The 113,681-nt window shown below is 45.6% G+C and carries 121 protein-coding genes and 3 tRNA genes (2 of these 124 running past the window's edge); 36 read left to right on the top strand and 88 right to left on the bottom strand.

The genetic code is table 11. The features are described from left to right. A protein-coding gene (locus ICV39_RS07515) for an alpha/beta fold hydrolase (protein WP_215389499.1) crosses the window boundary here: on the top strand, positions 1 to 250 show its 3' end. The gene continues 845 nt to the left of window position 1, outside the view; only the last 250 of its 1,095 coding nucleotides appear in the window; its start codon lies beyond the left edge, outside the window; the stop codon is at positions 248 to 250. Positions 251 to 317: 67 nt separating this feature from the next. Here ICV39_RS07515 and ICV39_RS07510 read toward each other — a convergent pair whose 3' ends face one another. After that, a complete protein-coding gene (locus ICV39_RS07510; protein ID WP_215389498.1) occupies positions 318 to 614 on the bottom strand; it encodes a hypothetical protein in 297 nt (98 codons plus the stop codon). A gap of 375 nt (positions 615 to 989) precedes the next feature. On the opposite strand from ICV39_RS07510, the gene ICV39_RS07505 reads away from it, so the two are divergent. Next, a complete protein-coding gene (locus ICV39_RS07505; protein WP_215389497.1) occupies positions 990 to 1,538 on the top strand; it encodes a hypothetical protein in 549 nt (182 codons plus the stop codon). Positions 1,539 to 1,629: 91 nt separating this feature from the next. Here the strand turns inward: ICV39_RS07505 and ICV39_RS07500 are convergent, their stop codons facing one another. From ICV39_RS07500 to cysS, 7 genes are all read right to left on the bottom strand, one after another. Beyond that, positions 1,630 to 2,280 carry a phasin family protein gene (locus ICV39_RS07500; RefSeq protein WP_251372653.1) on the bottom strand — a complete coding sequence of 217 codons (651 nt, stop codon included), beginning with the start codon at positions 2,278 to 2,280 and terminating at the stop codon, positions 1,630 to 1,632. Between the two features lie 132 nt (positions 2,281 to 2,412). After that, positions 2,413 to 2,507, bottom strand: a tRNA-Ser gene (locus ICV39_RS07495). Positions 2,508 to 2,578: 71 nt separating this feature from the next. Next, the gene (locus ICV39_RS07490; RefSeq protein WP_215389496.1) at positions 2,579 to 3,829 is read right to left on the bottom strand and encodes an aspartate kinase; all 1,251 of its coding nucleotides are present in this window, start codon (positions 3,827 to 3,829) and stop codon (positions 2,579 to 2,581) included. Between the two features lie 79 nt (positions 3,830 to 3,908). After that, on the bottom strand, positions 3,909 to 5,216 hold the full coding sequence (gene tilS, locus ICV39_RS07485; protein ID WP_215389495.1) for a tRNA lysidine(34) synthetase TilS: 1,308 nt from the start codon (positions 5,214 to 5,216) through the stop codon (positions 3,909 to 3,911). Further along, on the bottom strand, positions 5,182 to 6,153 hold the full coding sequence (locus tag ICV39_RS07480; protein WP_215389494.1) for an acetyl-CoA carboxylase carboxyltransferase subunit alpha: 972 nt from the start codon (positions 6,151 to 6,153) through the stop codon (positions 5,182 to 5,184). Before ICV39_RS07480 ends, tilS begins: the two co-directional genes overlap by 35 nt. A 9-nt stretch (positions 6,154 to 6,162) precedes the next feature. Continuing rightward, positions 6,163 to 6,819 carry a DNA-3-methyladenine glycosylase gene (locus ICV39_RS07475; protein ID WP_215389493.1) on the bottom strand — a complete coding sequence of 219 codons (657 nt, stop codon included), beginning with the start codon at positions 6,817 to 6,819 and terminating at the stop codon, positions 6,163 to 6,165. Further along, the gene (cysS, locus tag ICV39_RS07470; protein WP_215389492.1) at positions 6,819 to 8,240 is read right to left on the bottom strand and encodes a cysteine--tRNA ligase; all 1,422 of its coding nucleotides are present in this window, start codon (positions 8,238 to 8,240) and stop codon (positions 6,819 to 6,821) included. The genes ICV39_RS07475 and cysS overlap by 1 nt, the downstream gene beginning before the upstream one ends. A 61-nt stretch (positions 8,241 to 8,301) precedes the next feature. Here cysS and ICV39_RS07465 point away from each other — a divergent pair, with 61 nt between their 5' ends. Genes ICV39_RS07465 through ICV39_RS07455 form a run of 3 tightly spaced genes read left to right on the top strand, consistent with a single transcriptional unit; the run spans position 8,302 to position 10,446 of the window. Next, on the top strand, positions 8,302 to 9,186 hold the full coding sequence (locus ICV39_RS07465; RefSeq protein WP_251372652.1) for a M48 family metallopeptidase: 885 nt from the start codon (positions 8,302 to 8,304) through the stop codon (positions 9,184 to 9,186). Beyond that, positions 9,158 to 9,661 (top strand): peptidylprolyl isomerase, encoded by a 504-nt coding sequence (locus ICV39_RS07460; protein ID WP_215389491.1) that lies wholly within the window; start codon positions 9,158 to 9,160, stop codon positions 9,659 to 9,661. The genes ICV39_RS07465 and ICV39_RS07460 overlap by 29 nt, the downstream gene beginning before the upstream one ends. After that, positions 9,658 to 10,446 (top strand): UDP-2,3-diacylglucosamine diphosphatase, encoded by a 789-nt coding sequence (locus ICV39_RS07455; protein ID WP_215389490.1) that lies wholly within the window; start codon positions 9,658 to 9,660, stop codon positions 10,444 to 10,446. Before ICV39_RS07460 ends, ICV39_RS07455 begins: the two co-directional genes overlap by 4 nt. A gap of 21 nt (positions 10,447 to 10,467) precedes the next feature. On the opposite strand, the gene ICV39_RS07450 is transcribed toward ICV39_RS07455, so the two are convergent. Beyond that, entirely contained in the window at positions 10,468 to 11,256 is a 789-nt protein-coding gene (locus ICV39_RS07450) for an inositol monophosphatase family protein (RefSeq protein WP_215389489.1), read from the bottom strand. Positions 11,257 to 11,376: 120 nt separating this feature from the next. On the opposite strand from ICV39_RS07450, the gene ICV39_RS07445 reads away from it, so the two are divergent. Next, entirely contained in the window at positions 11,377 to 12,126 is a 750-nt protein-coding gene (locus tag ICV39_RS07445) for an RNA methyltransferase (protein WP_215389488.1), read from the top strand. A 23-nt stretch (positions 12,127 to 12,149) separates the two neighbouring features. After that, positions 12,150 to 12,908 carry a serine O-acetyltransferase gene (gene cysE, locus ICV39_RS07440; RefSeq protein WP_215389487.1) on the top strand — a complete coding sequence of 253 codons (759 nt, stop codon included), beginning with the start codon at positions 12,150 to 12,152 and terminating at the stop codon, positions 12,906 to 12,908. Here cysE and ICV39_RS07435 read toward each other — a convergent pair whose 3' ends face one another. Then, on the bottom strand, positions 12,909 to 13,535 hold the full coding sequence (locus ICV39_RS07435; protein ID WP_215390942.1) for a peptidylprolyl isomerase: 627 nt from the start codon (positions 13,533 to 13,535) through the stop codon (positions 12,909 to 12,911). A gap of 92 nt (positions 13,536 to 13,627) precedes the next feature. Here ICV39_RS07435 and ICV39_RS07430 point away from each other — a divergent pair, with 92 nt between their 5' ends. Both ICV39_RS07430 and ICV39_RS07425 read left to right on the top strand, forming a co-directional pair. Then, a complete protein-coding gene (locus ICV39_RS07430; RefSeq protein ID WP_215389486.1) occupies positions 13,628 to 14,863 on the top strand; it encodes a cupin domain-containing protein in 1,236 nt (411 codons plus the stop codon). Between the two features lie 111 nt (positions 14,864 to 14,974). Continuing rightward, entirely contained in the window at positions 14,975 to 15,157 is a 183-nt protein-coding gene (locus ICV39_RS07425; protein WP_215389485.1) for a hypothetical protein, read from the top strand. A 90-nt stretch (positions 15,158 to 15,247) separates the two neighbouring features. On the opposite strand, the gene bamC is transcribed toward ICV39_RS07425, so the two are convergent. The 9 genes from bamC to ICV39_RS07380 all read right to left on the bottom strand — a co-directional run bounded on the left by bamC (position 15,248) and on the right by ICV39_RS07380 (position 26,669). Next, entirely contained in the window at positions 15,248 to 16,393 is a 1,146-nt protein-coding gene (gene bamC, locus ICV39_RS07420) for an outer membrane protein assembly factor BamC (protein WP_215389484.1), read from the bottom strand. Continuing rightward, positions 16,390 to 17,262, bottom strand: coding sequence for a 4-hydroxy-tetrahydrodipicolinate synthase (dapA, locus tag ICV39_RS07415; protein ID WP_215390940.1), 873 nt, complete (start codon positions 17,260 to 17,262; stop codon positions 16,390 to 16,392). The genes bamC and dapA overlap by 4 nt, the downstream gene beginning before the upstream one ends. A 110-nt stretch (positions 17,263 to 17,372) precedes the next feature. Beyond that, the gene (locus ICV39_RS07410) at positions 17,373 to 17,921 is read right to left on the bottom strand and encodes a bifunctional 2-polyprenyl-6-hydroxyphenol methylase/3-demethylubiquinol 3-O-methyltransferase UbiG (RefSeq protein WP_251372651.1); all 549 of its coding nucleotides are present in this window, start codon (positions 17,919 to 17,921) and stop codon (positions 17,373 to 17,375) included. Continuing rightward, complete coding sequence (locus ICV39_RS07405) at positions 17,914 to 19,116, bottom strand: tryptophan--tRNA ligase (RefSeq protein ID WP_215389483.1); 1,203 nt, start codon at positions 19,114 to 19,116, stop codon at positions 17,914 to 17,916. Before ICV39_RS07405 ends, ICV39_RS07410 begins: the two co-directional genes overlap by 8 nt. Positions 19,117 to 19,145: 29 nt before the next feature. Beyond that, positions 19,146 to 19,994 (bottom strand): 3',5'-nucleoside bisphosphate phosphatase, encoded by an 849-nt coding sequence (locus tag ICV39_RS07400; RefSeq protein ID WP_215389482.1) that lies wholly within the window; start codon positions 19,992 to 19,994, stop codon positions 19,146 to 19,148. Between the two features lie 9 nt (positions 19,995 to 20,003). Continuing rightward, positions 20,004 to 21,107, bottom strand: coding sequence for a cell division protein ZapE (gene zapE, locus ICV39_RS07395; protein ID WP_215389481.1), 1,104 nt, complete (start codon positions 21,105 to 21,107; stop codon positions 20,004 to 20,006). Beyond that, a complete protein-coding gene (lpdA, locus tag ICV39_RS07390) occupies positions 21,108 to 22,544 on the bottom strand; it encodes a dihydrolipoyl dehydrogenase (protein WP_215389480.1) in 1,437 nt (478 codons plus the stop codon). A gap of 12 nt (positions 22,545 to 22,556) precedes the next feature. Beyond that, positions 22,557 to 23,765, bottom strand: a complete 1,209-nt coding sequence (gene odhB, locus ICV39_RS07385; protein ID WP_215389479.1) for a 2-oxoglutarate dehydrogenase complex dihydrolipoyllysine-residue succinyltransferase — start codon at positions 23,763 to 23,765, stop codon at positions 22,557 to 22,559. 48 nt (positions 23,766 to 23,813) lie between these two features. Beyond that, on the bottom strand, positions 23,814 to 26,669 hold the full coding sequence (locus tag ICV39_RS07380) for a 2-oxoglutarate dehydrogenase E1 component (protein ID WP_215389478.1): 2,856 nt from the start codon (positions 26,667 to 26,669) through the stop codon (positions 23,814 to 23,816). Between the two features lie 301 nt (positions 26,670 to 26,970). Here ICV39_RS07380 and ICV39_RS07375 point away from each other — a divergent pair, with 301 nt between their 5' ends. After that, the gene (locus ICV39_RS07375) at positions 26,971 to 27,669 is read left to right on the top strand and encodes an excisionase family DNA-binding protein (protein ID WP_215389477.1); all 699 of its coding nucleotides are present in this window, start codon (positions 26,971 to 26,973) and stop codon (positions 27,667 to 27,669) included. A gap of 61 nt (positions 27,670 to 27,730) precedes the next feature. Here ICV39_RS07375 and ICV39_RS07370 read toward each other — a convergent pair whose 3' ends face one another. The 16 genes from ICV39_RS07370 to ICV39_RS07295 form a co-directional block, all read right to left on the bottom strand. Further along, positions 27,731 to 28,015, bottom strand: a complete 285-nt coding sequence (locus ICV39_RS07370) for an H-NS family nucleoid-associated regulatory protein (protein ID WP_173955829.1) — start codon at positions 28,013 to 28,015, stop codon at positions 27,731 to 27,733. Positions 28,016 to 28,231: 216 nt separating this feature from the next. Beyond that, complete coding sequence (locus ICV39_RS07365) at positions 28,232 to 28,651, bottom strand: PaaI family thioesterase (RefSeq protein ID WP_215389476.1); 420 nt, start codon at positions 28,649 to 28,651, stop codon at positions 28,232 to 28,234. Positions 28,652 to 28,679: 28 nt separating this feature from the next. Next, positions 28,680 to 28,756 (bottom strand) — tRNA-Pro (locus tag ICV39_RS07360). Positions 28,757 to 28,781: 25 nt separating this feature from the next. Beyond that, positions 28,782 to 29,132, bottom strand: coding sequence for a MerR family transcriptional regulator (locus ICV39_RS07355; RefSeq protein ID WP_215389475.1), 351 nt, complete (start codon positions 29,130 to 29,132; stop codon positions 28,782 to 28,784). Next, the gene (locus ICV39_RS07350; protein ID WP_215389474.1) at positions 29,110 to 29,433 is read right to left on the bottom strand and encodes an integration host factor subunit alpha; all 324 of its coding nucleotides are present in this window, start codon (positions 29,431 to 29,433) and stop codon (positions 29,110 to 29,112) included. The genes ICV39_RS07355 and ICV39_RS07350 overlap by 23 nt, the downstream gene beginning before the upstream one ends. 59 nt (positions 29,434 to 29,492) lie before the next feature. Continuing rightward, on the bottom strand, positions 29,493 to 31,949 hold the full coding sequence (pheT, locus tag ICV39_RS07345) for a phenylalanine--tRNA ligase subunit beta (protein WP_215389473.1): 2,457 nt from the start codon (positions 31,947 to 31,949) through the stop codon (positions 29,493 to 29,495). Between the two features lie 23 nt (positions 31,950 to 31,972). Next, on the bottom strand, positions 31,973 to 33,019 hold the full coding sequence (gene pheS / locus ICV39_RS07340; RefSeq protein ID WP_215389472.1) for a phenylalanine--tRNA ligase subunit alpha: 1,047 nt from the start codon (positions 33,017 to 33,019) through the stop codon (positions 31,973 to 31,975). Between the two features lie 29 nt (positions 33,020 to 33,048). Continuing rightward, on the bottom strand, positions 33,049 to 33,414 hold the full coding sequence (gene rplT / locus ICV39_RS07335) for a 50S ribosomal protein L20 (protein WP_068948443.1): 366 nt from the start codon (positions 33,412 to 33,414) through the stop codon (positions 33,049 to 33,051). Positions 33,415 to 33,439: 25 nt separating this feature from the next. Continuing rightward, positions 33,440 to 33,637, bottom strand: a complete 198-nt coding sequence (gene rpmI, locus ICV39_RS07330; protein WP_173955835.1) for a 50S ribosomal protein L35 — start codon at positions 33,635 to 33,637, stop codon at positions 33,440 to 33,442. Positions 33,638 to 33,784: 147 nt separating this feature from the next. Further along, complete coding sequence (gene infC / locus ICV39_RS07325; RefSeq protein WP_173956728.1) at positions 33,785 to 34,309, bottom strand: translation initiation factor IF-3; 525 nt, start codon at positions 34,307 to 34,309, stop codon at positions 33,785 to 33,787. Positions 34,310 to 34,351: 42 nt separating this feature from the next. Further along, entirely contained in the window at positions 34,352 to 36,274 is a 1,923-nt protein-coding gene (gene thrS, locus ICV39_RS07320; RefSeq protein ID WP_215389471.1) for a threonine--tRNA ligase, read from the bottom strand. A gap of 101 nt (positions 36,275 to 36,375) precedes the next feature. Further along, positions 36,376 to 36,452: transfer RNA gene (locus ICV39_RS07315), tRNA-Val, on the bottom strand. A gap of 18 nt (positions 36,453 to 36,470) precedes the next feature. Beyond that, positions 36,471 to 38,498, bottom strand: coding sequence for a bifunctional (p)ppGpp synthetase/guanosine-3',5'-bis(diphosphate) 3'-pyrophosphohydrolase (locus tag ICV39_RS07310; protein WP_215389470.1), 2,028 nt, complete (start codon positions 38,496 to 38,498; stop codon positions 36,471 to 36,473). Between the two features lie 21 nt (positions 38,499 to 38,519). Continuing rightward, a complete protein-coding gene (locus tag ICV39_RS07305; protein WP_215389469.1) occupies positions 38,520 to 40,388 on the bottom strand; it encodes an alpha/beta fold hydrolase in 1,869 nt (622 codons plus the stop codon). Positions 40,389 to 40,423: 35 nt separating this feature from the next. Then, positions 40,424 to 41,074 (bottom strand): CoA transferase subunit B, encoded by a 651-nt coding sequence (locus ICV39_RS07300; protein WP_173955839.1) that lies wholly within the window; start codon positions 41,072 to 41,074, stop codon positions 40,424 to 40,426. A gap of 27 nt (positions 41,075 to 41,101) precedes the next feature. Further along, on the bottom strand, positions 41,102 to 41,800 hold the full coding sequence (locus ICV39_RS07295) for a CoA transferase subunit A (protein ID WP_173955840.1): 699 nt from the start codon (positions 41,798 to 41,800) through the stop codon (positions 41,102 to 41,104). Between the two features lie 159 nt (positions 41,801 to 41,959). Between ICV39_RS07295 and ICV39_RS07290 the strand changes: the two genes are divergently transcribed. Genes ICV39_RS07290 through ICV39_RS07275 form a run of 4 tightly spaced genes read left to right on the top strand, consistent with a single transcriptional unit; the run spans position 41,960 to position 45,458 of the window. Further along, the gene (locus ICV39_RS07290; RefSeq protein WP_215389468.1) at positions 41,960 to 43,630 is read left to right on the top strand and encodes an electron transfer flavoprotein-ubiquinone oxidoreductase; all 1,671 of its coding nucleotides are present in this window, start codon (positions 41,960 to 41,962) and stop codon (positions 43,628 to 43,630) included. A gap of 3 nt (positions 43,631 to 43,633) precedes the next feature. After that, a complete protein-coding gene (gene gloA, locus ICV39_RS07285; RefSeq protein ID WP_215389467.1) occupies positions 43,634 to 44,020 on the top strand; it encodes a lactoylglutathione lyase in 387 nt (128 codons plus the stop codon). Positions 44,021 to 44,022: 2 nt separating this feature from the next. Further along, the gene (locus ICV39_RS07280; protein WP_215389466.1) at positions 44,023 to 45,195 is read left to right on the top strand and encodes a GNAT family N-acetyltransferase; all 1,173 of its coding nucleotides are present in this window, start codon (positions 44,023 to 44,025) and stop codon (positions 45,193 to 45,195) included. Beyond that, positions 45,192 to 45,458: a DUF1289 domain-containing protein gene (locus tag ICV39_RS07275; RefSeq protein ID WP_215389465.1), complete on the top strand. Its 267-nt coding sequence runs from the start codon at positions 45,192 to 45,194 to the stop codon at positions 45,456 to 45,458. The genes ICV39_RS07280 and ICV39_RS07275 overlap by 4 nt, the downstream gene beginning before the upstream one ends. A gap of 38 nt (positions 45,459 to 45,496) precedes the next feature. Here the strand turns inward: ICV39_RS07275 and ICV39_RS07270 are convergent, their stop codons facing one another. After that, positions 45,497 to 47,104, bottom strand: a complete 1,608-nt coding sequence (locus ICV39_RS07270; RefSeq protein WP_215389464.1) for an ABC-F family ATPase — start codon at positions 47,102 to 47,104, stop codon at positions 45,497 to 45,499. Between the two features lie 124 nt (positions 47,105 to 47,228). After that, positions 47,229 to 47,939 carry a queuosine precursor transporter gene (locus ICV39_RS07265; protein ID WP_215389463.1) on the bottom strand — a complete coding sequence of 237 codons (711 nt, stop codon included), beginning with the start codon at positions 47,937 to 47,939 and terminating at the stop codon, positions 47,229 to 47,231. Positions 47,940 to 48,041: 102 nt separating this feature from the next. Here ICV39_RS07265 and ICV39_RS07260 point away from each other — a divergent pair, with 102 nt between their 5' ends. Further along, positions 48,042 to 49,220, top strand: a complete 1,179-nt coding sequence (locus tag ICV39_RS07260) for an acyl-CoA dehydrogenase (RefSeq protein ID WP_215389462.1) — start codon at positions 48,042 to 48,044, stop codon at positions 49,218 to 49,220. On the opposite strand, the gene mnmH is transcribed toward ICV39_RS07260, so the two are convergent. The 17 genes from mnmH to ICV39_RS07175 all read right to left on the bottom strand — a co-directional run bounded on the left by mnmH (position 49,213) and on the right by ICV39_RS07175 (position 62,533). Beyond that, entirely contained in the window at positions 49,213 to 50,289 is a 1,077-nt protein-coding gene (gene mnmH / locus ICV39_RS07255) for a tRNA 2-selenouridine(34) synthase MnmH (protein ID WP_215389461.1), read from the bottom strand. The genes ICV39_RS07260 and mnmH overlap by 8 nt on opposite strands. A 9-nt stretch (positions 50,290 to 50,298) precedes the next feature. After that, entirely contained in the window at positions 50,299 to 50,718 is a 420-nt protein-coding gene (locus ICV39_RS07250; RefSeq protein WP_215389460.1) for a thioesterase family protein, read from the bottom strand. Between the two features lie 24 nt (positions 50,719 to 50,742). Continuing rightward, a complete protein-coding gene (locus ICV39_RS07245) occupies positions 50,743 to 51,087 on the bottom strand; it encodes a TIGR01244 family sulfur transferase (RefSeq protein ID WP_215389459.1) in 345 nt (114 codons plus the stop codon). A gap of 82 nt (positions 51,088 to 51,169) precedes the next feature. Then, positions 51,170 to 51,610 carry a YeeE/YedE family protein gene (locus ICV39_RS07240; RefSeq protein ID WP_215389458.1) on the bottom strand — a complete coding sequence of 147 codons (441 nt, stop codon included), beginning with the start codon at positions 51,608 to 51,610 and terminating at the stop codon, positions 51,170 to 51,172. A 1-nt stretch (position 51,611) separates the two neighbouring features. Continuing rightward, positions 51,612 to 52,049 carry a YeeE/YedE family protein gene (locus tag ICV39_RS07235; protein WP_215389457.1) on the bottom strand — a complete coding sequence of 146 codons (438 nt, stop codon included), beginning with the start codon at positions 52,047 to 52,049 and terminating at the stop codon, positions 51,612 to 51,614. Positions 52,050 to 52,067: 18 nt separating this feature from the next. Next, positions 52,068 to 53,189 carry a YeeE/YedE family protein gene (locus tag ICV39_RS07230; protein WP_215389456.1) on the bottom strand — a complete coding sequence of 374 codons (1,122 nt, stop codon included), beginning with the start codon at positions 53,187 to 53,189 and terminating at the stop codon, positions 52,068 to 52,070. Positions 53,190 to 53,207: 18 nt separating this feature from the next. After that, entirely contained in the window at positions 53,208 to 53,525 is a 318-nt protein-coding gene (locus tag ICV39_RS07225) for a hypothetical protein (RefSeq protein WP_215389455.1), read from the bottom strand. A 66-nt stretch (positions 53,526 to 53,591) separates the two neighbouring features. Next, a complete protein-coding gene (locus ICV39_RS07220; protein ID WP_215389454.1) occupies positions 53,592 to 54,560 on the bottom strand; it encodes an MBL fold metallo-hydrolase in 969 nt (322 codons plus the stop codon). Positions 54,561 to 54,568: 8 nt separating this feature from the next. Then, positions 54,569 to 55,009: a DsrE family protein gene (locus tag ICV39_RS07215; protein WP_215389453.1), complete on the bottom strand. Its 441-nt coding sequence runs from the start codon at positions 55,007 to 55,009 to the stop codon at positions 54,569 to 54,571. Positions 55,010 to 55,028: 19 nt separating this feature from the next. Beyond that, the gene (gene soxB / locus ICV39_RS07210; protein WP_215389452.1) at positions 55,029 to 56,759 is read right to left on the bottom strand and encodes a thiosulfohydrolase SoxB; all 1,731 of its coding nucleotides are present in this window, start codon (positions 56,757 to 56,759) and stop codon (positions 55,029 to 55,031) included. A 44-nt stretch (positions 56,760 to 56,803) separates the two neighbouring features. Further along, positions 56,804 to 57,442 (bottom strand): sulfur oxidation c-type cytochrome SoxX, encoded by a 639-nt coding sequence (soxX, locus tag ICV39_RS07205; RefSeq protein WP_215389451.1) that lies wholly within the window; start codon positions 57,440 to 57,442, stop codon positions 56,804 to 56,806. Positions 57,443 to 57,461: 19 nt separating this feature from the next. Next, a complete protein-coding gene (gene soxA, locus ICV39_RS07200; protein ID WP_215389450.1) occupies positions 57,462 to 58,274 on the bottom strand; it encodes a sulfur oxidation c-type cytochrome SoxA in 813 nt (270 codons plus the stop codon). A gap of 36 nt (positions 58,275 to 58,310) precedes the next feature. Continuing rightward, positions 58,311 to 58,619: a thiosulfate oxidation carrier complex protein SoxZ gene (soxZ, locus tag ICV39_RS07195; protein ID WP_215389449.1), complete on the bottom strand. Its 309-nt coding sequence runs from the start codon at positions 58,617 to 58,619 to the stop codon at positions 58,311 to 58,313. 51 nt (positions 58,620 to 58,670) lie between these two features. After that, the gene (gene soxY / locus ICV39_RS07190; RefSeq protein ID WP_215389448.1) at positions 58,671 to 59,123 is read right to left on the bottom strand and encodes a thiosulfate oxidation carrier protein SoxY; all 453 of its coding nucleotides are present in this window, start codon (positions 59,121 to 59,123) and stop codon (positions 58,671 to 58,673) included. An 81-nt stretch (positions 59,124 to 59,204) separates the two neighbouring features. Next, entirely contained in the window at positions 59,205 to 60,290 is a 1,086-nt protein-coding gene (locus ICV39_RS07185; protein WP_215389447.1) for a c-type cytochrome, read from the bottom strand. Continuing rightward, a complete protein-coding gene (gene soxC / locus ICV39_RS07180; RefSeq protein ID WP_215389446.1) occupies positions 60,274 to 61,626 on the bottom strand; it encodes a sulfite dehydrogenase in 1,353 nt (450 codons plus the stop codon). The genes ICV39_RS07185 and soxC overlap by 17 nt, the downstream gene beginning before the upstream one ends. A 46-nt stretch (positions 61,627 to 61,672) precedes the next feature. Continuing rightward, positions 61,673 to 62,533, bottom strand: a complete 861-nt coding sequence (locus ICV39_RS07175) for an MBL fold metallo-hydrolase (RefSeq protein WP_215389445.1) — start codon at positions 62,531 to 62,533, stop codon at positions 61,673 to 61,675. 145 nt (positions 62,534 to 62,678) lie between these two features. Between ICV39_RS07175 and ICV39_RS07170 the strand changes: the two genes are divergently transcribed. The 4 genes from ICV39_RS07170 to ICV39_RS07155 all read left to right on the top strand — a co-directional run bounded on the left by ICV39_RS07170 (position 62,679) and on the right by ICV39_RS07155 (position 66,570). After that, positions 62,679 to 63,920 carry an FAD/NAD(P)-binding oxidoreductase gene (locus ICV39_RS07170; protein WP_215389444.1) on the top strand — a complete coding sequence of 414 codons (1,242 nt, stop codon included), beginning with the start codon at positions 62,679 to 62,681 and terminating at the stop codon, positions 63,918 to 63,920. A gap of 3 nt (positions 63,921 to 63,923) precedes the next feature. Next, the gene (locus tag ICV39_RS07165; RefSeq protein WP_215389443.1) at positions 63,924 to 64,733 is read left to right on the top strand and encodes a sulfite exporter TauE/SafE family protein; all 810 of its coding nucleotides are present in this window, start codon (positions 63,924 to 63,926) and stop codon (positions 64,731 to 64,733) included. Positions 64,734 to 64,801: 68 nt separating this feature from the next. After that, positions 64,802 to 65,464: a molybdate ABC transporter permease subunit gene (gene modB, locus ICV39_RS07160; protein ID WP_371816529.1), complete on the top strand. Its 663-nt coding sequence runs from the start codon at positions 64,802 to 64,804 to the stop codon at positions 65,462 to 65,464. Next, positions 65,464 to 66,570 carry an ABC transporter ATP-binding protein gene (locus tag ICV39_RS07155; protein WP_215389442.1) on the top strand — a complete coding sequence of 369 codons (1,107 nt, stop codon included), beginning with the start codon at positions 65,464 to 65,466 and terminating at the stop codon, positions 66,568 to 66,570. The genes modB and ICV39_RS07155 overlap by 1 nt, the downstream gene beginning before the upstream one ends. Here ICV39_RS07155 and ICV39_RS07150 read toward each other — a convergent pair. From ICV39_RS07150 to ICV39_RS07035, 24 genes are all read right to left on the bottom strand, one after another. Then, positions 66,567 to 67,232, bottom strand: coding sequence for a bifunctional 2-polyprenyl-6-hydroxyphenol methylase/3-demethylubiquinol 3-O-methyltransferase UbiG (locus tag ICV39_RS07150; RefSeq protein ID WP_251372650.1), 666 nt, complete (start codon positions 67,230 to 67,232; stop codon positions 66,567 to 66,569). The two genes, ICV39_RS07155 and ICV39_RS07150, sit on opposite strands and share 4 nt — an antisense overlap. Next, positions 67,216 to 68,424, bottom strand: coding sequence for an O-succinylhomoserine sulfhydrylase (locus tag ICV39_RS07145; protein ID WP_215389441.1), 1,209 nt, complete (start codon positions 68,422 to 68,424; stop codon positions 67,216 to 67,218). Before ICV39_RS07145 ends, ICV39_RS07150 begins: the two co-directional genes overlap by 17 nt. Before the next feature lie 80 nt (positions 68,425 to 68,504). Then, positions 68,505 to 70,043 carry an amidophosphoribosyltransferase gene (purF, locus tag ICV39_RS07140; protein WP_215389440.1) on the bottom strand — a complete coding sequence of 513 codons (1,539 nt, stop codon included), beginning with the start codon at positions 70,041 to 70,043 and terminating at the stop codon, positions 68,505 to 68,507. 4 nt (positions 70,044 to 70,047) lie between these two features. Continuing rightward, complete coding sequence (locus ICV39_RS07135; protein ID WP_215389439.1) at positions 70,048 to 70,614, bottom strand: CvpA family protein; 567 nt, start codon at positions 70,612 to 70,614, stop codon at positions 70,048 to 70,050. Beyond that, positions 70,614 to 71,423 carry an SPOR domain-containing protein gene (locus ICV39_RS07130; RefSeq protein WP_215389438.1) on the bottom strand — a complete coding sequence of 270 codons (810 nt, stop codon included), beginning with the start codon at positions 71,421 to 71,423 and terminating at the stop codon, positions 70,614 to 70,616. The genes ICV39_RS07135 and ICV39_RS07130 overlap by 1 nt, the downstream gene beginning before the upstream one ends. Before the next feature lie 3 nt (positions 71,424 to 71,426). Then, positions 71,427 to 72,752 carry a bifunctional tetrahydrofolate synthase/dihydrofolate synthase gene (folC, locus tag ICV39_RS07125; protein ID WP_215389437.1) on the bottom strand — a complete coding sequence of 442 codons (1,326 nt, stop codon included), beginning with the start codon at positions 72,750 to 72,752 and terminating at the stop codon, positions 71,427 to 71,429. Positions 72,753 to 72,756: 4 nt separating this feature from the next. Beyond that, the gene (gene accD / locus ICV39_RS07120) at positions 72,757 to 73,644 is read right to left on the bottom strand and encodes an acetyl-CoA carboxylase, carboxyltransferase subunit beta (protein ID WP_215389436.1); all 888 of its coding nucleotides are present in this window, start codon (positions 73,642 to 73,644) and stop codon (positions 72,757 to 72,759) included. Positions 73,645 to 73,649: 5 nt separating this feature from the next. Next, the gene (gene trpA / locus ICV39_RS07115; protein WP_215389435.1) at positions 73,650 to 74,447 is read right to left on the bottom strand and encodes a tryptophan synthase subunit alpha; all 798 of its coding nucleotides are present in this window, start codon (positions 74,445 to 74,447) and stop codon (positions 73,650 to 73,652) included. Positions 74,448 to 74,527: 80 nt separating this feature from the next. Beyond that, positions 74,528 to 75,721, bottom strand: a complete 1,194-nt coding sequence (gene trpB / locus ICV39_RS07110) for a tryptophan synthase subunit beta (protein WP_215389434.1) — start codon at positions 75,719 to 75,721, stop codon at positions 74,528 to 74,530. Positions 75,722 to 75,751: 30 nt separating this feature from the next. Further along, positions 75,752 to 76,429, bottom strand: coding sequence for a phosphoribosylanthranilate isomerase (locus tag ICV39_RS07105; protein ID WP_215389433.1), 678 nt, complete (start codon positions 76,427 to 76,429; stop codon positions 75,752 to 75,754). A gap of 16 nt (positions 76,430 to 76,445) precedes the next feature. Next, the gene (gene truA / locus ICV39_RS07100; RefSeq protein WP_215389432.1) at positions 76,446 to 77,276 is read right to left on the bottom strand and encodes a tRNA pseudouridine(38-40) synthase TruA; all 831 of its coding nucleotides are present in this window, start codon (positions 77,274 to 77,276) and stop codon (positions 76,446 to 76,448) included. Positions 77,277 to 77,284: 8 nt separating this feature from the next. After that, positions 77,285 to 78,670, bottom strand: a complete 1,386-nt coding sequence (locus tag ICV39_RS07095) for a FimV/HubP family polar landmark protein (protein WP_215389431.1) — start codon at positions 78,668 to 78,670, stop codon at positions 77,285 to 77,287. An 8-nt stretch (positions 78,671 to 78,678) separates the two neighbouring features. Next, positions 78,679 to 79,836, bottom strand: coding sequence for an aspartate-semialdehyde dehydrogenase (asd, locus tag ICV39_RS07090; RefSeq protein ID WP_215389430.1), 1,158 nt, complete (start codon positions 79,834 to 79,836; stop codon positions 78,679 to 78,681). Positions 79,837 to 79,896: 60 nt separating this feature from the next. Beyond that, positions 79,897 to 80,967 (bottom strand): 3-isopropylmalate dehydrogenase, encoded by a 1,071-nt coding sequence (gene leuB / locus ICV39_RS07085; RefSeq protein WP_215389429.1) that lies wholly within the window; start codon positions 80,965 to 80,967, stop codon positions 79,897 to 79,899. Between the two features lie 23 nt (positions 80,968 to 80,990). After that, on the bottom strand, positions 80,991 to 81,638 hold the full coding sequence (gene leuD, locus ICV39_RS07080; RefSeq protein ID WP_215389428.1) for a 3-isopropylmalate dehydratase small subunit: 648 nt from the start codon (positions 81,636 to 81,638) through the stop codon (positions 80,991 to 80,993). Positions 81,639 to 81,674: 36 nt separating this feature from the next. After that, entirely contained in the window at positions 81,675 to 81,884 is a 210-nt protein-coding gene (locus ICV39_RS07075; RefSeq protein WP_215389427.1) for a hypothetical protein, read from the bottom strand. Positions 81,885 to 81,894: 10 nt separating this feature from the next. After that, the gene (gene leuC, locus ICV39_RS07070) at positions 81,895 to 83,304 is read right to left on the bottom strand and encodes a 3-isopropylmalate dehydratase large subunit (protein ID WP_215389426.1); all 1,410 of its coding nucleotides are present in this window, start codon (positions 83,302 to 83,304) and stop codon (positions 81,895 to 81,897) included. A gap of 17 nt (positions 83,305 to 83,321) precedes the next feature. Beyond that, positions 83,322 to 84,635, bottom strand: coding sequence for a citrate synthase (gene gltA / locus ICV39_RS07065; RefSeq protein ID WP_215389425.1), 1,314 nt, complete (start codon positions 84,633 to 84,635; stop codon positions 83,322 to 83,324). 82 nt (positions 84,636 to 84,717) lie between these two features. Further along, complete coding sequence (locus ICV39_RS07060) at positions 84,718 to 84,987, bottom strand: succinate dehydrogenase assembly factor 2 (RefSeq protein ID WP_215389424.1); 270 nt, start codon at positions 84,985 to 84,987, stop codon at positions 84,718 to 84,720. Next, the gene (locus ICV39_RS07055; protein WP_215315462.1) at positions 84,984 to 85,688 is read right to left on the bottom strand and encodes a succinate dehydrogenase iron-sulfur subunit; all 705 of its coding nucleotides are present in this window, start codon (positions 85,686 to 85,688) and stop codon (positions 84,984 to 84,986) included. Before ICV39_RS07055 ends, ICV39_RS07060 begins: the two co-directional genes overlap by 4 nt. Positions 85,689 to 85,704: 16 nt before the next feature. Further along, positions 85,705 to 87,483 (bottom strand): succinate dehydrogenase flavoprotein subunit, encoded by a 1,779-nt coding sequence (sdhA, locus tag ICV39_RS07050; RefSeq protein WP_215389423.1) that lies wholly within the window; start codon positions 87,481 to 87,483, stop codon positions 85,705 to 85,707. Positions 87,484 to 87,487: 4 nt separating this feature from the next. Further along, positions 87,488 to 87,853 (bottom strand): succinate dehydrogenase, hydrophobic membrane anchor protein, encoded by a 366-nt coding sequence (gene sdhD / locus ICV39_RS07045; protein WP_215315464.1) that lies wholly within the window; start codon positions 87,851 to 87,853, stop codon positions 87,488 to 87,490. A gap of 24 nt (positions 87,854 to 87,877) precedes the next feature. Continuing rightward, a complete protein-coding gene (sdhC, locus tag ICV39_RS07040) occupies positions 87,878 to 88,297 on the bottom strand; it encodes a succinate dehydrogenase, cytochrome b556 subunit (RefSeq protein ID WP_215389422.1) in 420 nt (139 codons plus the stop codon). 131 nt (positions 88,298 to 88,428) lie between these two features. After that, positions 88,429 to 89,166 carry a GntR family transcriptional regulator gene (locus ICV39_RS07035; RefSeq protein WP_215389421.1) on the bottom strand — a complete coding sequence of 246 codons (738 nt, stop codon included), beginning with the start codon at positions 89,164 to 89,166 and terminating at the stop codon, positions 88,429 to 88,431. 159 nt (positions 89,167 to 89,325) lie between these two features. Here ICV39_RS07035 and ICV39_RS07030 point away from each other — a divergent pair, with 159 nt between their 5' ends. Both ICV39_RS07030 and ICV39_RS07025 read left to right on the top strand, forming a co-directional pair. Beyond that, positions 89,326 to 90,315, top strand: coding sequence for a malate dehydrogenase (locus tag ICV39_RS07030; protein ID WP_215389420.1), 990 nt, complete (start codon positions 89,326 to 89,328; stop codon positions 90,313 to 90,315). Positions 90,316 to 90,335: 20 nt separating this feature from the next. Further along, a complete protein-coding gene (locus tag ICV39_RS07025; RefSeq protein WP_215389419.1) occupies positions 90,336 to 90,710 on the top strand; it encodes a hypothetical protein in 375 nt (124 codons plus the stop codon). 105 nt (positions 90,711 to 90,815) lie between these two features. Here ICV39_RS07025 and ICV39_RS07020 read toward each other — a convergent pair whose 3' ends face one another. Then, complete coding sequence (locus ICV39_RS07020; protein WP_215389418.1) at positions 90,816 to 92,027, bottom strand: DUF2863 family protein; 1,212 nt, start codon at positions 92,025 to 92,027, stop codon at positions 90,816 to 90,818. Beyond that, entirely contained in the window at positions 92,027 to 92,803 is a 777-nt protein-coding gene (gene yaaA, locus ICV39_RS07015) for a peroxide stress protein YaaA (protein WP_215389417.1), read from the bottom strand. Before yaaA ends, ICV39_RS07020 begins: the two co-directional genes overlap by 1 nt. Before the next feature lie 94 nt (positions 92,804 to 92,897). Here yaaA and ICV39_RS07010 point away from each other — a divergent pair, with 94 nt between their 5' ends. The 13 genes from ICV39_RS07010 (at position 92,898) to ICV39_RS06950 (ending at position 104,712) form a co-directional block, all read left to right on the top strand. Next, positions 92,898 to 94,097, top strand: coding sequence for a pyridoxal phosphate-dependent aminotransferase (locus ICV39_RS07010; RefSeq protein ID WP_215389416.1), 1,200 nt, complete (start codon positions 92,898 to 92,900; stop codon positions 94,095 to 94,097). An 8-nt stretch (positions 94,098 to 94,105) separates the two neighbouring features. Continuing rightward, positions 94,106 to 94,843, top strand: a complete 738-nt coding sequence (locus ICV39_RS07005) for a glutathione binding-like protein (protein ID WP_215389415.1) — start codon at positions 94,106 to 94,108, stop codon at positions 94,841 to 94,843. A gap of 1 nt (position 94,844) precedes the next feature. Further along, a complete protein-coding gene (locus tag ICV39_RS07000; RefSeq protein ID WP_215389414.1) occupies positions 94,845 to 95,699 on the top strand; it encodes a 3-hydroxybutyryl-CoA dehydrogenase in 855 nt (284 codons plus the stop codon). A 32-nt stretch (positions 95,700 to 95,731) separates the two neighbouring features. Further along, positions 95,732 to 96,217 (top strand): DUF3429 domain-containing protein, encoded by a 486-nt coding sequence (locus ICV39_RS06995; RefSeq protein ID WP_251372649.1) that lies wholly within the window; start codon positions 95,732 to 95,734, stop codon positions 96,215 to 96,217. Between the two features lie 3 nt (positions 96,218 to 96,220). Then, on the top strand, positions 96,221 to 97,534 hold the full coding sequence (locus ICV39_RS06990; protein ID WP_215389413.1) for a replication-associated recombination protein A: 1,314 nt from the start codon (positions 96,221 to 96,223) through the stop codon (positions 97,532 to 97,534). Positions 97,535 to 97,551: 17 nt separating this feature from the next. Continuing rightward, entirely contained in the window at positions 97,552 to 98,181 is a 630-nt protein-coding gene (locus ICV39_RS06985; protein ID WP_215389412.1) for a 2-hydroxychromene-2-carboxylate isomerase, read from the top strand. Between the two features lie 57 nt (positions 98,182 to 98,238). Further along, the gene (locus tag ICV39_RS06980) at positions 98,239 to 98,814 is read left to right on the top strand and encodes a peptidylprolyl isomerase (protein WP_215389411.1); all 576 of its coding nucleotides are present in this window, start codon (positions 98,239 to 98,241) and stop codon (positions 98,812 to 98,814) included. 17 nt (positions 98,815 to 98,831) lie between these two features. Next, the gene (locus tag ICV39_RS06975) at positions 98,832 to 100,667 is read left to right on the top strand and encodes a bifunctional chorismate-binding protein/class IV aminotransferase (protein WP_215389410.1); all 1,836 of its coding nucleotides are present in this window, start codon (positions 98,832 to 98,834) and stop codon (positions 100,665 to 100,667) included. A 9-nt stretch (positions 100,668 to 100,676) separates the two neighbouring features. Next, complete coding sequence (locus ICV39_RS06970) at positions 100,677 to 101,231, top strand: NUDIX hydrolase (RefSeq protein ID WP_215389409.1); 555 nt, start codon at positions 100,677 to 100,679, stop codon at positions 101,229 to 101,231. A gap of 21 nt (positions 101,232 to 101,252) precedes the next feature. Next, positions 101,253 to 101,990 (top strand): leucyl/phenylalanyl-tRNA--protein transferase, encoded by a 738-nt coding sequence (gene aat / locus ICV39_RS06965; RefSeq protein ID WP_215389408.1) that lies wholly within the window; start codon positions 101,253 to 101,255, stop codon positions 101,988 to 101,990. Then, complete coding sequence (locus ICV39_RS06960) at positions 101,987 to 102,733, top strand: arginyltransferase (protein WP_215389407.1); 747 nt, start codon at positions 101,987 to 101,989, stop codon at positions 102,731 to 102,733. The genes aat and ICV39_RS06960 overlap by 4 nt, the downstream gene beginning before the upstream one ends. An 8-nt stretch (positions 102,734 to 102,741) precedes the next feature. Further along, positions 102,742 to 103,776, top strand: coding sequence for a quinone-dependent dihydroorotate dehydrogenase (locus ICV39_RS06955; RefSeq protein WP_215389406.1), 1,035 nt, complete (start codon positions 102,742 to 102,744; stop codon positions 103,774 to 103,776). A 111-nt stretch (positions 103,777 to 103,887) separates the two neighbouring features. Further along, complete coding sequence (locus ICV39_RS06950) at positions 103,888 to 104,712, top strand: IclR family transcriptional regulator (protein ID WP_215389405.1); 825 nt, start codon at positions 103,888 to 103,890, stop codon at positions 104,710 to 104,712. A gap of 11 nt (positions 104,713 to 104,723) precedes the next feature. Here ICV39_RS06950 and ICV39_RS06945 read toward each other — a convergent pair whose 3' ends face one another. Then, a complete protein-coding gene (locus ICV39_RS06945; RefSeq protein WP_251372648.1) occupies positions 104,724 to 105,755 on the bottom strand; it encodes a serine hydrolase in 1,032 nt (343 codons plus the stop codon). A gap of 59 nt (positions 105,756 to 105,814) precedes the next feature. Continuing rightward, the gene (locus ICV39_RS06940; RefSeq protein WP_215389404.1) at positions 105,815 to 106,702 is read right to left on the bottom strand and encodes a DMT family transporter; all 888 of its coding nucleotides are present in this window, start codon (positions 106,700 to 106,702) and stop codon (positions 105,815 to 105,817) included. Between the two features lie 216 nt (positions 106,703 to 106,918). Here ICV39_RS06940 and ICV39_RS06935 point away from each other — a divergent pair, with 216 nt between their 5' ends. Beyond that, on the top strand, positions 106,919 to 107,452 hold the full coding sequence (locus ICV39_RS06935) for a phasin family protein (RefSeq protein WP_215389403.1): 534 nt from the start codon (positions 106,919 to 106,921) through the stop codon (positions 107,450 to 107,452). A gap of 87 nt (positions 107,453 to 107,539) precedes the next feature. Here the strand turns inward: ICV39_RS06935 and ICV39_RS06930 are convergent, their stop codons facing one another. From ICV39_RS06930 to ICV39_RS06910, 5 genes are all read right to left on the bottom strand, one after another. Then, a complete protein-coding gene (locus ICV39_RS06930; protein ID WP_215389402.1) occupies positions 107,540 to 108,565 on the bottom strand; it encodes an amidohydrolase family protein in 1,026 nt (341 codons plus the stop codon). Positions 108,566 to 108,595: 30 nt separating this feature from the next. Next, a complete protein-coding gene (locus ICV39_RS06925) occupies positions 108,596 to 109,264 on the bottom strand; it encodes a transporter substrate-binding domain-containing protein (protein WP_215389401.1) in 669 nt (222 codons plus the stop codon). Between the two features lie 126 nt (positions 109,265 to 109,390). Continuing rightward, the gene (locus tag ICV39_RS06920) at positions 109,391 to 110,356 is read right to left on the bottom strand and encodes a tripartite tricarboxylate transporter substrate binding protein (RefSeq protein WP_215389400.1); all 966 of its coding nucleotides are present in this window, start codon (positions 110,354 to 110,356) and stop codon (positions 109,391 to 109,393) included. A 6-nt stretch (positions 110,357 to 110,362) separates the two neighbouring features. After that, on the bottom strand, positions 110,363 to 111,313 hold the full coding sequence (locus tag ICV39_RS06915; protein WP_215389399.1) for a tripartite tricarboxylate transporter substrate binding protein: 951 nt from the start codon (positions 111,311 to 111,313) through the stop codon (positions 110,363 to 110,365). Beyond that, positions 111,310 to 111,975: an RraA family protein gene (locus tag ICV39_RS06910; protein WP_215389398.1), complete on the bottom strand. Its 666-nt coding sequence runs from the start codon at positions 111,973 to 111,975 to the stop codon at positions 111,310 to 111,312. The genes ICV39_RS06915 and ICV39_RS06910 overlap by 4 nt, the downstream gene beginning before the upstream one ends. Positions 111,976 to 112,086: 111 nt before the next feature. Between ICV39_RS06910 and ICV39_RS06905 the strand changes: the two genes are divergently transcribed. Next, on the top strand, positions 112,087 to 112,458 hold the full coding sequence (locus tag ICV39_RS06905) for a hypothetical protein (RefSeq protein WP_215389397.1): 372 nt from the start codon (positions 112,087 to 112,089) through the stop codon (positions 112,456 to 112,458). Positions 112,459 to 112,547: 89 nt separating this feature from the next. On the opposite strand, the gene lpdA (ICV39_RS06900) is transcribed toward ICV39_RS06905, so the two are convergent. Continuing rightward, positions 112,548 to 113,681, bottom strand: partial view of a dihydrolipoyl dehydrogenase gene (gene lpdA / locus ICV39_RS06900; protein ID WP_215389396.1) — the 3' portion only. The gene runs 663 nt beyond the window's last position; the window shows 1,134 of its 1,797 coding nt (coding positions 664-1,797); its start codon lies beyond the right edge, outside the window; it ends in the stop codon at positions 112,548 to 112,550.

Genomic DNA, 113,681 nt, shown 5'->3' with positions numbered 1-113,681 from the left:
GTTTAATGGCAATACTTCTGCTGCCCTGAAATCAATTAAAGCAAAAACTTTAATCCTTGCTGGAACGGGGGATTTGCTCAATCCGGAATCTGATGCCAAAACTTCAGCAAATCTAATCCCAGGAGCAAAATATATTGCCATTAACGACCGCTTACCAATGGGTCATCTCTCCGGTGCCGGTATTACCGAAGCAGAGAATGAGGTTCAAAATAATGCGATCAAAAGCTTTTTGTCCACCCTAAAGTATTAGGGCAACTATGCTTTCTCTTTACAGCATAAAGTAACCCCGCTATATGCGGGGTTTAATTTTTACTACATTAAGAACAATACTTTGACTCTAATGTCGCTGCATTACTTGATTTGTCATCCACCATCAAGTTCAGCTTTTTATATGCCATCTCTTTATTTTCTGGCGTCTTAAGGTGACGATCAATCAAACTTGCCACATCTTTACGAATAGATGTATTGCCATATTGCAAGCCCTTTAAGGTTGATACGGCTTCAGCAGAAATCTTGCACTGCTGACTAACTAGCGCAGATGAATCAGACGACGTATTTGCGTATGCAAATGCTGCAAGTGAAATTGTTACACCTGCTAATAGAGTTTTTTTCATCTTAGTTCCTTATTTTGTGACCACACGTTGGACAGCAACCCATATCTTTCGCTCTCGATTTTCTGAGGGCGGCATAGACACTGGATTCTGAAATTTCCATCTTTCTAGCGGCCTGAGCTGCGCTCATGCCCTTCCCTATCCACTCCAAGGCTTGATGTGTTTTCGGTATTTGTCTTCTCATTTCATCTCCCAGTTCCAACACTATATCACAACTTCATTACATGTGAAGTTGTGAAGTATAGTAAATTCATCATGACAAACCCTAATAAAAGCGATTGTTTTTATGAATGCGGGAGAAAACAGCTGGATAAAAGGCTAGAAAAGCCATTGGGGTGATTGCAATAGTATGATTTAGGTAACTAAGGAGCTATAAATATGTACCGTCTTGCACATCTTGTTTTACTGACCTCTATCGCCCTAGGCCTTAGCGCTTGCGCCAACAACGATAAAAAGATCAGCTCATGGGAAGTAAATGACGTGTATCAATCAACCACTGTTACCCCAAACCCCACAACAGGCGGCAAAACTTATCTAGGCCCATCTATCAATACGATGGATGAAGCTAACACCTACGAAATGTTTAATCTTCGTACAGCTGAAACACAGCAAGGAATGAAGACTTATGAACTTCAAGTGCACCTCACCTACTTCAATCAAGTGCGTGACTACAACTCTGCCAGCCTCATTAACGGACCAGTAAGTAGCTTTAAGGTAATTTCCAAAGAAGCTGGCCTATGTGAATCCAGAGGCTGCATGTTTAAAGAATTGCTATCCATTAAAGTCACTGATGCCTTTTTAAAACAGAATATGAAGAATGGCTTTGAGCTCAAGATTGGATCTAAAGCTGGAGTTACAACGGTTGTGTACATACCACCGCAATACATACAAGGGTACTTGAAAGCCGCGGATGGAGTAGCCTACTAGGGCCTGTTAAGGCTTTGCTAGTCTTGTTTGATTTCTCAGGAACAACAAAAAACCGCCCGAAGGCGGTTTTTCTATTTAACGCGAATACTAATTAAGCAGCTTTACGGCTTTTGGCAGCTGGCTTAGCTACAGCGTATTGACCTTGAAAGTTAGCCAATGCAGCGTCAACATTCTTTTCGAAAGTAGCGAATGCATCAGTAGCAGTTGCACGAACTTGGTCAAATTGTTGAATAGAAGCTTCGAATGCAGTTTTGAATGCAGATACAAATGCCTCAGAACCAGCAGGAGCAGTTTTAGTTGCTTCTTTAACAAACTTAACTAAATCATCACGTGCATCATCGATAGAAGCATCAACAACTTGAGCAACTTCTTTGTTACCGTTGCGAACAACTTTGTTAACTTTAGCTTGGTATGCAGCAGCATACTTAGCAGCTTCTTGAGCAGCTTCTGGTTGAGCTAATTTAGCCAATTGCTGTGCATCTTTGATAGCCAACAACTGTGAGCTAGCGTCTTGTGCAGCAGCCAATGCATCTTTAGCAGCAGCTTGGTTGATTTCTGCCAACTCTTGAGCACTTTCAACAGCTACTTGTGCCAAATGTTTTGCATTCTCAACAGCTTTAGCTTGAGCTTGAGCGATTTGATCGTTTAATTGATTCTGGAACATGATTAATCCTTTATGAATGTGGTTACGTTTTTTGTTGCGATGCACCATTGTTCCAAACTTTTTGCTGTATTGCAACATTTATTTGCTGCTAAGCAACAAATATTTTGATATTTCCAATTTTATTGTTTATTTTCAATGACTTAGAACATAAAATTAGATAACAAAAAACCCAGAAAATCCTTAGATTTACTGGGTTTATTTGAAAAGTACTGGCGGAGACGAGAGGATTCGAACCTCCGATCAGAGTTTTAGCCCCGATGCTCCCTTAGCAGGGGAGTGCCTTCGACCAGCTCGGCCACGTCTCCGTACTTTTTACTGCGCCCCACAGTTTAACGGATAACCGCATCTGAGGGGTTTTATTGACCTTTTGAGGGGCTTACTTCTGATCCAACTCAAACGCCTTGTGCAAAGCGCGTACAGCCAATTCCATATATTTCTCATCGATGACGACAGAAATCTTAATTTCACTGGTAGAGATCATGAGGATATTGATACCCTCCTCCGACAAGGTGCGGAACATTTTGCTAGCAATACCAACATGCGAACGCATGCCAACGCCAACAACAGATACCTTGGAAACTTTAGGATCACCTGAAATTTCTTTAGCTTCAATATGGGCTTGTACTGTTCCCTTAAGAATGTCCAAGGCTTTTTGATAATCAGCGCGCGGCACAGTGAATGTGAAATCGGTTTTACCTTCAACTGATTGATTCTGAATAATAATGTCTACATCAATGTTCGCATCAGCGATTGGACCCAGGATTTGATATGCAATACCTGGGCGATCAGGAACTCCGAGTACGGTAATTTTCGCTTCATCGCGCGCAAAGGCGATACCGGAAATAACGGCGGCTTCCATAGTGCTGTCCTCTTCAAATGTAATCAAGGTGCCCGACTTCATCTCTTGGTCTAAAGGCATCATAGGATCTGTCAGTGATGACAGAACACGGGTTTTAACTTTGTACTTACCAGCAAACTCAACAGAACGAATTTGTAATACCTTTGAGCCTAAGCTTGCCATCTCAAGCATCTCTTCAAAAGTAATCTTATCTAGGCGACGCGCATCTTCACAAACACGTGGGTCAGTTGTATACACACCATCAACGTCTGTGTAGATGAGGCACTCATCTGCTTTTAATGCAGCAGCCATAGCCACCGCGGATGTATCAGAGCCGCCACGGCCTAATGTAGTGATATTGCCTTCTGGATCTACACCCTGAAATCCAGTAACAACAACTGCACGACCAGCGTTTAGATCATTCAAAATCTTTTTGCTATCAATGCTTTTAATACGCGCTTTAGTAAAAGAGGAGTCCGTATATACGGTTACTTGCCAACCGGCATAACTAACCGCATCAATACCCTCTTTCATCAAAGCCAATGCTAATAGACCAGAACTAACCTGTTCACCTGTAGAAGCAATTTGATCAAGCTCACGAGGACTTGGATTTGGATTGATTTCTTTTGCCAGGCCTAGCAACCGATTGGTTTCGCCCGACATAGCGGATGGCACAACCACCACTTGATGGCCAGCACGCATCCATTTAGCAACACGCTTTGCAACATTTGCAATGCGTTCAACTGAACCCATTGAGGTGCCGCCATACTTATGAACAATAAGAGCCATAAAAACTGTTTGCCGTTTGTTAAACAGGAAAATAATTCCTGATGATCTAAAAAGGCTATATTTTACAGGGTTTTACGCCTTAGTTTGACGTCTGCTGCCACTCTGGCCAAACCCTAGACCCCGAATGAACCAAATGCGGGTAACTTACCCCCACGCCAGCGACAGCAATTAACTCCTGACCAATATAGAGAAGTGGCGCATGGCGCTGCCAGGGAGGAATATCACTCTCTTGATATAGATTTTTGAGGGTTCTGCGCGGTGCATTCGCCTTGATCTGCAATTTTTCAGCGCCCGATCTCGCCTTAATACAAATTAAGCCGTCCTTTTGGGCCCTCTTGATCCAAGTAGCACTTAATCCTGGTTTTTTACTTCTGATTGGAACTGGTTGAAAAATCCACCCCCCATCCAACTCTACAGAAACTTGTAACTGCCCCCTCCAAAGTCGAATGATTTGACCGTCATGCAACCACTCTAACTGCGCATCTGACTTCACCAAATCAAGATCTTGCCACCAAGCACCAAGCCTCTTTTGTGAAGGCATAGAAAGTCCTTTGATTTTTAGCCAATAACGCAATACATTATTTGCAGCCGGTAAATCGAACTTTGCCAGAGCTTTTAATGGCTTTATGGAAATAACGCCTTCTTGATAAATGGTCTTGCCATCAATTTGAGCTAAGCGATCTAATAAGCCCTGAGACTCGCCAATCAAGTTGGCACTTCTCGCAAGATTTGCCACTGCTTCGGGTTGGAGTTGTTCTAGTCTAGGAATAATTTGTTTGCGAATAGCATTGCGCTTAAACACATCGTCTTGATTGCTTGGATCTTCTACCCACTTGAGATTACGCTCTTTCGCATAAGACTCTAATTCAGCGCGACTTTGATTAAGTAATGGTCGCCATAAAGTAATTTCCTTATTTGGCGTCTTCAACTTGCGGGTATTTGGCATTCCAGACAATCCAGCAACGCCAGATCCTCGCAGCAACTGCAAGAGAACGGTCTCAGCTTGATCGTTTTGATGGTGTGCTAAGAGCAAATCATCGATTCCATATTGCTCGCAAAGCTCTGCCAAAGCCTCATACCGTGCCTTACGAGCTCGTCCTTCAACATTGCCACCAATCTTTTGATCGCCAAGATGAAGCAGACGAAAATCAAAGTAAATTTGATATTTTTTTGCAAGCTTTTCGCAGAAAAGCAGCCAGTCATCTGCCGGCTTTTGCAAGCCATGATGAATGTGAAAAGCATAAATTTCTAGAGCAGAATTTTTGCTCTCAGTTTGTGCTCGACAAACCGTATCAAGCAACACCACCGAATCGAGGCCGCCACTTAAAGCGACCGCAATTCGTTTAGGTGATTTAGGACTTAGCTGCGACTTCCTTGAACTTGCCATAACTCATTAGGCGCTCATGGCGACGCTCAAGCAACGCATCTGTTTTCATGCCATCAAAAGTATTGAGAGATTCAGCAAGCGCCTTGCGCATATTGCTCATCATCACATCATAATCACGATGTGCGCCGCCAATAGGCTCGGCAACAATTTTGTCGATCAAACCCAGCGCTTTTAACCGTTGAGCCGTCAAGCCCAGCTGTTCAGCCGCCTCTGAAGCCTTATCGGCAGTCTTCCATAAAATCGAGGCGCAGCCCTCAGGTGAAATCACAGAATAGGTAGAGTTTTGCAGCATCAGAACCACGTCACCCATTGCAATCGCCAGAGCCCCTCCAGAACCGCCCTCACCAATAATGGTAGCAATGATTGGAACTTCTAACTCAGCCTGAACATAGAGATTGCGACCAATCGCTTCTGATTGATTGCGCTCTTCCGCATCTATTCCAGGAAAGGCACCTGGTGTATCCACAAAAGTAAATACTGGAATACCAAATTTTTCCGCAAGTCGCATTAAGCGCATTGCCTTGCGATAACCTTCAGGACGACTCATGCCAAAGTTTCGCAATGCGCGCTCTTTTGTATCGCGACCTTTTTGGTGACCGATCACCATACAAGGTTGATTATCAAAACGCGCTAGACCACCAATGATGGATTGATCGTCCGCAAAAGTACGATCACCGTGCAATTCATGGAAATCGGTAAATAATGCGCCTACATAATCTAGTGTGTATGGTCTTTGAGGATGTCGTGCAACTTGAGAGACTTGCCATGGAGTTAAATTGGCATAAACATCTTTAGTAAGCTGCAGACTTTTTTCAGAAAGTGTTTTGATCTCATCGGATATGTCCACCGATGATTCATCTTGCACAAAACGCAGCTCTTCAATCTTTGACTCTAATTCGGCGATTTGCTGCTCAAAATCCAGGAAAGTCGTTTTCATAGTCTGATTTTAATATTCAACTGGAATGGGGTCGATACTTCTCCACAAATACCATGTAGCAACCGTTCGCCATGGGGCCCAATTAGCCGCTACCTCTCTAGCCTCATGGCGGCTTACAGGCTCGCCACTAAAGTAATTGAGGGAAATGGCCTTAATTAGCCCCACATCATCCAAAGGAAGGATATTGGGGCGAATCAGGTTAAAAATGAGGAACATTTCCGCGGTCCAGCGCCCAATACCCCGAATAGCGCTCAATTCTTGAATAACGCTCTCATCATCCATGTTTTTCCATTGATTGGCATGAAGACGTCCAGAATCAAAGTGATCAGCCAAATCCCGAATGTATTCGACCTTGCGCCCAGATAAACCCGCAGCGCGCAATTCCTCAACCGATAAAGCTAAGATATTTTTGGGATTCATCTTTTTCTTGCTGGCGACAAGAACACGATCCCAAACTGCTTGGGCTGCCGCTACAGAAATTTGCTGACCCACAATCGCTCTTGCGAGAGTTGTAAATGCATCGCCTCGTGTAACCAAAAAACCAGAGCCATATTTGGGAATGATTTTTTTCATGATGCGATCTTGTTTCATTAAATCACGACAAGCTTGCTCCCAATAATCTGGGGCGCCACCAATTGATGCAACTTTTTCTTTTGCGGTCGACACTACGCTCTACGCCATTCAGTAATGCCGCCCGGCTTGTCTTCCAAAACGATACCTTGCTCAAGCAAGGTCTTTCTAATGAGATCTGCTTTAGTAAATTCTTTCGCTTGTTTAGCTGCAGCACGTGCAGCGATTTGATCTTCAATATCTTGCGCTTGCAGCTCTCCATCATTCTTTGATCCCATTTGCAAGAATGCGGTTGGATCTCTTTGTAAGAAATTAAGGATGCCGCCAAGTGACTTAAGGGTCGCAGCTAGAGCAACTTTATCTTGACCTTGGGCACGATTTACTTCACTTGCCAGCTCAAACAGAACAGCTATTGCCTCTGGCGTATTGAAATCATCATTCATCGCCTCAGTAAAGCGCTGGACCCAAAGACTCTCAACATCTAATGAAGGGTTGCTGGCCGTTGGCGCATGAGCAAGTGCGGTATATAAACGCACTAAGCCAGACCGCGCCTCTTCTAATTGCGCATCACTGTAATTAATTGGACTACGGTAATGTGCTTTGAGCATGAAGAATCTCAATACCTCTGGATCAAAGCTTTTAAGTACATCCCGAATCAAAAAGAAATTGCCCAATGATTTAGACATCTTCTCTTCGTTTACACGAATATGTCCGTTATGCATCCAATAATTTACAAATGGAGCATCACTCTCTTTGCGATTCTGGCCATATAAAGCCCCTTCGCTTTGGGCAATCTCATTCTCATGATGAGGAAACTGCAAGTCGGCGCCACCGCCATGAATGTCAAAATGTTCACCTAGCAAGTCGCATGACATGGCTGAGCACTCAATGTGCCAGCCCGGTCTGCCTTCACCCCAAGGAGATGCCCAACGTGTATCAGCCGGCTCTTCGGGCTTAGCACTCTTCCACAACACAAAGTCGAGTGGATCGCGTTTGCCGCCACCAACCGCTACACGTTCACCCGCGTTTAATTCATCTAAAGTTTTGCCAGAAAGTTGGCCATAACGAGGAAGCAAGCGAACTGCAAAGTTCACATCACCATCTTCCGCCTGATAAGCAAGCTCATTTTCAATAAGCTTACCAATCATTCCCTGCATTTGCTTTATGTAGTCTGTTGCGCGTGGCTCTTTATCTGGATGCATTAGGCCCAATTCATCCGAATCGGCATGCATAGCGTCAATGAAGCGATTTGTTAAAGCCGAAATTGGCTCGCCATTCTCTAATGCGCGATTAATAATTTTGTCGTCGATGTCCGTGATATTGCGAACATAAAGCACTTCATATCCACTCGCCCTCAACCAGCGAACGACCATATCAAAGACAATCATGACCCTAGCATGACCAATATGGCAAAAGTCATAGACTGTCATGCCGCAGACATACATCTTTACCTTACCTGGCTTGATGGGCTTAAAAACCTGCTTAGAACGGTTAAGGGTGTTATAGATTTGCAGCATAGGGCATTAAGGGAGGGGTAAGGCGGTGCTAATTTGTTAGACTGAGCGCTGAGTATATCGAATGAGCCAGTTTTTCACCGTCAGCCCTATGTTTGAGTCCCGAAAAGTACAGTTTTCAAGCCCTTTCAGGGCATTAGCCATTTTTATTGCTGTAGCATCACTTATTGGCTGTAGCACTCCAGCACAGCAGCTTGCTGATTCTCAAATTGCGGCACTCAATAAACAAGAAGCAAAGTCTCCAGAGGCTCAAACGCAACCTTATCTAGGTGGCTATGGCCCAGGGGACCCACCACGCCTTTCTACCGATGCTCCTTATGGTCCATTGAATCCGGAGCTATCGGAAACCGTTGGCGTTCCCTTTTTATCATTTCTGATTATTGAACCAGATCCGGTTACTAAAAATGCAGTGCCGTCGGATATTGAAAAGCTCGTCAAAGCACGCAAATACCAAGATGCAATTAATGCAATTAATGATCAACTGAAAAAGACTCCACGTAATGTGCAACTGCGTTATGTAAAAGCACGTTTACAGATTGAATTACGTGACTTCGATGGTGCCAAAAAAACCTTAATTGAAATTACCCAACAATTTCCAGAACTGCCAGAACCCTACAATAATCTCGCAGCAATTGCCGCCAACCAAGGCAAATGGATCGAGGCGCGCGATTATCTTGAGTTAGCACTTAAGCTCAGACCGAGCTATAGCCTTGCTGCTGCGAACTTAGGTGAAGTCTATGTTCGCCTTGGTGCAAAAGCCTATGAAGACGCGGCTGCCAATACCCAGTTAAATCAGCGTCTATATTCCAATCGCGCTAAATTCTTATTGAACCTATTGAAGCCACAAACCAAAGGTATCAATAACACTGTTAATCCTGCATCAAATTCTTCCACTAACACATTAGAAGGTAAATCAAGCAATGGCGAAGGCACTCCTAAAAACCAATAAGGGTGATATCACCCTCACTCTCGATTCTGCTAAGGCACCAAAAAGCGTTGCCAATTTTTTGCAGTATGTAAAAAGCGGTCACTACGACGGTACGATCTTCCATCGCGTGATTGATAACTTCATGATTCAAGGTGGCGGCATGGCTCCTGGCATGAAACAAAAACCAACAGGTGCTGAGATTGAAAATGAGGCCAACAATGGTCTTAAAAATGAACGTGGCACGATTGCCATGGCCCGCACTAGCGACCCCCACTCTGCGACTGCGCAATTTTTTATCAACGTTAATAACAACGATTTTTTGAACCACACCGCACCGAATGCTCAAGGCTGGGGCTATGCAGTATTTGGCAAGGTAAGCGATGGCATGGATGTTGTTGACGCTATACGCAAGGTGAAAACTGGTAATGCAGGCTTTCATCAAGACGTTCCAACTGAAGATGTCGTCATTGAGAAAGCGACCGTTCTCGAGGAATGATCCCGCAACACGCGAGCGCACTGCTCATTTCAGATCTTCATTTGACGCCGTCAATGCCTTTGACGGCGCAACGTTTTTTTGACTTCTGCGAAAAAGATACCTCCCAAGCGGAGGCTGTCTTTATATTGGGGGACCTCTTTGAATACTGGGTTGGTGATGATGCGGCAAGTCACTCTCCCTTTCAGCATGAGGTAAAGCAGGCTCTCTCCAACCTATCAAACAAGGTTAAGACCTACTACATCCACGGTAACCGGGATTTTCTAGTGGGCTCTGCGTTCCTGAAAAAAACCGGTATGACTTTACTGGCCGATCCTTCACCGGTGGAAATTGCTGGCAATAAATACCTACTTTCCCATGGTGACGCACTATGTACCGCTGATATTGGCTATCAAATATTTCGCGGCTGGGTTAGAAAATCTTGGCTGCAAAAATTATTTCTCGCTTTACCAATTACTTGGAGACGTGCAGTTGCCAACCAATTGCGCATGAATAGTCACACTAACTACGCGCGTGGCGCCCAAGCATCCTATCAGCAGAATAAAATAAAGACGGATGTCACTAAAGAGGCTTGTGCCGCAATCCTGCGAGAACATTCTGGCGAAATATTAATTCATGGTCATACGCATAGACCATCACATCACCAGGAGTCTCTAGGAAGTCAGTCTTGGGAACGCTGGGTTCTTTCAGACTGGGACCTAGATCACCCCGAAGCAACTGCTCCACGAGCAAACGCCCTACTAATCAACGCGCAAGGCGTGCGTGCGATTGATTTAATTAAGGCCTAGTAGTTAAATGGAAGTTAAAGCTTAGCAGGCAGAGTATTTAGAGAGACACTGCACCATTTGTGCATAAATTCTTGGATTGGCGGCCATGACTTCACCGCTCTTGAGGAAGCCCTCTTCTCCACGATAGTTGCCAATCAAACCACCAGCTTCGGTCACAAGCAAAGCGCCTGCTGCCATATCCCAAGGTTTTAGATCGCTCTCAAAGAAACCATCGTAACGACCGGCTGCGACATAAGCCAAGTCCAATGATGCTGCTCCTGGTCGACGCAAGCCAGCACACTGACGTGACATCTCGGCAAATATTTTTAAGTACTTTTCTAAGTCTTGATCTTCACGATAAGGGAAGCCAGTACCGATCAATGAATTACTTAATCGATCTTGCGTAGCAACCCTTAGACGGCGGCGATCCAAATATGCGCCTGCACCACGAGTTGCGGTAAATAATTCATCACGATTTGGGTCATACACAACAGCTTGCTGAGTGATGCCGTTTACTGCTAATGCAATAGAAACTGCGTATTGAGGAAAGCCGTGTATGAAATTAGTTGTGCCATCCAATGGATCAATAATCCAAACGTTTTCGGCATTAATGTTTTGTTCACCTGTCTCTTCAGCCAAAAAACCATGCGTTGGATAAGCCTCGCTCAAGGTCTCAATAATGGCTGCTTCGGCAGCTTTGTCCACCTCAGTCACAAAATCATTGTGCTGTTTGCGATCCACCTGCAGTCTCTCTAAATTTAGAGATGCACGATTGATAACGGTTCCTGCGCGACGGGCGGCCTTTACGGCCACATTTAACATGGGATGCATAGTATGGATGGACAAATTAAATAAGAACAAGGCTGAAATATTGCCGAAAGTGCATGACAATACAAAGCTAATACTATGATTCTAAACGATTTACCCCATTTACCTCTTGATACCTAAACCATGAACATTGATTCAGCCCATTTGCTGCGATGGATACTGGTGGAAACTAGCCACCCGGGTAATGCAGGATCGGCTGCCAGAGCCATGAAAACAATGGGTTTTCAAGATTTACATTTGATTAAGCCCAAAATTCAGAGGATTACTAAGGAACCTGAAGCGATTGCCCTTGCCAGTGGTGCGGTCGATCTCCTAGATTCAGCGATTGAACATTCGTCGCTTGGTCAATCCGTGGAGGGATACTCCTTAGTACTAGGTCTTACTAGCAGAGATCGAGAATTCGGGCCGCCAGCATTGGATTGGCATTCTGCTCTAAGTTTGATTTCTGAAAACACTCAAAATCAAGGAAAAACCGCCCTAGTTTTTGGCCCAGAAAGAACTGGACTAGAAAATCACCACTTATCCTTATGCACCCATCGCGTATGGCTCGATGCTAACCCAGACTACCCATCCCTTAATCTGGCACAGGCCATCATGGTTTGCGCCTACACCCTGAGACAAGTACTTCAAAGCCCAGGTATTGGTGATGCTTCTAAAAATCGCGACTCTGGGGTAGATTTAGCCGACCCAGCCGCAGTTACTGCAATGCTAGAGCATTGGAGGGAGGGTCTAGAAGCTATTGGCTACCTCAATCCGGCCAATCCAAAAAAATTGATGCCTCGACTCGAAGCCCTATTTGCGCGCAGTAGACTTCGCAAAGAGGAAATTGATCTTTTGCGGGGCATAGCAAAACAGATGCTCCTGAGAAAATAATCTAGCCCCGTTAAAATCTATCTATGTTTAATTCACTATTCGACCAAGTCGACTCCATCATCATCCGGGATCCGGCCGCGAGAAACCGTCTTGAGGTGATTACTTGCTACCCGGGTTTACATGCAGTGTGGTTGCATCGTGTCTCGCATTTTTTTTGGAATCTTGGCTTGAAGTGGATTGCCCGATTTCTATCGATGTTCTCCAGGTTAATTACCGGTATTGAAATCCATCCCGGCGCAAAGATTGGTCGTCGCGTATTTTTAGATCATGGACTAGGAATCGTGATTGGTGAAACCACTGAAATTGGTGATGACTGCACAATTTATCAAGGTGTTACCTTAGGTGGCACATCCCTCTATAAAGGCGTAAAGCGTCATCCTACTTTAGGCAAAGGCGTTGTTGTTAGTGCTGGTGCAAAAGTGCTTGGTGGCTTCACAGTCGGAGATGGTGCGCGCATTGGTTCGAATGCGGTTGTTCTTAAAGAAATTCCAGCTGGCGCTACTGCGGTTGGTATACCTGCGCGTATTCTGCACCCAGATTTACCGCAAAGCGCTGATAGCAAGACTAAAGAATATTTTTCTGCATATGGCGTTACACCAAACGTGGATGACCCTGTATCTATGGCCCTCAAAGGCTTAATCGATGCAACAATTGAACAAGAGGCGAAGATCGCTCAACTAGAAAAAGCACTTGCTAAGTTCAGCAATACGCCCACTGATGTTGGTGGCAATACTGATACAAAACGGGATCTTGGCGCCATTAAAGAATGGCTTAAAGAATAATTAGTGAAGGGTTCTTGAGCTGTGACCCTGCAAGCTAAGAGCCTTCTCTAAAAACTCTTCCTCGTCATCATCTTCGGCATCATTAGGCATGCCAAATGTGAAGTTCTCACCACCCTCTGGATGGCGGTTTTCAATTTCATCTTCGGTAGCAGCCCGGACATCTTCCACTTGAACCCAAAAACGTAGAGCCATTCCAGCCAGTGGATGATTACCATCCAACACCACCTGATTATCCGCAACATCAGTAACGGTATAAATCAAAGGTTCTGTATCGGCATCCTCATCCTCTTCTGCACTTGCAACTTGAGCGGGATCATCAGACTCAGATTCAACATCTGGTACACCTTCAAACTGCATTCCTACTTCTAGAGGTTCAGGAAAGCGCGCACGCGGTTCAATCTTGAGTAACTCTGGGTCATATTCACCAAAAGCCTCATTAGGCTCTAACTGGATTGTGGCTTCATAGCCAATATCCTGGCCATCGACCAATGCCTCAATTTTTGGAAAAGTACCCTCATAGCCCCCATGCAGATAGATCATTGGGGAGTCTGGCTCTTCAATCACATTGTTTTGTGCATCGGTGAGCTTGTAACGTAGCGATACGATCGTATTTTTTTGAATCTTCATGCGCAAATTGTCGTACATTTATTTTTAATAATTTACTGCTGCTTTACACTGACTTTTCTAGTCAGCGTTTTCGCCTTTAACTTCTTCAACTTATGAGTTCATTTTACTTGAGCAAGCCCTATCAACCACCTCCAGCCCCTAAAAACCTGCCTATTAGCGATCCATGGGCCCTATTTGGCGGAATTAGCCCTAAGCGCTTTATGAAGGAATACTGGCAAAAGAAACCGCTCTTAGTTAGGGGCGCAATTCCCGCATTCTCTCTTGCCTCTCAAAATAGTACCCCTTCCTTAACAAGCCCCATCTCTTATGAAGAGTTGGTTGAACTGTCAGAGCATGACGATGTTGAAAGCCGCCTAATCCAATCCAAACCATGGCGTTTTCAGCATGGCCCATTTCAAAAGAAGGCTGTTCCGAGCTTAAAGAAGTCCGATTGGACCTTGCTCTTGCAAGGAATGGAAGCGCATCATCTTGCGGCTGCAAATATTCTTTCCTGGTTTCGCTTCATTCCTGATGCTCGCCTTGATGACCTCATGATTAGTGTTGCTGGTATTGGCGGTGGCGTTGGACCACATTTTGACTCATACGATGTGTTCTTAATCCAGATGTCTGGACGTAGGCAATGGCGTATCTCAGAGCAAAAGGATTTAAGCCTTAATCCAAAATTACCTCTAAAAATTTTGCAGAACTTTCAATGTGAACAAGAGTGGATTCTGGAGCCGGGTGACATGCTCTATCTACCTCCTCATATTGCTCATGACGGAATTGCATTAGATGCAGGTTGCCAAACCTGGTCAGTTGGATTTCGATCCCCTAGTTTCAAAGAATTGTTGCAAGAAGGCCTATGGCGTCTTGCCGAGTCTCTTGAGGACATTCCAGAATTAGAGCAAAAATTTGCGGACCCCAAACAAATGGCAACAGAAAATGCCGAGCAACTGCCCATGGAGCTTATCAAGCAATTGTCTAATCAGGTAGAAAAACTTAAGCTGCACCAAATAGATGCATTTTTGCCAGGGGTTACAGCTTATCTATCGGAACCCAAACAGCAGGCATTTTTTAATGGCCCCGCTAAGCCACTGAATCCAAATGCTTTTCTAAAACATTTAACCCAAAAAGAGCTCAAACCAAGCCCTCAAACACGGATCTTAAGCCTTGGAAAATCAGTATATTGCAATGGAGATGAGGTTACAAAAAACCAAGTGCCCCAGATTGTCGCCGCATGGATTACCCTGTCTGCAAAGAAGGCGCTTATGACCCACAAACTAAGCAATATTCATGGCTCAAGTCTGTATGAAGCCTATCTAGCAGGATGGCTAGTTTTCGATCAATAAACCAAGACGTGGCTATAATAATTACAGGAAAATACTTAGGCATTTGCCCCTAGTTTCTCCAACAACAATTATCGATGATTGATGTTTAATTTTTTTAAGAGGAAATTACAAATGAAGAAGTCACTCGTATTCGCTGCTATGTTAGCTATCGCTTTGGCCGCTTGCGGTAAAAAAGAAGAAGCAAAACCTGCTGAAGCTCCTGCTCCTGCTGCTCCAGCTGCACCTGCTGCTGACGCTGCTAAAGATGCTGCTCCAGCTGCTCCTGCTGCTCCAGCTGCTGACGCTAAGAAGTAATCTTCTTCTTAAAGAAAAAAGCCGCTCTAGAGCGGCTTTTTTATTGTCTGAATTATTTGCTCGCTTAGTTATTCGCAAAAAAATTTACAGTTACTTAGCTAGCTGATCAGTCAAGATCGTTAGCAACTGAATTCCAGCGGCAGTATTTTCAGGTTTACCATCAGCATCCTGAACATAAACATTCGCAGAATTTTCACCGGTGCTCTTGACCACTACCTGATATTTCTTCGCCTGTAGTTTTGAATCATCTTTGCTGCTAAAGAGATTGCTAAAGAAGCCTTTCGAGTCGCCCACATCCTTCCCATTGACGTAGCGCACGAAATAAACACCCGCAGAACGATTGCGATCTTCAACAGTAAAGTTCGATCGATCTAGCGCTAAGCCTACGTCCCTCCAAGAGCGATCAAAACCAGCGCTGAGCTCAATATGGGCTTTGTTGCCACCCTCTTCAATGAACTTCGCCTTGGGTGCCCTTGGCCCTAAAGGTGTTGCAACCATGGCTTTTGCCTGCTCTTGAGTCATGCCAAGTCGCTCCATCAAGCGAGCCAAGAATACTGCCTCAAGCTCAGGATCATTGGGGCGCGGCGTCCAAATAGTTGTATTGCATGCTCCAGAGGAATCGCTAACGCATTTTTCAATAGCTCCACGTTGGGTTATGTAGATTTCCGTCTCGCTTGATCCACTAAATTCTAGACGTGTTTTATATTTATCACGCTCACCAGTATCGTAAATAGAATCAAGAGCATTGCCGACAATTGATCGGATCCAGTCTTGAGGTATTTTGGCGCGATTCTCTGCCCAATCAGTTTCCATGATTCCAGTAGATGGGGAGTCAACCACCAATAAGAATCCGTTTTCTTGCCAAAAGTCTTTAACCTGTGGATATAGCTCACTGGCAGGCTTTTCAACTACCAACCAACGACGCTCACCATCTTTGGCAATGCGCATACCTGGAATGCCAGTCATCACATTGCTACGCATCTGAGCAGATTTCTTTACTGCCGCGTTGTACTCAGACATCGTAGCGGTGCCGTCCTGAACAATATAGCGACGATCCGCTTGAGCGGTGATCAAGTCTGGAGGATAGGATAAATTCGGCCCGCGAACTGCGCCCGAACTCTTGTAGTCTACGGTATCGTTACTAGTAACTGATTTACATGAACTCAATACCAAAGCTATTGCAAGCAAGGTCAGAATTGAAGTCAATAGGCGCGACAAGGAAAACACATTCTTCATAGTAAATTGGCCTGTTTTAGTGCTACCTTCAAAGGCTCTCTCAATGCGTTGCTTAATGGAGTTAATGGCAAGCGAATACCTGCAGTAATCTTGCCCATTTCATGAAGAGCCCATTTCACTGGAATTGGATTCGCTTCAGTGAACATGGCTTTATGAACAGCGATTAATTGATACTGAATTTCTCGGGTACGCTTCACATCATCGGACATGGCAGCCACGCAGAGTTCATGCATCAGGCGAGGTGCAACGTTTGCAGTAACTGAAATATTTCCTTTTCCACCCATCAACATCAGCATGGCAGCAGTAAGATCGTCCCCTGAAAATACAGAAAAATCACTGTGGCCAGAACGCTTAAGGGCGTCAATTAATAAGGTCCCACGCTCCAAACTACCAGTTGCATCCTTAATGCCAATGATGCCTGGTACATCAGCCAAGCGAACAACGGTATCGCCGGCCAAATCCGCTACGGTGCGGCCAGGTACGTTGTACAAAATAACTGGCAACTCAACTGATTCCGCAATTTTTTTGAAGTGGGCATACATACCCTCTTGTGTCGGCTTGTTGTAATACGGCACGACCTGAAGGCTCGCATCAGCACCAACCTTCTTAGCAAACTCAGTAAGCTCAATTGCTTCAGCGGTGGAATTGCCACCTGTGCCAGCGATTACTGGAATGCGCCCTGCAATATGCTCCACGGTCACACGAATCAACTCACAATGCTCTTCAACGGAAACTGTTGGAGACTCTCCGCTGGTTCCAACTATAACGATTCCATCTGTGCCCTCGGCCACATGCCAATCCAACAAAGACTTGAGTGCGCCAAAATCGAGACTGCCATCCTCAAACATGGGCGTTACGATAGCCGGCATGCTGCCAGAAATGGTCTTTTTACTACCTTTGGTTTGAGCTGTGTTTGTCACCGAATGTATACCGATTCTTAGCTGTCTTAACCTTGAAATTGTAACGGAATGCGGGCTTTTTACCCTTCTTTTACAGCGCAAAGGCGTTGAACCATAGCTGGTTTAGGTTCGCCCTGGTAAATATCCTCGTAGGCAAGGACTTTAAGGCTATGACGTTGGGCCAACCCCAGCAATTCCCCTGTTTTTAGAAGGAAATTGGGGTTGGATGGCTTTCCAAATTGCTCATTTCCTTGAGCAAAGGTTTCATAGATCAAAACCCCATTTTCCCCAAGAATTTCTGGCAATCGATCCAAGTGGGGTCTATATAGGTAATTGGTCACCACGATCCCACTAAATTTGTCATCTCCTAGTGGCCAAACCTCTACCTCCAGGTTGAGTACTTTTGATTGAATCAAGGGGTTTGCGGTTTTTTCAATTTCTCCAATGTTTTGGTCAACAGCCAATACTGGAAAACCCATCTCAGCAAGAAGAAAAGAGTGACGGCCTCCTCCACAAGCAAGATCTAAAACAGTGCCCGTTTTTGGAATCTGAGAAGCAAAACGCCTCACCCAAGGTGAAGCGTTTTCAATTGAAACATGGGCGATCATGACAGTACCCCCATTAGTCATATGCCAGACCCATGGCTTCTCGCACTTCTCTCATAGTTTCTTGGGCAACTTTACGCGCTTTATCGCAACCATCGGCAATAATCGATCGGAGAAGGCTTGGGTCATCCAAATATTTCTGAGCACGCTCAAACATTGGCTGCTGTTCAGCCAAAATGGCATCAATCACTGGTTGTTTGCACTCCAAGCAACCAATCCCGGCTGACTTGCATCCCTTATCCACCCACTGCTTGGTTTCTTCATTGGAATAAACCGTATGTAGTTGCCATACTGGGCATCGGGCTGGATCGCCTACATCAGTTCTGCGAACGCGCGCAGGATCAGTTGGCATCGTCCGAATCTTTTTGATCACATCTTCGGGTTGCTCGCGAATACTAATCGTATTGCCATAAGACTTAGACATTTTTTGACCATCAATGCCTGGCATACGGGACGCTGTTGTTAGCAGAGCCTGAGGTTCAGGAAGAATAATTTTGCGCGCACCTTCCAAGAAACCAAAAAGTCTTTCACGATCAGCCATCGATAAACTTTGCGATTCCTGTAGCAATGCTTTCGCTTGCTCTAATGCCTCTTCATCACCACGCTCTTGAAAAGCAACTCGCAACTCCAAGTACATTTTGGCGCGCTTGCTACCCAGCTTCTTAGCTGCTTCAAGCGCCTTCTCCTCAAAGCCAGGCTCCCGGCCATAGAGATAATTAAAGCGACGCGCAACTTCACGAGTCATCTCTACGTGTGGAACTTGATCTTCGCCAACTGGAACATGTTGCGCCCTGTAAATCAAAATATCAGCTGCCTGAAGCAATGGGTAACCAAGAAAACCATAGGTCTGCAAGTCTTTTTCCTTGAGCTTCTCAATTTGATCTTTATAGGTCGGAACGCGCTCCAACCAGCCCAAAGGTGTGCCCATCGAGAGCAATAAAAATAACTCTGCGTGCTCGGGTACCTTACTCTGAATAAATAAAGTAGCTTGGTTTGGGTCTACACCCGCGGCCAACCAATCAATCACCATATCCCAGACAGATTGCTCGATAACTTCTGGAGATTCGTAATGTGTAGTTAATGCATGCCAATCAGCGACAAAGAAAAAACATGGATATTCAGATTGCAATCTCACCCAGTTTTTTAATACTCCGTGGTAATGCCCAAGGTGCAAATTACCCGTAGGTCGCATGCCAGAGAGAACACGTTCAGCAAACATTATTTTTCTTTATCGTTAATGTGAATAAATTAATGGAATACCGACCAGACAGGGGTCAGGTGATCCGGTAAATGCGGCAAAGCGCCGAGGTCAATATGACTTTCGCTTGGATCATGAAAATCAGAGCCACGAGAGGCTAAGAATCCATACTTTTGCGCAATCTTTCCATAAGTCGTGTATTGATCTGGGCTATGACTACCGGTAATGACCTCGATGCCAAGGCCACCGATTTCTTTAAAGCGCTCATAAAGCTGACTCATCTGCAGAGCACTTAAGTTGTATCTGCCGGGATGGGCAATAACCGCTACACCCCCTGAAGATTTAATCCACGCAACCGCATCATCTAAAGTCGCCCACTGATGTGGAACAAAGCCTGGTTTATTCTCAACTAAATATTTTTTAAACACTTCTTCCGTATCGCGACAGACACCCTGTTCCACTAAGTATCTTGCAAAGTGCGTTCTAGAAATGAGTTCAGGATTGCCTGCAAAATGCAGAGCACCCTCGTATGCGCCTGGTATACCCGCCTTTAATAACTGTTCAGACATTAACCTTGCACGGTCTCCGCGTCCACCCCGAGTGCGACGCAAGCCTTCAATAATCCCTAGGTGATTGGCATCAATACCAAGACCAACGATATGAATGGTTTGCCCTGCCCAAGTAACAGAAATTTCTACGCCAGATACGTAATCGATATTGAGTGTTTTTGCAGCGTCACGTGCACGTTGTTGACCACCCAACTCATCGTGATCCGTGAGTGCCCACAAATTAACGCCATTGGCTTTTGCACGCTCAGCCAAGGCTTCAGGCGTGAGCGTACCATCAGAGACCACAGAGTGGCAATGGAGGTCGGCATTTAGGGTAGAAAAACTGCTCATGCCCTTATTTTAGGTCAAGCTGGTATCGATGACACGGCGTGGCGCATCTAGATAGTCACGGGACTGCATCTCAATCAAACGGGAGACCGTTCTAGAGAATTCAGCGGTTATTTGGCCTTCCGTATACAAATCCGTTGCAGGCACCTCGGCAGATATGATCAACTTGATTTTGTGGTCATACAAAACATCAATTAACCAGATAAAGCGACGTGCTTCGTTGGTCATTTTGGGAGGCATATAGGGAACCCCAGACAGGATAACCGTATGAAATTGATTGGCGATTTCTAAATAATCATTCTGAGAGCGCGGACCACAACACAGTGTCTGGAAATCAAACCAAACTACACCATCAGCCATATGTAATGGTCGCAGCTCACGGGACTCAATATGCAAGACAGGATTGCGCGTCTCTTTTTGGTTGCCAATCAGCGTTTGGAACATCTGCCCTAGAGTAGTTTGAGTTTCAGCATTCGCAGGAGTGAGATAGGCCTCCACTTGCGCCATCTGAACCTGACGATAATCATTGCCAGCATCAACATTGAGAACATCAAGCTTTTCTTCCAGCAACTTAATTGCCGGAAGCAAGCGATCACGATGTAAGCCGTTAGGATAAAGCTGATCGGGTCGGTAATTAGAGGTCATTACAAACTGCACACGATCAGCAAACAATGCGTTGAGCAAGCGATACAGAATCATCGCATCGGCAATGTCATTAATATGGAACTCATCAAAGCATATCAAACGGTAGCGTTTGGCGATTCGCTTGGAAAGCTCATCTAAAGGGTCCGATAAACCCGAGAGTTCATGCAACTCACGATGCACTTCACGCATAAATTCATGAAAATGAATACGAATCTTTTTTTCTAATGGGGATGCAGCATAAAAACAGTCCATTAAGAAGGACTTGCCACGCCCTACTCCACCCCAAAGATACAAACCTCTTGGCAGGGTTGGTTTAAATAATTTTTTCTTGAGATTGTTGCTGCGGATTTCTTTATAAGCAATCCACTCATCTTCGCACTTTTGCAAACGCTCTACGGCACGAAGCTGCGCGGGATCACTTTGATACCCGCGCGCTTTTAACTCTTGTTGGTAAAACTCAATGGTTTTCAATTACATATTGAGTGCGCGTTGATCTGTCGCTAATGCTGCTTCGCGTACCACTTCCGACAAGCTTGGATGTGGATGACAGATACGTGCAATATCTTCAGCTGCCGCCTTGAATTCCATCGCAACCGCTGCTTCAGCAATTAAGTCTGAGGCATTTGGTCCAATAATGTGAACACCAAGAATTTCATCGGTTTTCGCATCGGCCAATACTTTGACAAAACCATCAGAGCGACCCATACCCAAGGCACGACCGTTAGCCATGAATGGGAACTGACCAGCCTTGTATGCAACGCCAGCCTCTTTCAAAGCCTGTTCTGTTTTGCCAACCCAAGCGATCTCTGGATCCGTATAGATTACCCAAGGAATACAGTTGTAATCGATATGTGGCTTCTGACCAGCAATCACCTCAGCGGCCAAGACACCCTCGTCTTCCGCTTTATGAGCCAGCATAGGTCCGCGAACCACGTCACCTACAGCGTATACGCCAGGCGCTGCTGTTGCGCAAGTGTGATCGTCAATTGGAATAAAGCCTCGCTCATCCACTTTGAGACCAATCTTATCTAAACCTAATTTGTCAGTATTTGGTACGCGACCTACAGAAACGATCAAGCGATCACATTCCAACTTGGCAGCCTTACCAGCGCTATCTGTGTAATTAACCACTACACCTTTTTTATCCGCCTTCACATCACCAATCTTCACCCCCATGTTGATGTTCAAGCCTTGCTTAGTGAAAAGCTTTTGTGCTTCTTTAGCAATACTGACATCGCAAGCAGCCAAGAATGAAGGCAATGCTTCAAGCACTGTCACTTCAGAGCCCAGACGACGCCAAACGGAGCCAAGCTCAAGACCAATCACGCCCGCACCAATCACGCCTAACTTCTTGGGCACAGAATCAAACTTCAATGCACCTTCGTTATCGCAAATCAATACGTTATCTACTGGCAAGCCTGGTAAATGGCGCGCCTTAGATCCAGTTGCAATAATGACGTTCTTAGCAGTAACTGTCTCTTTATCTTTGCCATCAATCTTGACTTGATATCCGTCAGCGCCCTTGCCCTCAAATGAAGCATGACCTTTTAACAAAGTAATTTTGTTTTTACGGAATAAGAACTGAATGCCGCCAGTCATTTTGGTGACGATGCCATCTTTGCGTTGAACCATCTTTTTGGAATCAATGCTGACAGAGCCAACCTTAATGCCATGGTCTGCTGCATGATGGCCAATCTTCTCAAACTCTTCTGATGAGGCTAATAAAGCCTTAGAAGGAATACAGCCGACATTCAAACAGGTACCACCTAAGCGTGGCTCACCCTTTGGATCATCATAGGCATTGGATTCAGCACACGCAACCTTGAAACCCAATTGCGCTGCACGAATTGCGGCGATGTAGCCACCTGGGCCACCGCCGATTACGAGTACATCAAAAGCTTGACTCATGATCTTCCCTTCTTACAAATCAAGGAGGAGACGTGAAGGATCTTCTAATGCATCCTTCATGGCAACTAAGCCAAGCACTGCCTCGCGACCATCAATAATGCGGTGGTCATAAGACAAGGCGAGATAGTTGATTGGACGAACAACTACTTGTCCATTCTCAACTACTGCACGATCCTTAGTCGCATGGATACCCAAAATTGCAGACTGTGGAGGATTAATAATTGGAGTTGAGAGCATAGAGCCGAACACGCCACCGTTAGAGATAGAGAATGTACCGCCAGTCAACTCTTCAATCGAGAGCTTACCTTCGCGTGCTTTCACGCCAAATTCAGCAATCTTCTTCTCAATATCAGCTAAGTTCATCTGATCAACATCACGCAAAATTGGCACTACCAATCCGCGTGGTGAGCTAACAGCGATACCAATATCAAAGTAGCCGTGATAAATAATGTCGTTACCATCAACAGACGCATTCAATAATGGGAATTTCTTCAGAGCATGTGTAGCTGCTTTTACGAAGAAGGACATGAAACCCAGTTTTACGCCATGAGTCTTTTCAAATTGATCTTTGTATTTATTACGCAATGCAATTACTGGACCCATATTGACTTCATTGAATGTAGTCAAAATTGCGTTGTTCGCTTGTGACTCCAACAAACGTTCTGCAATACGAGCGCGCAAGCGGCTCATTGGCACACGCTCTTCAGGACGATCGCCTGTTGGAATTGGTGCGCTTGGCAATGCGGCTGACTTAGCACCACCAGCAGAGGCATTTAATGCATCGCCTTTAGTAATACGGCCATCGCGACCAGAACCAGCCACCTGACCTGCATCCGCATTCTTTTCAGCAAGAATTTTTGCTGCTGAAGGCGAAGCGGCTGCGCCAGTAGCCTTAGATGGAGCAGCCGCTTTTGCAGGTGCCGCAGCTGGGGCTACCGCAGGAGCAGGTGCTGCAGCAGCTGGGGCAGCTGATGCAACAGCAGTGCTATCGATCTTGGCAATTAACTGATCAGCTACAACTGTGCCGCCATCAGCAACTACGATTTCTGTCAATACACCAGCAGATGGAGCTGGCACTTCGAGAACAACCTTATCTGTTTCGATTTCGATCAAAATCTCATCTTGACTAACTGCGTCACCGACCTTCTTTTTCCATTGCAACAATGTTGCTTCAGCAACTGACTCGGAGAGTTGTGGAACTTTAACTTCGAAAATAGCCATGATTAATCCTATTTATCTATATGTGTATGAGTATTGGTTTGCGATTGATTATTTAGTAATCACATAACCCTTTAATTTGGCAAATGCCGCGTTGAGAAGAGACTTCTGCTGCTCTTGGTGCAAATGGGCATATCCACAAGCAGGAGAAGCAGATGCGGGACGTCCTGCATATGCCAACTTCATACCATCAGACATGTTTTCCAATATGTTGTGCTGAACAAAGAACCACGCACCTTGGTTTTGCGGCTCGTCCTGACACCAAACAACCTCTTCTAGCTTTGGATACTTCTTCAACTCAGAAGCCAAAGCCTTGTGCGGGAATGGATACAACTGCTCAACTCGAATAATTGCAACATCAGTCGCTTTCTTTTCAGCGCGCTGTTTAACTAAGTCGTAATACACCTTGCCAGAACAAGCGATCAATCGTGTTACTTGTTTTGCATCGATAGTTTCATCACGCTCGCCGATTACCGTCTGGAAACCGCCCTTGGTAAATTCAGAGAGTGGAGACGCAGCATCTTTATTACGCAATAAGGATTTTGGCGTAAACAAAATCAGTGGCTTGCGGAACTGACGAATCATTTGACGACGTAGCACATGGAAAATTTGTGATGCGGTTGTTGGCTGAATAACCTGCATATTGGTATCAGCGCATAACTGCATAAAGCGCTCCAAACGTGCAGATGAGTGTTCTGGGCCTTGACCTTCGTAACCGTGCGGCAACATCATGACCAAGCCGTTTGCACGGCCCCACTTCACTTCGCCAGAGGCAATGAACTGGTCAATTACAACCTGAGCGCCGTTTGCAAAGTCGCCAAACTGGGCCTCCCAAATGGTTAAGGTGTTTGGCTCTGCCGCTGCGTAACCATATTCAAAACCAAGAACTGCTTCTTCAGAAAGAATGGAGTCAATCACCACAAATGGTGCCTGATCTTTAGTGACATGCTGCAAAGCTACATAGGTACCGGTATCCCACTTCTCACGATTTTGGTCATGAAGAACTGCGTGACGATGGGTAAATGTGCCGCGGCCACTATCCTCGCCAGACAAGCGCACTGGATAACCACTGGCAACAAGTGAGGCAAAAGCCATGTGTTCACCCATACCCCAGTCAACATTAATTTCACCGCGACCCATTGCCGCACGATCGTTATAAACCTTCGCGACTAATGGATGGGCTTTAAAGTTTTCTGGAATAGTCGAAATCTTTTCAGATAAGCGCTTCCATTCCGTTAAAGGGATAGCGGTATCAGCTTCGTCTGTCCACTTCTTACCAAGGAATGGGGCCCAATCTACCGCAAACTTACCTTTGAAGTTACTGAGAACTGGATCAGAGGTTTGCTTACCTTCATCCATGGCAGCGCGGTACTCTTTGACCATCAAATCGCCAGTGCCAGCAGGCAATACGCCCTGAGTTTCCAACTTGTCAGCGTATAGCTTACGTGTACCAGGGTGTGCGGCAATAATTTTGTACATCAAAGGCTGCGTCATTGCGGGCGTATCTTGCTCGTTGTGACCCAACTTGCGGAAGCAAATGATATCGATTGCCACATCTTTATGAAACTTAGTGCGGAACTCAACAGCCAATTTAGTTGCCAGTACCACAGCCTCTGGATCGTCACCGTTTACGTGCAGTACAGGGGCATCAACAATCTTCATGATGTCTGTACAGTACAAACTAGAACGCAAGTCGCGTGGATCGGATGTGGTGAAACCAATCTGGTTATTAATCACGATGTGAACTGTGCCGCCAGTGGAATAACCACGAACCTCGGACATCGCCAAAGTTTCTTGCATTACACCCTGACCCGCAATCGCAGCATCACCGTGCACCAGAACTGGCATCACCTGCTCACCCAACATATCACCACGACGCTCCATACGCGCACGCGCTGAACCCTCAACTACTGGGTTAACAATTTCAAGGTGAGATGGATTAAATGCAAGTGATAAATGAACCGGTCCGCCAGGAGTTGAAATGTCGCTAGAGAAACCTTGGTGATACTTCACGTCACCAGCAGGCAATGTCTCAGGGCCTTTGTGTTCAAACTCAGCAAACAAATCTTTAGGCATCTTGCCCAAGGTGTTCACCAAAACATTGAGACGACCACGGTGAGCCATACCAATCACGATTTCTTGTACGCCCTTGCTACCAGCATCACGAATTAACTCGTCCATACAGGCGATAAAGCTTTCGCCACCTTCTAGGGAGAAGCGCTTTTGACCAACATATTTAGCTTGGAGATAACGCTCTAAACCTTCAGCCGCGGTAAGACGGTCCAAAATTTGACGCTTCTCTTCAACATTAAAGCGGGCTGTAGAACGAATTGATTCCAGCTTTTCTTGCCACCACTTCTTAATCTTTTGATCGGCAATAAACATGAACTCGGCGCCAATGGTGCCGCAATAAGTCTCGCGTAATGCCTGCAGCAAATCACGCAGGGTCATTTCTGATTTGCCAAAGAATGTATTACTTGTGTTGAAGACGATATCCATATCGCCATCAGTAAATCCATAGAAAGCAGGATCCAGCTCAGGAATATCCTGACGCTCTGTACGCTTCAATGGATCAATATTGGCCCAGCGATTACCGACGTTTCGATACGCCGCAATTAATTGCTGAACCGCAACGCGTTTGCGTCCCAACTCGGAATCCGCTGAATCCGAAATCGTTCTAATTGGACCTTGTTTAGCGCGCTCAGCAAATGAGGCAACAATTGGCCCGTGAGCAATATCGGTTCGCGACGAACCATCGACTGCTGGAACTTGTTTCACGTTATCAAAATAATCACGCCAATGGTCCTCAACGGAGGCAGGGTCGTGCAAATAAGATTCGTAGAGTTCTTCTACATAGGGGGCGTTTCCGCCGAAGAGATAGGATTTATCTCTTTGGTCCTGCATCATGATGCTCACCTTTCATCGGGTTTCCCGAATAAAAACTGTGGTTATAACCATCCGTTACACGGCTGTACCGTTTCACGAATTGCTCTGTGCAAATACTGGTACTACGACAGTAATTTAACACGAGTGACCATAGTCACATAAAGGGCTTTCCCTGATTTCATGGGATTTGGGGGTATATCCCTATAAATAGAAACTGAATAAGAAATTTCCTACTAGTCTTTCAATATATACGGACAGATTCCAACAAAATTCGTTTTTATTCTCTAAATCTTCAAATGAATTAATGAGATCAAGGGAGAATATGAAAGCAATTACGCCAGAAATGGAATATCTAAGCACTAGACAAAGCGCTAAGGTTTTGCAAGTTTCGCTAGGAACCGTACAAAAAATGGTTGAATTGGGCGAATTAATCGCCTGGAAGACCCGCGGTGGGCACAGGCGCATTTTGGCAAGCTCTTTAGAGCAACAATTACAAAGGCGTAAACGAGCTATGCGCCAAAAAAGCACCCAACACTGCGTTGCAATGGGAATATTTCGCCGCACTGAAAATAGCTTAGCACTGTTGGAAGCCATTGAAGGCTGGCAGCTAAAAGTAGAAATGGAGGTTTCGGTAGACAGCCTAGAAGGCTTAATGAAGGCAGTATCGATTGCCCCCGATCTTATCTTTTTGGATGCCCTAATCCCGCCTGTAGAGCAGGTCCACTTAATACATTATTTGAGTAAAAACAAGGACACGCAGCGTATTCCTATACTGGTTGATGAAGGTTTTATTAAGCTGCACCCTGGGGTGGTCACGCTAGCAGATGAAAATGCTGGGACTCGGTCTAGCATTCCCGAGGAGCTCAAAGAGGAGCTGGAGAATGGCTTAATCGAACTTAATCCATTGATTATTGGCTACCCAGCTACTGACCCGGAAATGGATGCGGCACTTAACCCCGATAACCGGCATGAATTGCTCGAACCCCTCTTTTTAGAAGCTCTATCGAGAAAGTGCTTTTAAGAGTCCCAACAAAAAAGGCCACATTTGTGGCCTTTTTGATTAACTCAATTAAATCAGCGAGTTAAATTAGGTAATTACTTCGATCTCTACCCTCAATCCACTTAGGAGCCTTGCCACGACCAGTCCAGGTTTCACCTGTTGATGGGTTGCGGTACTTTGGCGCTACCTTGCCACCGGCACTTTTGCCACCAGCTTTACGACTAAATAGGTCTGAAGCTGACAAGCCATATTGTTCAATAATGAGCTTAGCTTTAGCAATTCCATCGGCTTTTTCACGGGCAATTGCCTCTTTAATTTGCTTATCTAATTGCTCACGTTGAGCCAATAGTTCTTTGTATGAAGACATTTATGGGTTTCTCCAGATAATAAGTTATAGAAATACACATTAATCCTGCCATGCTGTATTTCAATTAAACATTATATATAGAAAAAAGATTATGGGTAAATATTCTGAAAAATGGGTATTAACCTATATTTATCATGGATTTATGTTTATCAATAATAATCAAATAAACATAATCATTATAAATAATATTAATAATTAAACCATTAACAGAATAAATTAGCGCCTTAAAACAAAAGTACCGCTTGCCTTAGCGGTAATCTCCCCTGCCTCGTTAAGTGCCACTGCCTCACAGTAGTTAATCGATTTTCCCGCTTTAAGCAACCTACCTTCGACAGTTATCTTGCCAAGGCTTGGACGCAAGAAACTGGTTGTCATATCGATGGTGATGGCGCCGAGCTGATGATTTGAGGCAGTTCGAGCTGCAGCACCCATCGCAAAATCAAGGAGAGTCATGATGACTCCACCTTGAGCTACATGAAAGCTATTGGTGTGCTCAGGCTTCACTACATAGCTAATACGCACCTTACCATTTTCAGCAGACTCAGGCACAACACCTAAATGATCCAAGAATGGAATATCCAAACCAAAAAAAATGGTTCGTTGAGGTTTTTGAGAATTGGGGTTAGATGTAGTCATGCTCGCTAGATTAACGCAATTAGTTTGATGGTCGGGGCGAGAGGATTTGAACCTCCGACCACTTGCACCCCATGCAAGTACGCTACCAGGCTGCGCTACGCCCCGACGAAAGACGAAATTGTATCAGTAACTACTTGGAAAGAATTTGCAGAACCGCAAGCAACTCATCGCGTAAACGAAGCTCTCCACGAGCTTCTTCAAGACGATTTCTGGCGCCAGAAATCGTAAAACCCTCTTCATAAAGTAAGGTGCGAATTTTACGAATCAAAACCACTTCGTGATGCTGATAATAACGGCGGTTACCACGGCGTTTTTGCGGGCTTAACTGAGAAAACTCTTGCTCCCAGTAGCGCAAGACGTGCGAACGAACGCCGCAAAGATCGGCCACTTCACCAATTGTGAAATAGCGCTTTGCTGGTATAGGAGGAAGTTGAGAGCTCGGTAGCGCCGAGCTAGCATCAAACTCGGTTTTCTCGAGCATGTGACTCCACTACATCTTTGAGCTTTTGACTTGCATGAAATGTCACTACACGTCTAGCAGCGATTGGAATCATCTGACCTGTCTTTGGATTTCGGCCAGGACGAGCCGATTTATTGCGCAACTGAAAGTTACCAAAACCAGAAATCTTTACTTCCGTACCAGACTCAAGTGATTGGCCAATTCGATCAAAAAAAGCATCGATCATATCTTTGGCTTCACGCTTATTGAGACCAACTTGATCAAAGAGCGCTTCAGATAGCTCATTTTTTGTTACGGTATCGTTAGAAATTAATTCACTCATCGTCAGATTCTTTTCTGAAGTGTCTCAGTATTTTTATTGGGTATTTCGTAATAGTAAACCTAGCGCAGACGGGCTGCACATTTTTTCTCAACGGCCCCCAGCAAGGCACTCATTACAGCATCAATTTGCGCATCTTGCAAAGTTTCCGCAGGATTTAATAAGGTCACTCGGAATGCCAAGCTCTTTTCATCGTCAGCCATGCTGCTAGAACCTGCTTTTGGCTTAAATTCATCAAACAGCTCGATGGCACATACAAAATTTTGCTTGGTGGCTGCCATTGCATCCAACAATGATTGAGCGGATACGGCCTGTTTCACTACCAACGCTAGATCGCGTTGCACTGCAGGAAATTTACTTAATTCTTGCGGAACAGGCAAACCTAACTCGCGAATTGCTTCTAAATCCAACTCAAACAATACTGGGGCTTGAGGCAATTCATAAACTTGTTGCAGGGCAGGATGCAATTCACCGATCCAACCTATATCAATGCGATTTTTAGGTCCAGCCAAGAAAACTTTCGCGCTACGACCGGGATGCAATGCGGGATGTTGCGCCGCTTCAGTCACGATTTTTAGTGGATCGAGGACGCGCTCGAGATCACCTTTGACATCAAAGAAGTCAACAACTCTCGTTGGATTGGCCCATTGCTCTGGAACAAAAGATCCATAGGCGATACCGCCGACTTTTTGCGGCTGCGCAAAACCAGCAACCTTACCTGCTTCTTCCTGGACGCCAGCATCTCTTTTGAATACACGCCCTGTTTCAAATAAGCGAACTCGTCCAGTCCCACGGTTTAAGTTTGACTTGAGGTTTGACAACAAACCACCCCATAAGGTACTGCGCATAACTCCATACTGATTGGCGATTGGATTTAGAACCGCAATCACATCCTTATCGGTTGCGCCAGTTAACCGCTGCTCACTCTCAAGGTCAGTAAATCCAAAATTTACAGCCTCCTGATAGCCTTGCAACGCTATGCGTTGACGCAGCAAGTGAATTCCACGCTTAGCCTCATCCTTGGCACTCATCTTGAGTGAAGCGACTGGCGGTTGGTCAGGAATATTTTCAAAGCCGTACAGGCGTGCGACTTCTTCAATCAAGTCTTCTTCAATTTCGATATCAAAGCGGTAGCTTGGTGGCGCAACAACAAAAGCATCACCCTCTTGCTTGAACTCAAAACCAAGACGCTTAAATACATCTGCAACGATGTCTTTTGTTAAAGGAATACCAATGACTTTTTCTGCTCTAGACAGGCGCATTTTGACTGGCTTGCGCTCAGGCACATTCAGAATCTGATCATCGACTGGGCCTGCTTGACCGCCACAAACTTCAATAATTAATGCAGAAAGATATTCAAGGCAATCAACGGTATTTTGTGGATCGACGCCACGTTCAAATCGATGGGCGGCATCAGTACTGAAGTTAAAGCGACGAGCACGACCCTGAATAGCAGACGGGAGCCAGTAAGCAGCTTCTACATAAACATTCTTGGTGTCATCGCTCACAGCACAATGATTGCCACCCATGATGCCAGCAAGCGCAACTGGGCCCTTTTGATCGGCTACTACTCCAGCATCCTGAAGTTTTCCAGCTGAATCAGGACCCTGCAAAGCTACCGTCTGCTCGTTTAATAATTCAAGCGTCTCACCTGCTTTAGCCCAACGAACGGCGATATCACCTTCTAGCTTGTCAATATCAAATACATGGGTTGGTTGACCCATTTCTAGCATGACGTAATTTGATAAATCCACCAAAGCAGAAATACTTCTTTGACCTGCGCGAGATAAACGCTTCACAATCCAGTCTGGCGTTTTTGCTTTTGGATTTACACCGCGGATAACACGCCCAGCGAAGCGACCGCAAAGCTCTTTGTTTTCTACAGTAACTTTGCGTTTCTCATCAATTGCAACAACAGGCGCATTCCATTTAGGAGTACATAAGACTGCACCAGTAATAGCTGACACTTCTCTAGCTACACCAAGCAATGAAAGACAGTCTGCCTTGTTTGGTGTTAGTTTGATAACAAAGATTTGGTCATCTAGGTCGAGGTACTTACGAATATCTTCACCAACAGGAGCATCAGAAGGTAATTCCAAAATACCTTCATGATCATCACCGAGTCCAAGCTCGCGGCCTGAGCACAACATTCCCTGGCTCTCAGCCCCACGAAGCTTGCCCACCTTAATTACAAAAGGCTTGGCACCCGCTTCCGCCGGAGGCAGTTCAGCACCAACCATTGCACAGGGGATCTTGATACCAGCACGTGCATTTGGTGCGCCACAAACAATTTGTAATACTTGGCCTGTACCGGCATCTACTTTGCAAACTCGCAAACGATCTGCATCGGGATGTTGCTCAGCTGAAAGAATTTGCGCGATAACGACTTTGTTAAATGCAGGAGCAACAGAGTGCTGCTCTTCAACCTCAAGACCAGCCATTGTCAAAGCATGACCCAAAGCATCGCTATCAAGCGATGGGTTTACATACTGACGAAGCCAAGATTCTGAGAATTGCATAGCGCTTTCTAGTAATGATTTTGTTATGCAGGGAACTGCGCTAAGAAACGCAGATCATTTTCGAAGAAGAGACGCAGATCATCTACGCCATAACGCAACATGGTTAAGCGCTCAAGGCCTGATCCAAAAGCAAAACCAGTGTATCGCTCTGGGTCGATACCCATATTACGCAATACATTTGGGTGCACCTGCCCCGCTCCAGAAATTTCCAACCAACGACCAGCTAACTTGCCACTACCAAAGGCCATATCGATTTCAGCAGATGGCTCTGTAAATGGGAAATAGGATGGGCGGAAACGTACTTGCAACTCATTCGTTTCAAAGAAAGTTCTCAAGAAGTCGGTATAGACACCTTTTAGATCCGCGAATGAAACAGTTTCGGCGATCCACAAACCCTCTACCTGATGGAACATTGGTGAGTGCGTTGCATCACTATCAACGCGATATGTTCTTCCAGGCGCAATGACCTTAATCGGTGGCATCACATCTGCATTGGCATATTTTTTGACATGCTCACTGGCATAACGAACCTGAATTGGGCTGGTATGCGTGCGCAACAGCAAAGGTTTCTCTAAAGAATCTTTGCCATCGATGTAAAAGGTATCCTGCATTGAGCGAGCAGGATGATTTTCTGGGCTGTTGAGTGCCGTGAAATTAAACCAATCCGTTTCAATTTCAGGACCATCAGCCACGTCAAAACCAATGGAACGGAAGATTTCTTCTACCCGTTCCCAAGTACGCATCACCGGATGCAAGCTACCAACTGCTTGACCGCGCCCTGGCAAGGACACATCTATAGATTCAGCTGCGAGACGCTGTTGCAATACGGCATCTGCCAAAGCTTGGCGACGCTCTTGTAATGCGGCCTCTACTTGAGTTTTGATTTGATTAATTTGGGCGCCAGCACTCTTGCGCTCCTCAGGCGACATTCCACCAAGCGCTTTTAAACGCTCAGTGAGAACACCTGATTTACCGAGATACCTGGCTTTCGCGTCCTCAAGAGCCGCCGAATCGGCAGCTCCAGAGAAATCACGTTTGGCATCCTCGACAATTTGGTCGAGAGAAACCATTGCAGCTTAGTTCGCTTAGAAACTAAGAATTAAGCTGCAGCGTTTACTACGGATTTGATCCGAGTAACCAAAGCAGCGAAAGCTGCTTTGTCAGCAATGGCCATATCAGAAAGCACTTTGCGGTCGAGCTCGATCGCAGCCTTCTTCATACCATTCATGAATACGCTATAGGTCATGTTGTGCTCACGCACTGCCGCATTGATACGGGCAATCCACAAAGCGCGGAATACACGTTTCTTGTTACGACGGTCACGATATGCATATTGACCAGCACGCATAACCGCTTGCTTAGCAATACGGAATACGTTTTTACGACGACCGCGGTAACCTGTTGCGGCATCAGTAATTTTCTTATGACGGGCTCTTGCTGTAACCCCACGTTTGACTCTTGGCATTGAATTCTCCTAATCTAGTCTGAGGTTAAGCGTATGGAAGCATGGAGCGAATTGACTTGATGTCAGATTTCGCAACTTCAGCGGAACCACGCAAGTGACGCTTGTTCTTTGTGGTCTTCTTGGTGAGGATGTGGCGTTTGAAAGCCTGACCTCGTTTAATCGATCCGCCTGCGCGAACCGTGAAGCGCTTTTTCGCGCTACTCTTGCTCTTCATCTTGGGCATAAAGCACCCCTTCTTCTACTTGTGCAACATAGGTGGTAACCGACGGTTACTCTTCCTGTACCCAGAAGCACTTCTTAACTGCCAGCGCCTTCGTTATTCACTCAGAACGCCTCCCTACATAAGAACTAGGTCTTATTAATTCCCTAGTTACTTAGCCTTACGAACGGGGGCCAATACCATCACCATTTGACGACCCTCCATCTTTGGAAACTGTTCAACTTGGCCGTACTCTTGCAGGTCCAACTTCAAACGCTCCAACATTCTTGCTCCGATTTCTTGGTGAGCCATTTCTCGACCACGAAAACGTAATGTAATTTTTGTCTTATCGCCATCTTCTAAAAAGCGGATCAGATTGCGTAGCTTCACACCATAGTCACCATCGTCAGTACCAGGGCGGAATTTCACTTCCTTCACCTGAATTACTTTTTGCTTCAGCTTAGCTTCATGCTGACGCTTGGCTTCTTGGTATTTGAATTTGCCAAAGTCCATGATGCGGACTACAGGTGGAACAGCTGTTGGAGCAATTTCAACCAAATCGGTATCTTTCTCTTCTGCTGCAGCCAAGGCTTCACTCAACTTAACTACACCAATGGGTTCCCCATCGATTCCAATCAAACGCACTTCAGGAGCAGTAATTTCCCGATTAATGCGCTGCAATTTTTCAGTAGCGATCTTCTTAATTCCTCTAAAAAAACAATAAAAACCGTTCTAACCCTAGCTAGGCTCGGGTCCGACTTTCTGGGAAACATCCTGCTGGAGTCGGGCAACGAAGGCATCAATAGGCATTACACCCAAATCTACTCCGCCACGGGCACGAACGGCCACCGAATTACTTTCTGATTCCTTATCCCCTACAACGAGTAAAAATGGGATCTTCTGTAATGCGTGCTCGCGTATTTTATACGTAATTTTCTCGTTCCGCAAATCCGCCTCGACTCTAAACCCTTGTTTTTTCAGGATTTGCTGGACTTGTTGGGCATATGCAGCAGAATTTCCTGAGATATTGAGGACTACAGCCTGGGTTGGAGCTAGCCAGACTGGCATGTTTCCAGCGTGATTTTCGATCAAAATGCCGATAAAACGCTCTAAAGAGCCCACAATTGCCCTATGAAGCATTACCGGGGTCTTGCGGCTATTGTCCTCAGCCACATATTCCGCCCCTAAACGGGCTGGCATTGAGAAATCAACCTGAATGGTGCCGCACTGCCATGTACGCCCAATCGAGTCTTTGAGGTGATATTCGATCTTAGGGCCATAAAAAGCACCTTCACCCGGCAATTCTTCCCACTCTTGGCCTGATGCCTTCAACGCCCCACGGAGAGCCTCTTCGGCTTTATCCCAAATTGCATCATCACCAACACGTTTGGCTGGACGCAAAGCCAGCTTGACCGCAACCTCGGTAAAGCCAAAATCCTGGTAAACAGCACGTACCGCTTTATCGAAGTCCGCTACCTCAGACTGAATTTGATCCTCGGTACAGAAAATATGTCCATCGTCTTGAGTAAAACCACGCACACGCATCAAGCCATGCAGTGCACCAGATGGTTCATTACGATGACATTGGCCAAACTCACCGAAGCGTAAAGGCAGTTCGCGATAACTATGCAAACCAGAGTTATAAATTTGCACATGCCCTGGACAGTTCATCGGCTTTAATGCATAAGCGCGATTTTCCGACTCTGTCGTAAACATGTTTTCTTTATAGTTTTCCCAGTGGCCAGACTTTTCCCATAGCGCGCGATCCAAAATTTGCGGGGCCTTCACTTCTTGATAACCTTCTTGTTGATACACGCGACGCATGTATTGCTCAACTTCTTGCCAGATTGACCAACCTTTTGGATGCCAGAAAATTAAACCTGGTGCTTCTTCCTGGAAATGGAATAAATCTAATTGCTTGCCTAAGCGGCGATGATCACGCTTTTCAGACTCTTCAAGCATATGCAAGTAAGCGTCTTGATCTTCCTTGCGCAACCATGCGGTTCCGTATATACGCTGGAGCATCTCATTCTTGCTATCGCCACGCCAGTAAGCACCAGCAAGCTTCATGAGCTTAAATACCTTTAACTTACCAGTGGATGGTACGTGTGGGCCACGGCATAGATCCGTGAACTTGCCTTCCGCGTAAAGCGAAACATCTTCGCCCTGAGGAATGCTGGCAATAATTTCGGCCTTGTAATGCTCGCCCTGATCTTTAAAGAATTTCACCGCTTCGTCGCGAGGTAAAACACTTCGAACTACTGGCTCATCTTTTTTAGCCAGCTCAACCATCTTCTTTTCAAGCGCAACTAAATCATCAGGAGTGAATGGACGGTGATATGAGAAGTCGTAGTAAAAACCATTCTCGACAACAGGACCAATGGTTACCTGCGCTTCTGGAAATAATTCTTTAACGGCGTATGCCAACAAATGCGCGGTTGAGTGGCGCACAATCTCTAAAGCCTCTGGACTCTTATCTGTGATGATGGCGAGTTGACTATCTTTATCAATCACAAAACTGGTATCCACCATCTTGCCGTCAACGATTCCACCCAAGGCGGCTTTAGCAAGACCACTACCGATGCTTTGAGCCACATCCGCTACGCGAACAGGGGCCTCAAACTCTCGTTTTGATCCATCTGGCAGAGTAACTACTGGCATGACAACTCCATCTTCTTAACCGAACTCCAGTTTCACTTCATAGACCTAAAAAGAAAGCGCGGGAGCTTGTGGGCAACCGCGCATCTTGGGTCATTATTCGTTGGTAGGCTCGATTGGACTCGAACCAACGACCCCCACCATGTCAAGGTGGTGCTCTAACCAGCTGAGCTACGAGCCTATACAGCCCTAGAGTTTATCACCGGCGACGTACTTGCGTGACCCCTTTAAGCTCTTCCAAGCTATTCTGAACCACTCTCAGCACCTCAGAGTCTTTGACTTCAACGGTCAAAAGGATCTGGGCCAAGCCTTTTTTCGCGGATTTACGCAAATCAATCACATGCACACCCTGACGAGTCAGTATTTCGAATAACTCTCGCATGAGCTCAGGACGATCCAAGCCTGAAACCAGCAAATCCGCAGGAAAGACGCGTTTTTGATCTGCCTTAGCATCCGCATCAACGGCTGAAGCTGTCCAAGCCGTTTGAATCACCCTCTCAGGCGCCCTGTCCAATAAACCCCTGAATGTTTTGCATGAGCGACGATGAATCGAGACCCCTCTACCTTGCGTAACAAATCCCGCAATGGCATCAGGTGGTACAGGACGGCAACATCTTGCCAATTGCGTCAGCAAGGAGTCCACCCCCACTACCAATACATCACCGCCCTGGCCTGCCTTGCGGCTACTATGGCGCAGAATAATTTCAGGGGTAATGGACTTTGCTTCTGCTGAAGAATCTGATTTTGTTTCAACTCCTTTTGAAGATGGAGCAACATCCACATCGTCTAATGCATTAAACCAAGCGCGTACCCGCTGACGAGCACGCTGAGAGCCGATGTAATGTTTATCAGGACTAATCCAGTCGCGGGAAGGACCGCCATCTTTAACAGCAATGATTTCAATGGTTTGACCATTCTTAAGAGCGGTCTCCAAGGGCACCATCGCACCATCGACACGAGCACCGCGACAACGATGGCCTAGATTGGTATGTACAGCATATGCAAAATCAATTGGCGTTGACCCCTTTTCCAATGAGATCACTTTTCCCAATGGGGTGAGGACATAAATATGGTTATCAATCTCATGATGTTTGAGTTGATCCCATGCATCCTCTTTCCATGAAATCAGCTGTCTTGCCCAAGCGATTTGGCGTTCATAAGCAACTTCTGCACTATGCGTACCTGGCTGATGAGTGACATGTGGTTTGTTACCTTGAGCCGGTTTATTTTGATTTGGCGGTGTTGCCATACCAATATAGGCGCCTTCTTTGTAGCGCCAATGAGCAGCCAAACCATATTCAGCTTGTTGATGCATTTCATGAGTGCGTACCTGGATCTCGAATGCGGTGCCATCCTCATTCATCACTACGGTATGAAGCGATTGATATCCGTTCGGTTTTGGGCGTGCAATGTAATCATCAAACTCTCGTGGCACTGGCTGCCAGATGTTGTGCACAATTCCCAAAACGGCATAGCAAGTTTTTATATCGTCTACCAAAACCCGAAATGCGCGAACGTCGTACAAGTTTGCAAAGTCCAATGACTTGCCTTGCATTTTTTTCCAAATGCTATAGATGTGCTTTGGTCTACCAAACACCTCTCCTACGATTTGTGCGGCTTTTAATTCTTCCTGTAGCTGCTGGACAATCTTCTCAATAAAGACTTGACGCTCAATGCGTTTCGCATCAAGCATCTTGGCGATATCGCGATAGGTGTCTGGAGATAGCGCCCTAAAGGCAAGATCCTCCATTTCCCACTTCATCTGCCATATACCTAGGCGATTGGCTAATGACGCATCAATATCTAAGATCTCTTGAGCCCATGGCGCTGGCACCGAAATCTTCTCTTGAGTAACCCAGCGCAATGTCTGAAGACGTGAGGCAAGATAAATCAACACTACGCGCAGATCGTCACCAAATGCCAAAAGCATCTTGCGTAACATCTCTTCTTGCCCTGAGACGCTAAGACCACCATCCTCACGAACTAACTTTGCTTGCGCCTGACGAAGCCCACGATAGCCAATCAACAGCTTTGCGGATTCCTCGCCAATTAACTTAACTAGTGCCTCTTTATTGTGGGTGCGCGCGATATTGTTAGCAGCAATGAGGGTTGCTTCATCAAGATTAAGTCCTTGCAGAATCTGCGAAACACCTAAAGCATGAGTTTCAGATGGCTCACCGTACCATGCATCTACAAAAATGGCGGGTTTACTGGGGGCATTTGCCATAGGCAAAATTAATTAATGAGATTAACCAAAGAATTCTTTTGCGAGCGCTATTTGCTCAGGCTTAATAAATGCTGGGGCATGACCCACATTTGGAATCTCAATACTACGAGCATAGGTATTGACCTTGCACATTTCAGCAACGGTCGCCGCTGAGAGCAAATCAGAGTCAGCGCCTCGAACAATCAACATCGGTATGTGTATTTGCTTGAATGCATGCCACATCGCGACTTCACCAGCTTTAGCCATGATAGGATTTACGGAAGCAAAAGGAACAGCAATATTGGGATCGTAATGCATCACCCACAAATCATCTCGCTGCACCAACATCGGTCCGTTATAAATTTCCCACTCTTCTGGGGTATGCTCACCGAAAGTAGCGCAGATTTGATTTAAGCGGTTTAATGCATCAGCACGATTAGCAAATGCAAAAGGTTGGCCAACGTAAGAACCCAAGCGCTTAATAGCATCTGGTTCAATTCTGGGACCTACATCATTGATCAACATTCTGCGTATAGGTGAATTTGGCATTGCCGCATACACCATACCGATCAAGCCGCCCATCGAGGTGCCCAACCAGTCAACCTGAGTTACACCCAACTGCTTTACTAGCTGCGCGATATCCGCAACATACTGAGGAACAGCATATTGCATAGGATTACTTAGGCGATCGGAGTTACCGCGACCAACGATATCGGGACATACTACGTAATAGTCCTTGCACATCGCTTGAGCAAGCGTTTTAAAGTCACTACCGCGGCGAGTTAAACCATGCACGCACAAAAGAACTTTTGAATTACTGGGATCACCCCATGCGTGATAAGCCATGCGATGCGTAGATTCGCCGCTTGAACATTGCACGTAAAAGGTGTCACCTGAATGAATCATGCCTGTTTTCTGATGAAATTCATGGGCATCACCATCCTCAACGCAATCAATCACAACCTTTACCTCTTCTGGTTGCAAAGTGACATGATCAATCCCATGCTTATCTAGCAGCATCTGATTGATTCTGGTCATAATCTCTGGCCACTCTTGGATATTGGCAATTTCAATATGGCCAATTAGCGCTGGAAAACTGGGAGTCATTTCCCAAACATGTAAATCATGTACTGCGAGAACACCAGGAACGTTTTTTAAATCTTTACCAACCTGCAAGTAATCAATGTGCAGTGGTACACCCTCCATTAAGAAGTGATATGACTCATGCAGAATGGAGATGGTGGACTTTAAGATCAACAAGGAAACCAATATAGATAAGATCGCATCGATTGGCATCCAACCCGTCAGCTGAATAACTACGCCAGCCACTAATGCCGCAATCGAACCTAGTAAATCACCCATCACATGGACTAAGGCAGCGCGCGTATTTACGCTTTTCTTATCACGCGATAGAACCCAAGCTACCACGATGTTCATGAGCAAGCCAATCGCTGCAACAACCGTCACCGTCAGGCCATCTACTTTATGGGGATCGTAAAAGCGGCTGATGGCTTCAATAACAATCCAAACCACTAAGCCGAGCATCGCAATACTATTTACGAAAGCCGCTAGCGCTTCCGCTCTTCCAAACCCAAAGGAATGTTTAGGTGATGGCGGACGACGAGAAATGATTTGCGCCAAAAGCGCAAGTCCTAATGCAGCTGCGTCGGTCACCATATGACCTGCATCTGAAATCAAAGCCAATGAATTTGCGAAATATGCTGCTGCACCCTCAACTCCTGAAAAGCCAAGAGTCAGAATTAATGCAATCAGAAGCAAGTTTTGATTGGAAACTTCTTTACTATGGGAGTGCTTTGCATCGCCTTTCTTGTGCGCATGCAAGGTGGGGTCGACACCAGAGTGAGCCTGGTGCTTATGCGATCTTGAATGGAAATGATGGGATCCCGACATGGTGAGCCCATTATTCCATTAATTGATGACGCTTGTTAGAAACCCGTTGTATCAACAGGGGCACCCGTCTTAGCGATTACCTCTTCCTTAGTAACGCCAGGAGCCAACTCCACCAACTTTAGACCTTTTGGAGTGATATCCAATACACAGAGGTCTGTGATGATCTTGCTGATGACCTTTACACCAGTCAGGGGTAATGTGCACTTAGGCAAAATTTTGAGCTCTTCTGTGCCATCTTTCTTCTTGGCAACGTGCTCCATCAAAACAACCACGTGCTTTACGCCGGCAACTAAGTCCATTGCACCGCCCATACCCTTTACCATTTTTCCTGGAATCATCCAGTTGGCTAGGTCGCCATGCTCGCTCACTTGCATCGCACCCAAGATAGCAATGTTGATTTTTCCCCCACGAATCATTCCAAAGGAATCAGCAGAGGAAAAAATTGAAGAGCCAGGCAAGGTTGTTACAGTTTGTTTACCAGCATTAATCAGATCAGCATCAATAGTCGCTTCAGTTGGGAATGGCCCAATACCCAACAAACCGTTCTCTGACTGAAGCCATACTTCCATATCTTTTGGCACATGGTTAGCTACCAATGTGGGCATACCAATACCCAGGTTCACGTAGTATCCGTCTTTTAATTCTTTCGCAGCGCGTGCTGCCATTTCATCTCTATTCCAAGGCATATCGATCTCTCTAATTCTTTCCAATAATTAAGAAGCTGAAAGCGTACGTTGCTCAATACGCTTCTCTGGAGTTTTATTAATCACTAAGCGGTGCACATAAATGCCTGGAGTATGAATCTCATCAGGATGTAGTTGACCATTCTCGACAATCTCCTCTACTTCGGCCACAGTGATCTTGCCCGCCATTGCCACCACTGGATTGAAGTTACGCGCCGTGTAGCGATAAACCAAGTTACCAGACTTGTCTGCCTTCCATGCTTTCACTAAAGAAATATCTGAAACGATAGAACGCTCCATGATGTACTTCTCACCATCAAATTCTTTTTCCTCTTTACCTTCAGCTACCAATGTGCCTACACCCGTTTTTGTATAGAACGCAGGAATACCACAACCACCGGCACGTAATTTTTCTGCCAATGTTCCTTGTGGCGTAAATTCCAGCTCCAACTCACCTGCTAAGTATTGACGCTCAAATTCTTTGTTTTCGCCAACATAAGATGCGACCATTTTCTTTACTTGGCGGGAGTTCAATAACAAGCCCAAGCCAAAGCCATCGACGCCAGCATTATTTGCAATAGCTGTGAGATTTTGCGCACCAAGGTCTTTCACTGCCTGAATCAATGCCTCAGGAATGCCGCATAAACCAAAACCACCAACGGCAATTTTTTGGCCGTCCTTCAAAATATCCCGCAGGGCATCAACTGCCGATGGGTAAGTTTTATTCATAACTTTTGTCCTAATATTGCCGAAAATGGTAAAAAAGTAATCATAATGCTTTAGGCGCCCAAGCCCAGCCAGTCTTGGCACCAAACTAGTTTTAGGCACTTGGAACTAAACTATCTAAGCTGAAATACCCCATTTTTTAAGAAATCTCGGAGAAATTGCATGAATCCAGCGCAGTTACTAGAACAGTTCGGGCCTCGCGAATCCATGGACTATGACCTTGTGATCGTAGGGGGCGGACCCGCTGGTTTATCAGCCGCAATCCGAGCAAAGCAGCTTGCCAATGAATCCGGAAAAGAAATAAGCGTCTGCGTATTAGAAAAAGGCTCTGAGATTGGTGCGCACATTTTGTCTGGCGCCGTTATGGACCCTAAAGCCTTGACTGAGCTATTTCCCAACTGGAAAGAATTAGGCGCCCCGCTACATACTGAAGTCACTCAAGATCAATTTCTCTTTTTAACAAAAGACAATTCATATCAAGTTCCCAACTGGATGCTGCCACATTGCTTCCAGAATCATGGCAACTATATAGTTAGCTTGGCTAATGTGACGCGTTGGCTGGGCGAACAAGCTGAAGCACTTGGTGTGGAAATTTTCCCAGGCTTTCCTGCTGCAGAAGTTTTATATAACGAACAAGGTGCTGTTGCCGGAGTAATTACTGGCGCAATGGGCTTAGATAAAGAAGGCAACCCAACCGACCAATTCCAGCTCGGCATGGAATTGCGTGGTAAGTACACCCTCTTCGCCGAAGGCGCACGCGGCCACTTAGGCAAACAATTGATTGCCAAATTTGCTTTAGATAAGGACTCTGATCCACAGAGCTACGGCATAGGTATTAAAGAATTATGGGAGGTTGAGCCATCCAAGAGCAAACCTGGTTTAGTGGTTCATACAGCCGGCTGGCCCTTAGAGAGCGATACCTATGGTGGATCCTTCCTTTATCACTTGGGCGATAACAAAGTGGCTGTGGGACTGGTTGTTGGTCTCTCTTATAAGAATCCTTATCTATCACCTTTTGAAGAATTCCAACGCTATAAATTACATCCAAAGATCCGCGAAACTTTTGAAGGCGGTAAACGTATTGCCTATGGCGCGCGTGCATTAACCGCCGGCGGTTTAAATAGCCTACCTAAAACGGTATTTCCTGGTGGAGCGCTGATTGGTTGCGATGCAGGCTTCTTAAATGCCTCTCGCATCAAGGGTAGCCATGCCGCAATTAAGACTGGCATGTTAGCTGCAGAAGCGGCTGTTGCTGCATTAGCTGATAACCGTTCAGCGGATGTACTCGCAGGCTATCCAACCGCCTTCCAAAACAGCTGGTTGCATACCGAACTTAATCAAGCGCGTAATTTCAAAGCCTGGATGTCAAAAGGCCTTTATCTAGGCACCTTAATGGTGGGCCTAGAGCAAAAGGTCTTAGGCGGCAATATGCCTTGGACCATACATCTTAAGCACGCTGATCATGAATGCCTTGAGCCAGCATCACAACATAAGCCCATTGACTATCCAAAACCAGATGGCAAGATCAGTTTCGATCGTCTGTCCTCAGTATTTATCTCCAACACCAATCATGCTGAGAATCAACCCATTCATCTCACCTTAAAAGATGCGGCCATTCCAGTAAGCCTCAATCTCAAAACCTACGCAGGCCCAGAACAACGCTACTGCCCTGCTGGCGTTTATGAATATGTCGAGGCGGACGGTCAACTCAAACTCCAGATCAACTCGCAAAACTGCGTGCACTGCAAAACCTGCGATATCAAAGACCCTAGCCAAAACATTGTTTGGGTTACACCTGAAGGTGGCGGCGGACCAAATTACGGAGCCATGTAAGTCATGATGCTTTTGCATACCATGTTGCGTGTTGGTGATCTGCAGCGCTCAATTGATTTCTACACCAAAGTATTGGGCATGAATCTCTTACGCACCACTGAGCGACCAGAACAAAAATACTCTCTAGCTTTTGTTGGCTTTGGAAAAGGCAATGCAGATGGTCAAGCAGAAATTGAGCTGACCTATAACTATGGCGTTCACTCCTATGATTTAGGTACCGCCTATGGTCATATTGCGATTGGAGTGCCTGATGCCTATGCTGCTTGCGAAAAGATTAAAGCGGCTGGCGGCAATGTCACTCGTGAAGCTGGCCCTGTAGCCGGCGGCGATACCATCATCGCCTTTGTAACCGATCCAGATGGCTACAAAATCGAACTAATTCAACGCTAGTAGTGACAGAGTCTGGGCAATTTCATCTCGAGATACTCACCAAGATATCTGATGTAACGTCACCAGAATGGAATGACCTACTTTCAGATGATGCAGGCCCTTTCCTAAAGCATGAGTTTCTATCTTCACTCGAAGAGACAGGTTGCGTTGGGGGTAATACTGGATGGCAAATCGCTCATCTTGTTTTGAAATTAGACAAAGAAATTGTCGGCGCAATACCACTCTATTTAAAGCAACATTCTTATGGCGAGTATGTGTTTGATTGGTCATGGGCCCAAGCCTATGAGCAGCAAGGCATGGACTATTACCCCAAAGTTCTTTGCGCCATTCCCTTTACACCCGTTCAGGGCTCACGCCTACTATTCAAACTAGGAATAAATAAAGAGTTAATTTATTCAAAGCTGATTTCGGGACTGAAATCCTTGGTGATAAACAATGGGCTATCTTCAGCACATATCCTGTTCCCACAAAAGCATGAGGTTGAGATTCTCAATAATCAAGGATTCTTACTAAGGGACTCCGTACAGTTTCATTGGCATAACCAGGGTTATCAATCCTTTGAGGAATTTTTATCTTCTCTCACCATGAAAAGGAGAAAAAATATCCGTCGCGAGCGGGAGAATGTTGTAAGACACAATATTTCATTTAGGCATATCTCTGGCAAAGAATCTACCGAACAAGATTGGGAATTCTTCTACGCTTGTTATGCAAACACGTATTACGAGCATCAATCACAGCCCTACCTTAATGAAGCATTCTTTAAGCTATGGGCTAAACGTCTCCCGGAAAATATCCATTTGATTGTGGCCGAGAGAAATGGTGTCCCAATTGCATCCTCATTGCTCGTTGTAGACACCGTTACTTCGAAGGCATATGGACGCTATTGGGGCTCACTTGAACATGTTCCTCTTTTGCATTATGAAACTGCCTACTATCAAGCAATTGAATATTGCATCACTGCAGGCATTCAAATCTTTGAGGGTGGCGCACAAGGCGAGCACAAGATGGCACGTGGATTCCTGCCAACCACGATTCAATCTGCCCATTTCATAAAAGACCCCAGATTTTCTAAGGCTGTTGAGCATTTCTTGGGAAGAGAACATCAAGGCATTGAAGCTTATGTTGACGAGCTCGCTGAGCATAGTCCGCTGAAATCGTCTAAAGTACCCAAATGAATTCCGAAAGCAATCTTCCGATCCAACAAGATGGCTCACACTCTCTATCTACTGGGGATGATGAGTCTGATTCCCCTTGCATTGGAATTTGCACCACCCTCTATGATGAGATTTGCCAAGGATGTGGCCGCACCCTCAATGAAGTCAGCAATTGGGTATTTTTTTCTGATGAAGAAAAGGCATCAGTATGGAAGCGTATTCGCGAAGACGGCACGGCCATGCGCTTTCAGCGTCAGCTCAAAGAAAAAAAGCCCACTTCATAGTGGGCTTATTTATTAACCGAGCTCTAAACTAAGTTCAATTAACCAGCTAAGGCCTGACTGCGCAAGTACTCCTCATAAGTACCGGAGTAGTCCTCGACTGTACCGTCCATTTTGACTTCCAAGATACGGTTGGCTAAGGCTTGAACAAATTCACGGTCATGAGAAACGAATATTAAAGTGCCTTCGAATTTCTCAAGTGCAATCTGCAAACTCTCAATTGACTCCATATCCATGTGATTGGTTGGCTCATCCATTGCGAGAACATTGTGCTTTTGAAGCATTAATTTGCCCCAAATCATGCGCCCCTTCTCACCTCCGGATAACACTTTCACATCTTTACCAATGTCATCACCTGAAAATAGCAAACGACCTAGAGTACCGCGCACCACTTGGTCATCATCACCAGTGTTACGCCAATTACTCATCCACTCCATGAGCGTTTCTTCTTTGGCAAAGAGCTCTGTATTGTCTTGTGGCATTACGCCCACATTTGCATTCTCCGCCCACTTCACATCACCACTATCAGCGGCGATTCCATCAAAGCGTTTACTCAAGATTGTTTTTAATAAAGTAGTTTTACCGGCACCGTTTTGACCAATGATGGCAATCTTCTCGCCTGCACGAATGCCTAGCTTCAGATTCTTGAAGATGGTTCTGTCATAAGCCTTCGTGAGCGCATTGCACTCCACGGCCATGTTATGCAATTTCTTCTCATAGTCAAAACGAATAAATGGGTTTTGACGAGAAGATGGTTTAATTTCAGCGATCTCAATTTTCTCTAACTGACGCTGACGCGATGTAGCTTGACGCGCTTTAGAAGCATTTGCGGAGAAACGGCTAACGAATGCCTGTAATTCAGCAATCTTTTCTTTGGCCTTGGCATTTGAGGCTAATTGCTGTGCTCTAGCCTGGGTCGATGCCAACATATAGGAGTCATAGTTCCCTGGATATACCTTTAGGGTTCCATAATCCATATCAGCCATATGCGTACACACTTCATTTAAAAAGTGTCGGTCATGGGAAATAATGATGATGGTGCTATTAAATTGATTGAGGATTTCCTCCAACCAATGAATCGAGTGAATATCCAAGTTATTAGTTGGCTCATCTAACAACAAGACGTCAGGATCAGAGAACAAAGCCTGGGCTAGTAACACACGCAGTTTCCAACCAGGTGCGACATTGCTCATGGGACCGTTGTGTTGCTCAATTGGAATACCAATACCTAACAACAACTCGCCTGCTTTTGCTTCGGCTGTATAACCGCCGTACTCGGCGTACTTACCCTCGAGCTCCGCTGCCTTCATATAATCTTCATCAGTTGCTTCTGGGTTTGCGTAAATAGCATCCCGTTCAGCAGCAGCCTTCCACATCTCTTCGTGCCCCATCATCACAACATCGAGTACACGAACATCTTCGTAGGCAAACTGATCCTGACGCAATTTACCCAAACGAATACCTGGATCTAAGCTCACGTTACCGCTTGAAGGCTCTAACTCGCCACCGAGGATTTTCATGAAAGTGGATTTACCGCAACCGTTAGCGCCAATCAGGCCATAACGATTGCCCCCGCCAAATTTCACGGAAATGTTTTCAAACAGAGGCTTTGCCCCAAACTGCATGGTGATATTAGATGCGGACAGCACGGATGTATCTCTAACTTTCTACGAATCAAGTGGAACGAATGCGCATTGATAATGCGGCCTCATTTGAGGCAAAAACCATTATTTTAACGGTTTAAAGCCTCAAAAGGCTAAGTGCGCCGCACATCTAGACTTTGACCCGAAATGGTGTGAAATTGGTGTGAATATCGTAATAATCCTCGTTTTCCTTGCGTTTAAGGAAATTCACTACCCAATAGGTTAAAGGTGTAGCCAATACTTCCCAGCCTGTTTTTAGAGCGTATTGAGCAAAAGCCACAGCAATGACTTCATGAGTTGGCCAAATCCCGTAGAAAGCCAGCATATAGAAGAATGACGAATCAACTAACTCGCCAACCGCGGTAGAGCCGATAGTGCGCATCCAAAGATAGCGGCCTTGGGTCCAAATTTTCATTTTGGCTAACACAAAGCTATTCGCAAAACTCCCGCACCAGAATGAAAACATCGAAGCCAATGCGATACGCCAAGAATTCCCAAAAACAGTTTCTAAGCCGTGTTGATAATTTGACATGTATTCACCGGGCGCAACAGGCAAGGCAATCACAATCTGCGCCATGATTGCAGCAAATAGTAGCGCTGCAAATCCAGCCCAAACCGCTCTTCGATCGTAAGCATACCCATACACCTCGGTCAAAATATCGCCGAAGAAATAAGAGATGGGGAAAAATAGGATGCCCCCACCAAAAGGTAATTCACCAAAATATGGCAAGGTCACTACTGCGGCTTTACCAGCCCCAATAAAGTTAGAGCACAGTAGAACAACCACAAAAGCAGCCAGAATCAAGTCGTAGTAGCGGTGGTGTCGTCTGAGTGTGTCCATGGCTCTAAAAAATGGATAATAGAGAAAGAATATCCGCTTTCAGTGAACCTCGCTGAGGGCCGGATAAATAAATACCGGCAATTACTAGGATGACTAAAGACGATGAGTAAAGCGAGCTTTAATTGGGAAGACCCCCTTCTACTAGACACGCAATTGAGCGAAGACGAGCGCATGGTTCGCGATGCTGCAGCCGAATATGCGCAAGGTCGTTTAATGCCCCGTATTTTGGAGGCATATCGTAACGAAACAACGGACCCCGCCATCTTCCGTGAAATGGGTGAACTAGGACTGCTAGGCATCACCATTCCAGAACAATACGGCGGAGCCAATCTCAACTATGTCTCTTACGGCTTAATTGCCCGTGAAATTGAACGGGTTGATTCCGGCTATCGCTCCATGATGAGTGTTCAGTCTTCATTGGTCATGGTCCCCATTAATGAATTTGGTAGCGAAGCACAAAAACAAAAATATCTTCCTAAGCTAGCAAGCGGTGAATGGATTGGCTGTTTTGGCCTGACTGAACCGAACTATGGTTCTGATGCTGGCGGCATGATCACGAGAGCGAAAAAAGTTCCCGGTGGCTTCTCGCTGACTGGCTCAAAAATGTGGATCTCCAATGCTCCAATTGCGGATGTATTTGTGGTCTGGGCCAAAAATGATGAAGGCGTCATTCGTGGCTACATCTTAGAAAAAGGCATGAAAGGCCTAAGCGCACCGAAGATTAGCGGCAAGATGGGTCTGCGCGCATCCATTACCGGTGAAATCGTAATGGATGAAGTCTTTGTTCCTGCTGAAAATGAGTTCCCCGAAATTACTGGCCTGAAGGGCCCATTCACCTGCCTTAACTCAGCACGCTATGGCATCTCTTGGGGAGCATTAGGTGCCGCCGAATGGTGCTGGCATGCAGCGCGTCAGTACACCATGGATCGCAAGCAGTTTGGCAAGCCTTTAGCTTCCAATCAGCTGATTCAGAAGAAGTTGGCTGATATGCAAACAGAGATTGCATTAGCGCTACAAGGATGCTTGCGCTTAGGTCGGATGAAAGATGAAGGCATTGCAGCCCCCGAGATTACCTCCATCATGAAGCGTAATTCTTGCGGCAAATCACTGGATATCGCACGCATGGCGCGTGATATGCATGGCGGTAACGGTATCTCTGATGAATATGGTGTAGTACGTCATATGATGAACCTAGAAGTCGTCAACACCTATGAGGGTACACACGATATTCACGCTCTCATCCTAGGTCGTGCACAAACGGGTATTCAGGCCTTTAGCTAAGTTTTAGCTTATCGACGATGGCCTTAGCTGCTTTTGCAAAGGCCTCGTCACTATCGTCTTCTAGTTGCACAAAGTGATCGATGCTGTATTGGGGAAAGTTGCGCACAATAGAAGATTGGTACGATGGATCGTAGTGTTTAATTAACAACTCTTCCACTAAACTTGGGAATTCCCCAGCATCAATCGCTTCATTCCATTTGGCAATCTGCACTTTTCCATAGTGACCTGTTAATAATGCTAACTTGGCTTTAAAGTTATTCGTATCAGTCAAAAAATGATGGTACTCACGTATTAGCCAAGAGACACGCGTTTGCGGGCTTGACCTCAACTCAATACATGCACCGCTGCGGATCTTTTCCATTAAGGCATCTGGAATATGAAGCCCGCCCACCTTCTTGCTTTCAGACTCAACAAGCACAGGCCTTGAGGGGTCAAGAGCTCGCAGAGCATTCCACAAAGCTGTCTCAAACCCTTTTTGGGATGGCTGTTCAATATTAGGCTCGTTACCCAATACAGAACCCCGATGAATCGCCAACGCCTCCAGATCCAGTATCTGAGCACCATAGTTACATGACTCTTGTAGTACTCGAGTCTTGCCACTGCCGGTCATACCGCAAATTACCTGGAATGAAAATTGCTTAGCAGCCTCTTCCAAGCCATCTATCACCGTCCGACGAAAGCCTTGGTAGCCACCTTCTAACTGCATGGCTTTCCAACCAATACGATTCAAGATGTGGGTAAAGGCACCACTGCGCTCTCCGCCACGCCAGCAATAAACCAAAGGCCGCCATGTACGCGGAAACTCTTGGAAATGTTTCTCTAGATGATTGGCAATATTGCGAGAGACTAAAGCAGCACCCAACTTCTTGGCGGCAAAAGGAGAATCTTGTTTATATAAAGTGCCGATCTGCGCCCGCTCTTCATTATCAAGAACTGGGTAGTTCACTGCGCCAGGAATGTGATCCAAAGCAAATTCCGCAGGTGATCGCACATCAATAATGCAATCGAAAGAATCTAACTCTGCAATGAATTGATCTCGCCTTAAGATCTGAGGATTGCTTGGCTGCATACCGCCTATTTAGCCAATCTTTTGCAAAATATGATCAGGCCAAGCTGCTGATTTATTAGTAGTGAGATCGACCCAGACCATGGTTGCACCACCTATGGCAACTTCTTCATCAGGCGCGGTAGTTAAAGCCATACTCGTGTAGACGTCCATACTAGTACGACCTATCGCACCGATCGAAGTTTTCAGAATTAAGTCGCCAGGATATGAAAGCTGTTTATAGAAATTACAAAAGCCATTCATCATCAACATCGATTCTTGGCCTGGTGCAACTTGATATCCCAAAGAAGTAATCCACTCTACTCGGGCTTGCTCCATATAGCGAAAGTAGATCGTGTTATTGACATGACCATACGCATCCATGTCGCCCCACCGAATTGGCGCGACCATTTCATGGACTAATTTACGATCTTCGGGAATGACGATACGCATTGGTATGTCGACTTAATAGATCGTTTACTTAACTTGCAAAGCAAGTTGATACAGATTTGTTGAGCGAGCTCCAGAACGACAAAATGCCAACACAGGGCCAGGCAAGGTTTTTAGCAAACGCGCCATCTCAATTACCTGTTCTGGCGTAATAGCACCAGAAACAACCGGGAGATATACGTAGTTCAAGCCCAACTTTTCTGCCTCAGCTTGAATATCGGCATTTTTAGGTTGATCAGGACCGCCTTCTCCGTCTGGGCGATTATTAATGACGCTCTTATAGCCCTGCTTTGCAATTTCCGCCAAATGGGTTGGCTCGATTTGACCTAAAGTGCCAAACTGGTCGTTGTGGCATGCGATTGGAAGACTCATGACATCCTCTGCTTTAAATAAGTTTTTAAAAAAATTCATTAAATAGTGAACAACAATATTTCAATAATGATTGATCTGTTAATTATTTTGGCGCTTGTCTATGGGCGGTAAAGAATCGTTCGCAAACTCGCATACCAGCCAGCATCGCAACAACAAACACCAAAGCCTTTAAGTATCCAGCACCCAAAGCGACTAGTGCTGGGCCAGGGCAAATGCCAGCAATCCCCCAGCCAACACCGAAAATAAAGCTACCAATTATCAAAGCTTTTGATATATCTCGCCTTGTTGGAATATGTAGAGCTCCACCAAAAAATGCTTCACTACGCTTTTTTACGACATAGAAACCTGCTAGACCAACCAGAATTGCCCCTAACATTACGAAAATCAAAGATGGGTCCCACGCGCCAGCAAGATCCAAAAAGCCCAAGACTTTTTTTGGATTACTCATTCCTGAAATGATTAAGCCGAGTCCAAAAAGGACGCCAATTGCGTACTGACTAAAAAGGCTGAAATGCTTTTTCATATCAAGCCCCGATCATATGGCGAATAATGAATACAGTGACAAATCCAGCGCCCATAAAGGTGAGTGTCGCCACCAATGAGCGAGTAGATAACCTAGATAATCCACAGATTCCATGCCCGCTAGTGCAACCAGATCCATATTGCGCGCCAAATCCCACTAGCAATCCAGCCAACAAAATTACATACCAGTCTGTATCAATTTCTACAATCGGGCGGATGCCAAAAAGCAAGGCAGCCCAAAGTGGCGCTGACAATAAACCAAGCACTAAGGCCAATCGCCACACAATATCATTTGGCTTCGGATGCAAGAGACCTGAAACAATTCCACTTATACCTAGAATCCTGCCATGAAGCAAGACATATAGAGCTGCCGCAATTCCCAATAACACCCCGCCAAATAAGGATGGAATGGGTGTAAAGGAGAGCCAATTGATTTGCATGTAAATGCCTATGAAGAATTATGCGCAGGGATAAGGTGCTAATCGCAATTGAAGATAACGAACACCGAGATAGCCACCAAAAATAAAGCCAGGTAATGCTAATAAAGAACTCAAAGCCAAGGTTGATATACCACTCAAGCCCTGACCTACCGTGCAACCCAAAGCTGTGATGCCACCAAATCCCATTAGTGCCGCACCCACCAAATGATTAGCGGTATCTTCTGCATTTCTGAAGGTTTCCCAACGAAAGGTCTTGCTAGAAATGGCAACTACAGCAGAGCCCAAAATCATACCTACAACAGCCACTATGCCAACGGTCAGCACTTTCGAAGTATCGCTGTACATCATCAGCCAATCCAACGAATAGGCATATGGAGCTACAAAAGATAGACTCTCCATACGACCAGAATTGGTTACTAAAAATACTTCCTCAAGCGTATTAGGGTCCTCCGCTACATAACCCAAAGCACCAGAAACCCACCATACAGCAGTGATAGCTAAGCCGACTGAGACACCTGCAAAGAGGTTTTCAAAATTACGAAATGCTCTATCAGCCAATGCAAACACAATAAATGCACAACCAATAATGAGTCCAAGAACTAAATGCAAGTTCGCCCTCTCAACCTCGAAAGGACCAGCAAGTAGACTTGGCAAGTCTTGCGGGGTTGCAAAGCTTACAAATACGAGATCTACAGTATTTGTACGAATGACTCCCAAAAATCCACGCAATGTCATGTAAGCCGTTAAGCCCAAAACCATAAAGACCACTACTGACTTTAGGTTGCCCCCGCCAATACGTATTAATGTTTTGCTGCCGCATCCAGAAGCCAAAACCATTCCAAAACCGAACAAAATGCTTCCTAAAAGAGTCGAAAGCCACAGAAATTTATTACCTGTATAGATCGATTTCAGTGAATCAATCAATCCGAGATGTGCCAAAAAAGTGAATCCAAGAATCGCAGTGCCGATCGCTAAGAACCATTGTCTAAAACGATTCCAGTTGGAGGTGATAAAAACATCTGATACAGCGCCCATGCTGCAAAATCCTGTTTTTTGCATCACCATGCCTAGAGCAAACGTAATCGCAAACGTTGCCCAAAGCACCGTTTTACTTAAAAGGGGTATATCTACAGCTTCCATAGAAAACTTATTAAAAAATTATTGTTTAAATTTATAGAATTGCTTATTTAAATAAGCAGCAACATCTGCTTCGTCTTCAGGAAATAAATCAAGACGTAACTCAGTATTACAGCGCTCCACCATCGTTTTTAATTTCGCAAGTGAGTTCACCTTGCTATCAGATCGGGTATAAATCATGTCCCCATTTCCAAAACTGGTTTTCTTGGCGTGGCAAGCGTAGCACTTGTTCTGGTCAAGTTGCTTGCCATTCTCAACATTTATATTCGCCATAGTACTAGTGCTCAAACCAATCATGGCGCAAGCAAAAAACTGGCGAGAAAATACGGTAAATTTCATTACAAATTGGCAATACGCTGGCAAAAGGCTATTTTAGAGCCATCTTGCCAATTTCGCCCTCAAGCCCTACTCGGCCTGAATTGATAAGTAGACGTTATAAGCATTCATTCGGTTGGCAGCCTTAAATAATGGCATTCCTTCATATTCAGACCAGTCTGTCGACTGATAGGCCCCCTCGAATGGATCCAAATTAAGTGCAGCGGTACTCATTGATTCCCGCAAATATTTCAAGTAACCGCGTGTGAACGCAATATCTTCAAGCGGCTTAGTAGAGTAAGCGCCGTGACCTGGAATCACCGTATCGGGATTGAGTCTCTCAATTTCATCTAAGGCCAGCAACCAACCTTTGCTATCTGCATTTCCCACAAATGGAATGCGACCGCGGAAGACTAGATCTCCTGCAAAAAGTACTTTTTCTGAAGGCACGTAAACCATTAAGTCTTCTGGTGCATGTGCAGGACCCACCCTAGTAATTAAGAAATCCACTCCACCAACCTTGAGGGTAAATGCTTTATCAATCCAAACATCTGCAGGAACTAGGCTCGTCTTCTCGTTGACCCATGGCGCAAAATCCACTCTTGAAGCGATCAAACGCTGCTTGGCAGTTTCCGATGAAAGATAATTTCTTCCTTCACCTTGCGCATAAATTGTTGCGCCAATCTTTTTGAATTCTTGCAAACCATAGATATGGTCGGCATGATAGTGACTCACAATTACCGCCACAATTTTCTGATTGCTAACTTTTCTGATTTCAGCTATTAGCTTTTTAGCAAGCACCGGCGAGCCAAGCGCATCCATTACAACCACCCCACCAGGGGTAACAACAAACCCTGCATTTGAGATGAAGTTTTGGTTGGCACTACTGCCCATTTCTGGTCGACCTTGAATAAAGTACGTATGCGGTGCCACTTGAATAGGCTTAACCAACACCTCATCTGCCACTACCGCATTATGAGCAATCGTTAAACCACAAAAAACAAAGGACCCGATCAGAGTCCCAAGGCAGTGCTGAATACGACGAATGCAAACTTTCATTTCAAAACTTAAGGCTTGATGTAAGCAAAACCATCTTTATATTGAAGATCCGCAACCCGAACAACACCTGAAGGCGTGAAATCTGCATCCAATACGAATTGATCTTTTTTTAGATTGCGGTTCTTTAAAGTAATTTCACACACTTCAAATTTGACTCCGCGCGACTTGAGAGCAGAAACCAAAGGAGCATATTCAATATTGTTCTTCTTGTCTTTTGCACCCTCCATCAACATATCAACACCATTCGCATGTGTCACAACAATAATGGTGGTATTTGGAGCGGTATCTAAATGGTTTCGGATATTGCGCAAACCTTTAATACCTTGTGATTCAGCATCATCAATATGGTAAACAACCTTTGTGCCCGATGAGCCTTGGGCAGATACACTTGCAATGAAACCAAATGAAATGACTAGACAAACGGCGAATTGAATAACTCTTTTGATCATATTTACCTCTAGTATTGAATTAGATAGGAGCCATACCAGGATTATTGGCAACACCTTTGATTACGGGCTCATTGAGCTTAACAGCCTTGACCGTCTTCACCTCTTTCAAGTGGCGCTCGATCACGTCCCAAATTGCTTCGCCGCCTACATTTTTGGCGTCTTCACTAACTGGCGCCCAACCCGCAACTTTATAAGTTTTTCCAGCTTCAATTAACTTGCCATTAAGGCGCATCTCCGATATGCGATTACCGGCAGTCTGCGCTGGATCAATTGTGTATTGCATGCCCCCAACGCGAACCATGTCACCGCCCTGCTGATAATACGGGTCTGGGTTAAATAAGTTATCCGCCACGTCTTCCAAGATGGTCTTAATCGTCTCGCCAGTCATATTGGTGACCGTAGTGTATGGATAAGTAATTGCCGTTTGATCCATGAGGTTCTCACGCGTAATCGCCTGTCCAGGCAACAAACTTGTTCCCCAGCGGAAACCAGGAGAGAATGCGATCTCCGCATTTTTCTGCGCCATTAATCCATCTAAGATTAATTGATCAAAGCTACCGTTGAAGTTGCCACGACGATACAAGAGTCCATCGGTGGTAGCCAATTTTTCTCCCAACTTAGCCTCAAACGGCGCCCTTACCTTGGTGATCAATTTAGACATCGTTGGATCAGCCGGAATCATATTTGAGAAGATTGGTAAAAGCTTGTATCGGAAATCAACTGGCTTACCGCCCTTAACATCAAAATCGAGCACGCCCAAAAATTTTCCATTTGAACCAGCATTAGTAACGAGTGTCATTCCACCGCGATTCTTGACCTGCACTGGAACAGGCACTCCATCATGCGTATGGCCACCTAAAATGGCATGCAATCCACTAACACGTGACGCCATTTTTAAGTCCACATCCATACCATTATGCGAGAGTAATACCACTACTTTCGCGCCTTTTGATTTCACCTCATCAATCGTCTTTTGAAGATTTTCCTCTTGAATTCCAAAAGTCCAGTCTGGTGTGAAATATCTTGGGTTGGCTATTGGCGTATAGGGAAATGCTTGGCCAATGATAGCAACTTGAACGCCATTCATATTCTTCATGACATATGGGTTGAATACCATATCGCCAAAATCGGATGTTTTAATGTTTTGCGCAATGAATGACACTTTTCCTTTGAAATCGCCATTCACAATTTCCATCACACGCTTCTCACCTAGCGTCATTTCCCAGTGGGGCGTCATCACATCCACGCCTAGCGCAAGCGCTGCATCCACCATATCTTGGCCATTGGTCCATAGTGCTGTACCTGATCCCTGCCAGGTATCACCGCCATCTAATAGTTGTGCGCCAGGACGTCCTGCTTTTAATTGCTTGATGAGCGTTGCCATATGTGCAAAGCCGCCCATCTTTCCGTAGTTTTGAGCTGCCGCAACAAAGTCCAAATAGGTAAAGGCATGGGCATCACGCGTACCTGGAGCGATACCATTTGCCTTTAGAAAATACTCTCCAACCAAATGCGGTGTTTTGCCTTCTTGCGCACCAATGCCTAGATTGACATTGGGCTCACGAAAATAGATTGGTAATAATTGTGCGTGACAATCCGTAAAGTGCAATAGATGAACATTACCGAACTTTGGAACATCATAAAATTTTTGAGCCGCTACTTGCGCACCCGCAAAATTCGATTGCAAACTCATTCCACCCGCTGAAGCAAAAGCTAAAGCCTGCAAGAAATCGCGACGACTTAAAGACATATATTTCCCCTGATAAAAAACAGGCCTTACGGCCTGCTTTTGTTTTATTGATTTACTGGTGAGGCGGGATCCAGCAACAGAGCCATTAAGTCCTGAATCTGCTGCTCATTCAGCAACTTAAAGTGTGCAAAGCGTGGCATATTGCTACAAGCGTTATACGCCTTGGAGTTATTGATACGGTTCCAGGTGTAGACCACCAACTCTTGTGAATTTCCACGCAACTTACCGTAGTTCCAAAGGGATGGCCCGATAGTGCCATAAGAAATTTCTTTCTTATCAATTTGATGGCAGTTATAACAACCACCACCAATCGGAGTATCTGCTTTATCCGTCCAAGTGGCACCACGACCGCTTTGTGCAATCGCCTCACCCTTCTTCCAATCCCCCATGTACTTACCATCTGAGGGTTGCTTGATGCTATCCATATTGATTTTCTGGATCTTTTCACGCATTGCTTGACCCTTATCGCTATTCACAAAGACAGGATCAGAGCAGAATTTTTGGGTTTCATCTTGATCGATGCGATCTAGGCCGGCAATACCTTCTGCCCGGAAACCATCCTTCATCATTTTGTTAAATTTCGGATCATTAGCCTGCTGGGCAAGAACAGAACCTTGAAAACCAATTGCTGAAATAGCAATGGCGCTAAGGACTAAGAGGGATTTGATGTTTTTCATATGCATATTCTCTGTCTCTTATCCGTTAACGCTTTAAACCAGGGGTTTCAACTGTACCGCCATTTGCATTCTTTGCCATATACATTGACAAGGCTACAGTCAGATCAGATCCGTAAATAGGGAATGGGAAGCGCTGCTGGCGATAGCAATCATTCAAACGTTGCTGCATCGTCCAAAACTGGCCACTAGATACACGATATGCAGGCCAATAACCCCAACCCAAGGCTGCGCCTTTTTGGGTGGTCAAATTCGGCAGGTCCTGCAAACGAATACGCTTTCCATCTTCGCCATGGCAAGATGCACAGGAGAAATCCATTGGACCACCCTGGAAATAAAATGCACGCTTACCAAGCTCATACATTTCTTTTTCTTTTGGATGATTGGCACTGACTTTAATCTTGTCGCCTTTAGATGCGGTAACCACATAAGCAACAATCGCTTCCATATCTTTCTTAGGTCCAACCTGAAATGGTGCATCCACCATTTCTTTTGGATTGCGACCTTGCAAGGTTTGCATACAGGTCATCAAGCGAGATTCAAGATCCTGGACTCTATTGGTATCTTTGAAGTAACGCGGCAATTGTGCAGCCGCACCCTTTACAACACCGGGGCCCAAACCTAAATCACATTTCTCTAGAGTTGCGTTTTTTGGTCCAGCAGGCTTTTTCCATAAATCCTCGCCTGCAGCTTCATACAGCTCTGAAGGGTTTCCATCCGCAATCATTTCACGATATTTTGCTATCTCATCTGTCGCCGTTTGGGCGAACACAATCGATGAAATCGACAAACTTGCCACCAATATTCCCGAGGACAAGCCTAAGGTGAATTTACGCTGCATTTGATTCCCTTTCAAAGCCATAATGAATAAGAGCACTTAAGAAGCAGTTGCCTCATCGGTACGCTTGTCACCTTTGTTATCAACCCAGCTAACAACAATCTTGTCGCCTTTAGCGCCCTTGTATTTAAAGTTCAAGAATGGATCCTTTGAAACAGCTGGACCAAACTGACCATTCAATACATCTTTGCCATTGGCTTTCACATTGATCGTCGTGATGTGCCACGCTGGAATAACCCTGCCAGAAGCATCTTTACGCTGACCAGATTCCATGTCGTGCTTCATCAAAATTTTTACATCCACAATACCGCCACTTTCGGCTGCTCTAACGCGCATTGGATCAGACATATATTCCTCTTGTATTCGTAATTAGTAGTTATTGATCTTGACTGCTCGGTATTAGCCGCCGCAACCACCTAAAGTAACTTTCACTTCTTTAACGGCCATACTCCATTTGCCATCTGCTTTTACCAAAGCGTAAACATTTGAGGTTTGACCCATCTTGATACGTGTTGTTACAAATGACTCAGTTCCAGAAGGAATAAAGAACTGTGCAGCTAATGCACTAGGATTCTTTTCTACGAGGATAGCCATTTGCTCTGCTTTTAATGTTGTAGTGATGCCCACTGGCACAACCGCGCCATTTTCAGCAATATCGGGAGCACTTAAAGTAACTGCACTTGATTTATCTGGACTACCGGCACCCAATATTTTGAATACGTCATCTAGACCCTTGCCTTCAAAAGCGGCTTTATTCCACTCTTGCGCTTGCGCCACACTAATAAGGCCTGCTGAGGCCATTAATCCAAAGACGGCTGAATACTTCAATACACTGCGTCGCTGTTGATTCATAAATACTCCTTTATTAATTTTTTGCCCTGAATATATTATCTACTTTTGAAAAATACATGCTGGTTAGTACTTAAACAGCTTTTATTTTCCCCCTGAAAGCACCCAAGTGACCAGCGCTTTGCGATCCTCATCAGACAATTGCGCTTGTGGCGGCATTGGTATCGATCCCCAAACACCTGAACCGCCATTTTTTACTTTATCCATCAACTTATCTAAAGCGCCGCTCTGCCCTTGATATTTCGCAGCAATATCATTAATGGATGGACCTACGAGCTTGGCATTTTGAGCATGACAGGCCGCACAGTTCTCGCTCTTAAATAAAGCAGCCGGTCCTTTTGAGCTAGCGGCATGCGTATCGGACGCATGGGCTAAACCTTCACCAGCAGCACCTGGCAACTTGGCTAAAGGTGGCTTCGTGGAGTCTGCCCCACGGAACGGTCCGTACTGGCGATTTTGTTCGGCGATATTGCCATGGGCATTGCGAGCATAGTCTGGTAACTCAGAACCGATTTGAACAAACTGCACGCAATTCGTCATACAAGCTGTAGCGTGAACATCTGGACTACCCTTCGCACTCCATAAACCATGCTTCAGTGTCATGCCATTGCGATTAGGCATCCGTTTTTGCACTTCAGCAATATTGCTATTGCTTAACACATAATCATCCGGTACTACCTCTGCCATACTCAACAAATAAGCTACTAATGCGTAAGTATCATCTGGCGTTAATGACCGAGGCGCATTCCATGGCATTGCGCGATAGATGTAATCCCACAAAGAAGATACTGTGGCTACCTTCATGATGGTCGTTCTTTGAGGTTGCTTGCGATCCGACAGTGAAGCTACGCGACCTGTTTTAATGTCATCAGCCGTAGTACCGCCAATAATGGGTGTAAAAATCTCATTGGACTCGCCAAACGTTCCATGGCAAACAGAGCATTTAGATTCCCACAATTGCTGCCCTTTATCTACTGAGCCGGACCCTTTTGGAAGACCTTTGAAGTCAGGGCGAACATCAATATCCCATGCTGCAACCTCTGCAGATGTTGCGTCTCTGCCGATGCCAGGAAAACGGGATCCTGAATTTTGTGCAAATGCTATATCGGTTATCAAGCAGCTTGATAGCAAAAGGAAAGTAAGGTTTACAAATTTAGCCAACTTGAACATTGCTGACCTCCCCATTTGAGCCAACTTTCCACGACTGAATCGCGTTGTTGTGATAAATAGATCTGGTACCGCGAACATCTCTCAACATTTTGATGGTTGGCTGAACATATCCAGTATCGTCAATAGCGCGTGATTGCAAAATCGCCGGCGCACCATCCCATACCCAATCTATATTGAAGCGTGTTAATGCTTTGCTTAATACCGGAGTTTCCAGGCGTGCGGTCTTCCAGTTATTTCCGCCATCAAAAGAAACATCAACGCGTTTGATTTTTCCTCTTCCTGACCATGCCAAACCGCTAACGTTATAAAAACCTTTATCCAACAATTGCTGCCCGCCAGAAGGCGTCGTAATTACAGATTTGCATTCTTGAATTGAGGTGTACTGACGCGCCATTCCATCTGGCATCAAATCGTTATAGTGAACAGCTTCATCTTTAGTCGCATAAGGCATATCACCCACCTCTAGGCGTCGTAACCACTTCACCCAACTGACGCCCTGCACTCCGGGAACCACCAGTCTTAATGGAAAGCCATTTTCAGGGCGCAACATTTCTCCGTTCATACCCCAAGCAACAATCGCCTCATTCAACACATCGGGCAAGTTGATGGTTCGCGTCATGCCAGAACCATCACCACCTTCGGCTAATAAATACTTGCCCTTCTTCAGGTCTGCGCCACACTCCTCTAGCAAGACTGACAAAGGAACGCCGGTAAATTCGCAGCAGGAAAGCATGCCATGGGTGTACTGAACTGTAGGTACAGCAACGTTCCCCCATTCCAAGCCTGTATTAGCACCGCACTCAATAAAGTGAATCCGTGATACTGAAGGTAATCGCATCAAGTCATTCATGGTGAATACTCGATTGTGTTTAACCAAGCCATTAATCATCAAACGATGCTTCTCTGGATCAATGTTGTACCAACCTTGATGCTGGCGCTCAAAATGCAAGCCATTAGGTGTAATGATGCCGAATAAGCCCTGCAATGGGGTAAAAGCCACTGAAGCAGCAGATACCCTCGTTAATCCAGGCGATTCACGACGAATGAGATTGGCCTCATAAATAGATGGCATTCCATACGGCATGGTTGCCACATTCTTGCCCAGCGTGGTTTGCCATTCTTGCTTTTCCAGGATCACTGGGTCGCCTTCAGAGGCAAATACATTGGAAGCAGAGCTAACGCCCATTGCTCCACCAAGTGCAGCCATAAAGCCATTGCGTAAAAATCCTCGGCGGGCATCATCCATCCCGTTCTGATTCAAGTCAGCAATCAACTCTTGAGAAATGAAGTTCTCTGGAGCCTGGTTAATTTGTCCTCTGCGTTTTTGATCAGCCATTAAATAGTTATCCTCACAATTAGACTTCCTGCATCAACCCGAATGACTAAACGGCATTCACTGGAATCTTTAAATAGGAAATTCCATTGGCCTCTTTCGGAGGAAATTCTCCTGCACGAATATTGACCTGGATTGCAGGCAAGATCAGTACCGGCATTTCTAAAGTTGCATCACGTTTTGTGCGCATCTCAATAAATTGCTCTTCAGAAATTCCGTCATGCATATGAATATTCGACTTCCTCTCTTCAGCGACAGTAGTTTCAAACTGAACAGGTCGATTATTTGGTGGATAGTCATGACACATAAACAATCGCGTGTCTGGCGGATTGCTTAAAATCTTTTTCATCGATTGATACAAGACGCTGGCATTGCCACCAGGAAAGTCACAACGCGCCGTACCTACATCAGGCATAAACATGGTATCGCCAACAAAAATCGCATCCCCGATCTGGTAAGCCATGCAAGCAGGTGTATGTCCTGGGACGAAAATAGCCTTTAGGCTCAAGCCCCCAAAATCAATCTTGTCACCATCCTTGAATAGTCGATCAAACTGAGAACCATCTGTTGGAAATGTACTTTCCAGATTGAAGATACCCTTAAAGACACCTTGAACGACGGAAATGTGATCGCCGATAGCAGTTTGCCCGCCAAGTTTAGATTTCAAATAGGGGGCGGCAGTGACATGATCTGCATGCGCATGAGTTTCTAAAATCCACTCAACCTTTAATGCATTCTCATTTACAAACCGGATAACTTCGTCAGCCATCTTGGTATTAGTGCGACCTGATTTAGGGTCATAGCCAAGAACGCTATCAATAATGATGCAAGGTGCATTCGGTTTCCCATAAACCACATAAGTAACCGTCCAGGTATCTGTATCAAAAAAGCCTTTTACAATTGGGTTCATCTCTCGCTCTTCTAGGTAATATTTCTAGGTGAAATTATTGAATGATTCTGTTAAAAAAAAACTAATAACTAACCCTTATATACATATTATTAAAAATAATAAAGAATAATTCTACTTATAATCATTAAATTAGGAGGCTGATGAGATGAATACAAAACAAGAAAATCAAGGATATGATGTTCTTATTGCTGGCGGCGGAGCTGCAGGCATTGGATTGGCGGCAAGCTTAAAAAGTAGGGATAAATCTCTCAAAATTGGAATTATCGAGCCCTCTGAAGATCATTATTACCAACCCTCTTGGACCCTTGTTGGGGGTGGGGCCTTCAATGTCAAAGAAAGTAAACGCAAAACCAAAGACATCATCCCAGCTGGCTTTACTTGGATCAAAGACAAGATTACAAGCTTTAATCCCGATACCAACGAAGTACGAGTTGCTCATGGAGATCCTATTCGCTACCAATATCTGGCTATTGCAACTGGACTCAAAATTAAATGGGAGGCAATCCCAGGCTTAGTAGACACCATTGGCAAGAATGGTGTGACATCCAACTATAGCTACGACTACTCTCCTTACACATGGGAGCTAGTCAAACAAATGAAATCGGGAAAGGCGATCTTCACTCAGCCGCCAATGCCAATCAAATGTCCGGGCGCCCCACAAAAAGCAATGTATCTCTCCTGCTATGAATGGGAAAAACAGGGGAAACTCAAAAATATTGAAGTGGAATTAAATAATGCAGGTGCCGCCTTGTTTGGCGTGGCAGATTTTGTACCCCCACTAATGGAGTATGTAAAAAAATATCAAGCTACCTTGAACTTTAATTGCAACTTAATTTCAGTTGATGGCCCTAATAAGAAAGCCATCTTTGCTGTTAAAGATGCAGATGGAAACGTCACCCAGGTAGAGAAGTCTTTCGACATGCTGCACGTAGTACCACCGCAAGGGCCACAAGACTGCTTGATTGGCAGCCCCGTTGCCAATGCTGATGGCTGGGTTGAGGTAGATCAATTCACCTTACAGCACACCCGCTATCCGAATATATTTAGCTTAGGTGATTGCTGCTCATCACCAAATTCAAAAACAGCTGCTGCCGCCAGAAAACAAGTAGTTGTAGTTGCTGAGAATTTATTGGCACACAAGCATCATCAACCAATGCCTCTCAAATATGATGGCTATGGTTCATGCCCATTAACAGTTGAAAGAGGGAAAATTGTTCTCGCTGAATTTGGTTACGGCGGAAAGTTATTGCCTACCTTCCCATGGTTAATCAATCCACTTAAAGCAACCAAGCTAGCTTGGATCCTGAAAAAGGATGTGCTGCCCTGGCTTTACTGGAATGCAATGCTAAAAGGCCGAGAATGGCTAGCGCGACCATTTGAAAATTAAATCATGGAGCACATACTTCTAGCCCCAGTTCTTGGGGTATTTATTGGCATCCTCATGGGGCTAACAGGCGCAGGCGGAGGTATCCTTTCGGTACCTCTTCTGGTGTTTGCTTTTCACATGCCGATCTCTGAGGCAGGGCCAATAGGATTAACCGCAATCGCATTATCGGCTGGCGTCGGTGCGTTAATCGGCTTGTATTCCAAAGTACTGCGTTATAAGGCGGCCATGTTTATGGCTGGGTTTGGTTTACTACTATCTCCATTGGGTCTGTGGGTGGCTCAACGAGCACCCAATACACCAATGCTGCTGACCTTTAGCGCAGTGCTCATTTATGTATCAAGCAAAATGTTCATTCAGGCTACTCAAACTATTGCGGGTAAAGCGCCCGTATTGACCAAGCCACCTCCATGCCAACTCGATATGTCGATTGGAAAATTAATTTGGACTGTGCCATGCGCAAGAGCGCTGATGTTCGCGGGAGCATGCGCTGGATTTTTGTCAGGACTACTTGGTGTTGGTGGTGGCTTCATCATTGTTCCTTCCCTAAAGAAATTCACTGACCTGCCCATGAAAGCCATCGTTGCCACTTCATTGGGCGTCCTTGCAATCGTATCGACTGGTGGCGCAGCAATCTCTCTTATTTCAGGAACGCTTGATTTATCAATTGCGATACCTTTTAGTGGAGGTTCTCTTTTGGGTCTTTTGTTTGGGAAAATCCTCGAAAGAAAAATTAGCGGGCCTCGAGTTCAGCAAATTTTTTCCATTTTTACCTTCCTGGTGGCGCTCAGCTTGATTTATAAATGCTCGCTGTGAGCTAAGGAATCCTTCTGTAGAGATATGTTTGCGGTCTTTTCGAGGGCAATTGGCAATACAATTCAAGGGTGATCGATATCGATGCCCTTCTCCTATCTCTAAAGCTGGCTTTATGGACTTTGGTCCTGATTCTGCCTTTTGGAGTTTGGGTGGCTCACTACCTTCAGAGAATGCGCAAAGGTCGATCCTGGATTGAGGCAGCTCTTGCCCTCCCTTTAGTGCTTCCCCCAACCGTACTCGGGTATTACCTTCTTGTTGGCTTAGGCGGGAAAAGTTTTTTTGGCATTCCACTGGTATTTTCATTTACAGGAATCTTGATTGCATCGCTCATTGTCAATCTTCCATTTGCCATTCAGCCAATTCAGCGCGCTTTCGAATCGATTCACCCAGAAATTCGTGAGGCGGCTCAAGTTAGCGGCCTATCTCAATGGCAAATATTTAGCTTAATTGAGTTGCCCCTTGCGTGGCGTGGCATTACCAGTGCCGCAGTCTTAACGTTTGCGCATACGCTTGGCGAATTCGGCGTCATCCTCATGGTTGGTGGAGCAATCCCAGGTGAGACTAAAACAGTTTCAATTGCGATTTACGACAAAGTACAAAGTTTTGATACCTCGGGTGCAGGAGTGCTTTCGCTAATATTGCTGGGTACTTCACTAGTAGCTATCGCCCTTTCCTATGGCGTTTTTGGTCGCCAATCAAATCGATCACGTAACGCAGAGTGGAGAACCTAATGCTGAAAGTAAAGCTCTCTCAAGTATTACCGAATCCCCTCCAGCTCAATATTGAATGCATTCCTGGCGAACTGCATGCTTTAGTAGGTCCATCAGGCAGTGGTAAAACAACGGCGTTACGCACTATCGCTGGATTGAACAATGCTCAAACAGGAAAAATTGAATGCGATGGCAACATCTGGTTTGAAGCTACTGATATTGGTGGCATCACCACAACCCTAAGCCCTGCTCAACGCTCATGTGGGTTCTTATTTCAGCAATACGCACTATTCCCGCACCTTTCTGCACTCGAGAATGTTTGCATTCCCCTACATAACTCCGTTCCAACATTGGAAGAGCGCAAAGCGTTGGCGCAACAGTGGTTAGACCGCATGGGCATTGGCGAGCTTTCAAAGCGCATGCCTAATCAATTGTCTGGCGGACAACAGCAGCGTGTCGCACTTGCCAGAGCTCTTGCAAGATCGCCAAGGATCTTATTGTTGGATGAGCCTTTCTCTGCGATTGATGCTCCGACACGCCAAAGTCTATATAAAACACTTGCGCAACTTCGCAAGGATTTGAATATTCCCATATTGCTGGTGACGCATGACCTAAGAGAGGCTGATCTTTTGGCAGATCGAATTACGGTGATTGATCAAGGTGTTGGCCTGCAAACTGCGCCGCCCAAAATTTTGTTTGAGCGCCCCCGAAACTCTCGTGTTGCGGAGCTCGTTGGCATTAACAATAAATTCGAGGGCATCTTTACCGCCGGAAAACTTAGCTGGAATGGTTGTCAGCATGTATTTGATGTTGTCGATAAGGGGAAAATACCCCCCAATACGCCTGTTGCTTGGGTTATTCCCGCTGACGGCTTAAGCCTGGTTATGACTCAGAGTCCTACTTCTATTGAGGTAATGGTTGAACAAATCAGTGCAATTGGACAGATAGCTGTTATTCAATTGCGGACAATTGAAGGAAGTCATATGGTTACTTGGGAGGCATCTGCTGCAGAAGTTAATCGCCTATCCCTAGAAGCTAACAAAATATGTCATTTAGAGATTGATGGCGGAAAGATCCACATCATGCCGCTGCGCCCCATTAATGACCCGAGGCGCTTTAGCAATTAAAGCTTAGGTTTTTGCGCCACCAAGCCTAGTAATGCAGACATACCTTCATGTCTAGCACCCTCAGACAAAACCTTTTCATAAGAGCGAAGCTCAAGAATGGAGAAATCCCTAGCCAAGTCTCGAATCAACTCTTCGGTGTAAAGATGCTCAATCAGCGATGGACCACCAGTCTTATATTCCAACTGCTTTGGCGTATACCCCTGAAGAATAAATATTCCACCAGGCTTTAAGGTCTCATAGGTTTTTTGAAAAATGCGTTCACGCATTGCGGGATCTGCGAACTGAATAAAGATTCCCACGACTGCATCATAGGTATCTCTGGGCCATGCATAGCTATCTGTATCCGAGAATGTGTATTCGACATTAACTTGATTGTCTTGAGCAAATTGTCTCGCCTTTGCTAATGCGATATCTGATGCGTCAAAGCCAACCACTTGCATTCCTTGCTTTGCAAGCCAGACACCATTGCGCCCTTCGCCATCCGCGATACACAAAACCCTATTGCCAGACTTTAAATATCTCTTAGTTTGCTCTACTAGATATTCGTTTGGCTCTTTTCCAAAGATGAACTCTTCTTTATCAAAGCGCTCATTCCAGAATTGCGTGGCATCAGAAAACTCCATAGGCTTGTCTTGATGTACTTGTTTATTTTTTGAGTCCACCAACGAGATCACTCTTGAGATCGTTGATATTTTCCAGGCCCACAGCAATACGCACTAAACCATCCGAAATTCCAGCGGCTTGACGTGCCTCTGGACTCACGCGGCAATGCGTTGTGGTCGCTGGATGCGTGATCGTTGTGCGCGTATCACCTAAGTTTGCGGTAATAGAACAAAGCTTAGTTTGATTAATCAACTTAAAGGCCGCTTTTTTACCGCCTTTGAGTACAAAGGAAACAATTGCTCCACCCTCTTTTTGTTGGCGCTTAGCCAAAGCATGCTGAGGATGTGATTTCAGACCAGGATGGTAAACACGTTCAACGCCTGATTGCTTCTCAAGCCATTGAGCCAAAGCAAGGGCATTCTGGCTTTGTTGCTTCATACGAAGCTCAAGCGTCTCTAAGCCCTTTAAAAATACCCAGGCGTTAAATGCGGATAAGGTTGGCCCAGCGGTGCGAACATATGGGAAAACTTTGCCCATCACAAAATCATTGCTGCCCACAATTGCGCCACCCACAACCCTACCCTGACCATCTAAATACTTAGTGGCAGAGTGAATCACAACATCAGCGCCTAGCGATAATGGTTTTTGTAAAGCAGGCGTACAAAAACAGTTATCAACAGCAAACAAAGCGTTCGCTTTCTTGGCAATCTTGGAAATCGCTCTGATATCCGCAATTTCAGTTAAGGGATTTGAAGGGGTCTCTAAATAGAAAAGTTTTGTATTAGGTTGAACAGCAGCCTGCCATGCTTTGGTATCGGTCAAATCCACATAGGTCGTGGTGATGCCAAAGCGACCTAAGATATTGGTAAACAATTGAATCGTTGCACCAAACACAGAACGAGAACAAATCACATGATCGCCAGCCTGAAGATGCGCCATTGCCATCGTCAGAATTGCGGACATTCCTGAAGCAGTCGCAATACAAGCTTCTCCACCCTCTAAGGCAGCCAAGCGATCTTGAAACATGCTGACAGTAGGATTGGTAAAGCGTGAGTAAATAAAACCTCGATCAGCATGAGCAAAACCATCGGCAGCTAACTCAGCACTATCAAAACAGAAGCTGGAAGTCAGAAACATCGCTTCAGAGTGCTCTTGAAAATCGGAGGTGCGACGAGTTCCAGCGCGGACGGCAACCGTCTCAAGCGCTAACTTAGAAAAATCAGGTTTTTTGCGGGTAGTTTTACTCTTCATACCGCTATTTTGACACCGAATGATAGATTTGCCTCAAGTAAGGTGCAACCGGGCTTAATCAGACGTAATCGTGTGGCTTTTTAGTCTTCGGTTGCCAAATGCAGGTGCAACTGCGAGCGAGCGAAATCACTCGAATCACGCTGACGGTCCGCCTTAGCTGCGGAGGAATTGCGTTGTGCTTCTAAAGCATCCAAATATGACTCGTTGATATCGCCGGTAATGTAATTTCCATCAAAGCATGAAGCTTCAAAGTTCTGAATCTTCGGATTGATATCGCGAACCGCCTGCTTCATATCCTCAACACTTTGATAGATCAACTGATCAGCACCAATCATCTTATTGATTTCTTCATCTGTACGACCGTAAGCTACCAACTCGCTACGAGTTGGCATATCAATACCGTACACATTAGGGAAGCGAACTGGTGGTGCAGCTGAGGCAAATATCACCTTCTTAGCGCCAGACTCACGCGCCATTTGCACGATCTCAAAAGATGTAGTTCCACGGACAATCGAGTCATCAACAATTAAGATGGTCTTATCCTTGAATTCAACACGCATTGCATTGAGTTTTTGACGAACTGATTTTTTACGAACTGCCTGACCAGGCATGATGAAGGTGCGGCCAATGTAGCGATTCTTGAAGAACCCTTCGCGATAATCCACGCCCAGGTTTTTCGCTACCTGCATTGCGGCAGGACGACTAGAATCCGGAATTGGCATGACTACATCGATCTCATCAACATTAGTCTCTTTGCGAATCTTCTCAGCCAAGTAATCACCCATGCGCATACGCACGTTATAAACAGTCACTCCATCAATAGTGGAGTCCGGACGAGCCATGTAAACATATTCAAAAATACAGGGTGTGAGAACGGCATTCGTAACACATTGGCGTGCATAGAAGTTCCCATCCAAATCGATATAGATTGCTTCGCCTGGATTGACATCGCGAACAAATGTAAAGCCAAGGCCCTCAAGAGCAACCGACTCTGAAGCCACCATCCACTCAGGACCTTGAGCTGTATCGATACGGCCAATACATAAAGGACGAATGCCAAATGAATCACGGAATGCTAATAATCCATAGCCAGCAATCAAGGAAACAACTGCATAAGAACCTTTAACGCGACCAGCAACCCCAGTCACCGCATTAAACATTGCGCTCTCGTCTAAGGCGGAGCTGTTAGTTTCTTTTTGAAGTTCATCAGCCAGAACGTTTAACAATACTTCAGTATCTGAACTAGTGTTGATGTGACGACGATCACGGTAAGCCATCTCAACGCGCAAACTTGCCGCATTCGTAAGGTTGCCGTTATGCGCCAAAATAATTCCGTATGGAGCGCTTACATAAAATGGCTGCGCCTCTTCTTCGCTACTAGCAGAGCCAGCGGTTGGATAGCGCACCTGACCAATGCCGGCATTACCTACCAAGCTGCGCATATTGCGTGTTCTAAATACATCTCGCACCAAACCATTGGCTTTATGCATCGTGAATGAATTGCCATTCATGGTGGCGATACCAGCAGCATCCTGACCACGATGTTGCAAGAGCAACAAAGCATCATAAAGAAGCTGATTGACTGGTGAATGGGAAACGGTTCCGACAACGCCGCACATATCGCTAGATTCCTATTGTTAATTTAGGAGTAATGGTTGGGGTAACTTTTGGCATGGCATCACTTAACTGCTTTGCCCAATCACTTGGGAGCCAACCTTTTATCAATCCAGTTGCCATATCAACCGCCGGTCGAGTAATTGCATTCTTCCAAGCCATGCTTTGCGGAATTGGAGTCAAGGCTGCCAATGTTGCCAGCACTACAACAATTAAGCCGCCGCGCGCTAGGCCAAACACTAAACCCAGGAAGCGATCTGTCAGACTCAAACCTGCAGACAAAATAATCTTTTGCACAACACCACCAAATAAGCCGCAAATAATCAAAGTCAAGACAAACAAAATTAAGAAACTTAATCCAAGACTTAACAGTTCTTCTAGGTGGAATGTCGAAAGCCATTCAGTGGAGAGGTAGTTGCTGTAATGGTAAGCAACCCAGGCCGCTACGAACCAAGAGGCTAGGGCCAGAACTTCTTTGAATAGACCCCTGGAGATACCCACTAAAGCTGAAACCAAAAGTACAACTAGGGTGAAGTAATCCACCGATGTTAGCTTTAAGGTGGATAAGTATTCCATTACTGTTTAGCGCTCTCGACAATTTTGGCAGTGGGATTTAAGGCCTTGATTTTCTTAAGGGCTGCCTCTGCCGCATCTCTGTCAGTGAATGGACCGGCACGGAATGCAGTCTGTTTTACGCCATCGCTCTTTGTCTTGGTATACACAGCGTAAGGAATTTTGCTGTCTTTCAGCTTTGTGGTGACATTCTTGATGCTCTCTTCAGTCTCAAATGTGCCAACTGGAATAACGTACTTTACATTTGCTTTTGTATCGGCCGCCTTAGCTGGGGTGTCAACCTTTGGTTTTGCGTTAGAGACTGTCGAAACTACCTCTTCACCGGCTGCCAAACCTAGAGCGGGCGCCTTGGATGATGTTGCTGGAGTTGCTGATTTGATATCTGCCTTTGCCTCACTCTTCACTTCAGGGGCAGCTGCAGGAGGAGTAACTTTAGGCACCTCTACCGGCACCTCTTGTTTTGTCTCTACTTTTGCTTTTTCTTCTGCTTTTGGTTCAGACTTTGGCTCAGTAGCTGGAGTTGGCAAACTCGTCACGATATTGACTGCAATATCGTTACTAACAGCCTTAGGCTTGTTATCCAGGATGCGCGGGAGTCCAACCACTGCAATCAAGACTAAAACAGTTGCGCCGATTAAGCGATGACGAGCGCGTTGTTGTTCAGGATCTTCGGTAAGAGCTAGCTCTTCAGACTCTACAGCGCGCTGGAATGCACGAGGTGCAGCCCTTTTGGTGGTGCGCCGGCCCACAGACCCTGTTTCAAGGTCATCAGACTGAGTTTTTCGCTTAAAAAAGCTTGGTAAACGAATCATGGATCAATGCGCCTGGTTGTTTCGATAAGCCATTACGCCTGCAACGGTATAGAAGGATCCGAAGGTCACAATTCTATCACCCTCGCCTGCCTGAGATAGCGCTTTTTGATACGCTAAAGCAGGATTTTCGAAGATTTCGATACCCCCATCTGCCCCATTTTTAGGTTTCACCCCCATGGATTCGAGCTTCTGAGCCAAGACCTTTGCAGAAGCTGCCCTAGGGGTTGGTAAATCAGTGCAAAACCAAAAATCTACGATATTCAAGAGGGGTTTAATAACGCCCTCAATATCCTTGTCTACCATAGCCCCAAAAATGGCATAGGTATATGGGTGGTACCCCATCTTATCCAGACCCTGCCCCAAAGTAGCTGCCGCATGAGGGTTATGGGCAACATCGAGCACAACTGTTGGCTGTCCAGGTAGAACCTGGAAGCGACCAGGAAGCTCCACCATCGCAAAACCGTTACGTATATCTTGAGCGCTCACCGGCAAGCGCTGATGTAAGGCCATGAGCGCCGCTATTACTGCGGATGCATTCAGGATTTGATTTGCGCCCCGCAAGGCTGGATAACCTAAACCACTGAAACGCTTTCCTCTACCCGCCCAACCCCATTGCTGCTTATCGCCCTGGAAGTTGTAGTCTCGCCCTTGCAACCAAAGATCACAACCCAATTTTTCAGCATATTCAATTAACGATTGTGGTGGCACTGGATCCCCACAGACAGCGATATGTCCCGGACGAAAAATCCCCGCCTTTTCCAAACCAATTGCTTCGCGTGTTCCGCCCAAGAAGTCAGCATGATCAATATCAATACTTGTCACAATGGCGCAATCAGCGTCGACAATATTGACGGCATCTAAACGACCGCCCATACCAACCTCTAGCACTACCGCATCTAAGTTCGACTTAGAAAACAAATACAGGATTGCTAGAGTCGTGAACTCAAAGTACGTAAGTGTTGGCGCATCAATCAAGCTAACACGCGCATTTTCAACTGAGGTAAAACTCTCTAGCAAGAGCGCATCTTTAACCTCCTCGCCATTAATGCGTGCACGCTCATTAAATGTCAGTAGATGAGGTGAAGTATGACAGCCAACACGATAACCAGAAGCAAGCAAGATACTTTCCAAATAGGCGCATGTCGAGCCTTTGCCATTTGTACCTGCAACTGTAATGACTGGACAATCAAAATGAAGATCTAATGCAGCCTTAACACGACTAATGCGCTCAAGCCCCATATCGATACCGACTGGATGAGCGGTTTCAAGGTGGCTAAGCCAAGCCTCGAGGCTATTAAAGAGAGTTGGGTTTTGGTGTGCAGTGCTCAAGCGCTTAAACGGCTGAGCTACCCGCAATCGCAGGCTCTGGAAGTTTTTGCAATAAGGCCAACAAACGTGCAATCTCGCCACGCATTTGACGACGATCGACGATCATGTCGATTCCACCCTTTTGCATCAAAAACTCAGAACGCTGAAATCCTTCAGGCAATTTTTCACGAACAGTTTGCTCGATCACGCGTGGTCCAGCAAATCCAATTAATGCTTTTGGTTCAGCCATAACGACATCGCCCATGAAAGCAAAACTAGCAGAAATTCCACCCATGGTGGGGTCAGTAAGAACACTGATGTATGGCAAACCTTTTTTAGACAGCAAGGTCAACATTGAGTTTGTCTTTGCCATCTGGAAAAGAGACAGCAAGCTCTCTTGCATGCGAGCGCCGCCCGTTGCAGTGATGCAAATGAATGCACATTTCTTATTGATGGCCTCTTGAACCCCGCGAGCAAAGCGTTCACCAACTACAGAGCCCATTGATCCACCCATGTACTGGAACTCAAAGCAAGCTGCTACAACCGGAATGCTTTCAATCTTGCCGCCCATCACAATCAATGCTTCTGTTTCACCAGATGCATCATTTGCTTCTTTAACGCGATCTGGATACTTCTTGGAGTCTTTAAATTTCAGAGGATCGGTTGGATAAATATCAGCGCCGATTTCATGGCGCCCTTTTTCATCCAACAAACTATTTAAGCGTTGGCGTGCGCCAATCCGCATGTGGTGACTACACTTTGGACATACTGATAGATTTGCTTCAATGTCAGTGCTGTAGAGAACAGTCTCACAACCCGGACACTTAACCCATAAGCCCTCTGGTACCGATTTCCGATTTGCTGGATCAGTATGTTGTATTTGGGGTGGGAGTAATTTATCTATCCAGCTCATTAGTTTTAACTATCCAATGCGTCGCGAATCTCACGAATAAAGGTTTCTAGTGATTGTACTGCTTGACCTGGGGGCGCATCCTCTAAAAGACGAATAATGCGGCTACCAATCACTACGGCATCGGCGCTTGCGGATACTGCCTTAGCACTGGCGGCATCACTGATCCCAAAGCCCACGGCAATCGGAATATCGGTTTCCTCACGGATTTTTGGAAGAATACTAGCCACATCCTGGGTATTGAGGTGGGACGCACCTGTAACTCCACGCATAGAAACATAATAAATGTAACCAGAAGCAATTTTGGCAGCCTCTTTAATACGATCGTGAGAGGAAGTTGGTGCCAACAAGAAAATAGGGTCAATCCCCGCTGCACGCATACGCGCCGCAAAATCCACACACTCTTCTGGCGGATAGTCGACCACCAACACGCCATCCACACCAGCAGCTTTTGCCTCGCTCGCAAATCGCTCAGATCCCATTTGCTCAACTGGATTAGCGTAACCCATCAACACCACTGGAGTCTTTGCATCCGTCTTACGAAATTCCTTAACCATTTCTAAGCATGAGTGCAATGACACACCATGTTCTAGCGCACGCTCAGACGATCTTTGAATCACAGGACCATCTGCCATTGGATCAGAAAATGGCACGCCCAACTCAATCACGCTTGACCCACCACGCACTAATGCATGCATGAGTTCGACAGTTAGTTTTGGATCTGGATCACCCGCGGTAATAAAAGGAATCAATCCTTTTTTACCAGTAGCTTTAAGCTCTTTAAATAGTGCAGTAATTTTTGACATAAGGAAGTTTCTTTTTTATTTTTGTTTTTATTGTTCTTTTTGTTTTTCTTTTTTGTGTCTGCGTCTGTTCGCCTGAGCCATTAACCCTCAGAGCCTGTTGCCTGAGCCACAGTATGCATATCCTTATCACCACGACCAGAGAGGTTTACCAAGATCGTTTTATCTTTAGGCAGCGTCTTAGCTAACTTACAAGCATATGCAATCGCATGGGAGGATTCCAAAGCAGGAATAATTCCCTCAATACGACAGCAATCATGAAAAGCCTGTAAAGCCTCCTCATCGGTGATGGCAACGTAATCGGCACGTCCAGAATCTTTCAACCATGCATGCTCAGGGCCAACGCCTGGATAGTCCATACCAGCAGATACAGAGTGCGTCTCTGAAATTTGCCCATTCTCATCTTGCAATAAGTAGGTGCGATTACCGTGTAGAACACCGGGCTTGCCGACACACAAAGCCGCAGAATGCAAACCACTAGTCAAGCCATGCCCCGCCGCTTCAACACCAATTAATTTGACGTTCGGCAAATCAATATAGGGATAAAAGATTCCCATCGCGTTTGAGCCGCCACCAACACATGCCAATACGTAATCTGGTTGATTACCAGTCATTTCTGGCATTTGCACTTTGCACTCTTCACCAATCACGCTCTGAAAATCACGCACCATCATCGGATAAGGATGGGGTCCCGCTACTGTGCCAATGATGTAGAAAGTATTATCAACATTAGTGACCCAATCGCGCATAGCTTCGTTGAGAGCGTCTTTCAGAGTTTTAGTGCCGGACTCCACTGGAACAACTTTAGCGCCTAACAACTTCATACGGAAAACGTTCTGAGCTTGGCGAGCCACGTCTACCGCCCCTTGGTAAACAGTGCAATCTAGGCCAAAGCGAGCACAAATCGTTGCAGTAGCAACGCCATGCTGTCCAGCGCCAGTCTCAGCGATGATCCGTGGTTTACCCATGCGCTTTGCCAGCATTGCTTGGCCAATCACATTATTAATTTTGTGGGCGCCTGTATGGTTTAAGTCTTCACGCTTGAGATAAATTTGCGCACCACCCAACATTTCACTCCAACGCTTTGCGTGATAAATGGGAGAAGGACGACCAACGAAGTGTTTTAACTCGTAATGAAACTCTTCCAGAAATTCTGGGTCATGTTGATACTTCGCATAAGCTTCTTTGAGCTCATCCAATGCATACATTAATGTCTCGGAAACAAACACACCACCATAAGGACCGAAGTGTCCTCGAGCATCTGGCTTGTCGTACATAGTTACCTCTTTTGATATATTTGCAGCAATTTATAAGGTGGATGTTTTAGCATCCGCCGCGCGCACAGCTTGAACAAATTGAGTCATGAGCGCGGCATCTTTAACACCCTTACTGCTTTCGACGCCACTACTGACATCAACTGCGCAAGGATGAAGGCGTGCAATCGCCTCGCCCACGTTGTGCGCGTTCAATCCACCACTCAAAACGACCCGAGGCGCGTTTTCGCTTACCCATGTCTGTGGAATCCCCTGCCAATCAAAAGGAACGCCTCCGCCACCATAGCCCTCTACAAGAGCATCCAGCAGAAAAGCGTCTGCAATCCTATATTGTAGGGAAAAATCGTCAAAAGCGAACTGCTTCCCAATGCGGGCGGCCTTCATCCAAGGCTCGTTTTGGGCTATTTGGGCACATCTTTCGGGCGTTTCATCCCCATGAAACTGCCAAAGGGTAATTGGAGCAGCCGCACGAATAGCCGCAACTTCCTCGTCAGTGGCATTCACCAGTAAGCCAACCGCATCTATTCCAGCAGGAAGCCGAGCAATAAGCTGGGCAGCAATATTGGGGGTTACGGCACGCACACTAGGCGGATAAAACACGAAACCAACTGCATCTACGCCCGCCTTGACCGCTAGATCAATATCAGCGGAGGTGCGCAAACCACAGATTTTGACCCTTGTGCGACTAGGTGAGTATGTCAGTAAGCCCATGGGTCAATAATAAGGCTTAAGCCTCAATCAAGCTCTTTGGGAGCCAAGAATTCCTTAACCATGGTCCTGGAATGCCAAACTCCTCTGGATAGGTAATTTTGGCCAAATACAGCCCATCCGGCATAAACGTAGGGGCAGCAAGTTGTCGGTCTTTTGCCGCTAGAACCTCAGCCATCCACTCTGGTTTTCTTTTTCCTCGACCAATCATCAAAAATGAGCCCACTAAATTACGGACCATGTGGTGCAAAAAAGCATTTCCCCGAATTTTGAAATATAGCCAAGGTTCTTCAGAAACGATGTCAATGGAATACATCGTTTTAACTGGCGTTTTACTTTGACACTCTGAAGACCTAAACGAGCTGAAGTCATGTTCGCCGATAAGACAAGTCGCAGCTTCACGCATCGCTTCAACATCAAACCATATATCGGGAGGCAGCATGACATAACCAGCTCTCTCATTCATCATGGGCGAACTGCATGGACCTGCATGCAAAGCATAGATGTATGTGCGCTCGCTTGCGCTAAAGCGCGCACTAAATTCTTCTGAGACTTCGGTAGCCCAGTTCACCACAATCGACTTTGGCAAATAGGAGTTAACTCCCCTTACCCAAGAGAACATCTCTCGCTCCACCTGTGTATCAAAATGAACTACCTGCCCTAGGGCATGAACACCTGAATCTGTTCTCCCCGCTGTGATCGTTTGAACAGGCCCATCTTTGTTGACTGATTCCCCAATAAATCCCGCGATTGCCTTTTCGAGCTCACCCTGAATGGTGACTTGCTTAGGCTGGAGCTGCCAGCCTGAATATGGGCTACCGTCGTATTGAAGACCCAGCGCGATTCGCATTGTCCGCCTTAGGATTGACGATGCGCGAGTTCCGACAACAAGCCCTGGGCTTCAATCGTGATTGCCGGATCCACTGTATTACTTACACGCAATACTTCTTCTAGCGACTTTTTAGCCGCAGAAAAATCTTCGATGGTGATATATGCACGTGCAAGATTGAGCTTGACGCGCAAAGTATCCGCCAAAGGATTTGGGGTTAACTCAATTGATGTCTGTTCAACAGCCTTTACAGGTTTGGTTAAATCTAAATCTATACCTGCAAACAAAGCTTTCGCACGCTCAGGCATTTCAAATGCAGAGGAACCTGTATTTACTTGAACGGGAGAAGCAACTGGGGACTCGACTTCCTTATGAATCGGATTCTCAGAACGACGAGCGTGTCGAGCTAATCCCCACAATAACAGTCCTGTAAGCGTTATCAGAGTAATTGCCAAAATGGCAGGGCCGAAGCCACCAAGACCAAAATTATTATCAACCGCTTTTTTCTCTTTAGATTGATCAAGCAAGCGCTGCAAGTCAGCGATATTTTTTTCTAGCTCAGCCACGCGCGCTTTCGCCAGCTCTAATTCTTTTTCTTGGGCAACTAGATTTTCGGTATAGCGACGCTCTTGATCACTGCCTTCAGCACTGGAACCAATCTTCAGACGATCTCGGGCGGATGATTCTGCTGATTTATTTGCAGCAGACTTACCGCCACCTTGACCTGTTTTAGCATCCTGCTCAGAGCGCCACTCCTCATTTGCTTGCGCTACAAACTGATTAGCCTCTGCAGGGCTGATAGAACGCAGGAGTGCTTGACTCGGTCTATTAAGCTCAGCACCTGCGGCTAGGCGGTTAATACTGCCGCTAGCAAACGCATCTGGGTTAGCTTTATATAGTGCCATGATGGTTTGATCAAGCGTTGCTCCCTCTAATTGCGGAGCCATCAAAGCAGCAATTTCCGACAAGGTCTGACCAGGCTTTACCAGCACCTTCTGCGCATCACCCACTAGCAATGTGAATGTCTTTGTAATGCTACCGCTGGCCCAAGCGAGGTTTACCAGAACATCCAAAAAAGGATCATCTGTCATTGGTACGGAATTGACTGTCTCTACCAAGACCATCAATTGTTCTTGGCGATTGCGATAGACCATCGCCTGCGGATTTAAATCTAATATTTTTTGTGAAGCACCTGTGCGCTCATAGGTCGCTTTATTAGGCAGCGTCACCTTCAAAGACTCTAGGGCGCCCTGTTCATCCGCGCTGATCCGAATCGGAATCTCAACGCGCAGTGGCTCGCCTGGACGTGATTGCAGCTGAGGCGATCCAAAGGATACCGCCCAGACTGAACAGGCCCAACTAAGCCATATAAAGCAAAGTGCTTTTAGAAAGCTAGGTTGGGACTTGCGCAACATCAAAGAAATTAATTTTCTAACAAGATGCGAAGCATGCGACGCAAAGGTTCGGCTGCACCCCACAACAACTGGTCCCCAACCGTAAATGCGCCAAGGTACTCGGGTCCCATTGCCAATTTATGGAGGCGTCCAATTGGCACTGTTAAAGTCCCGCTCACTGCTGCAGGCGATAAATCACGCTCAGTAGTTTCGCGAACATTGGGAACGACTTTCACCCATTGATTATCATTCGCCAAGATGGTTTCGATTTCTTTAAGTGGAATATCTTTCTTCAGCTTCACTGTGAGGCCTTGTGAATGACAACGCATCGCGCCAACACGAACACACAAACCATCGATTGGAATGCTACCTGGAGTGCGGAATGCAGGACGGCCAAGAATCTTATTGAACTCAGCGCCACCCTTCCACTCTTCCTTGGTTTGGCCATTTTCTACAGGTACATCGATCCATGGAATCAAGCTACCAGCTAAAGCGGTATTTCGGAAATTCTTTTTTGGAAAATCCGCAGAGCGCAATGTTTCAGTTACTTTGCGATCGATATCCAAAATCCAAGAAGAAGGATCAGCTAATTCAGCGGCAACGCTGTCGCGCAATGCACCCATTTGCAAAAGCAACTCACGCATATTTTGCGCGCCAGCACCAGAAGCAGCTTGATAGGTCATGGCGCTAATCCACTCAACCATGTCTGCCTTAACAAGACCACCCATAGCCATCATCATCAAGCTTACTGTGCAGTTGCTGCCAATCCAGTTCTTACCACCAGCAGCTAAGGCTTTATCGATTACAGGACGATTTACTGGATCCAAGATCAATACCGCATCATCCTTCATCCGCAATGCGCTAGCAGCGTCAATCCAGTGGCCATTCCAGCCTGCAGCGCGCAGTTTAGGAAAAATTTCATTGGTGTAATCACCACCCTGACAAGTCAAAATGATGTCGCAACGAGATAGTGCCTTAATGTCATTGGCATCTTGAAGAGTGCTTTCACTCTTAGTTACTTTTTGACCATTTAACAAAGGGACTTCGCCACCAGCTTGACTGGTGCTAAAGAAAACCGGCTCAATCAGATCAAAATCTTTTTCGGCAAGCATACGTTCCATCAGAACGCTACCAACCATTCCGCGCCAGCCAACTAAACCTACCAAAGGTGTTTTTGTATTTGCCATGATCATCAACTATTTAGTGAATTTGACTACTCTTTAATTTCTATCTTCTTTTTTTACTTCTTACGCAAGCGCTGCTACAACTGCATCACCCATCTCTACCGTTGACACTTTTTTCTTGCCCTCAGTGTAAATATCCGCAGTACGCAAACCTTGAGCCAATACCTTCTGAACCGCTTTCTCAATACGATCAGCTTCAACCGGCATCCCCAATGAGTAACGCAACATCATCGCTGCCGACAAAATAGTTGCCAATGGATTAGCAATTCCCTTGCCAGCGATGTCAGGAGCAGAGCCATGGCTTGGCTCATACAAGCCTTTGTTGTTCTTATCTAAAGATGCGGAAGGCAGCATACCAATTGAACCTGTCAACATTGCAGCCTCATCAGACAAAATATCGCCAAACAGATTACCAGTCACAACAACGTCAAAGGCTTTTGGCGCTTTCACCAGCTGCATTGCAGCATTGTCGACATACATATGAGACAGCTCTACGTCAGGATAATCTTTGGAAACCCGAATCATGACTTCGCGCCATAACTGTGATGTTTCCAGCACATTCGCCTTATCAACACTGCATACTTTCTTGCCACGTTTTTGCGCCGCTTCAAATGCAACACGTCCAATACGCTCTACTTCGGGCTCGCTATAGTGCATTGTGTCAAAGCCCTCACGCGCACCTTTAAATAAAGGCAACTCAGAGGAACGAATACCACGTGGCTGACCGAAGTAAATGTCGCCGTTGAGCTCTCGCACAATCAAAATATCGAGACCGCCAATAATTTCTGGCTTTAAGCTTGAAGCTGCAGTCAACTCTGGATAGCAAATCGCAGGCCTAAAGTTGGCAAATAACTCCAGATGTTTGCGTAAACCTAAGATCGCTTGTTCAGGACGCAATTCACGGGCGAGTGAGTCGTATTTCCAATCACCAACAGCACCAAATAAAATGGCGTCAGCCTTCTTAGCCAACTCAAGAGTTGCTGGCGGCAATGGATGCCCTGCTACGTCATAGGCAGCACCACCCACAGGGGCTTCTTCCAAATCAAACTTTGGGCCCAGCGCTTTGAGAACACGGACGGCTTGAGCAACGATTTCCGGGCCGATCCCATCGCCCGGGAGAACTGCAATTTTCATGAAAAGGCCTTTAAATCAACAAATTAGGGCAACTGGGTTGCCAGCCAAGGCATCCTCAGAATGCGCTCGGCTTCAAAAGCCTTAATTTTATCTGCATGGCGCAGAGTTAAGCCAATATCGTCCAAACCGTTCAGGAGGCAATATTTTCTGAATGGGGCTACTTCAAAGCTATAAGCGGTGCCATCGGGGGTAATAACCTGCTGGGCCTCTAAATCGATTGTGAGCTGGTATCCGCTAAAAGCCATGGTCTCGTTAAAGAGATGATCCACTTGAAGTTCGCTCAAAACGATAGGCAAAAGACCATTCTTAAAGCAGTTGTTATAGAAAATGTCTGCAAAACTAGGGGCAATAACCGCTCTAAAGCCGAATTGATCCAAAGCCCAAGGAGCATGTTCACGAGAGCTACCGCAGCCAAAGTTCTTGCGTGCTAACAAAATGCCGGCACCTTTGTAACGGGCTTGGTTTAAAACAAAATCAGGGTTCACTGGGCGCTTACTGCAATCTTGACCAGGTTCACCATGATCAAGATAACGCCACTCATCAAATAAGTTTTGGCCAAAGCCAGTTTTCTTAATTGACTTTAAAAACTGCTTTGGAATAATCGCGTCGGTATCCACGTTCTCCCGATTGAGTGGAGCAACTAGTCCTTTGTATACCGTAAATTTTTCCATAATTCTGACTTCGCTAAATATTTAATCTAAATCTTCTTACTTCACAGGAGTAACAACAACATCTTTACCCTGAGTCTGCGATTGATTTTGTTGAGTTGTGTTTGCGCCAGAGCCACCCATCGCATTACCCATGGTTTGCAAATCTTTTCCCATACCTTCGAAGGTGCTAGTGCAGGCCGCAATCACCAATCCAATGATGCCAACAATAGTCAATCTAGCAATTAGGGAAACTGGAGAAAATTTCATTGAATCACCCTTAAGAAATCTTACGAACGTCCACAAAGTGACCTTCAATTGCCGCAGCTGCAGCCATTGCTGGGCTTACCAAGTGAGTGCGACCACCATTACCTTGGCGGCCTTCAAAGTTACGATTCGAAGTTGAGGCGCAGCGCTCTCCTGGCTCAAGACGGTCAGCGTTCATGGCCAAACACATAGAGCAACCAGGTTCGCGCCATTCAAAGCCAGCAGCCTTGAAAATACGATCTAAGCCTTCACGCTCTGCTTGGGCTTTTACCAAACCAGAGCCTGGAACAACTAATGCAAGCTTGATATTGGGTGCCACTTTTTTCCCAATACGATCAACCACTTTTGCAGCTGCACGAATATCCTCAATACGACTATTGGTGCATGAACCAATAAACACCTTATCGACCATAATGCTGCTTAACGGAGTATTTGGAGTGAGGTTCATATATTCCAAAGCACGTTCAATCGCCGAGCGTTTATTAGGATCACGCTCTTTTCCTGGATCTGGAACACGGTCGCTAATGGAGAGAACCATCTCTGGTGATGTACCCCAAGTTACTTGCGGGGCAATTTCTTCGGCGCGTAATTCAACAACCGCATCGAATTTGGCATCAACGTCAGAATGCAAGGTTCTCCAATATTGCAAAGCCTGAAGTAAAGCTGGCCCTTTAGGGGCATAAGGACGACCTTGAATATATTCAATCGTTGTCTCATCCACCGCAACTAAACCAGAGCGTGCACCAGCCTCAATTGCCATATTGCAGATGGTCATACGACCTTCCATAGAGAGATTGCGAATAGCCTCACCCGCAAACTCAATGGTGTAACCCGTGCCACCAGCCGTACCAATCTTACCAATCACAGCCAATACGATATCTTTTGCAGTAGCGCCTGGCTGTAAGCGTCCATCTACACGCACCAACATATTCTTGCTCTTTTTCATGAGCAAAGTTTGAGTAGCGAGAACGTGCTCGACTTCAGATGTACCAATACCAAATGCCAAGGCGCCAAATGCGCCGTGGGTACTCGTATGCGAATCACCGCAAACCACTGTCATGCCAGGCAATGTAGCGCCCTGCTCTGGGCCAATGACGTGAACAATCCCCTGACGGGTGTCATTCATCTTGTATTGGGTGATACCAAATGCATCACAATTTTGATCCAAGGTATCTACTTGCAACTTGGAAATAGGATCAGCAATTCCTTGGCTCCGGTCAGTCGTTGGCACATTGTGATCAGAGACAGCCAAGTTGGCAGAGATGCGCCAAACAGGACGGCCAGCCAGATTAAGGCCTTCAAATGCCTGAGGACTGGTTACCTCGTGCAGCAATTGACGATCAATATAGATCGTGGCTGTGCCATCTTCTTCAGAGTAAACAACGTGGTCATCCCACAATTTGTCATAAAGCGTACGAGACATGAGAGACCTTAAAACCTTTATTTACGAGCAGAAATATCTGGAACCTTGCGTGAAGTTTCGCCAACGTACAACTGACGTGGACGCCCAATTTTATACTCAGGATCCGTGATCATCTCTTCCCACTGAGCAATCCAGCCCACCGTTCTTGCCAAAGCAAAGATACAAGTGAACATTTCAGTTGGAATGCCAAGTGCGCGCTGAACGATACCAGAGTAGAAGTCAACGTTTGGATAGAGCTTACGGCTTACAAAGTAGTCATCCTCCAATGCAATCTTCTCAAGTGTCATTGCCAACTTGAACAATGGATCATCTTGCAAGCCAAGCTCATTCAATACTTCGTAGCAAGTTTCACGCATCAATTTAGCACGTGGATCGAAGTTCTTATAAACACGGTGACCAAAGCCCATCAAGCGAACGCCTGAGTTCTTATCTTTTACTTGGGCGATAAATTCATGGATCTTATCTACGCCACCCTTAGCTTGAATCTCATTCAACATTTGCAAGCAAGCTTCGTTTGCGCCACCGTGTGCAGGACCCCATAAGCAAGCAATACCAGCAGAAATTGCGGCAAATGGATTGGTACCCGAGGAACCACACAAGCGCACTGTTGAAGTCGATGCGTTTTGCTCATGGTCTGCATGCAATGTAAAGATGCGATCCAAAGCACGAACCAATACTGGGTTTACTTTGTACTCTTCACAAGGTGTTGCGAACATCATGCGCATAAAGTTTGCGGTGTAAGACAAAGAGTTATCTGGATAGATAAATGGTTGTCCTACTGAATATTTGTATGCCATCGCTACCAAAGTTGGCATCTTCGCGATCAAGCGAATTTGCGCTACTTCACGCGCATACGGATCGCTATAGTCAATCTCATCATGATAGAAAGCAGCCATTGCACCAACCAAGCCAGTCAATACAGACATTGGATGAGCATCACGGCGGAAGCCACGTAAGAAGAATTGCATCTGCTCATGAACCATGGTGTGGTGCATGACCATATTTTCAAAGTCTTTCTTCTCTTTAGCATTTGGCAATTCGCCATTGATCAAGAGGAAGCAAACTTCCAAGAAGTCGCACTTGCCTGCCAAGTCCTCAATTGGGTAGCCACGATAAAGCAACTCACCCTTATCACCATCAATGTAGGTAATTTTGCTATTGCATGACGCAGTAGAAAGGAAGCCGGAATCGTAAGTGAACTTACCGGTCTGACCATAAAGCTTGCGAATGTCGATTACATCTGGACCTACAGTCCCTTTGTAAATTGGCAGATCAATATCTGGGGTGCCATCCGAAAACGAGAGTTTTGCCTTGATGTCCGATTCAATCATTTCTAATCCTTAGTCATTCAAAATTATGATTAATACACTTTTCGCTCACACGCCTACACAGCTACTGCACCAAAGTGCTGAATTACTTCTCTCTCAGCCTTTGCAAAATCTTTTTAAAAGAGTCCGACTGCATCTCTTTTTCCAATCCAGCCACAGAATCTTTTCGAGCGATCAATAAATCCATCAAATCGTTGTCATCTAAGGCCAATAACTGGCTTAATACTTTTCCATCTTCTACGCTTAACTGATCGCCGTAACGAGCAAAGAAACGCTGCAGAATTAAATCGTTCTCAAGTAAGCCCCTTCGAGCGTCACTCTTTAAACGATATAACTCTGCATTTCCAAGGGTCATACTGCCCTACGAACCATCAACTCCTTAATTTTGCCAATCGCCTTCGTAGGATTCAAATGCTTAGGACATACGTCCACGCAATTCATGATGGTATGGCAACGGAATAAACGGTAAGGATCCTCAAGATTATCTAAACGCTTAGAAGTCTCTTCGTCACGGCTATCAGCAATAAAGCGATATGCCTGCAACAAACCAGCTGGACCTACAAACTTATCTGGATTCCACCAGAAGGATGGGCATGAAGTTGAGCAAGATGCGCACAAGATGCACTCATACAAGCCGTTTAACTCTTCACGCTCTTCAGGACTCTGGAGACGCTCTTTTTCTGGAGGTGGATTGTCATTTACCAAGTAAGGCTTGATCGACAAATATTGCTTGAAGAACAAAGTCATATCGACGATCAAATCGCGCACAACTGGTAAACCAGGCAATGGGCGCAAAGTGATGACCTTAGGCAAAGTCAACATATTGGTCAAGCAAGCCAAACCATTCTTACCGTTAATGTTCATTGCGTCTGAACCACACACACCTTCACGGCATGAACGACGATAAGAAATGGTCTCGTCTTGTTTCTTCAAAGAAATCAACGCATCTAACAACATACGCTCACCAGTGAGTTCTAACTCATAGCGCTGCATACGCGGCGCTGCATCGACATCTGGATCGTAACGGTAGATTTCAAATATACGGGTATCACTCATCTTCTATCTCTCTTGCTTAGAAAGTACGTTCTTTTGGAGGAACTGAATCAACAGTCAATGGTTTTAGCTGAACTGGTTTGTAGTCCAAACGATTACCTTCGCTATACCAAAGCGTGTGCTTCATCCAGTTGTCATCATCACGATGTGGGTGATCATCATGAGAGTGAGCACCACGGCTTTCTTTACGAGCAGCTGCCGAGGTCATGGTTGCATTTGCAGTCTCAACCAAGTTAGCCACTTCCAAAGCCTCAATACGCGCAGTATTGAAAATCTCAGACTTATCTTTAACCCATAAGTGCTTAGCGCGCTCAGTCAACTTGGCCATTTGACGAACACCTTCGTCCATCAATTCTTGATTGCGGAACACGCCAGCATATTTCTGCATGCACTTACGAATATCGTTAGCAACGTCTTGTGCATATTCACCAGAAGTGGAGTTGTCCAACTTCGCAATACGCTCCATAGTTTGTTGACCAGCATTCTTCGGCAATGGCTTGAATTCGCGATTCTTAAGATCCAAGCTCACGATGTGATTGCCTGCTGCACGACCGAATACTAAGAGGTCGAGCAATGAGTTTGTACCCAAACGGTTTGCGCCGTGAACTGAAACACATGAGCACTCGCCAATTGCATACAAGCCGTTAATCACTTCATTGTGTTTGCCATTTGCTGGCACAACGACTTGACCATTAATATTGGTTGGAATGCCGCCCATCTGATAGTGAATGGTTGGCACAACTGGAATTGGCTCCTTGGTCACGTCAACGTTGGCAAAGTTAATACCAATCTCATACACGGAAGGCAAACGCTTCATGATCGTGTCAGCGCCAATATGTGTCAGATCGAGCACAACATAATCACCATTCGGGCCGCAACCGCGCCCTTCTTTAATTTCTTGATCCATAGAGCGTGATACGAAGTCACGTGGAGCCAAATCTTTCAAAGTTGGCGCATAGCGTTCCATGAAACGCTCGCCATCTTTGTTGCGCAAAATACCGCCTTCGCCACGGCAACCTTCTGTCAACAACACACCCGCACCAGCTACGCCAGTTGGGTGGAATTGCCAGAACTCCATATCTTCCAACGGAATGCCTGCACGTGCTGCAAGACCCATACCGTCGCCGGTATTAATAAACGCGTTAGTGGATGCATCCCAAATACGGCCCGCACCACCAGTAGCCAACATCACAATCTTGGCTTCCAAGATGTATACCTGGCCGGTTTCCATTTCAAGAGCAGTTACACCAACTACGTCACCCTCATCATCACGAATGAGATCAAGCGCCAACCACTCCACGAAGAAGTTAGTCTTCGCGCGTACGTTACGTTGGTACAAGGTGTGCAACATTGCGTGACCAGTGCGGTCAGCGGCAGCACAAGCACGCTGCACTGGCTTCTCGCCATAGTTTGCTGTGTGACCACCAAACGGACGCTGATAGATCGTGCCATCAGGGTTACGGTCAAACGGCATACCAAAGTGTTCTAACTCATAAACAACTTTTGGAGCTTCGCGGCACATGAATTCGATTACGTCCTGGTCACCTAACCAGTCAGAACCTTTAATGGTGTCGTAAAAGTGATAGTGCCAATTGTCTTCACTCATATTGCCTAGTGAAGCGCCGATACCACCCTGCGCTGCAACCGTGTGTGAACGTGTTGGAAATACTTTACTAAGCACAGCTACATTCAAGCCAGCTTCTGCTAACTGCAATGAAGCGCGCATACCTGAACCACCCGCACCAACAATCACCGCATCAAAACGGCGGCGTGGTAATGATTTTTGAATTGCAGTCATCGAATTACACTTTCCACAAAATTTGAACGGCATATGCCGCACACGCTACAAGATACAAAACAGTCAACACTTGGAGTGTCAAACGAATGCCGACAGGCTTGATGTAATCCATCCAAATATCGCGCACACCAATCCAAGCGTGATAGAAAAGACTGAACAAAGCCAAGAGTGTTAACAACTTCATTAGCTGATTGCTAAACAGGCCAGACCAGCCCTCGTATGTAGCGCTACCAGTAACGCAATAATCCACCAGCAGCACAACGGTAAATACCACCATCACAATCGCAGTAACGCGTTGAATAATCCATTCTTTAAGGCCGTAATGCGCGCCTACAACTAAGCGCTTTGGTCCAATTTGATAAATAGGCATGAAATTTCCTTAATGAAGAAACGCTTAATACAAGCCGAATAATTTAAGACCAACTACCGCAGTCAAAGCCAAGCCAATCACCAAGACGATAATTGCTGAACGATTGGACTCTGACTTCTCTACTCCGATCTCGAGATCGAGCAAGAGGTAACGAATGCCAGCGCAGAAGTGGTGCAAGAAACACCAAATCAAACCCAAGCAAATAATTTTTACCAAGACATTACCTGTGAAGGCTTGGAATTTTTGGTAGCTCAATTCGGAAGCAAGGCTTTGATCAAAGAGATACAAAATAAATGGCAACAAGAGGAACAAAACTGCTCCGCTGATACGGTGAAGAATGGAAACTTTACCGGCCCAAGGAAGGCGGTATTTCACCAACTGGGCTAGACCAATATTTCGATAAACCGGTCTATCTTTTTTTACATTTTGCTGTGCATCAACCATGGGCAATCTCTATCTTTCGGTGGAGGTTCAGTTTGATTTTGTTGTGTCGCAACATATTCTATTGGAAACCTTGGGTCTGGTGGGGGCTTTTAAGGGTTTATAAGGGTTAAAAAGGGGTTTTACGGATAAGTTCAGTTCAATCGATTCTCGTAATGCTGCTCAGAAGTGTCGTATCTTGCGTGCCGAATTTCTACTGGTTTATTCCCGTAGGTGAATGCAACCCGCTCTACCGAGAGCAAAGGCGCGCCGACTGAAATTTGGAGGTGCTTGGCGAGACCTTCATCAGCTGAAACTGCCTTGATTTTTTCTTCTGCCCGCACCATGTGGGTAGCGTACTGGCTTTCATAAAGCGCATAGACCGGACCATGCCAATCATTGAGGGTATCGAGGTCCAGACCTTTGAAACGGCTGCCTGGAAGCCAAATCTCTTCAAAAACAACGGGTTGGCCTGCAAACGTTTGAACGCGATCGATATAGATGACTGGGTCACCTGCCTTTAATTTAAGCAAATTAGCCACGTAATCAGTGGCCTTGGTTTGCTCACAGGCTAAAAATTGACTAATCAGATGAAACTTTTCCCCTGAGTCTGGGGCTAAACGTAAAAAGCGGTACTGCCAATCATCTTCTTGGTGAGTGGCGACAAAAGTGCCCTTTCCCTGGCGTCTAACCAATAGATTCTGGGCGGCTAGCTCATCAATTGCCTTGCGCACTGTGCCTTGGCTTACCGCATATCGGGCTGCAAGCTCCATCTCACTGGGGATCACTTCGCCAGGAAGCCACTCTCCAGCCTGCAGACTGGCCAAAATCATGGCTTTGATCTGCTCGTATAAAGGGCTAAATGAGGCGATAGGCAAATTTACTTCTGACAAATTCACTCCACAAGGACATCAATTGGATAAAATTCTGAGTAATTCTAGTCTTATATAAGACATCATTGACAGTGTAAAGGCAAAGTCCATACACTTGAATGGATAATAGAAAAGTTTTTATTAATCAACCCCACTAACCTTCCTCTGGAGTTATCAGCAATGGCAAAAGCCCCAATGCGTGTCGCCGTAACCGGTGCAGCCGGTCAAATCGGATATTCACTTCTATTCCGTATCGCCAATGGCGACCTATTAGGCAAAGATCAGCCTGTAATCCTGCAATTGCTCGAAATTCCTGATGAAAAAGCACAAAAAGCCTTGGCTGGGGTGATCATGGAGCTCGAAGACTGCGCATTCCCATTGTTGGCTGGCGTTACAGCGCACTCTGACCCATTGACCGCATTCAAGGATATTGATGTTGCTCTATTGGTTGGCGCACGTCCACGCGGTCCTGGCATGGAGCGCAAAGACTTGCTCTCCGCTAATGCGCAAATCTTCACTGCGCAAGGTAAGGCATTGAATACAGTTGCTAAGAAAACCGTCAAAGTATTGGTTGTTGGCAACCCAGCAAATACCAATGCTTACATCGCTATGAAATCTGCTCCAGATATTCCCGCGAAAAACTTTACAGCGATGTTGCGTCTCGATCACAACCGCGCACTCTCACAGTTGGCAACCAAGTTGAACAAACCTGTTGCCGGCATTGAGAAGTTGGTTGTTTGGGGTAACCACAGCCCAACCATGTATCCAGACTATCGCTTTGCAACTGTTGATGGCAAGTCTGTAAAAGACTCTATTAATGATGCAGCGTGGAACAAAGATGTATTTATTCCAACCGTTGGTAAGCGTGGCGCAGCGATTATTGATGCGCGTGGCCTCTCTTCTGCCGCGTCAGCAGCGAATGCGGCAATCGATCACATTCATGATTGGGTGCTTGGCACTAACGGCAAATGGGTCACCATGGGTATCCCATCTAAAGGTGAGTACGGGATTCCAGCTGAAGTGATTTATGGCTTCCCTGTCACATGCGAAAACGGCGATTACAAGATGGTTGAAGGCTTGGAGATCGATGAGTTCTCTCGCGAGCGCATGACTCACACTCTCAATGAATTGCTTGAAGAGCAAGCTGGCGTTAAACATTTGCTCCCTTAATTTACTGAGGAATATTGCATATGAAGAAGTCTCTTCTCACCATTAGCCTTGCGCTAGCATGCCTCTCTGGGGCTGCAAACGTAAGCGCTAATGAAGAAGTATTCACATGGACTTGCAGTGAAAGCAAGCAGTTCAAAACGACTGGTACCACTGAGAAAGTTCGCCTGACTTGGGAATCTAAAACATATGATTTAGATCGCCAAACTTCTCTACCTGGTAGCTTACGTTACAAAAATACAAACTCTGGATTTGATCTAGTTGTATTGGGTAACAAAGCAATGCTTTTCAATATCAAGGTTGGAACACGTCTTGCTGACTTCTGTCAAACAGCAGAAATGAAAGCAGGAAAATTACCGCACTTGTTTGCTGGCGCTGAACCGTTTGTGCAGAACTAAGCAATCTCAGTTTTATCGAAGTTTTTATAGTATTAAATAAAAAAAGCCGAGTAACCCTCGGCTTTTTTATCGTCTATTTTTATAGCTAATGATTCATTATTCTCTTTAATGAAACAAAGGCTGCTGGGTTGGCGTATCTTCGGGCATCTCAGCATGAACCGCTTCTCCTGAACGATCCGGAAATAGTGGCGCCCCACAATCATCACAAAGCTCTGGATCAAATAACATCGCGTGACGGAATACATCTTCTACGCCAGCGTCATGCAAAGCATCGCAGATCTTTTTGATAGGACTCTCATCATCCGATAAATCATTAAGCGCGTCATTCGCTACGCTCTCGCGGTCATACAAAGGCCAGATAACGCCATACATCACATCGGATGAGCCTTTTGCACTAAACGAAATTCGGTATTCATCCGCCTGCTCTTCTCCGAAAGCACCCACAACACACGATAGACCGGCAGGAAGAATGCCTAATGTGCTCTCTAGGAAGTTCACTGCAGCACGAATACTTAATGGACGTACATGCTTATCCGCCAACCGGCAGTTCGTGAAATACGCTTCTGGTAGCAACAATTCAAATTCGCAGCCAGGCAACATGGAAGCAATCGGCTCTTGCATCGCATTTTGCCAACCTATCAATCTAACGCCTCGCTCCTGTCTTGCCGGTGGCTCTTCTTGCCATTTAAAAATCGGGGAACCACTAGGCGCACTGATTGCCGCTACGATGAAACGCGGATCGGCTAAAACGGCGATTGTTTCTGACATATCGCGCAACTCTAATTTGACATCTTTGCCAGAGATTGCGGCAGTAGCAAGCGCTTCCGTTAACACGCGAGTTTGGCAGTGCGAATGCGGCATTTGATCAATGCTATACAGCCAAGGGATAATCGCGATGCGGGTGTCTGTTGCAGCAATAGCGCTATGCAAGGCGCTGGCAGTGGCTTCGACCATATTGGCAGGCAAAGGTCCAGAAGGGATTTGATAACGCGTATGGGCAACGATTGGCATAGCCAATAACAACGCATCCCACTGCTGCCCTTCATGCTCCATTTTGAGAGACTCAGCCAAAGTTTCCGCTGTATCAGCAAGCACTTCAAATGCAACTGTATTAATGCGGAAGGTTTGATCTAATGCAGCATCAATCACGTTTTGATTCTGACTTTTTAATAAGCGCATTAGACGTATATTCAAACGCTCTTCCCAATAGCGATCCTCAATCTGGCTACCTGAGGCAGCCAAGGAAATAGCATCTGCCACCAGCTTTTCTACCTCTGGAGAAGTGCGTTGAGAAGGTTTGGTGCGATGTACAGCCATTACTTCTTCTCCGCTCGTCTAAAGACGGGTTTATCTGGTTTTGAATCAGCAGCATGGTACTTGTAACCATCTAAATTAAAACCTTTTAAGTCTGCTGGATCAGTGATTCGATTCTCTACAACATACCGCGCCATCAAGCCACGTGCGCGCTTTGCGTAGAAAGAGATGATTTTGTACTTACCATCTTTAGCATCCTGAAACACAGGAGAAATCACCGGGCAATCCAAATCTTTTGGCTGCAATACTTTGAAATACTCTTCGGAAGCCAAATTTAGCAAGACTGGTTTCTTTTGTTTTTCGAGCACCTCTTTTAATGCATTCGTTACTCTGCTCCCCCAAAACGCATACAAGTCCTTACCACGCGCATTCTTAAATGGGGTACCCATCTCCAAGCGATAGGCCTGCATTAAATCCAAAGGTCGCAAAGCACCATAGAGCCCAGACAAAATGCGAATATGTTCTTGCGCAAAATTAACCGCCTTGGCATCTAAGGTTTTAACATCAAAACCATCATAGACATCGCCATCAAAAGCATAAATGGCAGGCTTGCTGTTTTCTTCTGTGAATTTTTTTGACCAATCTCGGTAACGCCCTACATTAAGCACTGCTAGCTGATCTGATAAACCCATCAGCCTTGCTACATCCTGGGGGGCTAGTTTCTTAAGATCAGCAATTAGCTTGGCAGACTCAGCAACAAACTCTGGCAGGGTTGGTGCCTTCACCTTTACGGGCGTCTTGTAATCTAGGGATTTGGCGGGTGAAAGTACGATCAGCATGGCACAATTTGTATATGTATTGTTTCCATTCTAGCGACTGCCCAAATTATTCGCCAAAAAGGCCAACGGAAGACTTTTAACCCCCTTTGACCACATGAATTCTGCCCTTAAGCATCCCCCATTCCCCAGTCGCCTGCCCAAGGTGGGGACAACTATATTTACAGTAATGTCAGCCCTAGCGACTGAACATCAGGCTATCAATTTAGGTCAAGGCTTTCCAGACTTCCCTTGCGATCGTCAATTGATTGCGGACGTCAACGAGGCAATGCTAGCCGACCATAATCAATATCCTCCGATGATTGGGGTTCCCAATTTACGTCATGGGATAGCAAACAAGATAGAACAACTTTACGGCCATCAATACAACCCTGATTCTGAAATCACGATCACCGCTGGTGGCACTCAGGGAATTTTGACTACCATTCTTGCGTGTGTAAGTCCAGGCGATGAAGTCGTCGTCATTGAACCAGCATATGACAGCTATAGACCATCAATTGAATTAGCTGGCGGAAAAGTAATTGCGGTTTCTCTTGAAGCTAAACGAGATAGCAATGGAAAAGTGGCCTCCTATCAAATTCCATGGGAGGCATTATCAAAAGCGATACGCACCAATACTCGTCTGATTATCATCAATACACCCCACAATCCGACAGGCATGGTTTGGCAGAAATCCGACCTCGATCGCTTGGCTGACTTACTCAAAAATACTTCGACATTAATCTTAAGTGATGAGGTTTATGAACACATGGTCTATGATGGCGCATGCCATCATAGCGTTGCCTCTCATCCAGAATTAGCAGCCCGCAGTTTTTTAATTTCGAGCTTTGGCAAAACCTATCACGTTACCGGCTGGAAAGTGGGCTATGTTGCGGCCCCCGCTCCTTTAAGCGCTGAGTTTCGTAAAGTACATCAATTCAATGTATTCACTGTCAATACGCCGATGCAATATGGTTTAGCGACCTATCTATCGGATGCATCACATTACTTAGGGTTGTCTGCTTTCTACCAAGCTAAGCGCGATTTTTTCAGAGCAGGATTAGAGAAGACGAAATTCAAATTACTACCAACACCGGGAACCTATTTCCAGTGCGTTGATTACACGGTGCTAGAAACTCCTGAAGCAAAACTGAATGAAGCAGATTTTTGCAAATGGCTAACGACTGAAGTGGGCGTTGCTGCTATCCCAGTTTCCGCCTTCTATGAAGAACCCACAGAATCAGGCGTCATTCGCTTTTGCTTTGCTAAGCAGGAGCAAACTCTTTCTTCGGCATTAACTCATCTACAAAAACTTTAGAGAAAATTATGGCAATTAAGAAAAGTAAAGATAGCAATGTCATTGATGTTTATAGCTGGCCAACTCCAAATGGCCATAAGGTTCATATCATGCTCGAGGAATGTGGCTATAGATTAGGCCGTGACTGGGTAGCGCATCCGATTGATATTGGCGCAGGTGATCAATTTGATAAGGCGTTTCTCAAAATTAGCCCGAACAACAAAATCCCTGCCTTGGTAGACCCCCATGGGCCAGATGGCAAACCCATCAGCATCTTTGAGTCAGGTGCAATCTTGCTCTACCTTGCCGCCAAAACTGGCAAGTTTCTGCCCAAAACCACCCGGGGCAAATACGAGGTTTTACAGTGGTTGATGTTCCAAATGGGTGGCCTTGGTCCAATGCTTGGTCAAAACCATCACTTCCGCATCTATGCCCCAGAGAAGATTCAATATGCCGTAGATCGCTATACGAATGAAGCCAAGCGACTTTATGGGGTTCTGGATACGCAACTGAAAGATAATACTTATATCGCGGGTACAAAATATTCGATTGCCGATATAGCGATTTTTCCATGGACGCGTAATTGGAAAAATCAAGGAATTGATATCAATGGCTATCCGCATTTCAAGCGCTGGTTTGAAATGATTGGCGAGCGCCCAGCAGTAAAACGCGGTTGCGAAGTATTAACAGCATTACGCAAGCCATTGCATGATGACAAGGCTAGAGAGCAGTTATTTGGTTCAACCCAGTATCAACGAAGGAAATAAGATGAAGATTCAATCAGTTGGCGTAATTGGTGCAGGCACCATGGGTAATGGTATTGCGCAGGTATGTGCCGTTGCGGGACTTGATGTTGTTATGGTTGATATCAATGATGCCGCAGTTCAACGTGGTCTTGATCAAATCAGCAAGAGCTTAGATCGTCTGGTTAAAAAAGAGACTCTCACAACAGAAGCAAAAGATGCAGCGCTTAAGCGCATTAAAGGTAGCACTGCTTACGCAGACTTTAAAGGTCTTGGATTAGTAATTGAAGCTGCAACAGAAAACCAAGCGATCAAAGAAAAAATTCTTAAGCAAGTTGACGAGATTGTGAGTAAAAACACGATCATTGCTACCAACACCTCTTCTCTATCTATCACCAAGCTTGCGGCCCTAGACTCAAACCCATCACGCTTTATCGGCATGCACTTCTTTAACCCACCCCCCTTAATGGCATTAGTAGAGGTAATTCGCGGATTGCAGACCAGCGATGAGACGCACGCCGCCATTATTGAAATGGCCAAACGCGTGGGCAAAGAGCCAATTACCGTGAAGAACTCTCCTGGATTTGTAGTCAATCGCATCTTGTTGCCGATGATTAATGAAGCTTTCTTTGTTCTTTCAGAAGGCTTAGCTAGTCCAGAAGACATTGATGCAGGCATGAAGTTGGGTTGCAATCAACCTATTGGCCCTCTGGCACTAGCAGATCTGATCGGCTTAGATACCTGCCTTGCGGTGATGGAAGTGTATTTTGAAAACTTTAGCGACTCAAAATATCGCCCTTGCCCACTCTTACGCGAAATGGTTGCAGCCGGTTACCTTGGTCGCAAAACTGGGCGCGGCGTATACACCTACGAAAAATAATCTTGAATCAAAAAACATATAAGTAATTCAACGTGAACAATAATCCCATTCCCCCACTAGTTCTTAAGCTTGGCTATGCGGGCTTAATTCCATTTATTGGTTTAGCTTTATTGGTGCAACTCGCACCAACTCCGGTCAACTACTTGAGCGCTGAATCATTGGCCGGATATGGCGCAGTGATTACCTCCTTTATGGGTGCATTGCATTGGGGTGCCAATCTACACAATTTAGGCAAAGCAACAACGGGGGATCGTTGGCTAGATCGCAATGCTTGGATCTGGGGAGTTATTCCTGCTTTAGTAGCATGGGTGGCCTTGCACATCTACATCCCAGTTGGCCTCTTAATCATGGCATCTACGCTAATTATTCAGCGCAACATTGATCAAAATACCTATCATTACTATTTTGCAGATGAAGCTACCTGCGCAGCATTTATGACAATGCGTAATCGCCTAACTTACATCGCTGCTTTTTGCTTATCTTGGGCGGCTATCGTGATTTTGTTTATTCAAGCTTGATCAATGAGTGGTCTTTTTGATAGCGCACCACCGCCACCATTAGCGGAAGCGTTACGTCCAAAATCAATTGACCAAGTTATTGGGCAGACTCACTTACTGGGGCCTAGCAAACCATTAAATCTGGCGTTTGCATCAGGCAAGCCTCACTCCATGATTTTATGGGGACCGCCAGGTGTTGGAAAAACCACCTTAGCCCGCTTATCTGCTAAAGCATTTGATCGCGAGTTCATCGCCATCTCCGCTGTATTGGCGGGCGTTAAAGAAATTCGGGAATCTATTCAACAGGCAGAGCAATCCTTGGCGCAATCTGGCAAACAAACTATTTTGTTTGTCGATGAGATTCATCGCTTTAATAAAAGCCAGCAAGATGCGCTTTTACCTCATGTGGAATCGGGTCTATTTACTTTCATTGGCGCTACCACCGAGAACCCATCTTTTGAGGTGAACTCCGCATTGCTTTCACGTGCACAGGTCTATGTACTGAAATCCTTAAATAAATCCGAGCTTCAACAACTATTTGAACGTGCGCATCAATTTGCAATGCCCGAAGTTCAATTCGAGGCTTCAGCCATTGAAACACTCATCCACCATGCCGACGGTGATGCTAGAAGATTACTGAATTTAGCCGAACAGGTTCGTAACGCGGTACGTGCACCAGACTCCAATACCAAAATCGTTGATCAATCTTTTATCGAAAATGCGCTTTCTACTCAAGCTAGGCGATTTGATAAAGGTGGTGACCAGTTTTACGATCAAATATCCGCATTGCATAAATCCGTGAGAGGCTCAGATCCTGATGCCTCTTTATATTGGTTATGCCGCATGCTGGATGGTGGGGTAGACCCTCGCTACTTGGCTCGTCGTATTGTTCGCATGGCATGGGAGGATATTGGACTTGCGGATCCTCGCGCCATGCAACTTGCTAACGATGCTGCCCTCACCTATGAGCGCCTTGGCTCGCCTGAAGGAGAGTTAGCACTTGGTCAAGCCGTTGTCTATCTCGCAGTTGCAGCTAAAAGCAATGCAAGTTACAAAGCATTTAATGCGGCTCGTGCCTTTGTAGCAAATGACCAATCCAAGCCTGTTCCCAATCATTTGCGCAATGCACCAACCAAGCTCATGAAAGAACTAGGGCATGGCAAACAATATCGCTATGCACATGATGAGCCCCATGCCTATGCTGCGGGCGAATCTTATCTACCAGAGGGAATGGCGGCACCCCATTGGTATGAGCCAGTTGAACGTGGTCTAGAAAGTCAGATTAAAGAAAAGATGATGTTCTTAAGAAAACTTGACGACGAGCATCAGAAAAAATAGGTGGGGTAAATAACAAGATGTCCTCTAAATTACCCGCTCGTTTTTATTACGACATTATTTCTCCGTTTGCGTATCTATATATCAAGCAGCGCAATCGACTAGAAGAGAAACTCGACATCACACCTGTCCCGATATTGCTGGGCGGCCTTTTTAGAGCAACAGAGAACAAAGGCCCTGGTGAAGTTGCTGCTAAGCGCCCTCACACCTATCAGTTTTGTGTCTGGCAAGCCGAAAAATTAAGAATTCCCTTTCGCTTTCCAGGTCACCATCCTTTTATGACCGTCGCACCTCAACGTCTTTTAGTTCAAGAAAAAGCTGGCTGGGCGATGGTTGAAAAAGCATTCGATTACGTCTGGCTTGAAGGCAAAGATCCTAATCTTTCATGGCCTGACTTTTGCGCTTACCTAGGTTTATCTCGGGACACACCAAAACCAGATAACGCCGCCGTGAAATCCCAACTGATTGCCAATACTGAAAAGGCGAAAGCGGATGGCGCATTTGGAGTGCCTGCTTTGATCGTCAATCAACGCTGTTTTTGGGGTGTTGACACGATAGACTGGGTACTGGATTACCTCTCTCACCCAGGAATGTTTGATGAAGCCCCCTATGCAAGAGCGGGCAATCTTCCAAATGGTTTAGCGCCCTAGGGCAATACAATAGGCTATCACCGTTTATTAAAACCATGTCTCGTTTCAGGAGTCTTTATGCGCAAGTTTTTTGCCTTATTCATTTTTGCTTTTTCTTGTTTTTCAACTCAAGCAGCAATCGCTGGTCCAAAGGTGGAATTTAAAACCACGATGGGTAACTTTGTTGTGGAATTAGATGATGTTAAAGCACCCAAAACTACAGCTAACTTTCTAAACTACGTGAAGAGCGGTTTTTATAACGGCACCATTTTTCATCGCGTTATTGATGGTTTCATGATTCAAGGTGGCGGCTTTACACCTGACCTTGTACAAAAACCTACTGATGCACCAGTTGCATCTGAAGCAAATAACGGACTCAAAAACAATACTTACACCATTGCAATGGCCCGCACTTCGGATCCCGATTCTGCGACAGCTCAGTTTTTTATTAACGTCAAAGATAATGAGGGCTTGAACTATCCAAATGCTATGGGCAATGGCTATACCGTATTTGGCAAGGTCATCTCTGGCACCCAAACTATTGATGCTATTCGCAAGGTGCCTACTATGGTTGCTCCAGCTCCACGCATGGGCAGAATGGCCGACGTACCAACTAAGCCAGTCGTCATTGAATCGGCCACCATTCTCAAGTAATTGATAGAGCAAGCGTCATGATTTTGCTGGATGACGCTCAAAGCACGGCGGTCAATCCGTCGAGTCGAGTCTACAACGCGCCTTTGCAATATTGGCGCGTTCTTCCGAGTGGCAACCCAAACACAGATCGCCAGGCTGCTATCCACTGCTTGGAAGAAATAACTCTTGCATTAGATAAAGGCCAATATTTAGTTGCCGCTTTCGCCTATGAACTAGGTCGATTGATTCATTATTTGCCACAACCTAATGAAGATTTACAGGGAGCAAAAAATTCTCACCCACTCATTGAGGCGTGGGCTTTTCAGGAATACCAAAAGCTCTCAAAAGAGCAAATGGATCACTACATTTCTGATGAATTAAAAGCGCTATCCAATGTGGAACAACTTGCAGGAGTCATGAATCTTCAAGCTTCAATAAGCGAAGATCATTTTTGTGAGGATATCGCCAAAATCCAAGAATACATTCGTAGTGGTGATACATACCAAATTAACCATACCTATCGCATCACTGGGAATGTCTACGGCGCTCCACTAGCCCTTTACAGTAGATTGCGTGAGCGCCAGCCCGGTCGATTTGGCGCCTATATCGCACAAGAAAATCACTATTTACTCTCTCAGTCACCGGAGCTATTTATTGAGCGTCAGGGAGATACACTAAAGGCGATGCCAATGAAAGGCACCGCGAGCGCCCTGTCAGCTACAGCAAGCTTCCTATCAGACGATCCCAAGAATCAAGCAGAGAATGTCATGATTGTGGATCTGTTGCGCAATGATTTAAGTCGTATCTGTTTACCCAATACGGTAAAAGTGCCTCACTTATTTCAAGTGGCAAGACATGGTGACGTATTGCAGATGACCTCCACTGTGCAAGGACAAATAAAGCCAGATATCAAACTGCATGACATTTTGAATGCTGTTTTTCCTTGTGGCTCGGTTACAGGCGCACCCAAAAAACGTAGCATGGAAATTATTCAAGAGCTTGAGCAATCCGATCGAGGCTATTACTGCGGTGCTCTGGGGTGGCTTGATCCAAATGGCGACTTTGCTTTCAGCGTTCCCATTAGAACTATTGAAATGGAGAAGGATTCGTCATCTCAGTCAATAAACTTTACCCTTGGCGTTGGTGCCGGCATCACGATTGATTCTGATGCAATACAAGAGTGGCATGAGTGTCAGATTAAATCCGCATTCTTAACGGGGCTGCCAAGCAAGACTGGATTATTCGAAACAATTGCAGTTCTAAATAAGGCACCCCAAAGACTTGAATCTCATTTAGATCGTATGCAAAGCTCGGCATCCGCCTTGCGTATTTCTTTTGATAGAGAGAAGGCTCGCGCAATTATTTTGAATACGTGCGCCCGCTTGGATCAAGATCTTCGCACGCGCCTAAGACTAGACCTTGATGAAAATGGAGATTTAAGTGCTCAGTGCGGAACACTTGATCAGATCAATGAACCGGTCAAGATTTTTTGGGCAAAAGATATTCTTTCAAGCGACTGCGTCATGAATTCTAGTAACCCCCTGTTAGCGCATAAAGTCAGCGATCGAGCTTTGTACGATGCAGCTTGGCAGGAGGCTGTAAAGCTGGGTGGCTTTGATGCACTCTTTGTGAATGAACAAGGCTTTGTGACTGAAGGTGGCAGAAGTAGCGTTTTTATTAAACCCGCCGATCGCAATGAATGGCTTACACCACCCATTTCTTCAGGGGTGCTGCCTGGAGTCATGCGCAAGGCCTTACTTACTGATCCCAGCATAAATGCCCGCGAAGCTAACCTGACTATTCAGGATGTCTTAATGGCGAAAGAGATTATGCTTAGCAATGCCCTGCGGGGCGCCATTAAAGCCCATTTCTAGAAAGCATTCATGAAGTACTGTCCCAACTGCGCAGCTACGATTACTGTAAAAATACCAGCTGATGATTCACGTGAAAGACATGTATGCGAATCATGCGGAAGCATTCATTATCAGAACCCCAGAAACGTTGTTGGCAGCATTCCTGTTTATGGTGATAAGGTGTTACTCTGCCGCCGTGCCATTGAGCCTCGCCATGGTTATTGGACGCTGCCTGCGGGCTTCATGGAGTTGGGCGAAAGCACCAGCGATGGCGCTGCTCGCGAAACATTTGAAGAGGCTGGTGCAGTTGTTGATATTGGGCCGCTGTATTCGTTGCTAAATGTTCCCCATGCAGAGCAAGTGCATTTGTTCTATCTCGCAACTATGAAGACGCCTGATTTTTCAGCTGGAGAAGAGAGTTTAGAGGTGGCTCTATTTGATGAGCAAGATATTCCCTGGCAAGATCTTGCCTTTCCAACTGTGAAGCAGACTCTAGAGTGGTTCTTCGCCGATCGCGCTTCTGGTGCTTTGAATAGTGAATTTCATGTGCGCAGTCGAGATGTCTTACGCTCCGAGAAAATCTAAACCAGCTCGATTGCTTAGTAGATGAGTCAAATTTGTTGGCTTGGGCCCCAAGACTCCTTTTCCAACCCACTGCTAACCCCAGATCCAGACCAAAGCGTACCCGGTCTGATTGCGGTCAGTGAACGCATTTACCCAAACCAATTACTGCAGGCGTATAAGCTAGGCATTTTTCCTTGGTATTCAGATGAACAACCAGTTTTGTGGTGGTCACCCAACCCACGCATGGTATTAAAGCCTAATGAGTTTCACTGTAGCGACTCCCTTCAAAAAAGTATTCGTCATTTTTGCAAAGACAGCCAATCTGAGCTTTTAGTCGATGCAGACTTTGGAGCAGTCATCCGTGCATGCGCAACAAGCATTCGCAAAGATCAAGATGGAACCTGGATCACCCATGAAATCATGGATGCTTATTCCACCATTCATGAGCAAGGCTATGCTCACTCGATTGCGGTTATGGAAAACGGTGCAATGATTGGCGGTTTATATTGCGTTGCTATTGGCGCCATGGTTTATGGAGAGTCGATGTTTAGTCGTAAACCTAATACATCTAAGCTTGCCTTGGCCGCCTTAAGTGCCTGGTGCATTCAGAACCAAGTAGCAATGATTGACTGTCAGCAAGAAACAAGCCACCTACGCTCAATGGGCGCTAAACCCATGCCCCGTCTAGACTTTTTGCGACAACTGCAAGCTTCTGTAAATCAATCTAATATTGTTAAATCCTGGAAATTTGATAAGCAAATATTGACGCACTGGCTATGACGCGCTTAAAAGAGCTACCTCTCACAACCCTACAGTTTTATGCAACTGCACCCTACCCATGCAGCTACTTGCCCAATAAAATTGCGCGTTCGCAAGTTGCCACGCCATCTCACCTAATTCATGCGGATGTGTATAACGAACTGATTCATGCCGGCTTTCGTCGCAGCGGCTTATACACATATAGACCCTACTGTGATTCATGCAAAGCCTGTATTGCTACACGTGTTTTAGTAAATCAATTCACCCCTAATCGCAGTCAACGACGTGCCTGGAAAAAACACTCCGGTCTTCAAGCCTCAGTTTTAAATCTAGGATATCAAGAAGAGCACTATCAGCTTTATCAACGCTATCAAAATGAGCGCCATGCTGGTGGCGACATGGATAGTGATGATCAAGATCAGTACATGCAGTTTTTACTTCAAAGTAGAGTTAATTCACGCATTGTTGAGTTCCGAGATGGTCCGAACGACCCCCACCCTGGCCGATTACGCATGGTCAGCATGATTGACATTTTGGAGCATGGTATCTCCTCGGTATACACCTTCTACGATGCTTCAGACAATGCGGCTAGTTTTGGCAGTTACAGCATCTTGTGGCAAATTGAGCAGGCACGAATACTACATCTACCCTATCTCTACTTGGGCTACTACATTAAAGAGAGTGAAAAGATGTCCTACAAGGCAAAGTACCAGCCAATGGAAGGGCTCATAGAGGATCATTGGCAGAAGCTGACTAGTTCATAATATCTGCCATGATCGATCGTTACTCACTTTTACGTCCATGGCTCTTTTGTTTAGATCCAGAGCAAGCCCACAATCTCACGCTTACCAATTTAGATCGCGCGCAACGTTGGGGTTTGCTAGATAAATTAGTCAGTAAACCAGTTACTGATCCTCAACGTGTGTGTGGAATTGAATTTCCGAATCCGGTTGGCTTGGCTGCAGGATTAGATAAAGACGGCAAGCACATCGACGCATTAGCTGCACTTGGTTTTGGCTTCCTGGAAATTGGTACTGTTACACCCCGCCCTCAACCAGGCAATCCCAAACCTCGCATGTTTCGTCTACCTGAAGCGCAGGCCATTATTAACCGGATGGGCTTTAACAATGATGGTGTTGAAGCTTGCGTTGCCAGAGTTCGTAAATCTCGCTTCTGGCAAAGTGGTGGAGTCCTAGGACTCAATATTGGTAAAAATGCTAGCACCCCTATAGAAGAAGCTGCCAGCGATTATGTGCTGGGCATGGAAGCAGTCTACGATATCGCGACTTACATCACTGTTAACATCTCCTCACCCAATACTAAAAATCTTCGTGCGCTTCAGGGTGAAGAAATGTTGCGCGATCTTCTTCGCAATCTTGATGATGCAAGAAAGCGTTTAAGCGATCGTACCGGTATTCGTAAACCGGTGTTTCTAAAAATCGCTCCAGATCTTGATCAAGATGACATTCATTTAATCGCTGATTTATTGGTTGAGTTTGGTATGGATGCCGTTATTGCTACCAACACAACGATTGCTCGCGATGCAGTACAAGGCCTCGAACATGGTGAAGAGACTGGCGGTTTATCTGGTGGCCCCGTTCGAGCTGCATCCAACGCCGTCATCAAAACGCTTAAAGCACGACTCGGAGATCGCTTGCCAATTATTGGTGTTGGCGGCATCCTATCTGGAGCTGATGCTAGGGAAAAAATCAGATCTGGCGCCAGCCTAGTTCAGCTTTATAGCGGTCTCATCTATAGAGGACCCGACCTCGTCAACGAGTGTGCCAAAGCTCTGAGAAGCGCCTAAATTCGGTTTTTAGGATGCCCCCCACCCCAAGCCTGCTTCTTTGAAGCGACAAATCAGTAAAAACTGATTTCACAATATGCAATATGGCCTGAAATCGCTACAATAGGCCCTATGAATACCAGCAAATCTGTCAAAGACTCTAAAAATACTGGGGAAGTTGCTAAAACTGCCATCCAGGTAGTTGAGCGCATGATGAATTTGCTCGACGCCTTGGCGGAGCATGAAGAAGCCTGCAGCCTCAAAAGCCTGGCGGAACAAACAGGTCTACACCCTTCCACCGCTCACCGCATTCTGAATGACATGGTTGCATGCCGCTTAGTTGAGCGTGGCGATGGTGGCACCTATCGCCTGGGACTGAAATTACTGGAACTGGGAAATCTGGTTAAAGCCAGACTTTCTGTACGTGAAGCGGCACAGGGACCGATGCGCACTCTTCACAAACTTACTGGTGAGACAGTAAATCTCTCCGTACGCCAGGGTGATGAAATCGTTTATGTGGATCGAGCTTATAGCGAGCGTTCAGGCATGCAGGTTGTCAGAGCAATTGGTGGTCGCGCTCCACTTCACCTCACCTCGGTTGGAAAACTCTTTTTAGCCAGCGATGATGCTAACCAGGTTCGCGCCTATGTCACCCGCACAGGGCTATCAGGGCACACTCGTAACAGCATTACCGATTTAGTCAAACTAGAAACCGAACTCAATCATGTTCGCAGAGTCGGCAGTGCCCGCGATGACGAAGAATTGGAGCTTGGGGTTAGCTGCCTTGCGGCAGCCATATTGGACGATACCGGCAAATTGGTGGCAGGCTTATCACTAAGCGCCCCTACAGACCGTATTCAAGCTGATTGGTTGAGATCACTACAGGATACCGCCCTGCAAATCTCCAAAGGCCTGGGCTACAAACCCAAATCAACCGAGCCAGGCGGCTCGGCTTAATCGATCCACTTTTACATCAAACGACGTATTGGCTGAGCGCCTGATGGCATGCGCTCATACCAATCGCGCACACGAACTGCATCCGCAAAGCGTGATTGTGTGCCTACTGAATCCAAGAAGACTAGCAACAGAGGTGTGTTGTTCACTCTAGCCTGCATTACTAAACACTTGCCGGCAGCATTAATAAAACCTGTCTTTTGCAAACCAATATCCATATCACCAGAACGAACTAAGCGATTAGTGTTCAAAAACTTTTGAGGACGCTTTGCAATCACCATCGTTAAGTCTGGCCAAGTGGAATACTCGCGTATCAACTTATATTGATACGCAGCATTAACCATGCGGGTTAAGTCTTCTGCGGTAGCGACGTTCTCACTGAGCAACCCAGTTGGATCAGCAAAGTGAGAATGATCCATTCCCAATTCTTTAGCCTTGCGATTCATGGCATCAACAAAGGCAGGTACGCCACCTGGGTAGTTACGCCCCAAGGTATATGCTGCGCGGTTCTCAGAGGACATCAGCGCTAAATGCAATGCATCTTCACGCGACATTGCTGTGCCTTCGGCTAAACGAGAGCGGCGATAAATATGCGCATCTTCGGCATTAATCACAATCGTTTCATCTAGAGGCAATTTGGAATCTAGCACCACCATAGCTGTCATCAATTTTGTGATCGATGCAATTGGTAAGCTTACCTTTGGGTTCTTTTCAAAGTAAACCTCTTTGGTGTCTTGGTTGACTACCATGGCAACGCTCGATTTCAAGCTGAGATCGTCATGTTGTCCACGCAAACCTAGCGCTGTAGCAAAGGAAGGTGGCGCAGCCACTTCCGGCGCATTTGCGCGGGTTACTGTAACGCGAACTGTTTTGGGTTTCTTGGGTGACTTAACTACAACTTTGCTGGTCTTGGTTTGCTTGTCCTTATCTTTACTAGCAGCATATGCGGGCGCAATGGAAGCGCCACAGGTAACAGCAAAAATCACAGAAAACAGCCAAATTCGATTCAAACGCATCCCAAAAAGACCTTCCAAAACTTTCAACATACGGAATGATAAATACTTTCTATACCAACATGGGAATTATTCCACCCCTATTTCGCCTTCTATTCAGCAATCGTAGCGACTGTATTGTTTTGACGGGCATTAACAAGCACCACACCGGTCATCGTCAAGCACAATCCCAGGGCCATCATGAGCGTAAATGGCTCATCAAATAAGAACCAGGCCATTAAGGCCGTAGTTGGCGGCGTCAAGTACAAGAGACTTGTTACCTTCGTTGCCGCACCTTTGCGAATCATCATAAAGAGCAAGCTAATTGAGCCAATGGATAAAGGGAAAACTGCCCATAGCAGAGCTGCAATAACCGAGGTATTCCAGACCATCACCCCACTCTCAAAGAGATACATACAAAAGAAGCACAAGACAGCCGAAACGCCAAATTGAATCGAGGAGCCAGCACGCAAATCAAAAACTGGGCAAAATTTCTTTTGGTAGAGCGTGCCAAAGGTGATTGACAGCAACGCAATAAAAGCCAATACATAACTAGCAAAAGGAATGTGCGCAAAACCAATCTTTTCCGCCACCACTAAAGCAACACCGGCAAACCCGAAACATAAACCGATCCACTGGCGCGGCGTAACCTTTTCAGAGATCCATGCGGCAAACCATGCAGTCAATATCGGCTGCAATCCAACAATAATCGCAACTAATCCAGCTGTCATACCAAGCCTGACAGCAAACCATACGCCAAGCAAATAGCCAAACTGCAACAATATGCCCGCAATCGCAATGTGCCTGATTTGAGACCAACTAGGCCAAGTAATGCGCCATATCAAACTTAATGCAGCCATCGCCGCAAGCACCCCACTAAAGCGCCAGAAGAGAAAAGTCGCAGGCTCAACATAAGGCATGGCTAGACGCGCAATCACAAACCCCGTACTCCAAATCAACACAAAAATGGGTGCAATAAAACTGTCTAAGCTTGGCTTCATGAATAACTTACTGAAAATATTGAATTTTTTTAACCTAACTACTCATTTTAGGCTTTTTCAATATAGCCTCACTAATAGCCAACCAACATGAAAAGCCAGCTATAAATGATGCGACGCAATATACAAGCTTTATAATTATCCGTATAAGTTAGTTGATCCAATTTCATCAAAGGGTCATACTAAATAAAGTAACCTAGCCCAAAGAAAGGGTCTGCAATGAACTTAACTCCAGAACAAATCGCAGCAGCGCAAAAAGCTAATTTAGAAACCCTGAGTGGCTTAACAAATCAAGCATTGCAAAGTATCGAGAGATTAGTTGAACTCAATCTAGAAATTGCCAAGCAGAGCTTGAGTGATAGCGTGAACAATGCTAAGAAAGCATTGGAAGTAAAAGATATTCAACAACTCCTCGCCCATCAGGCTGCAACAGTTCAGCCTATCGCCGAGAAAATTATTTCCTATAGTCGCCATCTTTATGAGTTGGCTCACGAAACGCAAGACAGCTTTACTAAGTCTGCAGAAAAAGAATTTGCTGCCGGCCAGAAAAAAATGAATGCATTGGTTGAAGAGTGGACTAAAAATGCACCAGCTGGTTCTGATGCTGCTGTTCAGGCACTCAAGCAAGCAATCGCCTCTGCGAACAATGTATTTGAGACTAGTCAAAAGGCAGTTAAACACGCGGTTGAGGTTGCCCAAACCAACATCAACACTGCAGCCGATGCGGTAACAAAGACTGGCAAGAAGAAGTAAAAATCATTCGCTTAGAGCATCTATCTGAAGCTCTGAAATAAAAGCCCCGACTAATCGGGGCTTTTATTTTGCTTGAAAGCGTTTTCACTATGCTCTAGCTGGGATTCGTTGATTAATACGAGAAAATAATTTTCTGGCATTGCCCTCGAAAATCATATGCTTATCTTGAACGCTTAGTGAATCAACCGCTTCAACATAGCGACGTGTGTCATCGAAATAATGCCCTGTATCAGGATCAATATCTTTTACTGCGCCAAAAGTTTCCGAGGCAAAGAGAATATTTTTAACAGGGATCACCTTGGCTAACAAATCGATACCAGGCTGATGGTAGACACAGGTATCAAAGTAGATATTGTTCAATAGCTTGTGATTAATATCCGGGATCTTCATATCTTTCGCTAAACCCCTAAAACGCCCCCAGTGATATGGCACTGCTCCACCGCCATGAGGGATTAAGAATTTCAATTCAGGGAACTTCTCAAATAGATCTGAGGTCAAGCATTGCATGAAAGCTGTTGTATCGGCATTGAGGTAATGAGCGCCTGTCGTATGAAAGCAGTCATTACAGCTCGTACTGACATGAATCATTGCCGGTACATCCAATGCCACCATCTCGCGATATATAGGATGCCAATACGCATGACTTAAGGGCGGATCACGCCAATAGCCACCCGAAGGATCCGGATTGAGGTTGATACCAACAAATTGGTACTCGTTAATACATTTACGCATCTCGGGCAAGCAGGTGCTGATATCCACGCCTGGTGACTGCGGGAGCATCGCCGCCCCGACAAAATGCTGAGGAAACAATTGCGTAACTCGATAACAAAGCTCATTACAAATTGCAGCCCAAGTCGCTGAGGTATTGAAATCGCCAATATGATGGGTCATAAAGCTGGCTTGAGGAGAAAAAATAGTGACATCAATGCCGCGCTCTCGCATTCTGGCCAATTGATTATTTTCTATTGACTCTCGAATTTCATCATCACTGATCTTTAGATCTGAAACCTTGGGACCAAGCTCAGGTGTATTTAAATTAGCAACTTGAGCATCTCGCCAAGCTCTTAAGGCCTTCGGTGCCGTAGTGTAGTGCCCATGACAATCAATGATCATGACTTCGCTTTCTAGATGGTTAATGCTGAATTAGTTAGGCGCAAGACCTTGAATGCCCGATCGTTGAATTATTTCTTTGAGCTTGCCCGTAGATTCCATACGATCTACAAAATCATTTAGCAAGGAATCTGGGATTGCGCGCGACTTAGGCGTGCCGAGCGCCAAGTACTCATATCCAATAACAGCTGGCAAAACTCGAGATTTGGGTATGGAAGCAGCCATTTCATAAAGAATTGCTTTATTAGTCGAGAATCCATCAAGCTCGCCAGACTTTAAGAGTGCAATCGCATGTTTTGTAGACTGGGTTGGTACCAAGCTTGCATTCGGAATTAAGTTTGGCAACTCAGATTGGGAATTACTTCCCACGCTATAACCAATCTTGATATTTCGGCGGTTGATTTCTGAGAGAGATCCAAGCTTGCTATGGGGGCTCATTAAGAACCCTTTTTCAATTTTGATCACTGTCTTAGAAAACTGAATGTACTTTGCTCGATCTGCGCTTGCATTCGTAAAGACCAAATCGATTGAGCCGCTCTTTATTGCTGCCAATACATCCGCGTTTTTCTCAAATACAACAGGGTCATATCCCACCTCCAATTGGGCAGCAAGATTTTTTCCCAATTCATATCCAATGCCACGAGTTTGCCCAGGACCATTGAAATCCAAAACTGAGGTTGGAGTGCCTTTGTATAGACCCATACGCAATGCCCCTTGTGGGGTCAATAAGTCCGCGGGTGAACTAGCGCAGCCCCATAAGGCAAGGCTGAGGACAAATAAACAAAGAAATCTCAGTCTATATATTGATTGCATCGCATTACCGACTTATTAATCAGGCTGGATATTGGCTTCACGCACTAATTTTTCATAGCGCTTACGCTCTGAATTTAAATAAGCCGTGAATTGTGCTGTGGTGCCTGGGCTAACCTCACCCCCTACCGAACTCAAGCGCTCTACCATTTCTTTAGATTGCAAGGCTTTTTCCACATGGGCGTGCAAAGTCTTCACTATTGAAGCAGGTGTCCTTGCTGGAGCGATCAAGCTGTACCAAACCGATGCCTCAAAACCCGGAAATCCAGATTCAGCAATTGTTGGTGCTTCTGGAAACAAGGGCGAACGTTTTGCACTCATTACAGCAATAATTTTTAGCTTGCCACTTTTAACTTGAGGCGCAACCTCCAGCATATTGACAGCTACCAAGTCGAGCTGTCCGCCAATCACATCGGTAATTGCGGGCGAACCGCCTTTATAGGGTACATGCTTTAATGAAATTCCAGCCGCTTGCTCGAAAAATTTCATGGCCATGTGGGGTGTGGCGCCGTTGCCTGGCGTGCCGTAAGTGATGTAATCGGGATTGGCCTTTGCAGCTTTAATGAGGTCTGCCAGTTTTTGATATTTGCTATCAGCAGGAGCTGCAATCACAACAGGCACTCGCCCAATCATTGCAATAGGCGTGATGTCCTTATCAATATCAAAAGGTTGTGGCTTATACAAAGACATATTGGCTGCCAAGGCATTTGCTGCAACCATCAATGTGTAGCCATCTGGAGGACTATCTATCAATTGTTTAACTGCGATATTTGTACCGGCACCAGGTTTGTTTTCAACAACAAATGGCTGGCCTAATGAACTTGACAAGCTCTGACCTAGAGTTCGGGCGACTAAATCTACTGCCCCTCCAGGAGCATAACCAACCAATACTTTGATTGGCTTATTGGGGTAGTCCTGAGCATTTGCATTTGATAGGACAACGCTTGCAAATACCAAGACTGCAATACGAATCATTCTATTCATTGCAGATTACTCCTTTGGAGCGCCAGACATTTTGACAATGCCCTCATAACGCTTGATCTCAGATTGCGAAAACTTCGTAAAGTCAGCCACGGAACCGCCATCCACCTGAGCCCCTATACTCTGCAAGTTCTTGCGCACTTCAGGGTCTTTTAAGACCTTATTAAAAGCCGCATTTAATTTATCCGTTACATCTTTTGATGCGCCGGCTGGCAGCATGACGCCGTACCAAGCATTGGCAACCATTGGTACGCCAGCCTCTTTCATTGTTGGAATATTAGGCAGCTCAGGAATACGCTTTTCAGATGCCACTCCCAAAGCCTTGAGTTTTCCGCCTTTAATGTTTGCCATTGAACCAGTGTCTAGCATCATATCGATATGACCGGCCATTAAATCCACTGCAGCAGGGCCGCTACCTTTATAGGGTACATGGCGAATATCTAAACCGGTTACTGTTTTAAATTGAGCGCCAGCTAGATGTTGTGAAGCACCAATGCCTGCGGATCCATAGGTAAACTTGCCAGGATTTTGTTTTGCATCAGCCATTAAATCTTTCAAACTATTCCATGGTGATGATGCTGGCACAACCATGATGTTTGGAATCGTACAAACTAGAACCACAGGCGTGAAATCTTTCGCGGCATCAAAACCTTGGTTAGCAAACAGATGGGGGCCTGCAGCATTCGTTGAACTTGTTGCCATCAAAATTGAATATCCATCAGGCTTATCCTGCAAGAATGCTTGAGTTCCGATGTTGCCACCAGCACCACCCTTGTTCTCGACAAATACAGAAACACCAAGCTCTTTTGTGAGAGGCTGAACCAAGATACGAGCAACCTGATCTGTTGCCCCGCCTGGAGGCCATGGAACCAGGAACTTAATTGATTTATCGGGATAGGCGGCTGCTACGTTTAAAGAAAGAGTGGCAAATAATGCCAACAGATAAACACGCTTTTTCATAGAGCGCCTTTTTGTTTTAGGGCAGCATCAACCCAAGCATCATCATACTTGCCATCCAAGATGGTTTGAATGGTCTTGCGCTCCGTTAATTCTTTCTCTTTGCCGAGTCTTGCACCCTCTAGCGCAATCTCAGGGGATAAAGCGATGATGCCATCGCCATCACCCAAAATAATATCGCCAGGGTTCACTGTCATTCCACCAATACAAATTGGTACATTGATCGATCCAGGTCCGTCTTTATAAGGACCACGCATATTTACTCCACGTGCCCAGCATGGGAACTGATGGTGTTCAAAAGCCTCAACATCACGTATAGCAGCATCAAATACCGCGCCAACTGCCCCGTGCGATTTTGCAACTGTCATCATAATTTCACCAAATAATGCACGCGAGATATCGCCGCCGCCATCAACCACTAAAACATCACCTGATTGCAGAATTTGCAAGGCTTTATGAATCATTAAATTATCGCCAGAGCGAACGCTTACCGTAACCGCATTGCCACAAACTGAAACAGGTGACTTATTAACAGGCAGAATACCCACTGCACCGATAGTGCGACCAAGCACATCACTAACAACTGAAGTAGCCAAGCCAGTTAATGCTGAGATACCTTCTTTATAGGCATCTTTTCGGGGGTTGATAGCGTAACCATGAGTCATTTTGTCTTCCTTATTGTTGATTTACTCAACCGTTATTAGCAGCGTGAGCTAAGATCTATTCTTTTGTAAAAATATACCCTACTCACAAGCCTTACATCCAAAAAGCTTGAAATGACAAAACTCATTAATCGAGATGAATTACTGTCTCTGGCGACATCCAGCCATAAGGAAGCATGCACAGATTGCCAATCCCTAACCTGCGACGGATGGGAAAGCATACCTGGCGGTTTTGAGACTAAAGCGCTAGAGTGTATTGGCACGCTTCGGGTTGAGGATAGCCCAGAGTGTTGGGAGGAATATCATCCCAACGGAACTGATCTCTGGTCTAAAAATGCCCCAATCGCGATTACGTTCCACCCCTATAACAAGTCGGATGTTTATCAGTGCAAGAAATGTGGCTCTAAATATCTTCGCTATTTAGAAGCTGGTGGGTATTACGTAGATGAGCGCATTCGTAAATTGGATGCTGAACTCATTGTATAGAGCCTGTACCATCCAAATTATTAGCCAATCAAAAGCCCCGATTAATCGGGGCTTTTGATTGCATCTACCGTACTATCAATGTTGCAGAATTAAGCAGGTTTCTTTTTTACTGGGGGCAAGTCCGTGCAGTGGCCATGTGCCGCTTCAGCAGCCAAACCAACTGACTCGCCAAGGGTTGGGTGTGGATGGATGGTTTTTCCAATATCAACCGCATCTGCACCCATTTCTATTGCAAGGCATACCTCGCCAATTAAGTCACCAGCATGGGTTCCGACAATACCGCCACCAATGATGCGATGAGTCTTAGCATCAAAAATAAGCTTCGTGAAACCTTCATCGCGACCATTTGCGATAGCGCGTCCACTAGCCGCCCATGGGAATAAGCCTTTTTCATATGCAATACCTTGAGTCTTGCATTGCTCTTCCGTCAGACCTGCCCAAGCAACCTCTGGATCGGTGTACGCAACAGAAGGGATTTGCTTAGCATCAAAGTAAGACTTCTCACCCGCGGCAGCTTCAGCAGCAACGTGACCCTCATGCACGGCCTTGTGAGCCAACATCGGCTGACCTACCAAGTCACCAATTGCAAAAATGTTCTGAACATTGGTGCGCATTTGTTTGTCGACTGGAATAAATCCGCGCTCATCCACTTGAACACCCGCTTTATCAGCGGCGATTTTTTTGCCGTTTGGAGTACGCCCTACTGCCACCAGAACCAAATCATAGGTCTGTGGTTGCGCAGGTGCGTTCTCACCTTCAAATGTCACCTGAATACCATCAGGCTTCACTTCAGCTTTTGCTGCTCGAGTCTTGAGCATAATATTTTCAAAACGACCAGCATTGAACTTCTCCCAAACCTTCTCAAGGTCGCGATCGGCACCCGCCATCAAACCATCCATCATCTCGGCAATATCAATACGTGAGCCCAGTGTGCTGTAAACCGTAGCCATTTCCAAACCAATAATGCCGCCACCGATTACCAGCATCCTCTTTGGAATACTCTTAAGCAATAAGGCGCCCGTACTATCAACAATACGAGGATCTTCAGGCAAGAAAGGCAGTTTTACAGGTTGACTACCAGCGGCAATGATCGCTTTCTGAAAACGCACCACCTCTTTTTGTCCAGTTAAGTCTTGTCCTGAGCCATTAGTCAACTCAACTTCCACATGATTTGCATCTAGAAACTTACCAAGACCACGCACTACTTTTACTTTGCGCGCCTT

Source organism: Polynucleobacter sp. MWH-UH25E (genome assembly GCF_018687095.1).
Lineage (GTDB): Bacteria > Pseudomonadota > Gammaproteobacteria > Burkholderiales > Burkholderiaceae > Polynucleobacter.
This window is presented reverse-complemented; position numbering and strand designations above follow the sequence as displayed.

Excerpts from the sequence above, each read along its gene's own strand:
- ICV39_RS07265 (WP_215389463.1), bottom strand. The coding sequence starts at position 47,939 with ATGGACACACTCAGACGACACCACCGCTACTACGACTTGATTCTGGCT.
- ICV39_RS07490 (WP_215389496.1), bottom strand. The coding sequence starts at position 3,829 with ATGGCTCTTATTGTTCATAAGTATGGCGGCACCTCAATGGGTTCAGTT.
- soxX (WP_215389451.1), bottom strand. The coding sequence starts at position 57,442 with ATGCATATGAAAAACATCAAATCCCTCTTAGTCCTTAGCGCCATTGCT.
- ICV39_RS07185 (WP_215389447.1), bottom strand. The coding sequence starts at position 60,290 with ATGTTCAAGTTGGCTAAATTTGTAAACCTTACTTTCCTTTTGCTATCA.
- ICV39_RS07025 (WP_215389419.1), top strand. The coding sequence starts at position 90,336 with ATGAAGAAGTCTCTTCTCACCATTAGCCTTGCGCTAGCATGCCTCTCT.
- ICV39_RS07075 (WP_215389427.1), bottom strand. The coding sequence starts at position 81,884 with ATGAAATTTTCTCCAGTTTCCCTAATTGCTAGATTGACTATTGTTGGC.
- pheT (WP_215389473.1), bottom strand. The coding sequence starts at position 31,949 with ATGCAATTCTCAGAATCTTGGCTTCGTCAGTATGTAAACCCATCGCTT.
- soxZ (WP_215389449.1), bottom strand. The coding sequence starts at position 58,619 with ATGTCTGATCCAATGCGCGTTAGAGCAGCCGAAAGTGGCGGTATTGTG.
- ICV39_RS07450 (WP_215389489.1), bottom strand. The coding sequence starts at position 11,256 with ATGCATCCCATGTTAAATGTGGCCGTAAAGGCCGCCCGTCGCGCAGGA.
- ICV39_RS07445 (WP_215389488.1), top strand. The coding sequence starts at position 11,377 with ATGAACATTGATTCAGCCCATTTGCTGCGATGGATACTGGTGGAAACT.
- ICV39_RS07170 (WP_215389444.1), top strand. The coding sequence starts at position 62,679 with ATGAATACAAAACAAGAAAATCAAGGATATGATGTTCTTATTGCTGGC.
- ICV39_RS06970 (WP_215389409.1), top strand. The coding sequence starts at position 100,677 with ATGAAGTACTGTCCCAACTGCGCAGCTACGATTACTGTAAAAATACCA.
- sdhA (WP_215389423.1), bottom strand. The coding sequence starts at position 87,483 with ATGACTGCAATTCAAAAATCATTACCACGCCGCCGTTTTGATGCGGTG.
- ICV39_RS07350 (WP_215389474.1), bottom strand. The coding sequence starts at position 29,433 with ATGAGTGAATTAATTTCTAACGATACCGTAACAAAAAATGAGCTATCT.
- ICV39_RS07405 (WP_215389483.1), bottom strand. The coding sequence starts at position 19,116 with ATGTTTGCTGAACGTGTTCTCTCTGGCATGCGACCTACGGGTAATTTG.
- leuC (WP_215389426.1), bottom strand. The coding sequence starts at position 83,304 with ATGTCTCGTACGCTTTATGACAAATTGTGGGATGACCACGTTGTTTAC.
- ICV39_RS06955 (WP_215389406.1), top strand. The coding sequence starts at position 102,742 with ATGATCGATCGTTACTCACTTTTACGTCCATGGCTCTTTTGTTTAGAT.
- asd (WP_215389430.1), bottom strand. The coding sequence starts at position 79,836 with ATGGCAAATACAAAAACACCTTTGGTAGGTTTAGTTGGCTGGCGCGGA.
- ICV39_RS07425 (WP_215389485.1), top strand. The coding sequence starts at position 14,975 with ATGAAGAAGTCACTCGTATTCGCTGCTATGTTAGCTATCGCTTTGGCC.
- ICV39_RS07145 (WP_215389441.1), bottom strand. The coding sequence starts at position 68,424 with ATGAAGAGTAAAACTACCCGCAAAAAACCTGATTTTTCTAAGTTAGCG.
- trpA (WP_215389435.1), bottom strand. The coding sequence starts at position 74,447 with ATGTCAAAAATTACTGCACTATTTAAAGAGCTTAAAGCTACTGGTAAA.
- ICV39_RS06960 (WP_215389407.1), top strand. The coding sequence starts at position 101,987 with ATGACGCGCTTAAAAGAGCTACCTCTCACAACCCTACAGTTTTATGCA.
- soxA (WP_215389450.1), bottom strand. The coding sequence starts at position 58,274 with ATGCAGCGTAAATTCACCTTAGGCTTGTCCTCGGGAATATTGGTGGCA.
- odhB (WP_215389479.1), bottom strand. The coding sequence starts at position 23,765 with ATGGCTATTTTCGAAGTTAAAGTTCCACAACTCTCCGAGTCAGTTGCT.
- soxB (WP_215389452.1), bottom strand. The coding sequence starts at position 56,759 with ATGTCTTTAAGTCGTCGCGATTTCTTGCAGGCTTTAGCTTTTGCTTCA.
- ICV39_RS07300 (WP_173955839.1), bottom strand. The coding sequence starts at position 41,074 with ATGCCTTGGAATAGAGATGAAATGGCAGCACGCGCTGCGAAAGAATTA.
- ICV39_RS07155 (WP_215389442.1), top strand. The coding sequence starts at position 65,464 with ATGCTGAAAGTAAAGCTCTCTCAAGTATTACCGAATCCCCTCCAGCTC.
- ICV39_RS07175 (WP_215389445.1), bottom strand. The coding sequence starts at position 62,533 with ATGAACCCAATTGTAAAAGGCTTTTTTGATACAGATACCTGGACGGTT.
- ICV39_RS07400 (WP_215389482.1), bottom strand. The coding sequence starts at position 19,994 with ATGAGCAGTTTTTCTACCCTAAATGCCGACCTCCATTGCCACTCTGTG.
- trpB (WP_215389434.1), bottom strand. The coding sequence starts at position 75,721 with ATGTACGACAAGCCAGATGCTCGAGGACACTTCGGTCCTTATGGTGGT.
- ICV39_RS07510 (WP_215389498.1), bottom strand. The coding sequence starts at position 614 with ATGAAAAAAACTCTATTAGCAGGTGTAACAATTTCACTTGCAGCATTT.
- ICV39_RS06980 (WP_215389411.1), top strand. The coding sequence starts at position 98,239 with ATGCGCAAGTTTTTTGCCTTATTCATTTTTGCTTTTTCTTGTTTTTCA.
- ICV39_RS07250 (WP_215389460.1), bottom strand. The coding sequence starts at position 50,718 with ATGCGTATCGTCATTCCCGAAGATCGTAAATTAGTCCATGAAATGGTC.
- ICV39_RS06930 (WP_215389402.1), bottom strand. The coding sequence starts at position 108,565 with ATGATCATTGATTGTCATGGGCACTACACTACGGCACCGAAGGCCTTA.
- ICV39_RS07465 (WP_251372652.1), top strand. The coding sequence starts at position 8,302 with ATGAGCCAGTTTTTCACCGTCAGCCCTATGTTTGAGTCCCGAAAAGTA.
- sdhD (WP_215315464.1), bottom strand. The coding sequence starts at position 87,853 with ATGCCTATTTATCAAATTGGACCAAAGCGCTTAGTTGTAGGCGCGCAT.
- ICV39_RS07435 (WP_215390942.1), bottom strand. The coding sequence starts at position 13,535 with ATGAAGATTCAAAAAAATACGATCGTATCGCTACGTTACAAGCTCACC.
- ICV39_RS07245 (WP_215389459.1), bottom strand. The coding sequence starts at position 51,087 with ATGAGTCTTCCAATCGCATGCCACAACGACCAGTTTGGCACTTTAGGT.
- ICV39_RS06940 (WP_215389404.1), bottom strand. The coding sequence starts at position 106,702 with ATGAAGCCAAGCTTAGACAGTTTTATTGCACCCATTTTTGTGTTGATT.
- ICV39_RS07135 (WP_215389439.1), bottom strand. The coding sequence starts at position 70,614 with ATGGAATACTTATCCACCTTAAAGCTAACATCGGTGGATTACTTCACC.
- ICV39_RS07215 (WP_215389453.1), bottom strand. The coding sequence starts at position 55,009 with ATGATCAAAAGAGTTATTCAATTCGCCGTTTGTCTAGTCATTTCATTT.
- ICV39_RS06915 (WP_215389399.1), bottom strand. The coding sequence starts at position 111,313 with ATGAAAAAGCGTGTTTATCTGTTGGCATTATTTGCCACTCTTTCTTTA.
- ICV39_RS07060 (WP_215389424.1), bottom strand. The coding sequence starts at position 84,987 with ATGACCCTTGGAAATGCAGAGTTATATCGTTTAAAGAGTGACGCTCGA.
- ICV39_RS07230 (WP_215389456.1), bottom strand. The coding sequence starts at position 53,189 with ATGGAAGCTGTAGATATACCCCTTTTAAGTAAAACGGTGCTTTGGGCA.
- ICV39_RS07220 (WP_215389454.1), bottom strand. The coding sequence starts at position 54,560 with ATGAAAGTTTGCATTCGTCGTATTCAGCACTGCCTTGGGACTCTGATC.
- ICV39_RS07305 (WP_215389469.1), bottom strand. The coding sequence starts at position 40,388 with ATGTCGGGATCCCATCATTTCCATTCAAGATCGCATAAGCACCAGGCT.
- leuD (WP_215389428.1), bottom strand. The coding sequence starts at position 81,638 with ATGGAAAAATTTACGGTATACAAAGGACTAGTTGCTCCACTCAATCGG.
- ICV39_RS06950 (WP_215389405.1), top strand. The coding sequence starts at position 103,888 with ATGAATACCAGCAAATCTGTCAAAGACTCTAAAAATACTGGGGAAGTT.
- ICV39_RS07275 (WP_215389465.1), top strand. The coding sequence starts at position 45,192 with ATGAATTCCGAAAGCAATCTTCCGATCCAACAAGATGGCTCACACTCT.
- ICV39_RS07500 (WP_251372653.1), bottom strand. The coding sequence starts at position 2,280 with ATGTTGCAATACAGCAAAAAGTTTGGAACAATGGTGCATCGCAACAAA.
- ICV39_RS07375 (WP_215389477.1), top strand. The coding sequence starts at position 26,971 with ATGAAAGCAATTACGCCAGAAATGGAATATCTAAGCACTAGACAAAGC.
- accD (WP_215389436.1), bottom strand. The coding sequence starts at position 73,644 with ATGAGCTGGATAGATAAATTACTCCCACCCCAAATACAACATACTGAT.
- ICV39_RS06910 (WP_215389398.1), bottom strand. The coding sequence starts at position 111,975 with ATGACTCATGGTTACGCTATCAACCCCCGAAAAGATGCCTATAAAGAA.
- ICV39_RS07105 (WP_215389433.1), bottom strand. The coding sequence starts at position 76,429 with ATGGGCTTACTGACATACTCACCTAGTCGCACAAGGGTCAAAATCTGT.
- purF (WP_215389440.1), bottom strand. The coding sequence starts at position 70,043 with ATGTGCGGCGTTGTCGGAACCGTTTCCCATTCACCAGTCAATCAGCTT.
- truA (WP_215389432.1), bottom strand. The coding sequence starts at position 77,276 with ATGCGAATCGCGCTGGGTCTTCAATACGACGGTAGCCCATATTCAGGC.
- gloA (WP_215389467.1), top strand. The coding sequence starts at position 43,634 with ATGATGCTTTTGCATACCATGTTGCGTGTTGGTGATCTGCAGCGCTCA.
- ICV39_RS07460 (WP_215389491.1), top strand. The coding sequence starts at position 9,158 with ATGGCGAAGGCACTCCTAAAAACCAATAAGGGTGATATCACCCTCACT.
- ICV39_RS07260 (WP_215389462.1), top strand. The coding sequence starts at position 48,042 with ATGAGTAAAGCGAGCTTTAATTGGGAAGACCCCCTTCTACTAGACACG.
- ICV39_RS07130 (WP_215389438.1), bottom strand. The coding sequence starts at position 71,423 with ATGATTCGTTTACCAAGCTTTTTTAAGCGAAAAACTCAGTCTGATGAC.
- cysE (WP_215389487.1), top strand. The coding sequence starts at position 12,150 with ATGTTTAATTCACTATTCGACCAAGTCGACTCCATCATCATCCGGGAT.
- ICV39_RS06905 (WP_215389397.1), top strand. The coding sequence starts at position 112,087 with ATGACAAAACTCATTAATCGAGATGAATTACTGTCTCTGGCGACATCC.
- sdhC (WP_215389422.1), bottom strand. The coding sequence starts at position 88,297 with ATGGTTGATGCACAGCAAAATGTAAAAAAAGATAGACCGGTTTATCGA.
- ICV39_RS06990 (WP_215389413.1), top strand. The coding sequence starts at position 96,221 with ATGAGTGGTCTTTTTGATAGCGCACCACCGCCACCATTAGCGGAAGCG.
- ICV39_RS07310 (WP_215389470.1), bottom strand. The coding sequence starts at position 38,498 with ATGGCAAATGCCCCCAGTAAACCCGCCATTTTTGTAGATGCATGGTAC.
- ICV39_RS07030 (WP_215389420.1), top strand. The coding sequence starts at position 89,326 with ATGGCAAAAGCCCCAATGCGTGTCGCCGTAACCGGTGCAGCCGGTCAA.
- cysS (WP_215389492.1), bottom strand. The coding sequence starts at position 8,240 with ATGCTGCAAATCTATAACACCCTTAACCGTTCTAAGCAGGTTTTTAAG.
- ICV39_RS06935 (WP_215389403.1), top strand. The coding sequence starts at position 106,919 with ATGAACTTAACTCCAGAACAAATCGCAGCAGCGCAAAAAGCTAATTTA.
- ICV39_RS06975 (WP_215389410.1), top strand. The coding sequence starts at position 98,832 with ATGATTTTGCTGGATGACGCTCAAAGCACGGCGGTCAATCCGTCGAGT.
- ICV39_RS07010 (WP_215389416.1), top strand. The coding sequence starts at position 92,898 with ATGAATTCTGCCCTTAAGCATCCCCCATTCCCCAGTCGCCTGCCCAAG.
- ICV39_RS07370 (WP_173955829.1), bottom strand. The coding sequence starts at position 28,015 with ATGTCTTCATACAAAGAACTATTGGCTCAACGTGAGCAATTAGATAAG.
- ICV39_RS07055 (WP_215315462.1), bottom strand. The coding sequence starts at position 85,688 with ATGAGTGATACCCGTATATTTGAAATCTACCGTTACGATCCAGATGTC.
- gltA (WP_215389425.1), bottom strand. The coding sequence starts at position 84,635 with ATGATTGAATCGGACATCAAGGCAAAACTCTCGTTTTCGGATGGCACC.
- ICV39_RS07505 (WP_215389497.1), top strand. The coding sequence starts at position 990 with ATGTACCGTCTTGCACATCTTGTTTTACTGACCTCTATCGCCCTAGGC.
- ICV39_RS07000 (WP_215389414.1), top strand. The coding sequence starts at position 94,845 with ATGAAGATTCAATCAGTTGGCGTAATTGGTGCAGGCACCATGGGTAAT.
- mnmH (WP_215389461.1), bottom strand. The coding sequence starts at position 50,289 with ATGCAGCCAAGCAATCCTCAGATCTTAAGGCGAGATCAATTCATTGCA.
- leuB (WP_215389429.1), bottom strand. The coding sequence starts at position 80,967 with ATGAAAATTGCAGTTCTCCCGGGCGATGGGATCGGCCCGGAAATCGTT.
- ICV39_RS07290 (WP_215389468.1), top strand. The coding sequence starts at position 41,960 with ATGAATCCAGCGCAGTTACTAGAACAGTTCGGGCCTCGCGAATCCATG.
- ICV39_RS06925 (WP_215389401.1), bottom strand. The coding sequence starts at position 109,264 with ATGGGTCTATACAAAGGCACTCCAACCTCAGTTTTGGATTTCAATGGT.
- ICV39_RS07295 (WP_173955840.1), bottom strand. The coding sequence starts at position 41,800 with ATGAATAAAACTTACCCATCGGCAGTTGATGCCCTGCGGGATATTTTG.
- rplT (WP_068948443.1), bottom strand. The coding sequence starts at position 33,414 with ATGCCAAGAGTCAAACGTGGGGTTACAGCAAGAGCCCGTCATAAGAAA.
- ICV39_RS07430 (WP_215389486.1), top strand. The coding sequence starts at position 13,628 with ATGAGTTCATTTTACTTGAGCAAGCCCTATCAACCACCTCCAGCCCCT.
- bamC (WP_215389484.1), bottom strand. The coding sequence starts at position 16,393 with ATGAAGAATGTGTTTTCCTTGTCGCGCCTATTGACTTCAATTCTGACC.
- ICV39_RS07225 (WP_215389455.1), bottom strand. The coding sequence starts at position 53,525 with ATGAAATTTACCGTATTTTCTCGCCAGTTTTTTGCTTGCGCCATGATT.
- ICV39_RS07240 (WP_215389458.1), bottom strand. The coding sequence starts at position 51,610 with ATGAAAAAGCATTTCAGCCTTTTTAGTCAGTACGCAATTGGCGTCCTT.
- soxY (WP_215389448.1), bottom strand. The coding sequence starts at position 59,123 with ATGAATCAACAGCGACGCAGTGTATTGAAGTATTCAGCCGTCTTTGGA.
- ICV39_RS07365 (WP_215389476.1), bottom strand. The coding sequence starts at position 28,651 with ATGACTACATCTAACCCCAATTCTCAAAAACCTCAACGAACCATTTTT.
- ICV39_RS07095 (WP_215389431.1), bottom strand. The coding sequence starts at position 78,670 with ATGTTGCGCAAGTCCCAACCTAGCTTTCTAAAAGCACTTTGCTTTATA.
- pheS (WP_215389472.1), bottom strand. The coding sequence starts at position 33,019 with ATGGTTTCTCTCGACCAAATTGTCGAGGATGCCAAACGTGATTTCTCT.
- ICV39_RS07235 (WP_215389457.1), bottom strand. The coding sequence starts at position 52,049 with ATGCAAATCAATTGGCTCTCCTTTACACCCATTCCATCCTTATTTGGC.
- tilS (WP_215389495.1), bottom strand. The coding sequence starts at position 5,216 with ATGGCAAGTTCAAGGAAGTCGCAGCTAAGTCCTAAATCACCTAAACGA.
- ICV39_RS07165 (WP_215389443.1), top strand. The coding sequence starts at position 63,924 with ATGGAGCACATACTTCTAGCCCCAGTTCTTGGGGTATTTATTGGCATC.
- aat (WP_215389408.1), top strand. The coding sequence starts at position 101,253 with ATGAGTCAAATTTGTTGGCTTGGGCCCCAAGACTCCTTTTCCAACCCA.
- ICV39_RS07020 (WP_215389418.1), bottom strand. The coding sequence starts at position 92,027 with ATGGCTGTACATCGCACCAAACCTTCTCAACGCACTTCTCCAGAGGTA.
- ICV39_RS06985 (WP_215389412.1), top strand. The coding sequence starts at position 97,552 with ATGTCCTCTAAATTACCCGCTCGTTTTTATTACGACATTATTTCTCCG.
- rpmI (WP_173955835.1), bottom strand. The coding sequence starts at position 33,637 with ATGCCCAAGATGAAGAGCAAGAGTAGCGCGAAAAAGCGCTTCACGGTT.
- ICV39_RS07355 (WP_215389475.1), bottom strand. The coding sequence starts at position 29,132 with ATGCTCGAGAAAACCGAGTTTGATGCTAGCTCGGCGCTACCGAGCTCT.
- ICV39_RS07455 (WP_215389490.1), top strand. The coding sequence starts at position 9,658 with ATGATCCCGCAACACGCGAGCGCACTGCTCATTTCAGATCTTCATTTG.
- soxC (WP_215389446.1), bottom strand. The coding sequence starts at position 61,626 with ATGGCTGATCAAAAACGCAGAGGACAAATTAACCAGGCTCCAGAGAAC.
- lpdA (WP_215389480.1), bottom strand. The coding sequence starts at position 22,544 with ATGAGTCAAGCTTTTGATGTACTCGTAATCGGCGGTGGCCCAGGTGGC.
- ICV39_RS07480 (WP_215389494.1), bottom strand. The coding sequence starts at position 6,153 with ATGAAAACGACTTTCCTGGATTTTGAGCAGCAAATCGCCGAATTAGAG.
- ICV39_RS07410 (WP_251372651.1), bottom strand. The coding sequence starts at position 17,921 with ATGACTAATGGGGGTACTGTCATGATCGCCCATGTTTCAATTGAAAAC.
- ICV39_RS07005 (WP_215389415.1), top strand. The coding sequence starts at position 94,106 with ATGGCAATTAAGAAAAGTAAAGATAGCAATGTCATTGATGTTTATAGC.
- yaaA (WP_215389417.1), bottom strand. The coding sequence starts at position 92,803 with ATGCTGATCGTACTTTCACCCGCCAAATCCCTAGATTACAAGACGCCC.
- ICV39_RS06945 (WP_251372648.1), bottom strand. The coding sequence starts at position 105,755 with ATGTTGAAAGTTTTGGAAGGTCTTTTTGGGATGCGTTTGAATCGAATT.
- ICV39_RS07380 (WP_215389478.1), bottom strand. The coding sequence starts at position 26,669 with ATGATGCAGGACCAAAGAGATAAATCCTATCTCTTCGGCGGAAACGCC.
- thrS (WP_215389471.1), bottom strand. The coding sequence starts at position 36,274 with ATGCCAGTAGTTACTCTGCCAGATGGATCAAAACGAGAGTTTGAGGCC.
- dapA (WP_215390940.1), bottom strand. The coding sequence starts at position 17,262 with ATGCCGGCTATCGTAACGCCCATGTTTGAGGATGGCAGTCTCGATTTT.
- ICV39_RS06920 (WP_215389400.1), bottom strand. The coding sequence starts at position 110,356 with ATGAATAGAATGATTCGTATTGCAGTCTTGGTATTTGCAAGCGTTGTC.